Raw genomic sequence first — 115343 nt, forward strand, 5'->3', positions numbered from 1 at the left:
AGCTGTATCGAAAGCTTCAGCGAGCCGGGGAGGGTGGAAGCCTGGTGTGAGTCAGATATAGCAGAAGATCACTCCGGAGTTGCGTCCCTGAGGGTGTCTGGCAGCAGATACAGGTAGGGGATGACGGATTTCCCACGTTAACGGGAACGGGTATCGGGCATATGGCCCTGTACATTGTAACAGGTGGTATTACGAGAGCACTTCGCCTTCGTCCTTTTACGGACGGAGGCTTTTTAAGTTGTAATAAGAGGCTTTTTTGAAGTTCCCTGTTACACATTTCTCAAGGATGAGCAAAAGGAGGAAATGCGATGTATCAGAAAGTAGATACGAACCTGAACTTTGTAGACCGGGAAAAAAAGGTTGAAAAGTTTTGGAAAGACAATGACATTTTTGAAAAAAGCATGGAAAACCGTAAAGAGGGACCAACATATACTTTTTACGACGGACCGCCAACAGCCAACGGAAAGCCTCATATCGGACATGTACTTACCAGAGTTATCAAGGATATGATTCCAAGATATCGGGCAATGAAGGGCTACATGGTTCCAAGAAAGGCAGGCTGGGATACTCACGGACTTCCGGTAGAACTGGAAGTTGAGAAGAAGCTGGGGCTTGATGGAAAGGATCAGATCGAGGAATACGGAATTGAGCCTTTTATCAAACAGTGTAAAGAAAGTGTATGGAAATATAAGGGAATGTGGGAGGATTTTTCCTCTACTGTAGGATTCTGGGCTGATATGGAGCACCCTTATGTTACCTATGAAGATAATTATATTGAGTCTGAGTGGTGGGCATTAAAGCAGATCTGGGACAAAGGCCTGTTATACAAAGGATTTAAGATCGTGCCTTACTGTCCAAGATGTGGGACACCGCTTTCCGCTCAGGAGGTTTCCCAGGGCTATAAGCTGGTAAAAGAGCGTTCTGCTATTGCAAGGTTTAAGGTAAAAGGTGAGGATGCATACTTCCTGGCATGGACCACAACTCCGTGGACTCTGCCATCCAACGTGGCTCTTTGTACAAATCCTCAGGATACTTACTGCAAAGTAAAGGCAGCAGACGGTTATACTTATTATATGGCAGAAGCACTGCTGGATACTGTTCTTGGCAAGCTTGCCACAGAAGAAGCACCTGCTTATGAGATCCTTGAGAAATTTACAGGAAAAGATCTGGAATATAAAGAGTATGAGCCGCTGTTTGACTGCACCGGTGAATACGTGAAAAAACAGGGCAAAAAAGCTCATTACGTTGTATGTGATGATTATGTATCCATGAGTGATGGTACTGGTATCGTTCATATTGCGCCTGCTTTTGGTGAAGATGACAGCCGTATTGGACGGAACTACGGGCTTCCGTTTGTACAGTTTGTAGACGGTAAAGGCGATATGACTGCAGAAACTCCGTATGCAGGAGTATTTGTTAAAGATGCAGATCCTATGGTTCTGAAAGATCTGGATAAAGAGGGCAAGCTGTTTTCAGCACCTAAGTTTGAACATGATTATCCTCATTGTTGGCGTTGCGATACACCGCTGATCTATTACGCAAGAGAATCCTGGTTCATCAAGATGACTGCAGTAAAGGATGACCTGATCCGCAACAATAATACCATCAACTGGATCCCGGAAAGCATTGGAAAGGGACGCTTTGGTGACTGGCTGGAGAATGTACAGGATTGGGGCATCAGCCGTAACAGATACTGGGGAACACCTTTGAATATCTGGGAATGCCAGTGCGGACATATGGAGTCTATTGGCAGCCGTCAGGAGTTATTTGAAAAGACAGGGGATGAAAGAGCTAAGACCATCGAGCTCCATCGCCCATACCTGGATGATCTGACCATGAAATGTCCGAAATGTGGCGGTACCATGCATCGTGTACCGGAGGTAATTGATTGCTGGTTTGATTCCGGTGCAATGCCTTTTGCACAGCATCATTATCCATTTGAAAATAAAGAGCTTTTTGAACAGCAGTTCCCGGCAGACTTTATTTCCGAGGCTGTTGACCAGACAAGAGGATGGTTCTATTCCTTACTTGCAGAGTCTACCCTTCTGTTCAATAAAGCACCCTACAGGAATGTAATCGTTCTTGGCCATGTGCAGGATGAAAATGGACAGAAGATGAGTAAATCCAAAGGAAATGCAGTAGATCCTTTTGATGCACTGGAAACATACGGCGCAGATGCGATCCGCTGGTATTTCTATATCAACAGTGCACCATGGCTGCCAAACCGTTTCCACGGCAAAGCAGTGCAGGAAGGTCAGCGTAAGTTCATGAGCACTCTTTGGAATACCTACGCATTCTTCGTACTGTATGCCAATATTGACGAATTTGACGCAACGAAGTATACTTTGGACTATGATAAACTCTCTGTTATGGATAAATGGCTGCTGAGTAAGCTGAATACAGTTGTTAAGACTGTAGATCAGGATCTGGCAGACTATAAGATTCCGGAAAGTGCAAGAGCACTTCAGAACTTTGTAGATGAAATGAGTAACTGGTATGTAAGAAGAAGCCGTGAGCGTTTCTGGGCAAAAGGAATGGAGCAGGATAAGATCAATGCTTACATGACTTTATATACAGCTCTTGTGACCATTTCCAAGACAGCAGCTCCTCTGATCCCGTTTATGACAGAAGATATTTATCAGAATCTGGTAAGAAGTATTGATAAGACTGCACCTGAGAGTATCCATCTCTGCGACTTCCCTACAGTGAAGGAAGAGTGGATCAATAAGGAACTGGAAGATAATATGGAAGAAGTGCTGAAGGTGGTTGTTCTTGGCCGTGCCTGCAGAAATACTGCAAACATCAAGAACCGTCAGCCTATCGGTACCATGTATGTGAAGGCTCCAGAGAAGATGGATACATTCTTTACTGATATTATTGCAGATGAACTGAATGTAAAAGAAGTAAAATTCACAGATGATGTGGAATCCTTTATTTCCTACAGCTTTAAGCCACAGCTTCGTACGGTTGGACCGAAATACGGCAAGCTTCTGGGCGGTATCCGTAAGGCACTTGCTGAGATCAACGGAAGCAAGGCAATGAATGAACTGAAGACCAATGGTGTTCTTGTTCTGGACATCGACGGAAATAAGGTTGAACTGACAGAGGAAGATCTGCTGATCGAGACTGCCCAGACTGAGGGGTATATGACAGAAACAGACGGCGATACAGCAGTTGTACTGGATACCAATCTGACTCCGGAACTGCTGGAGGAAGGTTTTGTACGTGAGATCATCAGCAAGATCCAGACCATGCGTAAAGAAGCAGGATTTGAGGTTATGGATAAGATCCTGGTTTATGCAAAAGATAATGATAAGGTTATGGATGTGATGAAAGCGCATCAGGATGAAATCAAAGGCGAGGTTCTGGCAGATCAGATCATTCTGGGCGAAGTTCAGGGTTATACAAAAGAGTGGAATATCAATAAAGAGCAGGTAACACTGGCAGTAGTTAAAGTACAGGAGGATTAACATGATTAACAAGCAGTTTGAGAAAGAGGCCTTCAAGAAGAGTGTACGAGATAATGTAAAATTTCTCTATCGCAAAAGGCTGGAGGAAGCTACCCAGGAGCAGCTTTTCCAGGCTGTATGCTACACTGTGAAAGATGTTATCATTGATAATTGGCTGAAGTCACAGAACGCATTTGAGGAGCAGGATCCGAAGATCGTTTATTACATGTCCATGGAGTTTCTGATGGGCCGTGCCCTGGGCAACAACCTGATCAACCTTGGCGCTTACGGGGAAGTAAAGGAAGCACTGGAGGAGTTAGGACTTGATCTGAATGTTCTTGAGGACCAGGAGCCTGATCCGGCATTGGGCAATGGCGGTCTGGGAAGACTTGCAGCATGTTTCCTGGATTCTCTGGCAACTCTTGGTTATTGTGCTTATGGATGCGGTATCCGTTATCGTTATGGTATGTTCAAGCAGGAGATCAGGGACGGTTATCAGGTAGAGGTACCGGATAACTGGCTTGTAAATGGTTATCCATTCGAGCTTCGCCGTCCGGAGTATGCAAAGGAAGTGCATTTTGGCGGTTATGTACGTGTAGAATATGATCCTGCAACAGGACAGAATAAATTTATCCATGAAGGCTATCAGGCAGTCAAGGCGATTCCTTATGATATGCCTATCGTGGGATACAAGAACAATATGGTAAATACCCTTCGTATCTGGGATGCAGCTGCGATTGAGGAATTTGGTTTTGATTCTTTTGACAAGGGTGATTATAAGAAAGCAGTAGAGCAGGAAAACCTGGCAAAGGACATTGTAAATGTACTTTATCCTAATGATAACAAGATGTCAGGAAAAGAGCTTCGTCTGAAACAGCAGTACTTCTTTGTTTCTGCAAGTATCCAGGAAGCAATCGCAAAATATAAAAAGAAACATAATGACATTCGGAAGCTGCATGAAAAGGTTGTATTCCAAATGAATGATACACATCCTACCATGGCAGTTGCCGAGCTGATGCGTATCCTCATTGACCAGGAAGGCCTTGGCTGGGATGAGGCATGGGCAGTAACCACCAAATGTGTTGCTTATACTAACCACACCATTATGTCCGAGGCACTGGAGAAATGGCCCATCGAGCTGTTTTCAAGACTGCTTCCCCGTGTATATCAGATGATTGAAGAGATCAACCGTCGTTTCATCATTGAGATTCAGAACAGATATCCGGGCAACTATGAGAAGATCAAGAAAATGGCGATCATTTATGACGGCCAGGTGAAGATGGCACATCTTGCTATTGCAGCAGGATATTCTGTTAATGGTGTTGCAAAGCTTCATACTGAGATTCTTGAGAAACAGGAGCTGCGCGATTTCTATGAGATGATGCCTGAGAAATTCAATAATAAAACCAATGGTATTACACAGAGACGTTTCCTCCTTCATGGCAACCAGCTGCTTGCCAACTGGGTAACAGACCATATCGGACCAGACTGGATCACAGATCTGTCCCAGATGAAAAAACTGGCTGTTTATGCTGATGATGAGAAAGCACTTCAGGAGTTTATGAATATTAAATTCCAGAATAAGCAGCGTCTTGCAAAATACATCCTGGAGCATAATGGCATTGAGGTAGATCCTCATTCCATCTTTGATGTACAGGTTAAGAGACTTCATGAGTACAAGAGACAGCTTTTGAACATTCTGCATGTGATCTATCTGTACAATCAGATCAAGACACATCCGGAGATGGATATGTATCCGAGAACCTTTATCTTTGGCGCAAAAGCTTCTGCAGCTTATGCCCGTGCAAAGAAGATCATTAAGCTGATCAACTCTGTTGCTGATGTGGTCAATAATGATGCATCCATTAACGGCAAGATCAAGGTTGTATTCATTGAGAATTATCGTGTGTCTAATGCAGAGATGATCTTTGCCGCAGCAGATGTTTCCGAGCAGATTTCTACAGCCAGCAAGGAAGCTTCCGGTACAGGTAATATGAAATTCATGCTGAACGGTGCTCCTACACTGGGAACTATGGATGGTGCCAATGTGGAGATCGTAGCAGAGGTAGGCGCTGAGAATGCATTTATCTTTGGTATGAGTTCTGATCAGATCATCAATTATGAGAACAATGGAGGTTATGATCCGGATATGATCTATAATACAGATCCGGAGATCCGTCAGGTACTGATGCAGCTGATCAATGGTACTTTCTCCAGTGATACAGAGCTGTTCCGTGATATTTATGATTCTCTTCTGAGCACAAAGAACAGTTCCAGACCGGACCAGTATTTCATTCTTGGTGATTTCCGCTCCTATGCAGAGGCACAGAAGAAGGTGGAAGCGACTTATCGTGATGAGAAGAAGTGGGCGAAGATGGCACTTCTGAATACAGCTCACAGTGGTAAATTCTCTTCAGACAGAACCATCCAGGAGTATGTGGATGACATCTGGCATCTGGATAAAGTTACTGTAGGCACAAAATAATATTTTATCTCAGTCGAGAAGACTCCCACCTTTTTCAGGTGGTGAGTAACTGCAAGTTCGTCTCAGTGGGAGTCCAATCTCCGACTGAGATAAACGCTCCGCGAGGATGCGCAGTGATTCTGTAAAGAATATGTCAGCTTACGCTGACCAGAATCACGCGCCAAGTCTCGCAGCTGCTCGACTTGAAGTTCTATTTCTATCCGGGCAGTGCAGGACATGAACGGGATAGTTATAGAAGCTGAATAAGTATAAAAATTGAATTAGTATAAAAAGGGGATACGGTTATTACCAGTCAGTGAAAACCGTATCCCATTCTTTTTTGCTATTTTGGAAATAATTCTCCGGTTGCTGCATTTTTCCAGTATTCATAAGGGAACATATGATACATTTTACGGATGGTATTGCGCTGACTTTCGTAGATCATTGCCAGTTTCCGTTTGCGGATGTACAGTTCTTTGTCCATTTCCCGCAAGCTGTATGGAATCCGGTCATTTACGTAGTAGGTACCGAACCAGTATAATTCAGCCTTGCATCCGGTTTCTTTATATTCTTTTTCAATGATCTGATGTGTCATCTGATGATGCAGATGGCCATATTCGCCATTTTCATTGTGGGTGGCAACCAGCTGCCAGTCTTTGTAGTTAAGAATCGTTGCCACATCTTTTTCCATGGCTGCTCGCCAGTATTTCCAGGAACTGCGCTTATTGCCAAGCTTATCCGGGTAGGAAAGCATCAGATATTTGCCACCGGCTTCTGTAACCACAGATTGAAATTCTTTGCTGCGGACCGGGTTGTTGCCACCGGTCATACACACTACCAGATACTTATCATCCAGCAGGTGGCCGCCACCCCAGATCAGCTCATCATCCGGATGTGCAGAAAACAGGATCTTCGTATAACCGGACAGATCCAATGCATCCAGCTGATCATCTGTAACTGCAGGCAGGTGCATGTATGGGGAAAGAATATGCCACCAGTAAATAAGCAGGGATGCAGCTGCCACAATCAGCAGAGAAAGAAGGGGACGGCCCGCTTTTTTGCAGGCCCATTTCATTGTATACATAAAAACCTCCTAAGGGCGGAATGTTCAGGGCGGCTCAGATCCCTTTTTTGTAGAGTATAAAAGAATAAATACAGGGAATCACAAAAAGCACCATCAGTATGGAAAAAAGAAGCCAATAGGACTGGACAAAACCGTTAATGATCATAATGATACCGCCAAGGATAAAAATCCAGGAGGCCATGCGGTGGGTACGGTTCCAGTTCTCTTCACTTGTCAGAGTCCAGGGCAGCCGGATGCCGATCGTAAAATTCTGTTTCACCTTATGCAGATAATTACCTATGACAATAAAGAGAAAGCCAATCATAAGGCTGACCCAAAGTCCGATATCCAGGTCATATCCCAGATTATAAGAATAAAGGAAAATATTAACGCATATGGAAAGCACAGGGATGATCCAGAAGACCATTTTGCCAATGCGGGTATTGATATTTTTTCGTTTGGGATCTGCCAGGGTTGCCAGGGAAACAAAAAGCTGCAGGGCAAGCAGAATCAAAGGAAGCCCAAATACTCCAAAAAATTTGCTGCCCCATCCATCGGCTCCATTATTGTTTGAAAAGTGTATGGCGAATTTCTCAGGCAGCTGATTCCATAAAATCAGGCCTGCAAGTATAGGACTGATAGTAAGAAGGCTTGTAAGTAAAAGAGTTTTTCTGTTATTTCGGATCATTGTCAGATTCTCCTTTCAGATTCTTCAGCCATAGCAGGATTTCATCTACAACTGAAGTATTCAATTCATAATATACATAATTTTTTTCTTTGGCTTCCCATACCAGATCTGCTTTTTTCAAAATGTTCAGATGGTAGGAGATGGTTGCACCAGTCATGTCAAAATGACTTCCGATTTCTCCTGCTGACATCCGACCGCTTTTCAGAAGCTGTAGGATTTCCCGTCGGACAGGATCGGATAGTGCCTTGAAAGTGTTGGCAAAAGACAATTTTGTTCCTCCTTTTAAAAGCATTTAGAAATATTTCTAAATAGAATATATGATAACTTTATGGAAAAGTCAAGAACTATTTAGAAAAAAATCTAAATACAATGACACAGACAGAAAAAATGATTTTACTGCTTCAGTTCTGATACTATAATCATGTAAAGGAATGAGAATTGAAAGAATATACTATATGGAATATATTTACAAAAGGGATGGTATGTTTCATTAATTATTTATGGGGTGGAATGATTTCTAAAAATATATAAATAATATACAAATAATCTGTTAATTACCAAAAAAAACGTGTATAATATTACATAGTGATACCAGATAGGAAAGGTTCAAGTTGGTGTCAATATAAAATCAGGCAGGACATAAAGGGGGCTTGTATATGAAGATCACATTTATCGGTGCGACCCATGAGGTGACGGGCAGCTGTTATTATCTGGAGGCAGCCGGAAAACGGTTTCTGGTAGATTATGGGATGGAACAAGGACCAAATTACTATGAGAATCAGGAAATCCCGGTAGCCCCGGGAGAACTGGATTTTGTACTGCTGACACATGCACATATGGATCATGCAGGAATGTTGCCTGCATTATATGCAAAAGGCTTTCAGGGACCGATCTATGCAACAGAAGCCACCTGTCATTTGTGTGATATTATGCTTCGTGATAGTGCACATATCCAGATGTTTGAGGCAGAATGGCGAAATCGTAAGGGACGCCGCCAGGGAAAAGCAGATTTTGTGCCTGTATATACCATGGAAGATGCACTGACAGTGCTGAAGAATTTTGTGGGAAGACAATATGGAGAAATTTTCCAGCCGGCTTCCGGGATACAGGTTCGTTTTACAGATGCAGGACATCTGCTTGGTTCTTCCAGTATTGAGATCTGGATGGAAGAAGATGGAAAAGAAGAAAAAATAGTATTTTCCGGAGATATTGGCAATAAAAACCAACCACTGATCAAGGACCCAACATATCTTAAGGAAGCAGATTATGTGGTGATGGAATCCACATATGGAGACAGAAGTCATGGAGAACGTCCGGAATATGTAAAGCTTCTGGCAGAGGTGATCCAGGAAACCTTTGACAGAGGCGGTAATCTGGTGATTCCTTCTTTTGCAGTAGGCAGAACGCAGGAAATGCTGTATTTTATTCGGCAGATCAAGGAGGAAGGCCTTGTTACTGGACATGATAATTTTAAGGTCTATGTGGATAGTCCGCTGGCAAATGAAGCTACTACCATTTTCGGAAAACATTATCATGACTGCTTTGATGAGGAAGCTTTGAAATTGGTGCAAAAAGGGATCAATCCTTTAAGCTTCCCAGGTCTTAGGATTTCTGTAACAAGCGATGATTCCAGAGCTATCAATTTTGATGAAGACTGCAAGGTGATCATTTCTGCCAGCGGCATGTGTGATGCAGGGCGTATTAAGCACCATCTGAAACATAATCTGTGGCGTGAAGAGTGTACGATCCTGTTTGTTGGATATCAGGCTGTGGGGACAGCCGGAAGGGCACTGCTGGAAGGGGCGCAGGAGCTGAAGCTTTTCGGTGAGCCGGTTCATGTGGCTGCCCATATCTGCCAGATGCCGGGCATCAGCGGTCATGCAGATGTAAATGGACTGATTGACTGGGCGAAAGCTTTTAAACAGAAACCGAAACAAGTATTCATTACTCATGGAGAGGACAGCGTAACAGAGCTTTTCGCAGGAAGACTGAAGGAAGAACTGGGGTACGATACCATGGCGCCTTTCAGTGGAACCATATATGATCTGAAAGAAAATGCCCTTGTATATGAGGCAAAGGGCATCCGCATTGAGAAAGCATCCAAGTCTCCCAAGGCTTCTAAAGCTGCTCAAGCTTATGCGAAGCTGGTTTCTCTTGGACACAGATTGATGTCTGTGATCCGCAAAAATGAAGGAACTCCCAATAAGGATCTGGACAGATTTGCGAGAGATATCCAGTCATTATGTGATAAATGGGACAGACCGGATCAGTGAGATAAAAGAAAAACCGCCTGTGGTCTTAGTATTTCATCAGATCACAGACGGGTTTTAAGCTGCTTTCAGGCAAGTGCCTCTTTTAATGCGAAAGCAAGCTGCTGTGGACATGAAGTTGGTTTTGAACCGCACTTAATATTTTCAAGACGGCTGATCACTTCTTCAGCGTCCATGCCCTCCACCAATTTTGAAACACCCTGGGTATTTCCAGAGCATCCTCCGATAAAATTTACATTGTGAACCTTTTTATTGTCATCAATTTCAAATTCGATGGCCTGTGCACAGACACCTTTTGCTTTATACATCATGGCTTTATCCTCCTTTTTGCAGTTCAAAAGCATTATGAACTTTTCGTTTTGGTATTATGTATTATGATTTTGGTGTGAAAACACCAAAATCATGATTACACGGATTGTTCCGTGCTTTTGACACTGTAATCCTATTATAGCAGAATCGCTGTAAAAATCTATAGGGGATTTGGGAAGAATAAGTAAATAGATTGGGATATGGTAAAATTACAAGGGTATCAATTTGATAATTCGGTCTTAATATGATATTAAAAATTGCCAGTTTCAGAAAAAAAGACTAATATAAGGAACAGCAAAGGTGCAGTCGTGGTGAAAACCACAGGCTGCGCCTTTTTCGCATTACAAGATTATCGATAAGATTACCAATTACACGATTATCAAAATGAAAGAGTGATCCACAATGGTATTTCATTCCGTAACAAAAAGCAAGCAAAGAGTAGAAGCATACAAAAAAGTAAATGGTGAAACCATTTTTGCAAATGACCTGGAGATGAAAGACATGCAGTACGCATACGGTGTAAGTTCCAAATATGCATTTGCATGGGTTAAAAATATTGACACTTCTCAGGCGGAACAGGCACCAGGCGTATCCTGTGTTGTTACATACCAGGACATACCAGGAGACATTCTTATGGGTGAAGACAAGCAGGATCAGTATGTACTGGCTGTAGACCGGGTGATCACGGTAGGAGATATTCTGGCCGTCGTGGTGGCTGATACCATGGAACATGCAAAACAGGCAGGACAACTGGTAAAAATAGAATATGAAAAGCTTCATGAACTGACGGACCTGGAAGAGGCCTATCGTTCGGATATGGTGGTAAATCCATATAGAAATGATAACCTGTGTTCCCAGTGTTTTATCAAAAAAGGAAACATTGATAATGCCTTTGGACCGGAAAATGTATCTGTGCAGACTCATTATGAGACAACCTGGCAGGAACATGCATATATAGAACCGGAATGCGTAGTGGCATATCCGGGAAGAATCTATGCAGCAGAGCCATAAACGCCATCCCTTTAAATTCGATGTTCATGTATCTGCAGATCAGGAAGGAAAGCTGCAAGGGTTTGAAGCACTTGCAATGACCGATTCCGGAGCCTATGCAAACATGTCTCCGGGAGTGGCTTTTAAAGCTGTATCCTTAGGGGCAGGTCCTTATGTAGTTCCCAATGTTTATTGTGGGGCAAAGGCAATTTATACAAATAATATCCCATCAGGCTCTATGCGCGGCTTTGGAAATCCCCAGGGGATTTTTGCAAGGGAATGTGCTTTAGATGAACTGGCAGAAAAGCTGGGAATGTCCCCTTATTTGCTGAGAAAAAGAAATGTAATGCATAGAGGAGATGCCACTGGGTCCGGACAGATCATTGATTTTGAGGATATCGGTGCAGAAGAAGTGCTGGATCAGGTAGCACAGAAGCTGGATTACGAGAAAAAATACTGGCAGTATAAAAAGGAAAATCCGGGAAAAACAAAAAGAAGGGGAGTAGGACTTTCCCTTTCCTACCGTGGAAACAGTTACGGAACTGGTGTCCCTGATGTTGGACGGTGTTATCTGGAAGTGCAGATGGACGGAAGTGTAAGACTGAATATCGGTTTAACGGAAATCGGCCAGGGGCTTCATACAGTGATGGGGCAGATTGCAGCAGAAGCACTGATGGTCAGTGATGACCAGGTAACGGTAAGCGAAAGCACCACAGATGCTCCGGCTACCGGAATCTGTAATGCTTCCAGAGGAACCTTTGTTGGCGGTAATGCCATTTTGGATGCAGCGAAAAAGATACATGAATGTATGAGGGACGCATTATCAGAAACCTTTCAGTGTGACCGTAGGAAAATCCGTTTCCTGTTGGACATGGTGGATGTGGATGGAAAGAAATTATCTTTTAAAGAGGCTGCCGGGATCACTTTTTCAACAGGCCGGACACCTGCCTTTACAGGAAATTATAAAACCCCGGATCCTGTGTTCGATGAAAAGACAGGATTTGGTGACACCTTTTATGAATATACTTATTCCTGCATCGGAGCAGAAGTGGAGATTGATACCTGTACAGGAGAAACAACAGTGCTGAATGTGGTGTCTGCCCATGATGCTGGCCGGATCATGAATCCTAAACTGGCAGCAGGACAGATCGTAGGCGGTGCAGTCATGGCTCAGGGTTATGCGTTGATGGAAGATATCAATTCAGTAAAAGGATATGCAAAGAATGAGAATTTTGACCAGTATATGATACCCGGAATCAAAGATGTGGGTAGGGTTTTGCCGGTAACAGTAGAAAATCCCAATGACCGCGGACCTTTTGGAGCCAGATCCCTGGGAGAGCCGACTCTGGATCCAGGGCTTGGAGCTTTTACAAATGCAGTAAACCATGCACTGGGAGAACTGGGGAAAGTAAAAAGCTCCCCTGCCAGCCTGGAAAAGGTTTTGTTCTCATGTGGAGGAGCAAAGGGGGATGGAAGATGAAGTATCAGGATTACATTACCGTTTCTTCTTTGAAAGAAGCATTGGAGCAGCTGGAGAAATATGGGAAAGATGCTGTGATCGTTGCCGGGGCAACTGACCTGGCAGTAAAAGCAAGGTCAAAGGACTGGTATGAAAGCAAATATTTGGTGGACATCAGCCGCATCCAGGAATTACAGGGAATCCGAAAAGAACAAGGAAAAATTATGGTGGGAGCAATGACTACCATCTATGAATTGCTTCATTCTGAACTGATCCGAAAAGAAGCAGGGCTCCTGTATCAGGCCTGTGGAAATATTGCGGGACCGCAGATACGGAATCAGGCTACCATAGGAGGCAATCTGGCGAATAGCTGTCTGGCTGCAGACACGATTCCTGCGCTTTGTGTGCTGGAAGCAACGATCTGCATCGTGGGACCGTCAGGCACCAGAGAAATTCCGGTAGAGGAATTGCTGAAATTCTGCCCTCCATGTGTGAGACATGAGGAAATGAGTGTAGGCGGATGTTTTTATGGGATACCTGCAGGGAAAAAGAATACGCTGGAGCCGGATGAAATCATCACCCAGGTAGTAATTCCTGTTATGTCAAAAGATTACCGGTATTCATTTCAGAAGGTAGGCCGAAAGAAAAGCGGATGCATGTCCAGATTCACTTTGGCAGTGGCGATGAAGCTTTCAAAGGATCAAAAGATTGAAGATGTTCGGCTTTCCATAGGGGCTGCGCTGGCTGATATCAGACTGCAGAAGGAAGTGACAGAATCTCTCAAGGGCCATAAACCGGACAGTGAATTATTCCATGCTTGTATGGCACAGCTTGGGGAGAAAATCCGCAGTCAGGTGCGGAAAGTGGATGACAATATAGAATACAAAGCAGCTGTCTGTGAACGGCTGGGGACAAGAACTTTAAGTGAACTTGCTTTTGGAACAGCTTTTGTGGAATAAAATGGGATAAGGACTGATGCAGAATGAAAAAAGTGATACAATTTATATTGAATGAGCAGGCAGTGTGTATAGAAACTGATCCTGCAGGAAGACTTCTGGATACCATTCGCCACATTCTTGGATACAAGGGAACCAAAGAAGGCTGTGGGATCGGGGAATGTGGAGCCTGTACAGTGATCATGGATGGCAGGACAGTGAACAGCTGTGTGACTCTGAATGCACAGGCAGAAGGAAGGAAGGTGACTACTATAGAAGGCCTGACAGGAGACAGGATGGCAGATGTGATCAAAAAGGCCTATGTGGAAGAAGGAGCTGTACAGTGTGGATTCTGTACACCTGGCATGGTTTTAAGTACATATGTTTTGCTAAAAGAAAATCCGGAGCCCACCCAGGATGAAGTGCGGGACGGCCTGTCAGGCAATCTTTGCAGGTGTACCGGATATACGGCTATCATCCGGGCGGTATTACGGGCAGCAAAAGAGCTTTCAGGTAAAGAACCTGAAAAAGAAGGGAGCGATTAAATGATGATAGCAGATGGATGGAAAGAGGAAGTTGTAGAGCTTTGTAAGAAAATTGTTTCCAGGAGGAGCTATTCCGGAGAAGAAAATGGTGTGGCAGAGGAATTAAAAGCTTACATGGAAGCAAATGGATTTGATCAGGTTTATATTGATAAATACGGAAATATCATTGGAAAGATAAAAGGAAAACGTCCTGGAAAGAAGCTGTTATTTGACGGACATATTGATACGGTTCCGGTAGGAAATGAAAGTGAATGGACCCATGCCCCTTTTGCTCCCGAGACATGTGATGGAAAGCTGTACGGACGGGGAACCACAGATATGAAAGGGGCTGTGGCAGCTTATACAGTGGCTGCCTGTCATTTTGCAAAGGATTTTGACAGAGATTTTGCAGGAGAGATTTATGTGGATGGAGTTGTCCACGAGGAATGTTTTGAAGGGGTAGCTGCCAGAAGCATCAGCGAATATGTGAAACCGGATTATGTGGTGATCGGGGAAGCTTCAGACCTGAATCTGAAAATCGGCCAGAGAGGACGTGCAGAGATTGTACTGGAAACCTTTGGAAAACCTGCACACAGTGCAAATCCTGAAAAAGGGATCAATGCAGTATATAAGATGGCAGAACTGATCGGGGAAATCAGAAAGCTTACGCCTACAGAGCATCCGGTTCTGGGAAAAGGAATCCTGGAGCTTACAGATGTGAAGTCCAGCCCATATCCTGGAGCATCAGTTGTACCTGAATACTGTAGGGCCACCTATGACAGAAGACTTCTGGTAGGAGAAACCAAGGAATCTGTGCTGGAGCCTATTCAGAAGCTGCTGGATGAAAAAATGAAAGAAGATCCGGAACTGAAAGCAAAGGTTTCCTATGCCTACGGTAAGGAAAAATGTTATACAGGCGAGACGATCCAGGGGGAAAGATTTTTCCCGGGATGGCTGTTTGAGGAAGACGCTGATTATGTACAGGCAGTGAAAAAAGAATTGGAATCCATGGGCTTTACCCCCAAGATCACAAAATATAACTTCTGCACAAATGGCAGTCACTACGCAGGGGAAGCCAACATTAAAACAATTGGTATGGGACCATCTGTGGAGAGCCTGGCTCATACAGTGGATGAATACTGTACGTTAGAGGCACTGGAAAAGGTGGCCGGATGTTATTACGGTATTATGAAAGCTTTGCTGAAATAAAGGATCCGGTATTGCCGCTTACCGGATCAAAGGAAATATCCAGGCAACAGGAAGCGAGGGAGAGACATGAAGATATACAAAAATCTTAGAATTTTTACCATGGACAAAGAGGGAAAAGCATATGATAATGGGTACATTAAGGTTTCAAAGGGAAAGATCTTGGCAATTGGGAATTGCGATGATCTGACCTGTCAGGAGCTTGAGGCAGGAGAATGCGTGGACTGCAAAAATAAGATCGCAGTGCCAGGCATGATCACTACCCATGCACATTTTTATGGGACTTTTGCCAGAGGGATGCAGTTATCCCAGCCGATATGCAACTGGCAGCAGATGCTGACCCATATGTGGTGGAAGTTCGATAAGAAGCTTACCTTCGACCAGTGCTATTACAGTGCTATGCTTGGACTGATAGATGGCCTGAAAAGCGGCACTACCACATTTTTTGATCATCAGGCAAGTCCGAATGCCACAGATGGGGTTCTGGATATCCTGGAAAAAGCGGTAAGGCAGGCAGGTGCAAGAGCATGCCTTTCCTATGAGGTTTCGGATCGGGACGGAACAGTGGGAGCTTCTGCAAAAAACAGGCACAACCGCTGCTTATAATGTACAGTCCAATACCAATAATGCAGTAGGGATCTGCCCGGCAGTATCCATGTTGGATCATGGGGTTAATGTGGCGCTTGGCGGAGATGGTTATACATACGATCTTTATCAGGAACTTGGATTTGGAGTGATCATGCAGCGGATCAGGGAAAAGGATCCTCGTGTTTTTTCAGGGGAACAGATCCGCAGGTTTGCCTTTGAAAACCCTGGAAACCTTGGGAAAAGGCTGTTTGGTGTACAGCTTGGCATGCTGGAGCCTGGTGCGGCAGCAGATATTGTTCTGGTGGATTATCAGGAACCAACACCCATAACAGGCAGTAATTTCCTGTCGCATATGACCTCTGCATTCAGCGGAAAAGTGACAGATGTGATCGTAAATGGAAAAACGGTTGTGAGAGACAGGCACTGTACCCAGGTTGATGAAGAAAAGATTTTGGCAGAATGCAAGGTACAGGCAGACCAGCTCTGGAAAAGTCTTGACTGAACATAACAAATGTGTCCCGCGAAAATGAAGGGGCATTCCTGAAAGGTGATCAATGAAAAAAAGTAAATTATATGAGATACAGGATGTGGCGATCCAGATTGCCAATACATTGGCAACAATGCTGCAGGTAGATGTGGAGATCATTGATTCTGCACATATGAGGGTGGCGGCAACCGGGCATTTTGCCTGCCGTGTGAATCAATCCAATGTGGGAGATGGCCATGCTTACCGGGACACACTTGAGACAGGAAAGAAAATGTTTATTGATAATCCGGGACAGAATCCTTACTGCGTGGGCTGTAAGGAAATAGATACCTGTGATGCGCTTCTTGAAGTGTCTGCACCGATTATTGTGGATGACCGGATCGAAGGAGCCATCGGAATGACCTGCTACAAAGAAGACAGGGAACAGTTTATGGCGGAGCATTTGCAGGAATCTATGTTTTTTCTGGAACAAATGTGCATGCTGGTGGCAGGAAAGATCAAGGAACGTACCAATCTGCAGAAGCACCTTTCTGCAAGCAGGATGCTGCATGCCATGATGGGTATGGTAGACAAGGGCGTGCTGATCCTGGATCAGGAGGGCAAGCTGCTGGAATACAACGGGATTGCTGCAAAAGAACTGAAACTGGATCCTGGAATCGTCGGTCAGCCTGTGAATATCATCCTGACTGGGGATGTGATGATGGAAAAAAGGGAATATACAGTCCGTATCAAAAAAGAGATCAATCAGGCGGCAGCCCATAATGAACCTGTGCTGATCGAAGGTGAAGAAGGTACAGGGAAAAAGACCATAGGAACGGCTATCTGGAAGGCCAGCCAAAGAGCGGAAAAGCCTTTTGTATATTTTAACTGTGCAAGCGTAGAGGAAGGTCTTTTGGAAGAACGGTTATTTGGTGCCACCGGACAGGATAAGGCCGGTATGGGATCCGAACAGGAGAGCACGGAAGTGATGCTTTGTAAATCAGTTGCGGAACAATAGATAGTAATTACAAATTCTTTAAATTTGGTCTGGCGTACAGGCTGATGAATTGATACAATAGAAGGGTCAGTGTGCAAAAAAGGGAAGATTTTCCCGGCACTGGCGCTTCTATTTTTATGAAAAGAGGTTCAGAAGATGAATTGTATTGGAATTATCGGAGCTATGGAAACTGAGGTAGCCAGACTTAAAGAGATGATGGAAGATGTGACAGTGGTCACAAAAGCTTCCATGGAATTTTATCAGGGAACTTTAAAAGGAAAAAAGGCAGTGGTAGTCCGTTCCGGGATTGGCAAGGTGAATGCAGGAATCTGTGCGCAGATCCTGGCAGATGTTTTTCAGGTAGATGCCCTGATCAATACCGGTATTGCAGGAAGCTTGAATAATGATATCAATATTGGCGATATTGTACTTTCTACAGATGTAGTGCAGCATGATGTGGATGCAGGAGCGTTCGGATATAAGAAAGGAGAGATTCCCCAGATGGGACAGCTTTCTTTCCCGGCAGACGCAAAGCTCCGTCAGCTGGCAGCAGATGCCTGCAGGGAGGTGAATCCGGAGATCCAGGTTTTCCAGGGCAGGATTGCTTCCGGAGATCAGTTTATTTGTGATCGGGCAGTAAAAAATGATATCCGTGATACTTTTGGCGCTTATGCAGTGGAGATGGAAGGTGCAGCGATCGGACAGGCGGCATGGCTGAATCAGGTACCTTTTCTGATCATTCGTGCCATTTCAGATAATGCAGATGACAGCACTGGTATGGAGTATAATACCTTTGAAAGGCTAGCAGCTGAGCACAGTGTGCGTCTTACTGAGAAGATCATGGAAACTCTGTAAGAACAAAAAGGGCAAAACAGGTGTGCAGTTCTTTAGGAGGCTATAACCTATTTTGCCCTGTCTGCATATACTGGAACAGACAGGAAAATAAGGGGAAAACCATATGTATCATAAAGAGTTTTATCCTTTTTATACAGCATATGCAGAAGCTGGGCTTTTCGATGGACAAAAGGTACAGGATCAGGAGTTTGAACTGATGAAATCCTATTACCCTTCTGCTGCCAGAAGGGTGCAGGCTCAGGTGGAACAGGAATGTGATCTGATGGATTACGAAGGCAGCAGGATTTATGATCAGTACCCGGATAAACTAATGCTTTACCATATGTGCCGGAAGATCCGTGAAAAGGTATCTGGGATGAGGGAAATGGAGCCGTTGTCCGGAGATTTTCTGGATGATCTGATCCAGGTTTTGCTTTTTCAGGAGATTTCCAGGAGGCGCTGCAGGCGTAACCGGTGCCGGGGAAGAAACACAGCAGTTAATTTTTTTGTAGATGAATCCAAAAAACACAATATATACAATATCAGGGAAAAAAGATATAATAAAAATGATGACATTAGAAGAATATTTAGAGAAACAGATCAATGAATATTTGAAACAGGCGGTGCTCAGTGGAAATCGTAAAGAAGGTGTGGGCACAGTAAAGATCCGTCCGGTAAAGATACGGGAGCAGATCTTTTATCAGGCTTCTGCCATGGAGGGTACAAAGGTGCTCCATAAAAACTATGACAGGGAGCAGGTGATCGCCTATATTAAAGAGGCTCTTGGCAGCGGCTTCGGACAGCTGCAGGCGCAGGGACAGGAATTGGATGGTACAGTTCTTGTAAGTAAAAAAGGAAAGATCACGGTAAAGGCAAAAAGGCATTCTGGTGCAGAAAAGATCCAGATCCAGGCACATAACCGTGTTAAGAAATATATACTTGAGGAAGGAACGCCAGTTCCGTTTCTGGTGGATCTGGGAGTGATGCATCCGTCAGGCAGCATTGTTTTCTCCAGATATGACAAATTCCGTCAGATCAACCGTTTCCTGGAATTTATTGAAGACATTCTGCCTAGGCTTCCAAAGGACAGGGAGATCACGATTCTGGATTTTGGATGTGGGAAATCTTACCTTACTTTTGCTATGTATTATTATCTTCGGGAATTAAAAGGCTATGATGTTCAGATCATTGGCCTTGACCTGAAGGAAGATGTGATCCGGCATTGCAGCCTGCTGGCAGAAGAGTATGGATATGAGAAGCTGCATTTTTATAAAGGGAATATCGCAGATTATGAAGGAGTAACATCTGTAGATATGGTAGTGACCCTCCATGCTTGTGATACAGCCACGGATTATGCACTGGCAAAAGCCGTTGAGTGGGGGGCGCAGGTGATCCTGTCTGTGCCCTGTTGCCAGCATGAGCTGAACCGGCAGATAGAAAATCAGCTGCTGCAGCCTGTACTGAAGTACGGGATCTTAAGAGAGCGGATAAGTGCCCTTCTTACAGATGGGATTAGAGCAAATCTGCTGGAAGAGGCTGGCTATGATACACAGATCCTGGAGTTTATTGATATGGAGCATACCCCCAAGAATTTGCTGATCCGTGCAGTGCACACGGGGAAAAAGCGTGACGGGGAAGCGTTAAAACATATGATGAAGGCTTTGCATGTGCAGCCTTCACTGGAAAAACTGCTTTAATCGGTTTGGTAGGAGAAAAACATGAAGAAATTTTTATGCAGGCTATTGCTTTTACTGCTGGTGTTTGCAGCGGGAGTGGCAGGAACCGCCTTTCTTCTGAATAGTGAGACAACTGATGACCGGTCGGATATGAATAATCCGGTGCTGCCTGAGGTGATGATCGATGTAGGCGGCATATATGCTAACCGGATGTACGGATATGCACAGGAAATGCAGGCCGATTTTACGCGTGACAGTGTGACGCCTTTAGACACATCCAAGGAATTAAAATTTGTGATCAACGGATATGATACAAAGGTATCCAGTCTGGCTTATGAGATCCGTACTTCAGATGGTATGAAGGTGTTGGAGAACCGGAAGATCAAGAATCTGGGAGAAGAGGACGGGTATCTTACTGCGTCTATGACGGTGAACAGCAGTCTTAGGGTGAATCAGGAATATTCTATGCAGATCACATTGGAAACATCCAAAGGGACTGCCTATTATTATACACGTGTAGTATCCAGGTCAGGACTGAATGTGGATCAGTATGTGAAATTTGTTAAAAGCTTTTATGAAAAGTCCATGGACAAGGCTTATGCCGAGGATTTGACCAGTTATCTGGAGCCTGTGGATACTGGCGCTTCTGCTAATTATAATGATGTGAATATTAATTCCACCTTCAATCAGATCAGCTGGGGGTCTTTAAGTCCGCAGATCTACAAAAAAGGAATTCCAGTGATCAAGGATATTAATGAGACAACAGCAAGTATTTCCCTGGAATATCAGATCATGGCAAGGGATGGGGACAGCGCTCCGGAGATTTATGATGTAACAGAGTTTTACAGGATGAGGTACACTTCTTCCAGGATCATGCTTCTGGATTTTGAACGTTCTGCCAGCCAGGTGTTTGATGAAAACAATATAAAGATTTCCCAGGATGGACTTCTTCTTGGTGTCCGCAGCAGGGACGTGGAATATATGACTAATGAAACAGCAGGTGTGGCTGCTTTTGTACAAGAGGGAGACCTGTGGTCTTTTGGCCCTGAAGATGGGAAGACTATCCGTATTTTCAGCTTCCGCAGGGATGAAGGCGATTTCCGTGATGCAAGGAATCAGCACAACATTAAGATCATTCGTGTGGAAGATAACGGTGATGTGGATTTTGTATTGTATGGATATATGAATCGGGGATTGAGAGAAGGCTATAGCGGTCTTTGTGTATATCACTATAGCAGTGATCAGAATGTGGTAGAGGAAAAAGTATTTATCCCCACTACAGAGTCTTATGAGTTTTTAAAGGAAGACCTTGGTACACTGTCTTATGTAAGTAAGAATAATCAACTCTTTTTGCTGTTTTCCGGAAAGCTGTATCGTGTAGATATCGATAAAGGCGACTTTCAGGTTATGGAAGAGCAGATCAATCCTTCACAGTTTGTTGTTTCAGACACAAATGCACATGCTGCCTGGACTATACAGGAAGGGGAAAATGCAGGATGTATCAAAGAAATACAGTTTGACACCCTGGATACCAGGATCCTTACAGGAGCAGCTGGACAGAGCGTAAAGCCGGTAGGCTTTATGAATGAAGATCTGGTATATGGTGTGGTTATGGACGGGGATGCTCTGACGGATGATGACGGCCATGTGACAGAAGGGATCCATACCCTTCGGATTGAAGGCTTTGATGGTGAGATCAAAAAGGAATATCACCAGGAAGGCCTGTACATAACCAATGTGACGATCGGAAGTACACTGATGGAGTTTGAACTTTCTGCCAAACAGGGGAATACCTATGTTGTTCAGAAGAATGATAATATTATGAACAACAAAAAGGCGGGGGAAACTCAGGCTGAGGTTGAACTGGTGTCCAATTCCAGAACAGGCACCCAGGTCAGATTGTCCTTTAGCAGTGCACCTGAGGTTGAGGAGGCACTGGTGGTCTATGCCAAAATGAAGAGCGGGGATGAAAATAAGATCGTTCTGGATACTCAGGTGCCGCAGGATGAGATTTACTATGTTTATGCAAAAGGCGGTCTGGACAGTACATTTACAGATCCGGGTCAAGCCGTGAAGCATGCAGATGACCTGGCAGGCGTGGTATTGAACCGTGCACAGCAGTATGTCTGGGAACGAGGCAATAAAAAGACAAAGATCACGTTGAATATTGAAGATGTGCCGGAAGTGATGCGTACTGGATCCATGGATCTGGCGGCACTGCAGCAAGGCATGGGAGATCAGGGCACAGTGATCGATCTGTCCGGATGTACTTTGGACAGTGTACTGTATGAGGTAAGTGCTCAGAGGCCTGTGATCGCCAAGACGGGAAATAATACCAGCGTGGTGATCATTGGATATGATGAGTATAATACCTGGCTATATGATCCGGCGACCGGTGAGACACAACCTTATGGTATGAATGACAGTACAGCACTGTTTGAAAAGGCTGGTAATATTTTTGTCAGCTATATTGAAAACATAAAAGATCCAACATAATAACATAAAGTTGTTGGAATAAAAAGTAAGCAAAAATAGCAGGAGGGATTTTATTATGCAGAAACAATTAATGGAACTGTTTACACAGATGTATGGAGAAGGTGGAGACATTCGTGGATATTTTGCACCTGGTCGTGTAAATCTGATCGGAGAACATACAGACTATAATGGCGGTCATGTTTTTCCGTGCGCTCTTACGCTTGGTACCTATGGTCTTGCAAGAAAACGTAAGGATAATATACTTCGTTTTTATTCTGCTAATTTTCCAAAGGCCGGCATGATCCAGTCTTCTCTGGAGGAGCTTGTTCCATCTGAAGAGGCTGGCTGGACCAATTATCCAAAGGGAGTTATGTGGACCTTTGAAAAGAGAGGCTATAAGCTGACTTGTGGACTGGATTTTATGATCTTTGGTAATATTCCTAACGGTTCCGGACTTTCATCCTCCGCTTCCCTGGAAGTGCTTACAGGAACTATGTTAAAAGATCTGTTTGGATTTGATGAGATATCCATGCAGGATATTGCTATTATGGGACAGTATTCTGAGAATAATTTCAATGGGATGAATTGTGGGATCATGGATCAGTTTGCAAGTGCAATGGGTAAAAAAGGCTGTGCTATTTTCCTGGATACGAATACCCTGCAGTATGAGTATGCACCGGTAAAACTTCCAGATGCAAAGATCGTGATCACAAACAGCAAAGTGAAACACAGTCTTGTAAGTTCCGCCTATAATGACAGGAGAAATGAATGTGAGACAGCATTAGAAGATCTGCAGAAAGTGATGGATATTAAGACACTGGGAGATTTAACAGAGGCTGAGTTTGAAGCACATAAGGATGCAATCCAGGATCCGGTATGCGTAAAGAGGGCAAAGCATGCAGTTTATGAGAACCAGCGTACCATCAAGGCTGTACAGGCACTGAAGGAAAATAACATCAAAGAATTCGGAAAGCTGATGAACGCATCTCATGTATCCTTAAGAGATGATTTTGAAGTGTCCTGTGAAGAGATCGATATTCTGGTAGATCTTGCGTGGAAAACACCGGGAGTGATTGGATCACGTATCACAGGAGGCGGATTTGGCGGTTGTACTGTAAGCATTGTGGAAAATGACCAGGTACAGGCTTTTACAGAGAACATCGGAAAGGCATACGCAGAAAAGGTAGGCCATGAGGCAGAATTTTATGTAGTGGACATGGGCGATGGTGCCGGAAAGATGGATATAAAAGATATGAATGTACAGGTTGAATGCTAAGGGGTGACGGGAAATGTTAAGTGAGAATATTAAGAAACTGGTACAGTATGGGATTGAAACAGGTTTGACACCGGAATGTGAGCGGATCTATACTACCAATCTTCTGCTGGATGTATTTAAGGAAGACGAGTATACAGAGCCGGAAGAAGAATATAGTAATATTGATCTTGAGCAGGTTTTAAAAGAGTTACTGGATGAGGCAGTTGCACGAGGACTGATCCAGGACAGTGTGGTATACAGGGATTTGTTTGATACCAGGCTTATGAATTGTCTGATGCCCAGACCGGCCCAGGTAAGAAATACTTTCTGGGAAAAATATAAAGAGGATCCGGAGAAAGCGACCGATTACTTTTATAAGCTGAGCCAGGACAGCGATTATATCCGCCGCTACCGTGTAAAGAAGGACCAGAAATGGACAGTGGACAGCCCATATGGACAGATTGATATTACCATTAACCTGTCAAAGCCGGAGAAGGATCCAAAGGCTATTGCAGCGGCCAAGCTGATCAAGTCCAGCAGTTATCCAAAGTGTCTGCTTTGCCCGGAAAATGAAGGATATGCAGGCAGAGCCAACCATCCGGCAAGGGAGAACCACAGGATCATTCCTGTTACCATTAATGATACTCCCTGGGGCTTTCAGTATTCTCCTTATGTATATTACAATGAGCATTGTATTGTATTCAATTTCAGCCATACACCTATGAAGATCGAGAGGAATACCTTTATTAAGCTGTTTGACTTTGTTAAGCTGTTCCCTCATTATTTCCTTGGCTCCAATGCAGATCTGCCTATCGTAGGCGGTTCTATTTTAAGCCATGATCATTTCCAGGGCGGACATTATACCTTTGCAATGGCGAAGGCAGAGATTGAGAAGACAGTGACGATCCCAGGTTATGAGGATGTGGAAGCCGGGATTCTGAAGTGGCCGCTTTCTGTACTGAGGATCCGTCATAAGGATTCTGACAGGCTGGTGGATCTGGCTACTCATATTCTGGATAAGTGGAGAGGCTATACAGATGAAGAGGCTTTTGTTTTTGCACAGACAGATGGCGAGTCGCATAATACCATTACTCCTATTGCAAGAAAGAAGGGTGATCTGTTTGAGCTTGATCTGACTCTTCGGAATAACATTACCACAGAGGAGAATCCGCTGGGCGTGTATCATCCTCATGCACAGTACCATCATATCAAGAAAGAGAATATCGGCCTGATCGAGGTGATGGGTCTGGCAGTGCTTCCGGCAAGACTGAAAGAGGAACTGGAGCTTCTTGAAGAATATATTCTGGAAGGCAAGGATATTGCTTCCAATGAGAAGATAGAGAAACATGCACAGTGGGTAGCTGAGTTCCTTCCTAAATATCCTCATTTGGATAAAGAGAACATCCAGCAAGTTCTGCGTGGGGAAGTAGGACAGGTATTTGTGCATGTTCTGGAGGATGCCGGTGTTTACAAATGTACTCCAAAGGGCAGGGATGCATTCATGCGTTTTGTTCATACACTGTAAGATTTGATGGAAATACTTATGTAATACAAATGTAAAATTTGTTAAACTTTTTTCTGACCTGTGGTTGAAAGTTAAAAATGTTTCAGTTATACTGATACAGAAGCAAGGAATTGTGATGTTGCCGACAGGCGGCATGAGGGTTTATGAACAGAGGAGAGTATATGAAGAATAATAAGCAAAAAAGCAAAGGCCGTTTCCTATGTCTGCTGCTTGCTCTTTTGATGGTATTTATTGATATACCATTTACCGGGAGTGCAGGCAACCTTGGAGCAGCAGAAGTAAAGGCAGATACTTTGCAGGACGGAGATGCTGTTACGATTCGGTTTAAGGATCCTACAGGCAGGAAATATTATGAGGATCTTCAAATTGATACTAGCATAGGCGAGACGGTTACACTTCCGGCAAGAAAGGGGTATCGGTGGAAGCTGTCCGGGAAGTTTCGGTTTAATGGTGCCTCCAAGCTTATTCTTTCCGCTGATGCAGCATGGAGCCGTTATATCAAAGATGGTGTGCTGACTCTTCGGGCAGATAAGTTCTATTATGTGCAGTTTTATAATACCAATGGGACAAGCACCAGGAAGATGAAGGCTTTGAAGAAGATCGTGGTAGCTGGCAGGAAGATCAAGCTTCCCCAGGTGCCGGGAGCGTATGGCTATAACAATCTTGGATGGTCTGTGAAGAAGAATGCAGATACTGCAAAATTTCAGGGTGGACAGGTGATCACTGTAAAGAGGAACCTTAAATTCTATGCAGTCCGTAAAAGGATCGCTACCTCCGCAGTTCTGTTTTATAACAGTAATGGCAAGACAAATGCAGCTTATAAGAAGCTGAACAAGCGTGTGGCTAAGGGCAGTACATTTACCCTGCCGGAGATTCCGAAAGTGACCGGCTATCAGGGAGTTGGATGGACGACGACCCGGGGGGCAGCTGCTCCATTATACAAAGTGGGTGATACAGTAACCATTACCGCCAATACTAAATTCTATGCAGTGAGAGAGAAAGTAGATACTTATACAGTTTCTTTCTACATGTACAATGGCAGAAGCAATGCAGATTACAGGGAACTCCAGGTGGAGGCTGAGAGCGGATCTTATATTACACTTCCGGCAGTTCCTTCAAGAACCGGATATGTAGGTTTGGGCTGGTCTACGGTAAAGAACAGCAGCACATCTGTACTGAAAACTGGCAGCAAATACAAAGTGACGAAAGATGTTAAGCTGTATGCTGTTCAGGAAGCCGGAGTGACAGTGACTCTGTGCAAGAATGATGGATCAGTTTACCGTAAGGTTTCTGTTGGAAAGGGCAATTATCTTACTCTCCCGGCAGTGGCAAATGGCTCTGGTTACACATTCCTTGGATGGTCAAGGACGCAGAGAAAGAGTACAGATCCGGAATTTGAGGCTGCAGGGCGTATCCGTGTAAATGGAGATGTGACTTTATATGCAGTGGTCTTTAACAGAAGTACAGAACCGGATCTTACAGCTGCAGACATGGCGCAGGTGGATTTATGGAAACGTAAATATAAGCAGGTGATCTTTGTAGGTGATTCCAGGACAGTCCGTATGCAGGCAACTCTGAATAGAGAGTTTGGTGCAAGCAGTACGGTAGTATGGAATTCTGAGTTTGTAGCACAATCCGGAATGGGACTTGACTGGCTGAAAGGTGACGGCTATAACCAGATCATGAATATTGTAAATAAGAATAACAACACCCAGAATCCTACAGCAGTGATCTTTAATCTGGGAGTGAATGATCTGTCTAATCTGCCTTCTTATGTGACTTACATGAAGAGCCTGGCCTCTACATTGAAAAAGAAGAACTGCAAGCTTTTCTATATGTCTGTTAATCCAGGCAACAGTAAGATGATGGAGAACACCGGACATGTGGTAAGAAGTGAGGCAGCGGTACGCCAGTTTAATAGCACGATCCGCAGTCAGCTGGCGTCGGATTATACATTTATTGATACCTATTCCTGGCTGTTAAAGAACGGCTATGGCACAAATGCCAGTGGAAGCGGTGTAGATAACAGCGTGGATGATGGACTTCATTATACAACAAAAACCTATAAGAGAATTTATTATCATTGCCTGGAATTTTTGCTTCTGCAAGATGTTCCTAAGTAATGAGAGCTGATGAAAAATGCCCCAAAGCAACGGATGCTTTGAGGCATTTTTTTACTCAAATTAAGTTATGAACTTCTCCAGGATTCTTAAATCCTGGTTTGCATTACCACAGATTCATAACATGCTGCATAAGGAGACTGACCAGTGTAATGCCGCACCAACAGCATGCACCCAGAAAAATCGGTTTGCCTCCCTTTTTGATCAGTTTTACAATGTTGCTTCCAAGACCTATGGCGGCCATTGCCATGATGATAAAGAATTTGCTCAGTTCCTTTAATGGCGCAAAAAAGGATGCAGGAGCACCTAAGCGAAGAGCTATGGTAGTGATCACTGAGGCAAGGATGAACCATAATATGAACATTGGAAAAGACTTTTTCAGGCTGAAACCATTGGAACTGTTACCGGCGGATTTACTGCTTCTGGCACGGATAAGGGCAAGCACCAAAGTGATAGGAATGATGGCAAGAGTCCGGGTCAGCTTTACGGTTATTGCTTTATCCAGCGTCTGAGAACCAAGATTCCACATACTGTCCCAGGTAGAAGCTGCTGCTGTGACCGAAGAGGTATCATTAATAGCAGTACCTGCAAAAATTCCAAAGCATTCACCGGAGGCAGTGTTGAAGCCAATGGCATGGCCAAGTATTGGGAAAAACAGAGCTGCTAGTACATTGAAAAAGAAGATTACAGAAATTGCCTGCGCCACTTCTTCATCATCTGCATCAATAACAGGCGCTGTGGCTGCAATGGCAGATCCACCGCAGATAGAAGACCCTACTCCGATCAGGGTACTGATGTTGGAATCAATATGCATGGCTTTATGTAAAAGAAAAGCAATCAGCAGGGAAGTAGAAATGGTGCAGATGATAATAGGCAGGGACTGGCTTCCGGTGCGAAGTACCACATTCAGGTCAAGGCCAAAGCCCAGAAGGATTACTGCCAGCTGCAACACTTTTTTGGAAGTAAAGGTAATGCCGGTTTTTAGATTCCCGGAAGGTGTCCATACCAGTGCCAGAAGCATTCCAATGATAATGGCGATCACCGGACCGCCTATTACCGGGAATTTTTTGCCGATTAGCCAGGAAGGAACAGCAATCAGCAGGCAGATCAATATGCCGGGAAGGTTTTGCTTTATAGTTTTCATGGTGATTTTGTCTCCTTTGATAAGTTTGATGTGAACCCACGTATGAGCCAGATTCGATTATAAAGGAAAAACAGAAAAATATAAAGAAGAATGTGTGAGAAACTATATACGGAGAATGAATATATCCTGGCAGTTAGAGGGATGCAGACATAGGTTTAAAATCCTACGCATACATTGTAAAAATGATGTACGCGGGGGATTTTTGTGAAAGATTATATTGAAGAGCGTGCAGTGGAACTGGGAAATTACATTGTAGAAAAGAAGGCAACTGTAAGACAGACCGCGAAAAAGTTTGGAATCAGTAAAAGCACAGTACATATGGAAGTAACAATATAGAACGGTTCGTTTGGGTAATAGAATAAGAAAAACCGAGGAGGAACGAACCATGAAGGATTTGAAAACAAGAATTACGGAGAATGGCATTGATTATGTACTTGTCGGGGATTATTATATCCCAGACTTGAAGCTGCCGGAGGAAAAGTGATCTATCGGTAAGTGGGGACGAATGCACAGGGAGTATCTGAAAAAGCAGTGCTACGGTAGATATTCCAGTTTACTGCTGACCGGAAAACTTTGGAGCTATCTGGAGGATTTGGACGAACAAGCGGAGGAACGGTTTACGTGTATTGTTGATCAGATGAAAGCGGCTGAGGGAGTGACGGAGGAATTGAAGCGGAAAGATGCTATGCTTTGGGTACAACGGTGTAATAATATTAGAAACAGAGCAGAAGAAATTGTACTGAACGAAATGGTTTATATTTAGTATGGAGCAGTCAGCCGAAAGGCTGGCTGTTTTTCTTTTCCTAGCGACAGAAAATGATTGACAATGCTATAAGACTGTGGTAGTCTGAAAACAAGAACAGACTACTGTAGTCTTATAGGAGGCGAAACAAGTGACAGAGGAAAATATCAAACTTTTTGATTCGGAATTAAAGGTAATGGATGTTCTGTGGAAGGATGGTGACGTGCCAGCGAAATATGTTGCAGATACTTTAAACAGAGAAGTCGGCTGGAATAAAAACACAACGTATACATTGATTAAGCGGTGTATCAATAAAGGCGCGATTGAACGAACGGAACCGGGATTTATGTGCCATGCGCTTATAGCAAAAGAACAGGTACAGGATCTGGAAACAGATGAACTTATTGATAAGATATATGATGGATCTGTTGACAAGTTGTTTGCGGCACTTCTTGGCAGAAAAAAACTTTCTATGGAGCAGATTAAGAACCTGAAGCAGATCGTCAGTGAATTGGAATGAGGTGATGTATATGAGCCTGCTGCAAATGAGTTTTCTGGGAACGGTTATTATTTTACTTATTGTGGTATTAAGGGCTGTGCTTATCAACAGATTACCGAAGAAAACATTTTTGATTTTATGGTGGATTGCATTAATACGGTTATTAGTTCCATTTTCCATAAAATCAGTCACAAGTATTTATTCTCTGTTGCAGAGTATTTATTCTGATATAAACCCAGTGAGAACGGCGCAAACGACAACATTTTTACCCATTCATGGTAATATGCCTGAGATAGCAAATGGATTATCAGAGGCTATGGTGCAGAGAACAGAATCCATTTCGATTTTGAGTGTAATATGGCTGGCAGGTCTGTTACTTTGTTTTGGATTTTTTGCGGTTTCCTATATAAAATGTTATCGGGAATTTCGATTTTCGCTGCCTGTTGAAAATGATATTTTGGAAGCATGGAAGGAAAAACATCCACTAAAAAGGAGTCTATCCATCCGGCAGACAGAAACCATAGCTGCACCACTTTCTTATGGTGTGATTCGCCCAGTTATTTTAATGCCGAAAAATACAGAATGGAAAAATATTTATCAGCTTCGTTATGTGTTGGAACATGAATATGTGCATATCAGACGGCTTGATATGCTTACAAAGCTGATAATGATTGCTGCAGTATGCATTCATTGGTTTAATCCTCTTGTGTGGGTAATGTATATTCTTTTTAACAGAGATTTGGAATTATCCTGTGACGAAACCGTAGTCCGTAGATTTGGAATGGATATAAAGTCGGTATATGCAACTGCTTTAATATCTATGGAAGAAAAAAAGAGCGGACTGACACCATTATGTAACAGTTTCAGTAAAAATGCGATTGAAGAGAGGATAAGAGCAATTATGAAGATAAAGAAGACATCTAAGTTTGCAGTAATTATAAGTGCAGTATTGGTAATTTGCGTGACAGGTGGATTTGCAACTTCCGCATCATCCTTGGAGAAAAAGACAGAGACAGCGCAAGAAAACGGTGAAACAACAGTTGCTTTAAACGAAGTGAATATCCGGGAAGATGAATCACTTTCAAGTTCGGATGTGGAATGGTGGACAGCAGAAGAGTATGCGAAATGGCTGGACGAGGAAAAAGAAGTTCTGCAGTCTATGATTGGTGAAAAAGCTTATACAGGCGGCGACGGATGGTTTGTATGGACACAGGAAAAGGTAGATGAGACGATTGCACTTTATGAGGATAATCTTCAAAAAATAAAAGATGGGATGAAGTTGTCGAAATCATCTGATGATGCAGTGGGAATTACAATGGCATATTCTCCGGAAAATATAGAATATGCGAAGCAGGAAGCAGAAACGGTCACCGAAAATAAAGACAGTAATGAAAATGTATTCAGCGAAGAACAGCTTTCTGAATATGCAAAAGCGGGAATAACTTACCAGAAAGAAACAGGATTTCTGATGTATGATGGAAAGACCATTGGATATTTCCGGGATGAGTTTAAGCCGGGTACTTATACAATAAGTTCCAAACGTGGAGGTACGCTTCGAGTTGAAGTGCAAAGGGAAAACTATGGCACCATCACAGACGTAAAGGCAGAACCGTTATCAGATGATTTTTGGTCAGAACCGGCGGCATTGGTTGAAAGTTCCGGCGGAGAAGCTGTAACTGCAGATGAAATGAAAGGATCTGTTTTTGAAGAAGGAGGAAGTGAGAACATAGCGGCTGATGACATGGGCGAATATAGCAGTGAAGAGGGAAAAGGTCTTAATATTGCTGTTCCACAGGAGTATGCTGATTATGGAGTATCCTGTGATGCTCAAGGAAACTGGGTTTATAATGGTAAGATTATAGCAGATTTATATGATGAGGGAAGGGGAATCTTTTCTAACAGCAACGGCACTATGTACATTGAAGTAACGAGAGACAAAAGTGGAAAGATTAGCAGCTTTCAAAAAGTAAGCAAAAATAGAATGCAGGAATTATTTACTGAATTTAATCCGGAAACGGAAACATTTGCGGAATATAATTCAGAGGCGAAGCATTAAGTTAGTGCTAAATGAAACGAGGATGATTAAGTGGGAAAAATATTGCTGGTATCATTCGAGGGAGATGAGGAAGAGTTGGTAAATTCTGTTATTTCCGTGTTAGATTCCGGCAGAGAAAAATTCCTTTTTCAGGAAATACAACTTCAATCGAAAATAAGGCATAAGGGTATAGCGATTGATTTGAAACGGAGGGAAGTTGTTCGTGATAATAGAAAAATAGAATTAACTTACACCGAGTTTGAAATCCTGCAGTTATTAGCACAAAATCCAGGAAGAGTATTTAGTAAAGAACAGATTTATGATATAGTCTGGAAAGAATCCTATTTTGGCGATTACAATATAGTAATGAGCCATATCAGTCATATTCGTGAGAAGATAGAAGATGATCCGGGTAACCCGGTATATATTCAAACCGTCTGGGGTGTAGGATACAAGTTCAATGAGAAGGCAGGCAGCGAGTAAATTCGCTGCCTTTCCTTTACAGGGATGGATTCAGATTTTGCTGAGTTTTAAGATAATATTGCTCTGCTGATACAACCAGTCTGTGAATTCTGTCGGACTGGTTGCTCCTGCCTTTACAGCTTTCTTACGCTGCAGAGCTTCTTTCTTAAAAAGGTCAAACGCATTTTTCATTTCTTCCAGGCGTTCAATCGGAAAATTAGCAGTTTTTTTGGATTTATTGATTTTATTACGCCAATTCTGGCATTCATTTTTATAAAGCAGATCATAGTTGTTTTCTCTGGCTCGTTCATCAAACTCCCTTTTGTTTTGAAGTGCCTGTGCTTTACGGCACTTATCACTGCACAGTTCATAACGCTGGCTTTTTGCCAGAAAATATTTTCCACAGACTTTGCACTGACGGAAACAAAGGCCCCAGTCATTCAGCCGATTCAAGTAATAAGTGATAAGCGGATAAAAAGAGCTGTAGGCAGCTACACATTCTGTTCTGCGCCTATTATCCGGAAACCAAAGCTCAAGTCGGGTAATTTCAGCAGGAGTGTTGCGGAAATAAAGACTGCCAGTATGAAAACGTTCTGGTTTTCCGGTATCAGAATTAAAATTCATGACATTTTCTGTTTGGAATGCCTGAGTCAAAATTTGCATTTTTTCTATAAAACGATCACAGGCAGTATTACGGTCACGATATTCCCTTGTAACAAGATATTCATTCCAAATACGGAATGCAGCATATATTCTCACCGGATCGTCGGTGAGATATTTTTTTGCCAGAAAATCAGCAGAGGTCTGTTCCAGTGCAGGCTGTTTCCAACGGTTAGTGTGCAATGCATCACGTAGAGGAGCGAGTCCATATATATTCCAGTTCTTCTCTTTATCATATTCAAAATCTATCAGAAAACGTCCGAGAGGGCGCGTTATATCATGCATGACATCGTTATCTTTATTTCCGTCCAGTCGAAAACGGATTTGCTGTTCTGTTCCGATTAAAATTCGCTCCTTCATTTTGTCTCTATCTAATGCCAGAACGAAGAGGATGTGGTCGTAGCAAGGTTCTTGCCTTATAAATTGATAAGCCATTTCTATTTGCTCCTGTTTTGTATGGTAATTTTAAAAAATATAATATTAGTTACATTTATGGTATCGCTAAAGTATTGAAAAGTCAAGATGAGATTGATAAGATACGATTGCATGGTAATTTCGTACTATGCAGTGTATTTTGACAACTTTATGACCGTCTAACCTGAGATAAACCGCCATGACCTTCGATAAAAGAAGTGAGCGCATCCGAATGGATGACGTGTTGTATGCCTTGACAGCAGTATGACTCAGGAAACAGGAAAGATAAAACGGCAATGAGAAGCTAAAAAAATGAGATCAAAAATGGAGGAACAACATGAGTGAAAATAAGAGATTAAACAATTATGATGAACTGCCTCTTGTACTGGATGTGGCTGATATTCAGCGGATTATGGGGATTTCCAGAGTAACGGCTTATGAACTGGTTCATACACCCGGTTTTCCGGCATTTCGAAGCGGCAGATTAATTAAGGTTAGTAAAATTGCTTTTTTCGAATGGATGGCAAAGGGGAATGGAAGGGTGCCGGAGAATAGTAACTAAATCTGGAGCAGAGCGGAGAGCGAAGTCTTTTGTGCAGGTTAAGGGCGGCAGCCATTGCCCAGTGAGTTGATGCGTGCGTCTACTCGTACTGGGTATTACCTGACGCAAATTCACGCAGGTTTGCAGCTTCGCTGCCTTATTTAATTTGGAAAAACGTGAAAAAGGAGGGCAAGAAAATTATTGAAAGCAACAAGACACAATGGACGCTCCGGGAAAAATGGCACTTATAATCCCAGGCATAATGATCGCCGTTTCGACTTGGAAAACAGTGAACATATTGATGCTGGAAGAGTCAGAGAAAATATTTACTGGGACTGTTACCGTGGCTATACCACAATGCAGAACAGGGAAGAAGATTCTCAGGATATCAGTTTTGAGAAAATTGAATGTACTTTTTATCAGGAACATTATGGAAAATATATAGAAGCGCAGAATGAAAGAAATGCAAGAACCCGTCATACAGAGCGTAACCGATCTGTGGAAGATTTACTAAAGAACAATAAAACCTGTCCAGAGGAAACTATTTTTCAAATAGGAACAGTAGAAGAATCTGTTTCCTATGAAATATTACTTGCGGTCATACAGGACTTTACAAAGCAGTTCACAAATCGGTTCGGTTCTCATGTCCATATTCTGGACTGGGCACTGCATTTGGACGAAGGAACGCCGCACATTCATGAACGTCATGTTTTTGATTGTGAGAATAAGTACGGGGAAATCTGTCCCCAGCAGGAAAAAGCACTGGAAGAATTAGGGATTGCACTTCCAAAACCGGATAAACCTAAAGGCCGCAATAATAATCGAAAGCAGACTTTTGATGCTATTTGCCGGACAATGCTTTTTGATATAACTCGAAAATACGGGTTGCATCTGGAAGAAGAACCGTCTTATGGAGGGCGAGATTATCTTGAAAAGCAGGATTATATCCTGTTTAAGCAAAAGGAACAGATGAAAAACCAGACAGAAATACTGGATACACTTACTTTGAAAATTGAAGAAGTAGAAGCTTTGATCGATGAAGTTTCAGATATTGCTTACGACAAAGCTGTGGAGGTTGTGACGGATGAGGTTAGAGTGGAAACCCATAAAGAAGACATTCGTCTGGTAGAACAGTCAAAGGCGTGGGTGCTTTCCCCTGAGCGCAAGGCTTCCCAAAAAGAAAGAACTTATGCTGTAAGTCGATTGGACGGAGTAATTACCAAAATTACAAAAGCTATGCAGACAGCAGTTAAAACAATCCAGACCACGCTGATAAAACCGGAAGTCAAAAAGGTGAATACCGAACAGATTAAGAAAAAAGCCAGAAGTTCCATTCTGGATAGGCTGGCAAAAGCAAAAATTACTGCGGAACAGGAGAACCGAGAGCGATGGGAACACGAAGGAAGAACTAAATTGGGAAGGAACGATATGGAGTTGTGATGTAAAGAAAAGAGGAAAAGGATGAATATATTTGAAGCAGTTAAACAGTCTGTGACTACCCGGCAGGCTGCAGAAAGCTATGGAATACGGGTAAACAAGAATGGAATGGCGGTCTGTCCATTTCACCGTGACAAGAATCCAAGCATGAAAGTGGACAGGCGTTTTCATTGTTTCGGATGTCAGGCAGATGGGGATGTGATTGATTTTACGGCACACTTGTACAATTTAAAACCAAAAGAGGCGGCAGAGAAATTGGCAAGAGATTTTTCTATACATTATGAGAACATGGGGCACAGCCCGCCACAGAGAAAACAAATCAAACGACAGCTAACACAGGAACAGAGGTATCTGCAGGCAGAAAATAGATATTTCCGTGCACTGGCAGATTACCTGCATTTGTTGAAACAGTGGAAAGAAGAGTGTGCTCCGAAACAGGTGGAAGATGTCTGGCATCCGCTGTTTATGGAGGCATTGGAAAAAATATCAGAAACAGAGTACCTGTTGGATACATTATTATCAGGCACATTAGAAGAACGAGTTGCCGTAGTGGTGGCTCATGGGAAGGAGGTGACAGCAATTGAACAGAGAATTTCAGACTTTATCACCACAGACACGACAGGAATTGTGCGAAGTGATGGATATAATGGAAGCGGAGTTGACAGTAGAGGAAATCAGAGAACAACTGGAAATGACACAGAAGGGTGCTGTGAAAAACAATCGGCATAACTGTAAACTAATTTTAGAACATGATCCTCTGTTAAAAGGTGTATTCCGGTATAATATTTTGACTGAGCAGACAGACCTTGTAAAACCTGTGTGGTGGGAACGGATAAGCCCGGCATTCACAGATATGGATTTGAACTATATTATGCTTTATCTGGAAGAAACGTATGGTTTGACGATGGATAAGGTTGTGCAGAAAAGTATTGTCCATCAGGCGGATCGGAACAAATATCATCCTGTCCGGAATTATCTGAATAGTCTGCAATGGGATGGACAGGAGCGTATCCGCTATGTGCTGCATCATTTCTTGGGCGCACCTGTGGATGAGTTGACCTATGAAAGTATGAAAATATTTTTGCTGGGAGCTATTGCCCGTGCGTTCCGCCCTGGAATTAAGTTTGAATATATGCTCTGTCTGGTCGGTGGTCAGGGCGTAGGAAAATCTACATTTTTTCGATTCATGGCAGTAAAGGATGACTGGTTCACCGATGACATCGGCAAACTGGATTCGGAAAAAGTTTATTGTCAGCTTCGTGGTCATTGGATGATTGAAATGTCTGAAATGGTCGCAACGGCACGCTCTAAGAGTATTGAGGAAACAAAGAGCTTTCTGAGCAGGCAGAAAGAGACTTATCGGGATTCTTATGCAGTATATGCTCTTGATCGTCCGAGGCAATGTGTATTTGGAGGAACATCCAATATAAAGCGATTCCTGCCTTTTGACCGTACCGGAAATCGAAGATTCGTTCCGGTTCAGACGAACCGGGCAGAGATGGAGGTTCATATCCTCGAAAATGAGAAGGAATCCAGACAGTATATTGATCAGGTGTGGGCGGAAGCAATGATGTTGTACCGTAATGGGAATTTTAAATTGGCGTTTTCAAAGGAAACAGAAGCACAGCTTGATAAATTGCGGCAGGAGTTCATGGCGGATGATACGGAAGCCGGAATGATACAGGCATGGCTGGATGAACATGAGGATAGGAAAGTCTGTTCATTGATGCTGTTTAAGGAGGCACTGGACAATCCTTATATAAAGCCGAAGAAGGCGGAGACAGACCGCATCTGTGAAATCATGAATACAAGCATTGTGGGTTGGAAACAGGGTACGATGACAAGGTTCAAGGATTACGGTACACAGCGTTCGTGGGTATGTGTAAACGAAAACTGTAAACGAGACACAAAAGACTTAAAAAATGAAAATGACTGGTACCCGGTTACTGAGGAGGAAGCCCGGCAGATGGAGTTACCCTTCCGGTAAAACGCCAGTCAGGTTTACGGTAGTTGGCGTGTTGTTTACGCTTTTATCTATGGTTATTGCTTTGACTTGTAGAATTTGTAAACAATAAACAGATATATAAGAGTAATTTGGTATTGAGGAAAGAAAACTGAAAAAACAAAAAGAATTAGATTTTTTGGAGTTTGTTTACAGCGGTGGTTTACAACAGGGATGCCCCTTTGACCGGCATCTATTTAAGTTGAACAGGAATAGCATTTGGCAGGACTATTTCAAAAAACATTTTCATAGTTATGGACAAAGACATACGGGAGGAGGTGGAAATTCCGCTATGAAAAAGAGAAAACTTAATTATCGATTCCATAATCCAAACACAGCGGAAGTAACCGCCGACTATCTGTTAAAGATATTGATTGAAGCAAATGCAAGTAAGGTGGAACAGGCAATACAAGAAGCAGCGGATGAGCTTCCCAATGAACCAAAACATGATGGAGGGTGTCCTGCGTAGCGCGTGGGATGCCTTTTATTTTTTTGCTATTGCTTGTGTTCTGTCTGAAAATCAGTTAAAATTAGTTCTAGAAAGTCATAGATTAGTCATAGAATTTAGTCATAGAAAATTTTGAAAGGCGGAAGAATATGATATATACGGATAGCCAATTAAAAGAAAAGATTGTTCGCATGATAGAATCTTTTGAAAATGAAGTTGTAGAATTTAAAGAAGCACGCACAAATTATTCGTTTAATGACATTGGTAAATATTTTTCTGCACTTAGCAATGAAGCAAATCTTCGGGGATTACAGGAGGCGTGGCTGATTTTCGGAATTTCGGATGATAAACGATATGTAGGAACGGAATTTCGGAAACAGGGAAGTCTGCAAAGTTTGAAAAAGGAAATCGTAAATGGAACCAATGAACGATTGACATTTCTGGAGATATACGAACTGACAATGGAAAAATGTCGAGTGATAGCATTTCAAATTCCTCCAGCTATTAGGGGGATTCCGACAACATGGCAAGGGGCAGCGTATGCCAGAGAGCATGAATCTATATCACCGCTTCCGATGAATAAAGTAGATCTACTTAGAAGTCAAATAGGAATGGATTGGTCAAAAGAAATTGTAGAAGATGCAACGATAGAAGACTTGGATGAAGAAGCGATTAAAAGAGCAAGAGAACTTTTCTCAAAACGTCAGAGTGATCGAAAAAAAGCACAGGAAGTTTTAAAGAAACTGTCTGATATTGAGGTTTTAAATAAAGCTGGTATTACAATAAAAGGAAAAATCACCAGAACGGCATTATTGTTATTAGGAAAAAGTGAGGCTAAATATTTCTTTGATGGCTTTATTCCTAGAATTACCTGGACACTTTATAATGCAGATAATTCGGTAAAAGCTTATGAACATTTTGATATACCGATGTTAATGGCAGTGGATAAGGTATATTCCAGGATCAGAAATGTAAAGTATCGTTATATTGCCGGACAGCAGACTTTGTTTCCGGATGAAGTAGATCAATATGAACCAGAGCTGATCAAAGAGATTATTAATAACTGTATTGCTCATCAGGACTATCGCTTGCGTGGAAAAATCAACGTAGAGGAATTTGAGGACAGACTGGTATTTATCAATGAGGGGGCTTTTATACCAGAAACTATTGAACAAGCACTGGAACCGGGATATAAACCACCGTATTATCGAAATGTGTTTTTGTGTAACGCAATGGTAAATCTGTATATGATTGATACAAATTCAATGGGAATACCAATGATGTATCAGATACAGCGTGATAAATGCTTCCCATTGCCGACATATGATTTGAACACAATTAATAGAGTTACAGTGACTGTGTACGGAAAGATATTGGATAAGAATTATACTCAGCTTTTATATTCCAATGAAGATTTAGATATGAGAACTGTATTTTTGTTGGATAAAGTTCAGAAACAGGAAGTAGTTTCTAAAGAAAGCTTTAAGGATTTGAAGAAAAAAGGTCTTGTGGAAGGACGTTATCCTAATGTTTTTGTATCTTTCAAGGTGGCAGATATTGTCGGACAGAAAGCTGCTTATGTTCGAAATAAAGGGTTAGATGATGATATTTGCAAGCAGTTAATTATAAAAGCACTTCAGTCAATGGGAGAAGCCAGCAAAAGAGATTTAATGGAAGTACTGGAAAAAGCATTGCCAGAAGTACTTAGCGATGAACAGAAATCGAAGAAGGTTTCTAATTTGTTACAGGCAATGAAAAAGGATGGAATTGTTGTTACAACAGGAACTAATAGGTATGCAAAGTGGTACTTGATAAAAAATGATTGATTTACAAAAATGCGAGGGGGATGAAAAATGAAATATATTACACAAGATTGGACATCTACTAAGGATGGATATTTATTTTTTGTTCAAAGACTACAAGAAATGTTGTTTCATTATTCAGATGATATTGTTAAAGCGCCTGTTCATAATACACAAACATTATTAGAAGAATATGTTGATACTGAAAAAGATGTGGTGAAAGGGAGTATTAAGCAATATCAATTAGATATAATTGCAAAAGAGATTAAGTCGAGTTTAATGACAGACGTTATTGTTCGAGAGTTGTATAAATATGAAGTTATTGAAGAGATGGCAAAATTTTTAGATAAAGATCAAAGAACAGCGGTACATTATATATTCAATAAGATACCAAAGAAAAAGTACTATGAAATATGTTGTAAATACTTGAAAGAAAATTTGTCGGAATCAAACCGTAAAACAGAAATTGAAAAAGGACTTCGTGCTTGGCTTGCTTTTTTGCTATGGCATGGATATTCATCGGAATATATATATAGATTCCTGAGAAATATATTTGAGGAAAGTATAAATGATCCAGAAAAAAAGCACAGATTTTTTTGAATAGGTTTGATTTTGAAATTGGTAAATACAAAGTGTACTTTGTTTTTTATGAAAAATTAAAGCCATATCAAAAGTTGTTAAATGAAAGATTGCATATTTCGTTTGAAGATGATGGTTGCTTTAAACAGATTAAAAGAAAGCAAAAGTCCTTTATAGGGGTTATGGAAACAAAGGCATATGATAATTATTCAGCAATGAAACGAGCGTATTCTGCATTAGAAATTTTTTTGAGATATTTAGAAGTTTTTTTGAATGATAATATCAGTGTAATAGGTAAAAACGGATTGGTAATTCGACAAGATACCCAAGAGGGAATAATTCTTCCCGTAAAAGCGTTTGGGTATAAAAGTATCAAGCCTGAGCCACGAGAAAATTTTAAAACTGAAATAGATACAATTGTTTTGGGATGCCAAGAAAAAGGAAAGGAAACTTATTCTCAGCTTAATAAGATTGTTGATTTGCATAATGCGGCATTAAATCAACAAGACTTAAATGATGCATTTCTTAATTTGTGGTCAGCGTTGGAGGTTGCAAGTGTTACAGATAGTTCAAAATCCAAAATTGAAAGCGTTACTGATAATATAGTTTCCATTCTACAAAATGACTATTTCGAATGCATATTTTCTAATATACTTGACGATTTGAAAAATAATTTAGGTAATCGAAAAGTAAGTTTGTTGCTTAAAGATATAACAGAATTCGATAAAGAGATTTGTAAAATCGCAGGCTTTATATTTCTTGAAAAATATGAGAAATATCGAGAAGATTATTTTGCGAATGAGCTTAAGTATTATCCCAATATACGTTATAAAATATATAACTTATATGAGCAAAGAGAAAATCGCGAAAAATTATGGCATCTTTCCGAAAAGTATTGTCAAAGAATTGAATGGCATCTTTATCGCTTATATAGGCTTAGAAATGCTATTGTTCATGCAGGGGAAAGCCATAAACGAATACAAATGTTAGGAGAACATTTGCATATCTATGTGGATCGTGTAATTCTTGAGTTGATGGTTAAATTAGCAAAAGATAAATGCCTTGGGACGATACAAGATGTTTTTACAGATACATATTTGTTATTGAATAAAAAGAAAAAAAATTTAAAAGAACCAGGTAATGTTGATGAACAATCCATTATGCTATTGTTAGAAAATTTTTTTATCGAAGAGTAATGCATATAAGGAATATTCTGAAGAAAGGGTATTCCTTATTTTGCTATTTACAATTATATTTTAGATGGTACAATAAAGTTGTAACAGAACGACTTAAATATAACAGAAAGGTATTAGATATGAATATAGCTGCTTATTGTCGTGTCTCCACTGATAAAGCTGATCAGCTCAACAGTCTGGAAGCTCAAAAGCAATTTTTCTCTGAGTACACCCAGCGTACTGGTGACAACTTAGTTAGATTATATGCAGATGAGGGTATTTCAGGCACGAAAATAAAAAATCGAAAAGAATTTTTACGCATGATGGCTGATGCTGAACATGGACTATTTGATATGGTAGTAGTAAAGGACATCTCTCGCTTTGCCAGAAATACTGTAGACCTTCTGCAGAATGTCCGCAAACTGAAAGCATTAGGAATCGAGACACAGTTTTTGACGGCCAACATGACCAGCATGGGAAACAGTGAATTTGTTCTGACAATCTTCGGTGCATTGGCGCAGGAAGAAAGTGCCAATACTTCAAAGCGTGTGAAATTCGGCAAGAAAATGAATGCTGAAAAAGGACGAGTTCCGAATATTGTGTACGGATATGATAAAACCATTGGAGATTACTTTAATTTGGCAATCAACGAGGAAGAAGCAGCTGTTATCAGGCAGATTTATAAATGGTATATCGAAGAAGGATATGGTGCCGCCAAGATTGCAAACATGCTGAATGCGAAAGGCATCCGAACAAAGCGTAATTGTCAGTGGAGCCAGAATGCGACGTGCCGGATTTTAACGAATGAACTTTATACCGGAAAAATTATCAATGGAAAGCAGGAAGTAACTGACTTCCTGACCGGACAGAGAACGGAAAAAGATGAAACGGAGTGGATGGTAACAGAACGTCCGGAACTGCGGATTATTGAGCCGGAAATGTATGAAAAGGCACAGGAGATTTTGGAGTGCAGAAGCAAGACTTTTAAATTAACAAAGGAACGGCAGAGCAATAAGTATTTGTTTTCTACTCTGATTAAATGTAAGGAATGTGGCTGGTCATTTCGACGAACTGTTCGTACTTATAAGAATACTTATATTCGCTGGGTATGTTCCGGTCATAATGGACGTGGGGCGGATAGCTGCCCGAATGCTCAGACAGTGGACGAGGAAGAGTTGATTGAAGTTCTGTCCGAATACTTTTCCGAGCTGCTGAAAGCAAAGAAAAATGTAATTCGTCACGTAACAGGCGAATTCCAGAGGGTTTACAAAGCCAAGGATGAGAACCTGAATTACGAAAAGGAATTGAACGCACAGCTTCACAAGCTTCAAAAAATGCGTCAGAAATACATGGATATGTACACCGATGACCTCATTACACGTGAGGAACTGAATGAAAAAATCGGCGGCACAAAACAGGAAATCGAGCGTCTGGAGAATGAGTTGAAAATGGTTGCTTATCACCTGACAAAAGGTGAACAACTGGAAACAATCTTGAATCGCACGTTTAAAGAGATTGAAGATATTTCCGATGTTCACCAGATGACCAATGCACAGCTTAAACGGATTATCCAGAAAATTGAAGTAGACAAGGATGGTAACGTAGATATTTACTTACGAATCTTCGGTGATTTAGGCTTAGATGAAACCGTTCTAATTAGTGACAACCAAACATAAAGATGTGACAGAGCGTCTGGCGTCTATTCGTCCGTCTTTGGCAGAACGGACACGGGAGGTATTGGAGGTGAACAAGCAGGAACGACATATCCGGGGCGGACTGGCTACAAGGGAGAAGTACCTGCATCTTCATGAAAAATATCCAGAGCAGGATGGTGGTTAAATATGCAGCAGCCCCGATTCCGGGGCTGTAGTATCGTGCTGAGATATAGGGCAAGGGTTGAATCTGCTGGGAAGCTATTGTATAATTTGGGTAATTATTTGGTGAGTAAGAAGGAGAAAACAGAGATAAATCGGAGGTGCAGCATATGCGGCTGACAAAGGTACAGGATGCATTACAGAAAAAGAAAATTAAATATGAATATACAGAAGTAGATAATTGCGGAAGCCTGGATTTTTTATTCCGAGGCCTGAAATTTCATGTGTGGGAATATGAAGATAAGGTCTGGGGAGCAGAAACCAATGTTTTTGAAGCTGGCAGAAGTCAGGATATAGAAGGGGATTATGAAGAAGTGATTTTAAAAGAGATCCTCAGCTGGCCGGACATGCTGCCTGGAACATGATGTATGTGATGTGACATGCCAGGAAAAACGGCAGAGTCAATGCCGTATTTCTCCTTAACATGTGCGGTTTTTTCAAGGAAGTGTATAATTTGAAAATAATTAGAAAACAGAAAAAAGGAATCCGACGATTTGGATTGATTTTAATCTGCATGATAATGATAGGGTGTACAGGCTGTGGTAGCAGTGGAAAAAAAGAAGGACAGGCAGAAACAGCAGGGCCGTCAAAGCCTTCCGGTGTGCCAGAGACTGTACAGGAAATGACGGAAGAAGTCACTGTGGTAAGACCAAGTATAACTCCATCTTTAAGTCCTGAGCCAACAGCTGCCCCTGCATCTGTCACTGCGGTCAGTGCCACTCCAGAGATAAGCAGTATGACAGAAATCAGTACTACTCCTGTTGTAAGTATCACGCCTCCGCCGGAAATGAGTCCAGTGCCCACCATAACCCAGGCACCTACCATAACTCCGGCGAAGCGAAAGTCTGAGCAGTCTTCGGAAGAAGGCACTTTAAGCAGACCTGACCATCCGGATACGGTGACGAATGATAAGCTGATCTTTGTGGGAGATTCCAGGACAGAAGGGATCCGGGATGCAGTAGGGGATGACAGTGTCTGGTCCTGCCTTTCAGGAAAAGGATATGATTGGATGGTGCAGACTGGAGTACCGCAGATCGAAGATGAGATCGAGAAAAACACGGCCATTATTTTTTTGATGGGAGTAAATGACCCTTTCAATGTAAATAATTATATCAATTACATTAATGAAAAGGCCTACGAATGGGCGGCAATAGGAGCCCAGACATATTTTGTGTCTGTAGGACCGGTTGAGAAGGATCCCTATATAACCAATGCGCAGATTGAAAGCTTTAACACATCTATGGAGAATAATCTTTCCGGAGTGAAATACATTGATGTTTATACCCATCTTGTGGAAAATGGGTATGCTACTGTGGATGGTCTGCATTATCCGGCAAATGTATCCATAGAAATATACAATTACATTTTGGAAAATCTGGAGGAAGTAAGAAGCGGTATCTGGGGATAGAACAGGCAGGAAAATCAGTTTTTTGTGTCTGTAACAGGGATTTCTTTTTGGAAGCCTTTGGTATAATGCATTTCATAATCGTCTGTGATAAACACTGCCTGAACATTGTCCAGGGATTCTGCATAGGTAAGCCCATCTTCTAATCCAAGGGCAAAACAACTGGTACTTAAAGCATCGCCCATCACGGACTGATCACAGACAATAGTAACGGAAATCAAGCCGTTCTGGTATGGATAGCCTGTTTTAGGATTCAGGATATGATGGTAAGATTTGCCATTGTATTGGAAACAGCGTTCATAAATACCGGAAGATACTACAGACTTATTCGTGATATCCATAATGGCTTCTGTTTCATTGCGATCTGCAAAAGGCTTTTGGATGCCTATTTTGAAAGGAGTTCTGTCAGGCTTTTTTCCTATGCAAAGTACATTTCCGCCCAGGTTAATGATCCCGCTTTCTACACCTTGGGATACAAGATACTCTTTAATACGGTCAGCAATGTATCCCTTTGCTACAGCACCCAGATCAATCTGGATATCAGGAGAATCAAAGGTAATGATCCGATCCTGCAGATTTACATGCTGATAGCCACAGGAAGAAAGGGCAGTGTGAATGGCACTGTATTCAGGTGGAATCGGATTTTCAGCTGTAAAATTCCAAAGAGATGTAAGAGGTGCAATGGCAATGTCAAAGGCACCTTGGGTAGCTTCTGAATAGGAAAGGCCGATGGCAATCAGATCGGCAAGGGGCTGGGATATCTGGTAGGAATTTTCCATGCCATCCACATGTGAAAGCTTACGGTGATTCAATTGATAAAGCTCACTTGTTTCAAGTGTACGGCTGAATATTTTTTCGTATTTGTCACAAAGTGCCATGGAATGATCCAGAAGGGTCTGATCCTGTGAATCATAAATTGTAATGGTAACAACCGTGTTCAGCTTCAGGGAGGTTTCCTGAAGGGGCTGGGAGGTATCTTGGGAATTTTGCAGGGAACTGTCTGTATTTTTACATCCGGATAAAAAGACAGTGCACAACAGCAAAAGAATAATATAAGAAAAATGTCTGTTCATATAAAATCGTTTCTTTCCTGCAGGATATTTTGGTGTACCTTCCTGCATAAGGAAAGTATACCAGAAAAAGAAGGCCAGGCACAGCAGGAAATAAAATAAGTTTTAAGGGGAGATTACGATGGAAAAAGGAACTAATTGTGAGTATTGTGTAAACTATTCTTATGATGAGGATTATGAGTGCTATACATGTGAAGTGAATCTGGATGAAGATGAGATGGCACATTTTATTACAGGAAATTTCAGACAATGTCCTTATTTTAAAATGGGGGACGAATACCGGGTAGTGCGAAAACAGATGTAAAAGTATCCGGATAAGGTACAGAAGTAACGGGAGATGCAAAAAATTTTAATTAAGGTATTGACATATCTGGAAAAAGATGATATTGTTCTTTAGAACGCTGCCGAAGACAGTAGGTGCCGTATGGCATAAGGTTTAAAACGCCTACCGAGGAATAAGTATTCTTATAAGAGATTACTGGAACCTTACTGTCATGCAGTAAGGTTTTTATATTGCAGGAAAGCATGTGCTTTCTGGTAATAAAAACCCTCCGGGTAGAGTCTCATTGTGACGGCGGTATATCAAAATCTATAAGGAGGTGTACCATTTCATGGCAAAAGTAGAACTGAAACAACCAATCGTAAATGAAATTTCTGACAGCATTAAAGACGCACAGGCAGTAGTTCTGGTTAACTACAGTGGTCTTACTGTTGAGCAGGATACAGTTTTACGTAAAGAGTTAAGAGAGTCTGGTGTACAGTACAAGGTTTACAAGAACACTATGATGCATCGTGCATTTGAAGGTACTGCATGCGAGGATCTGATTCAGCATTTACATGGAACAAATGCTCTGGCTATCTCTGATACAGATGCAACTGCTCCTGCAAGAATTCTTGCAAAATATGCAAAACAGTATCCGGCTCTTGAGTTAGTAGCTGGTATTGTTGAAGGCAACTACAATGATCAGGCAGGAATTCAGGCACTGTCCCAGGTTCCTTCCAGAGACGAACTTCTTGGAAAACTTCTTGGAAGCATCCAGTCTCCGATCACAAACTTCGCTCGTGTGCTTAAGCAGATTGCAGAAGCAGGCGGAGAGAGCGCAGCACCTGCTGCAGAAGAAGCAGCTGAGGCTGAGGCACCGGCAGCAGAATAACCTGGCCGGTTATATCATGATCCCCTATAGAGGGAAAATTCATTATTAATAAAATTATAAAATGGAGGTAATTGAAATGGCAAAGTTAACAACTGAAGAATTTATTGCGGCAATCAAAGAATTATCCGTATTAGAGTTAAATGATTTAGTAAAAGCTTGTGAAGAAGAGTTCGGCGTATCCGCAGCAGCAGGTGTTGTTGTTGCAGCAGCAGGACAGGCAGAGGCAGCTGAGGAGAAAGATGAGTTTGACGTAGAGCTGACAGAAGTTGGCCCGAACAAAGTTAAAGTTATCAAAGTTGTTCGTGAAGTAACAGGTTTAGGCCTGAAAGAGGCTAAGGCTGTTGTTGATGGCGCTCCGAAAGCAGTTAAAGAGGGTGCTTCCAAAGCAGAGGCTGAGGATATCAAGGCTAAACTTGAGGCAGAAGGCGCTAAAGTTACTCTTAAATAATTTTTGCCTTTTATGCCCCCCGCAAATGCTTGCTTCGCAGGTGTTTGCGGGGGTTCTTTTTTTGCCTGCAAACAGGGAATAGACTGGGTAAAGCTGGAAATAATATAAAAAACGAAAAAAATGAGAAAATTGGTTGACAGCCTTTTTTCGTTGTGATATAGTGAAGAATGCTATATTATGGCATGATATGCCTACTCTGCCCTCGAAATCTGGTCAGAAACTCATATACAGATTTCTGATAGGAGGATAGGCAAAGAAGGCTTAGATTGTAATAAAAAATAAAAACAGGGGTGAAACGTCAATGGAAAAAAACAGAATTCGTTCTGTAAAAACTGGAAAAAGCATGCGAATGAGCTACCAGAGACAAAAAGAAGTCCTGGAAATGCCAAACCTGATTGAAGTCCAGAAAGATTCTTACCAGTGGTTTCTCGACGAAGGATTGAAGGAAGTCTTTGATGACATTTCTCCGATCGCAGATTACGGCGGAAAGCTCAGCCTTGAGTTCATCGATTTTACATTTGATGAGAAGGATGCGAAATATTCCATCGAACAGTGTAAAGAACGTGATGTGACTTATGCCGCACCTTTGAAGGTTCGAGTGAGACTGATTAACAAAGAAACAGAAGAAATCAACGAACACGAGATTTTCATGGGAGATTTACCGTTGATGACAGCTACAGGCACCTTTGTAATCAACGGAGCCGAGCGAGTTATCGTAAGCCAGTTAGTACGTTCCCCTGGAATCTATTATGCAATTGCTCACGATAAAGTTGGTAAAAGGCTGTTTTCATCAACCGTTATTCCTAACCGAGGCGCATGGCTGGAATATGAGACTGATTCCAACGATGTGTTCTATGTTCGTGTTGACAGGACCAGAAAGGTACCGATCACAGTCCTGATCCGTGCATTAGGTGTTGGTACAAATGCAGAGATTGTAGAACTGTTTGGTGAGGAGCCTAAGATCCTGGCCAGCTTTACAAAAGATACTTCCACCAATTACCAGGAAGGTCTGCTTGAATTATATAAGAAGATCCGTCCAGGTGAGCCTCTGGCAGTAGAGAGTGCAGAGAGCCTGATCGGGGCAATGTTCTTTGACCCGAGAAGATATGATCTGGCAAAGGTTGGACGTTATAAATTCAACAAAAAGCTTCATTTCAATAAGAGAATTGTAGGACATAAGCTGGCAGATGATGTGGTAGAAGAGTCTACCGGAGAGATCATTGCAGAAGCCGGTACTGTTGTTACAAGAGAACTGGCAGATGAGATCCAGAACGCAGCAGTTCCTTATGTGTGGATCCTTGGGGAAGAAGACCGCAGGATCAAAGTCCTTTCCAGCTTGATGGTGGATATCCGCCATTATCTGCCTGAGATTCAGGATCCAAAGGAAGAACTGGGTGTTACAGAGTTAGTATATTACCCTGTGCTTCAGAAAATCCTGGAAGAAAATGACACTCTTGAGGAAATAAAGGCAGCGATCCACAGGGATATCCATGATCTGATTCCAAAACATATCACAAGAGAAGATATTTTTGCTTCTATTAACTATAACATGCATCTTGAGTACGGTCTGGGTAATGATGATGATATCGATCATCTGGGCAACCGCCGTATCCGTGCAGTAGGCGAACTTCTTCAGAATCAGTACCGTATCGGTCTTTCCAGACTGGAGAGAGTGGTTCGTGAGAGAATGACCACGCAGGATACAGAGAGTATTTCTCCCCAGTCTCTGATCAACATCAAGCCTGTAACTGCAGCTGTTAAAGAATTCTTTGGATCTTCCCAGTTGTCCCAGTTTATGGATCAGAATAACCCTCTTGGTGAGTTGACTCATAAGAGACGTCTTTCTGCGTTGGGACCAGGCGGTCTGTCACGAGACAGAGCCGGATTTGAGGTGCGAGATGTACATTATTCCCATTACGGAAGAATGTGCCCTATCGAGACTCCAGAGGGTCCGAACATTGGTCTGATCAACTCCCTTGCATCTTATGCAAGGATCAATCAGTACGGCTTTGTTGAAGCTCCGTACCGTAAGATTGATAAGACAGATCCTAAGAATCCGCGGGTTACAGATGAAGTTGTTTATATGACCGCAGATGAAGAAGATAATTATCATGTGGCACAGGCGAATGAGGCTTTGGATGCGGATGGACATTTTGTTCGTAAGAATGTTTCAGGTCGTTTCCGTGAAGAAACTCAGGAGTATGAGCGCCAGATGTTTGACTATATGGATGTATCCCCGAAGATGGTATTTTCTGTGGCTACAGCCCTGATTCCGTTCCTTCAGAATGATGATGCCAACCGTGCGCTGATGGGATCCAACATGCAGCGTCAGGCCGTACCGCTTCTTACTACAGAAGCACCGGTTGTTGGTACTGGTATGGAGACCAAGACAGCTGTAGACTCCGGTGTATGTATTCTTGCTAAGAAAGCAGGTACTGTTCTTCGCTCTACATCTACAGATATTACAATTAAGAATGATGATGGAACAAAAGATGATTATCATCTTACAAAATTCCAGAGAAGTAACCAGAGCAACTGCTACAATCAGCGCCCAATCGTAAATCAGGGCGAGCACGTGGAGGCAGGTGATGTGATCGCTGATGGTCCATCCACATCCAATGGTGAGCTTGCTCTTGGTAAGAACCCGCTGATCGGATTTATGACCTGGGAAGGTTATAACTATGAGGATGCTGTTCTTTTAAGCGAAAAGCTTGTACAGAATGATGTTTATACATCTGTTCATATTGAGGAATACGAAGCAGAAGCACGTGATACCAAGTTAGGACCGGAAGAGATCACAAGAGATGTCCCTGGTGTTGGTGATGATGCTCTTAAAGATCTGGATGAGCGTGGTATCATCCGTATCGGAGCAGAAGTACGTGCTGGTGATATTCTGGTAGGTAAGGTAACTCCTAAGGGAGAAACTGAACTTACAGCAGAAGAGAGACTTCTCCGCGCCATCTTTGGTGAGAAGGCAAGAGAGGTTCGTGATACATCCCTTAAGGTGCCGCACGGTGAGTATGGTATCGTAGTGGATGCAAAGGTATTTACAAGAGAGAATGGCGATGAGCTGTCTCCAGGTGTTAATGAAGCTGTCCGTATTTATATTGCCCAGAAGAGAAAGATCTCTGTTGGTGATAAGATGGCCGGACGTCATGGTAACAAGGGTGTTGTTTCCAGGGTTCTTCCAGTGGAGGACATGCCATTCCTTCCTAACGGACGTCCTCTGGACATCGTGTTAAATCCTCTGGGTGTGCCTTCCCGTATGAATATCGGACAGGTCCTTGAGATTCACCTTAGCCTTGCTGCAAAGGCTCTTGGATTTAATATTGCAACACCGGTATTTGATGGCGCAAACGAGAATGATATCCAGGATACACTGGAACTTGCAAATGACTATGTAAATACAGAGGATTTTGAGGAGTTCCGTGAGAAATACAAAGATATACTTGCTCCGGATGTTATGCAGTATCTGGATGAGAATAAAGAGCACAGAGCTCTTTGGAAGGGTGTTCCTATTTCCAGAGATGGTAAGGTACAGCTTCGTGACGGACGTACAGGAGAACCGTTTGACGGTCCGACTACCATTGGCCACATGCATTATCTGAAGCTGCATCATCTGGTTGATGATAAGATCCATGCACGTTCTACTGGTCCATACTCCTTAGTTACACAGCAGCCGTTGGGTGGTAAAGCTCAGTTCGGTGGACAGCGTTTCGGAGAGATGGAGGTATGGGCACTGGAGGCATACGGCGCATCTTACACACTGCAGGAGATCCTTACAGTGAAGTCTGATGATGTTGTAGGCCGTGTGAAGACCTATGAAGCTATTATTAAGGGGGATAATATCCCTGAGCCGGGTATTCCGGAATCCTTCAAGGTACTTCTTAAAGAGCTTCAGTCCCTGGCACTGGATGTGCGGGTTCTTCGTGATGACCAAACTGAAGTGGAGATCATGGAGAGTGTAGATTACGGAGAAACAGATCTTCGTGCTGTTATTGAAGGAGATTCCCGGGGACATCGGGATCATGAATCATTTGCAAAACATGGCTACACCAAACAGGAATTCGACGGTGATGAGCTTGTTGATGTAGATGAGGACGAGGAAGAAGATTACGAAGAGTTAGAAGAAACCTTCGATAATGACGAAGAATAGAAAGGGGAAAGAATACATGGCAGAAGCAACTAATACCAATGAAACATATCAGCCAATGACTTTCGATGCCATTAAGATAGGACTGGCGTCCCCTGAGAAAATCAGAGAGTGGTCAAGAGGCGAGGTTTTAAAACCTGAGACCATCAACTATAGAACACTGAAGCCTGAAAAAGACGGACTTTTCTGCGAAAGGATTTTCGGACCCAGCAAAGACTGGGAGTGCCATTGCGGAAAATACAAGAAAATCCGTTATAAAGGTGTTGTGTGCGACCGTTGTGGTGTAGAAGTAACAAAAGCCTCTGTCCGCAGGGAGCGTATGGGACACATTGAACTGGCAGCGCCGGTTTCCCATATCTGGTATTTTAAAGGGATTCCGTCCCGCATGGGACTGATCCTGGATCTTTCACCAAGAACATTGGAGAAAGTTCTTTACTTTGCAAACTATATTGTACTGGATCCGGCTGAGTCCGGACTTCAGTACAAGCAAATCCTTACAGAGAGAGAGTATCAGGAAGCAAGGGAAAGCTATGGAAGTGGCTTCCGTGTAGGTATGGGTGCCGAGTCCATCAAAGAACTTCTTGAAGCTATTGATCTTGAGAAGGATTCTGCAGAATTAAAGGCTGAACTGGTGGATGCGACTGGTCAGAAGAGAGCACGTATCATCAAACGTCTGGAGGTTGTTGAGTCCTTCAGAGAGTCCGGCAACCGTCCGGAGTGGATGATCCTGACCGTGGTCCCGGTTATTCCGCCGGATCTTCGTCCTATGGTACAGCTGGACGGAGGACGATTTGCTACTTCCGACCTGAATGATCTGTACAGACGTATTATTAACCGTAACAACCGTCTGAAAAGACTGCTGGAGCTTGGCGCTCCGGATATTATCGTCCGCAATGAGAAGCGTATGCTCCAGGAAGCTGTAGATGCGCTGATCGATAACGGACGTAGAGGCCGTCCGGTAACAGGACCTGGCAACAGAGCCCTGAAATCTCTTTCCGATATGCTGAAAGGTAAATCCGGACGTTTCCGTCAGAACCTTCTTGGTAAACGTGTTGACTATTCCGGACGTTCCGTTATCGTTGTAGGACCGGAACTGAAGATTTATCAGTGTGGTCTGCCTAAGGAGATGGCAATCGAGTTGTTCAAGCCATTCGTAATGAAAGAACTTGTTGCCAACGGAACCTCCCATAACATTAAAAATGCTAAGAAGATGGTAGAGAAGCTTGAGCCGGCTGTTTGGGATGTGCTTGAGGACGTTATCAAAGAACATCCGGTTATGCTGAACCGCGCACCTACACTGCATCGTCTGGGTATCCAGGCGTTTGAGCCGATCCTTGTTGAAGGTAAGGCAATCAAGCTTCATCCGCTGGTTTGTACTGCATTTAATGCGGACTTCGATGGTGACCAGATGGCTGTCCATCTTCCGCTTTCCCAGGAAGCTCAGGCTGAGTGCCGTTTCCTGCTGCTTTCACCAAACAACCTTCTGAAACCGTCTGATGGAGGCCCTGTAGCAGTACCTTCTCAGGATATGGTTCTTGGTATTTACTATCTGACACAGGAAAGACCGGGAAGTATTGGTGAAGGTAAATTCTTCAAGAGCGTTAACGAAGCAATCCTTGCTTATGAGAATAAAGCAATCAAGCTGCAGACCAAGATCAGTGTACGCTGCAGCAAAGAAATGCCGGATGGTACAGTGATCAGCAGTAATGTAGAATCCACGTTAGGACGTTTCCTCTTTAATGAGATCCTTCCACAGGATCTGGGATTTGTTGATCGAAGCATTCCTGGCAATGAGCTTGTTCTTGAGGTAGACTTCCTTGTTGGTAAAAAGCAGCTGAAGCAGATTCTTGAAAAAGTTATCAATACACATGGAGCAACAAAAACAGCAGAGGTACTTGATTCCATTAAGGCTATGGGTTACAAGTTCTCTACACGAGCAGCCATGACAGTATCTATTTCAGATATGACTGTGCCGCCTCAGAAACCTGAGATGATCAAACAGGCTCAGGATACCGTGGATCTGATCACAAAGAACTATAAGCGTGGTTTGATCACAGAAGAAGAGCGTTACAAAGAAGTTGTAGACACCTGGAAGAAGACAGATGATGAGCTGACTCATGCACTGCTGACAGGACTTGATAAATACAACAATATCTTCATGATGGCTGACTCCGGAGCCCGTGGTTCCGATAAACAGATCAAACAGCTTGCCGGCATGCGAGGCCTGATGGCAGATACAACCGGTCATACTATCGAGCTTCCTATCAAGTCCAACTTCCGTGAAGGTCTTGACGTACTGGAGTACTTCATGTCTGCACATGGAGCACGTAAAGGTCTGTCTGATACAGCCCTCCGTACCGCCGATTCCGGATACCTGACCAGACGTCTGGTAGATGTTTCACAGGATCTGATCGTTCGTGAGATGGACTGCTGCGAGAATCGATCAGAGATTTCCGGTATGTATGTGAAAGGCTTTATGGATGGCAAAGAAGAGATCGAAAGCCTTCAGGATCGTATCACAGGACGTTTTTCCTGCGAGACGATTAAGAATAAAGACGGTGAGGTTCTGGTTAAAGCGAACCATATGATCACACCGAGACGTGCGGCACGTATCATGAAGGAAGGCGTGGATAATATTACCGGCGGAGCTGTTGAGCAGGTTAAGATCCGTACTATCCTTACATGTAAATGTAAAGTTGGTGTATGTGCCAAGTGTTATGGTGCCAACATGGCTACAGGCGAGCCTGTACAGGTTGGTGAGTCTATTGGTATTATTGCTGCTCAGTCCATTGGTGAGCCTGGTACACAGCTTACCATGCGTACATTCCATACCGGTGGTGTTGCCGGTGGTGATATCACACAGGGTCTTCCTCGTGTGGAGGAGCTTTTTGAGGCGAGAAAGCCAAAGGGTCTTGCTGTTATCACTGAGATCAAGGGTATTGCCACTATTAATGATACCAAGAAGAAACGAGAGATTATCGTAACAGATCCGGAGAACGGTGATTCCAAAACTTATCTGATTCCATATGGATCACGCATCAAGATCGTGGACGGACAGGTTATGGAGGCCGGTGATGAACTTACAGAAGGTAGCGTGAATCCACATGATATCCTTCGTATCAAGGGTGTTCGTGCTGTTCAGGATTATATGCTTCGTGAGGTTCAGCGTGTATATCGTCTCCAGGGTGTTGAGATCAACGATAAGCATATTGAGGTTATTGTTCATCAGATGCTGAAGAAAATCCGTATCGAAGATAATGGTGACAGTGAATTCCTGCCAGGTACATTGGTTGACTATTTGGAATACGAAGAAGTCAATGAGAAGCTGGAGGCAGAAGGACTTCGTCCGGCTACCGGAAAGCAGGGCATGCTTGGTATTACCAAGGCTTCTCTTGCTACAGATTCCTTCCTGTCAGCTGCATCCTTCCAGGAGACCACCAAAGTTCTTACTGAGGCTGCCATCAAAGGTAAGGTTGACCATTTGATCGGTCTTAAAGAGAACGTAATCATCGGTAAGCTGATTCCTGCCGGAACCGGTATGAAGTGCTATAGTGATGTAGAACTTGATACAGGCATGCCAGAGGAAACAGAAGAGGATTTTGCCATTGATGAGGATGAGGATGATCTTCCGATTCTAGATGACATGGAAGAAGTTGAGATCGACGACGAGCCGGAGGATGCTTCTGAGGATCTGGGGGAAGATGAAATTCCTGAAGAGGATACAGAAGAATAAATTTCAGCAAAGAGTGAAATCCATAAGATAACTAAAGGCTGCGGTTCGGAGCAAATCCGGACTGTGGCCTTTTCGTATCTGTACGCTGACTGCAGCTTTTAATAGGAAAATACAGGGAATGCTATCTTTTGTGATGTAATTCTAGTATAATACTGTAAAGAAAAAGATTCGGAAAGGAGGAAATCCATGGATAAGGAATTGCCAGCTTCTGTATGGCCAGAATGGAAGATTATCGAAAAAATCGGGGAAGGATCCTTCGGCAGAGTTTACAAAGCAGAAAGAACAGAACAGGGAAGGCCTTTTTATTCTGCAATCAAGATCATTACTATACCTGGAAGCCCAGATGAACTGAACAGTATCCGGGAAGAAATATCCGGCGATGATTCAGTACGGGAATACTTTCAGAATCTTGTGGATGAATGTATTCAAGAAGTAAGCACCATGGAATGTTTCAGGGGGAATTCCCATATTGTTTCCGTTGAAGATTATAAAGTTGTGGAATATCTTGATGAGATCGGCTGGGATATTTATATTAGAATGGAATATCTGATCAGCTTCACTGAGTATTGTGCAGGTAAGGCTCTTACCCAGAATGAAGTATTGAAGCTGGGGTGCGATCTGGCAAAGGCTTTACATTACTGCAGGCAGTTGAATATTATACATCGGGATATTAAGCCAGAGAATATATTTGTATCGTATTTTGGCGATTTTAAGCTGGGTGATTTTGGTATTGCCAGGGAGCTGGAGCGTTCTATGAGCAACATGTCCAAGAAGGGTACCTATTCCTACATGGCTCCTGAGATGTACAGAGGCGAGCCGTATGACCGGCGAGTAGATATTTATTCTTTGGGAATTGTACTGTATAAGCTGATGAATGATGGCAGACTGCCATTTCTAAGCAGGGAGAAGCAGCTGATCACGTACAGGGACAAAGAAAATGCCCTGGCGAAGCGGATGTCAGGAGAAGAATTGATTCCGCCAGTTCATGCTGACCAGGCTTTTTCCGCTATTATTCTGAAGGCCTGTGCATATCGCCCGGAAGAACGGTATCAGACACCTGAGGAGTTTTATCATGCAATGGATGATCTGCTGCATGGACGTATGGAGACAGATTTGGAAAAGAAACCAAAAGAAAAGCCGGCAGTGGAAAGCGAACGGTCCAAGCCTGTGAAAAAGCATTCTAAACTATTTGATAAGATCAAATCAGGGCCAGACGAAGTGAAACGAAGACCCGCTTTGTGGAGTGTACTGGCTACCGGGATTGCACTGGCAGCTTGTATAATAACGATTTTATATGTAAGAAGCATGCTTGAAGAGAATCTTCCTTTACGCAAATCCAACCAGGTAGTAAGCATCCTGGAGGAAAACGATACACATACAGCGCAGGTTGATGATTTTTCCACTGCTATTGAGACTATAAAACAGCAGGCTTCCGAAATCGTCAATGAGCTTCCGGACTGCCAGGAAGTAGGGAAAAAAGGTGAAAGATTAAGATATTATGATCAGAATAACAAGCTGGTAAAGACTTTGATCTATCCAGAGATGTCTGATGATGGTGTTTATGAAGAATATTATTACTGGGATGAACGTCTGTTTTTTGCATATATTTGGACAGATAGCAAGCAGGAATTATACTATTATGACAGAAGAGGCAAGCTGATTCGCTGGATTGATGCTGATGGGATCGTTCATGACAAAGAAACCGACAGTACAGAGTACAATAAGCGGGGAGAAAAATACTGGAAAAATTCTCTGGAGCAGTTTGACGAATAGAATAAAAGAAGGATTGTAACTGTTCAGTACCCTTACAGTTACGAAGGACTATAGAATGAATTACGATATTGAGTATGCTTATGCTTGTCACAGGGGAAAGGTACGCAGCAATAATGAGGACAATTTCTGGTGCTGTGGGCACATGCTTCCTGAAATAAATGATGGATCCGGAGAAATATCCGAAGAAAGGTGTTCCAGCCGGACATTTCCTGTACTGGCTCTTTTTGATGGCATGGGTGGTGAAAGCTGCGGAGAAGTAGCAGCAAAGCTGGCAGCAGAAAGGCTGGGCAGTTACTATCAAAGGAACAGAGCAAAGCTGAAACATCGGGCAGAAGAGTTTGTACAGGAAGCATGCAGGGAAATGAACCGGGCTGTGTGCAGTTATGCTGCAAAGAACCGTATCAGTACGATGGGAACAACTTTGGCAATGGCTGTTTTTGCCGGACAGAAGCTGTATATGTGTAATGTAGGTGACAGCCGGATCTATCAGGAAAGAAATGGAGCCTTTTTCAGGATGTCTACCGACCATGTTCAGGGGAACGGGCTTTTCGGAAAAGCTCCTCTTACTCAGTATCTTGGGATTCCTGAGGACCATATGGTGATCCAGCCTTCTGTGGCAGAGATTGATTGTCAGCCGGATACCAGGATCATGCTGTGCTCGGACGGAATCTCGGATATGCTTACAGAAGTGGAGATCCAGGCAATCCTGAACAGGAAAAAGAATGCATCAGATACAGTCCATGATCTGATGAAGCTTGCACTTGAAAAGGGCGGCAGAGATAATGCAACTGTGATTCTCTGTCAGGTTCATGAAAGAAAGGCAAAAGAACCCATAAGGGAAAGATTAAAGAAAGTATTGCGGCTGTAGGGAAATGTCAGGGAGCATTTAAATAAAGAAGGTGTTTGATCATGAATAATCGGATGAAGGATTTGGATTTTGAACAGACCGTTGTATTTGATACAGTTAAGGATTTTGAATTTACAAGGAAGGCAGCCCAGAGGTTTCGTCAGGTGGTTGAATTGGATAGTTTTGAAGAAAAGGATACGGAGGTAATCTTTCATTATCTTTATAAAGAGATGGAATTGGTATCCTTTGGAGATCATCTGAAAAGATATATTTATGAGCGGGCAGGGCTGGAAGAGCCTTTTGCACAGGTTCCACAGGAGGTTTACAGGGAGATTGCATTAGAATCATTTAAAGAAACCTGTACACCTAAGTCAATGAACCCCACATCAACAAAGCTGCCGGCTCTTATAAATAACTGGCTGACACAGGCATCTGTGAAACGTGATACTGTATTCCTTTTAGGATTCGGCCTGCGGATGAGTGCAGGAGATGTGTCGGATTTCCTTACCCGTGTGCTGCGGGAGCAGGATTTTGATTTTTCAAATCCGGAAGAGGTGATCTACTGGTATTGCTATACTCATCATTACCTGTATGCAAAGGCACAGGAATATAAAGAAAAATACAAAGAACTGGTGCCGGCTGCAATACAAAATGATACAGCTGCTTGTGGGGGCGGCCTGATGATCGATACAGAGGAAAAACTGATGGAATATCTGGCAGGACTGAAAGCTGGCTGGGTAGACCCCAGATCTGAGAAGAGTCAGGCATTTCAGGAATTTATGAGACTCCTGGAACAGGCAAAGCAGGTCATTGCTGATCTGTATCAGAAGGATGAAGATGAAAAAGGCAGGCACAGAAGATGGACAGCAGAGAATATTACACCTTCAGATCTGGAAAAGGTGATCTGTAATGGGATTCCTATCAACAAAATGGGGAATCTGAAAAAAATGTCTGCTTCCATTTTGGCAAAGCATTTCAGCCAAAAGCGTTTCAGCAGGCAGAGGATCACAAACATCCTGAATCACAAATTTCCGGTAGAAAGATTTGATCTTCTAACTTTGGAGTTTTTCATAATTTCTCAGAAAATGCAAGATGAAGATCCTTATAAGCGCTATCATCATTTTATTGAAGAAGGTCAGAAGCTTCTGGAAAAATGCGGTATGAGTGATATATACATAGTCAATCCTTATGAATGTTTTCTTTTGATGTGTATGCTGACAGACTGTCCTCTGGCAGTGTTCTCTGAGATATGGGAGAAATCCTACGAGGGGACAGAGGAGAATAGTATGGGGGCATTATCGTGAAAATAAAAAGGTTGAAAATAAAAACAAGAAAACATGTGAGGTGCCTGTAAAAAACAAGAAAAAACATGTAAAATGCCTTGACAGTCTAATCTTTACAGGATATAATCAAAAAGCGTGCGAAATAAAGCATATTTTTTTTGCATGTCAAAAGATAATAGCAACCGCAAGGCCCCATGTTAAGCATGGAGAAATAAATCGGGAGGTGAAATGGAATGCCAACATTCAACCAGTTAGTAAGAAAAGGTCGTCAGACCACTGTAAAGAAATCTACAGCACCGGCTCTGCAGAAGACATTCAACTCTTTAAGAAAGAAAGCAGTTGAGCAGTCTGCACCGCAGAAACGTGGCGTTTGTACAGCTGTTAAGACAGCTACTCCTAAGAAGCCTAACTCAGCTCTTAGAAAGATCGCCAGAGTTCGTCTTTCCAACGGTATCGAAGTAACAAGCTATATTCCAGGAGAGGGACATAACCTTCAGGAGCATAGTGTTGTACTGATCCGTGGTGGAAGGGTTAAGGACTTACCTGGTACCAGATACCATATCATCAGAGGTACACTGGATACAGCAGGTGTCGCTAACAGAAAACAGGCTCGTTCCAAATACGGAGCTAAGAGACCTAAGGTTAAAAAATAATTCATCCGTATAATTGCGGAAACTATAGATATTTGTACGGTATTCCATATACCCTGTCGGTTGCGGGTTAAATATAGGACCATTACCAGTGCGAACATGCAATAGTTTACTGCGTGAGTACCGATGAGATAATCTATTGATTAAGGAGGGAAGTAACGTGCCACGTAAAGGACATACTCAGAAAAGAGACGTTCTGGCTGATCCGGTATACAATAACAAAGTGGTAACAAAGCTTATCAATAACATTATGTTAGATGGTAAGAAAGGTGTTGCTCAGAAGATCGTATACGGTGCATTCACCAGAATCGAAGAAAAAGCTGGCAAACCAGCAATTGAAGTATTTGAGGAGGCTATGAACAATATCATGCCCCTTCTGGAAGTAAAAGCAAGACGTATCGGTGGTGCTACTTATCAGGTGCCGATCGAGGTAAGAGCTGACAGACGTCAGGCTCTGGCTCTTCGCTGGCTGACCACATATTCCCGCAAGAGAGGCGAGAAGACAATGGAGGAAAGACTGGCTAACGAGCTTTTAGATGCAATGAACAACACAGGCGCATCTGTTAAGAAGAAAGAAGACATGCACAAGATGGCTGAGGCAAATAAAGCATTTGCTCACTATCGCTTCTAATCGAGGAGGAAAATCCATTGGCTGGAAAAGAAGGTAGAGAATATCCGCTTGAGAGAACCAGAAACATTGGTATCATGGCTCATATCGATGCGGGTAAAACAACCCTGACTGAACGTATTCTTTATTATACAGGTGTCAACTACAAGATCGGTGATACTCATGAAGGTACTGCTACCATGGACTGGATGGAGCAGGAACAGGAAAGAGGTATCACGATCACATCAGCTGCAACAACATGTCACTGGACACTTGAGGAGAACTGCAAGCCGAAGCCAGGAGCACTTGAGCATCGTATCAACATCATTGATACACCTGGTCACGTAGACTTCACAGTAGAGGTTGAGCGTTCCCTGCGTGTACTTGATGGTGCCGTTGGTGTATTCTGTGCGAAGGGCGGTGTTGAGCCACAGTCCGAGAACGTATGGCGTCAGGCTGACACTTATAATGTACCGCGTATGGCATTCATCAATAAGATGGATATCCTGGGTGCAAATTTCTATGGCGCAGTAGAGCAGATCAAGACCCGTCTTGGTAAAAACGCTATCTGCCTGCAGCTGCCAATCGGAAAAGAAGATGATTTCAAGGGAATCATTGACTTATTCGAGATGAAAGCTTACATCTACAATGATGAGAAGGGTGATGATATTTCTATCATTGATATCCCGGACGACATGAAAGAAGATGCAGAGCTTTATCATACAGAACTGATCGAGAAGATCTGTGAGCTGGATGACGAATTAATGATGGAATATCTGGAAGGTGAGGAGCCGACTGTTGATAGACTGAAAGCTGTTCTGAGAAAAGCTACCTGTGAATGTACAGCTGTTCCGGTATGCTGTGGTTCCGCTTACAGAAACAAAGGTGTTCAGAAGCTTCTGGACGCTATCCTGGAGTATATGCCTGCTCCAACAGATATCCCGCCAATCGATGGTGTTGATATGGATGGAAACCCGACAGTAAGACATTCTTCTGATGAAGAGCCTTTCTCTGCTCTGGCTTTCAAGATCATGACAGACCCATTCGTTGGAAAACTTGCATACTTCCGTGTATATTCAGGAACAATGAATTCCGGATCTTATGTATACAACTCAACAAAAGGCAAAAAAGAGCGTGTTGGACGTATCCTTCAGATGCATGCCAACAAGCGTATGGAGCTGGACAAGGTTTACTCCGGTGATATCGCTGCAGCGATCGGATTCAAATTCACCACAACCGGTGACACGATCTGTGACGAGCAGCATCCTGTAATCCTTGAATCCATGGAATTCCCGGAGCCGGTTATCGAGCTGGCTATCGAGCCTAAGACAAAAGCTGGCCAGGGTAAACTTGGTGAGGCTCTTGCAAAGCTTGCTGAAGAGGATCCTACATTCCGTGCTCATACAAACCAGGAAACTGGACAGACAATCATTGCTGGTATGGGTGAGCTTCATCTGGAGATCATCGTTGACCGTCTGCTTCGTGAGTTCCACGTAGAAGCAAACGTAGGTGCTCCGCAGGTTGCTTACAAAGAGACAATCACCAAGGCAGTTGATGTAGACAGCAAGTATGCAAAGCAGTCTGGTGGTCGTGGACAGTATGGTCACTGTAAAGTTAAATTCGAGCCTATGGATGCCAACGGAGAAGAACTGTACAAGTTCGAGTCCACAGTTGTTGGTGGTGCTATTCCGAAGGAATACATTCCTGCAGTTGGCGAAGGTATCGAAGATGCTATGAAGGCTGGTATCCTTGGTGGATATCCGGTAGTCGGCGTTCATGCAAACGTATATGACGGTTCTTACCATGAAGTCGATTCTTCTGAGATGGCATTCCACATTGCCGGATCTCTTGCATTCAAAGATGCAATGCATAAGGCTGCACCGATCCTTCTTGAGCCTATCATGAAGGTAGAGGTAACAACACCTGAGGATTACATGGGTGATGTTATCGGTGATATCAACTCCCGTCGTGGACGTATCGAGGGTATGGAAGATATCGGCGGTGGCAAGATGATCCGTGGATATGTTCCGCTGTCTGAGATGTTCGGATATGCAACAGACCTGCGTTCAAGAACTCAGGGACGTGGTAACTACTCCATGTTCTTTGAGAAATACGAGCCGGTTCCAAAGAGCGTACAGGAAAAGATCCTTGCTCAGAAAGACTGACTCAGGACTGGTTACTGTAAACAGTAACTTGTATTTGATAAAATAAATAATGCTTGCAAATATCCTTGATTTGCAATATAATCAAGGATAGCAAGTTTAAAATCGAAATTGGAGCTCTGTATAGAAAGAGCCAATATTCAAGGAGGACGTTTTAAAATGGCAAAAGCTAAGTTTGAGAGAACAAAACCGCATTGTAACATTGGTACTATTGGACACGTTGACCATGGTAAAACAACTTTAACAGCAGCTATCACAAAAGTTCTTGCTGAAAGAGTTCCAGGAAACGTAGTAGAGAACTTCGAAGATATCGATAAAGCTCCAGAGGAAAGAGAGCGTGGTATCACAATTTCTACAGCACACGTTGAGTATCAGACAGAGAAGAGACATTATGCACACGTTGACTGCCCAGGACATGCTGACTACGTTAAGAACATGATCACTGGTGCAGCTCAGATGGATGGTGCTATCCTTGTTGTAGCAGCTACCGATGGTGTTATGGCTCAGACTAAAGAGCACGTTCTTCTTGCTCGTCAGGTTGGTGTTCCTTACATCGTTGTATTCATGAACAAATGTGATATGGTTGACGATGAAGAGCTTCTTGAGCTGGTTGAGATGGAGATTCGTGAGCTTCTTTCCGAGTATGACTTCCCAGGAGATGACATCCCGGTTATCAGAGGATCTGCTCTTAAAGCACTTGAGGATCCGAGCAGCGAGTGGGGCGATAAGATCATGGAGCTTATGGATGCTGTTGACAGCTACATTCCAGATCCACAGCGTGACACAGATAAGCCATTCGTTATGCCTGTAGAGGACGTATTCTCTATCACAGGACGTGGTACAGTTGCTACTGGTAGAGTAGAGGCTGGTGTTCTTCACGTATCTGAGGAAGTTGAGATCGTTGGTATTAAAGAAGAGACACGTAAAGTTGTTGTAACTGGTATCGAGATGTTCCGTAAATTACTGGATGAGGCTCAGGCTGGTGATAACATCGGTGCACTTCTTCGTGGTGTTCAGAGAAATGAGATCGAGCGTGGACAGGTTCTTGCTAAACCAGGAACAATTACATGCCATACAAAATTCACAGCTCAGGTTTACGTTCTGACAAAAGACGAGGGTGGCCGTCATACACCATTCTTCAACAACTATCGTCCACAGTTCTACTTCAGAACAACAGACGTTACAGGTGTTATCAACCTTCCAGAAGGAACAGAGATGTGCATGCCTGGAGATAACATCGAGATGACTATCGAGCTGATCCACCCAATCGCTATGAGCCAGGGTCTTACTTTCGCTATCCGTGAAGGTGGACGTACTGTTGGATCAGGACGTGTTGCTACAGTTATCGAATAATTTTAGCATAACATCTTAATATAAATATAGAGTACCGCAAGGTACATTGTGTCCAAACGTAAGATACCCCGGAACCGTAAGGTTTCCGGGGTTTTTCTGTTACATGAAAGATTTGAATACAGCTATAAAGAATAGCGAATAAATTAAGACAGGCAGGTATGGGAAGACTTTTATTTTCTTCGCATATCTGCCTGTGATACTGTTATGATACTATTTTTATTCGTTATTGGAAAAATTTTTTGCTAAAAGTTCATCTCGTTTACGAATTCGTGTTTCAAAATCCAGTTCTTCAATTTCTTTATACAGAGTTGAATCAGTGGATCAACCATGAAAAAAAGTGCTTGCAGAGCTTGTACGACAGCATGGAATTGAATGGGAGCAGAAAGCATTGGAAGAAAAACGACAAATGGAGCAAATGCCAAAAGAATGTATTCACGAAAGACTTGCCTGGGGAGCTAGAAAGAGCGAGATGGAGAATCAGCAGCGTAAGAAAAATAAAACAAAAAACAGAGGAATGGAACTTTAAGACTAAATAAAGAGGAGCGGGAGATTTCCTCCTGTTTTTATACATCATCGTCTTCATCTTCAATGGAATAGTCATTGAGTTCCGGGAAATCGAGAAATTCACTCAAGGTCATTCCAAATACATTGGCAATTTTATGAAGTGTCCTTACTTTGGGATTTTTGCTTTTGCCACGCAAGATATTGTCTATTGTAGATTGTTTCAATCCGGCTAACGTTGCCAGCTTGTTTATTGTAATTTTACGCTTTTTGCACAGTTGGCGGATTCGTAATGCATAAAGTTCAGAATAAGTCATGAGTTCACCTCTACATAATAAATAGTTACCTTTGCAAAGTTGAAAGTTGAAGTAATCATAGCAGAGAAAAAGGAAAAACTTACCTTTGCATAGTTGACTTAAAAAAGATAAAGTAATAAAATTACAATATTACCTATACAAAGGTAGCTACGATGTACAAATGCCTACTGTATTATAAAAATGATGCAGGAGGACAGGAAATGAAACAATATGCATATATCAGGGTATCTACAAAAGAGCAAAATATAGACAGGCAGATACTGGCATTAAAGCCATATCAGATTTCAAAGAAAAACATATATTGTGACTATCAGTCGGGTAAAGATTTTGAACGACCGGCTTATCAGAAATTGATGAAAAAATTAAAGAAGGGGGATTTGTTAATTATAAAAAGTATTGATCGGTTGGGGCGTAATTATAATGATATTCTGGTTCAGTGGCAGTACATAACCAAAGAGTTAAAAGCAGACATATTAGTACTGGATATGGAACTGCTGGATACCAGAAAAAAGACAGGAAATCTTACAGGAACATTAATAGCTGATCTGGTATTGCAGATCTTTGCTTATGTAGCACAGACAGAACGAGAATTTATCTGTCAGCGGCAGTCAGAAGGAATTGCAGCTGCAAAACAAAATGGTAAGAAATTTGGCCGACCTGAGAAAGAAATGCCAGATCAGTTTAAAGAGGTCTGCCGGAGATGTGAGTTAGGTGAACTATCAACGCGGCAGGCTGCAGAATTATTAGGGGTTAGTCATACAACTTTTTACCGAAGATACAGGAAAATAATTGGAGAAACTGTGTCGAATAGTAGACATTTTGGTACATCTGAGTAGAAGCATGAAAATGCGGTAAATACACCGTTTTTCATGCTTTTCTTGTGTTTTTGCCTTCTGCTTCGAGTATAGCATAGGCGTTTCTTAATGTCTGAGATTTGAAACGGGAGGGAAAGCGTATGAAAAAGAAAAAAATGGTAAGTATATTAATTTTGGTGTTGATATTAATATTTCCGTTAAATGTTTCAGCTACACAATCACGTACTGGAAATTTTAATAAATCATTTACTTTATCAGGGAATCAGGCCAATGATATATGTTCTGTTGCATTGGCACAATATCAAAGAACTGGTGCAATGTTTGGGTACACAGAAGGATGGTGCGCTGATTTCGTAAGTGACTGTGCAATATTAGCTGGAGCAAGTTCAGCAATTCCAGCATCTGGAGGTGTGTCGTATCTTAAACAAAATATTTTAAATGCAGGTGGACATGTAGTTTCTACACCGCAAGTTGGAGATATTGCTTTCATGGACTGGGGTGGTGGAGGAAATTATTATCATGTTGAGATTGTGTATGCAGTATCTGGTTCAACAGTATCAACAATAGGTGGTAATTCAGGAAGAAATACTTCAAGCAATTCAACATCTGAGGTTTGGAAACATGGACCATATGCTGTGAACCATAAATATTTTACATGCTTTGTAAGACCTAATTATGCATCCGAACCTAATAGCAAAGATCCTTTATCTATAAGCAATGTTCGGGTTTCAGATGTTAATTCAAATTCTTATAAGGTTTCTTGCAACATAGCAGGAAATGTCACAAAAGTTTTATTTCCAACCTGGCCATCGGCAGATGATAGTGGAAATCCTATATGGCATGAAGGAACAATAAGTGGTAATACAGCAAGCTGTGTTATAAGAAGAAGTGATCATGGAAATAAAAATGGAGATTATATATCTCACATATATATTTATGACTCAGCGGGAAATTCAACTTCAGCAGCAGCTCCTCTAGTTGTAATGGGAGATACTCAAGCACCAGTAATTAGCGATATAAGAGTATCAGAGATAAAAATGGATTCATTTACTGTTACTTGTAAAGTATATGATAATGGAGGGGTGACTTCAGTTAAATTTCCAACATGGCCATCAGCAGATGATAGTGGAAATCCTATATGGCATGATGGCACGATTAATGGAGATACGGCAAGTTGTGTAATTAAGAAAAGTGATCATGGAAATAAAACTGGATTGTATCTTACGCACATATATGCATATGATATGAATGGAAATATGACAGCAGGGCGGGCTCCTGGAGTTATTATAGGAGATACAGAACCACCCGTAATAGAAAATATTAAAATTATTGATGTTACAGAAGAAAGCTATACTATTACATGTACTGTAAAAGATAATAATAGTAGCGGTACAATATCCGTACGATTTCCAACCTGGCCATCGGCAGATGACAGCGGAAATCCTATATGGCATGAAGGTAGAGTAAATGGGGACACAGCAAGTTGTGTAATTAAAAAGAGTGACCATGGAAACAAAACAGGAACTTATATTTCTCATATATATGCATATGATGTGGTAGGAAATAGTTCATCTGCTGCAGCACCTGCAGTAGAATTAGGAAAAAAACATCAACATGAATACACCTTCACCATCAAGAAACCAGCCACCTGTACTGAACCTGGTATCCGGCTTTATACCTGCAAAGACAATGATGACAGTTACGAGGAAGAAATCCCAGCAACAGGACACCAGCATACCGAGTTGCGAAATGTAAAAGCAGCAACCTGTACTCAAGAAGGTTACACAGGAGACACTTACTGCAAGGATTGTAACACAAAACTTGGAGCCGGAAAATCAATAGCAAAGAAAGAACATACCTGGGACTCAGGAAAGATTACAACAGCAGCAACCTGTAACGGAAAAGGAATCAAGACATATACCTGTACAGGATGTAATGCAACAAGGACAGAAGAAATTCCATCAACAGGTCATCAGCATACTGAGTTACGAAATGTCAAAGCAGCAACTTGCGCTCAAGAAGGATACACAGGTGACGCTTACTGCAAGGATTGTAATACAAAACTTACTGCGGGAAAAGTCCTTCCGAAAACGGATCATACCTGGGACTCAGGAAAGATTACAACAGTAGCAACCTGTAGTGGAAAAGGAATCAAGACATACACCTGTACAGGATGTAACGCAACAAGGACAGAGGAAATCATGTCAACAGGTCATCAGCATACCGAGTTACGAAATGCAACAGTAGCAACCTGTGCTCAAGAAGGTTATACAGGTGATACCTACTGTAAGGACTGCAATACAAAACTGACATCCGGTAATGTAATTCCAAAAACGGATCATATCTGGGATTCTGGAAAAGTAACACAGAATGCAACATGTACCGCTAAAGGAATCAAAACATTCACATGCACAGTATGTAAATCCACAAGAATTGAAGAAATTCCTGCAACCGGACATGTAAATAAGATTACAAAATTTGCAAAAGAAGCTTCCTGTAAGTCAGAAGGATATACAGGTGATATTTACTGTCAGGATTGTGGTAAACTTTTAGAAGAAGGTCAGGTAATTCCAAAAGCAGATCATGTATGGAATAAGGGTGAAATTACAACACCAGCCACCTGTACTACCAAAGGTATCAAGACATATAGCTGTGCTTCTTGCGGAACAACTAAAACAGAAGCTATTGCAGCAACTGGTCATGGAGCAACAGAGATCAGAAATAAAAAAGATGCAACTACGACATCCGAAGGTTATACAGGAGATATTTACTGTACAATCTGTAATCAGAAGATAAGTTCAGGTAAGAAGATAGCAAAAATCACACCACAAACAGCAACTCCTGGAAAGACGATAAAGGACAAATCAACAAATGGGTTTTATAAAGTCCTTCAGGATGGAGTGAGTGTTGAGTTCACGAAACCTGTTTATAAGAAAGCATCTGTAAGAATTCCAGATACGATTAAAGTAAATGGAATCACTTGCAAAGTAACTGGTATATCAGCAAATGCATTTAAGAATAATAAATCACTTAAGTCTGTTACAATAGGAAGAAATGTTACTGTGATCGGAACAAACGCATTTTATGGATGTAAGAAGTTGAGCAAGGTAAGTGGCGGAAATAGAATCGTAAAGATTGGACACAGAGCATTTGCAAATTGCAACAGCCTGAGTAAAATAACAATTCCTGGATCTGTCAGAAGTATTGGAAAACAGGCATTCTGTAATTGTAAGAAACTCAGGAGCATTATAATTAATACAAGCACTCTGTCAGGTAAAACAGTAGGTTCAAAAGCTTTTGCAGGAACCTATAAAAAGCCAACTGTCAAAGTTCCGGCAAAACAGATGAAAACATATAAGAAGCTTTTAAAAGCGCGAGGTATGAGTTCAAAGGCAGTTTATAGAAAGTAAAGAAAATGCAGGCAGCTGGTTGAACAGTTGCCTGCAAAATAAAAAGCTTTTGACATATTTTATTTGTCGTGGTACTATGATTATAGAAAAAGAGTGCTACCGATAGACGGTTAGTCCGATATATGATGTGACAAAAATTGCCGCTTCAGTTTACCAGGCTTGGGCGGTTATTTTTGTGGTTTATGATTATCTTTGCCTAATGTATATCCGATACTAAAGCAGGTTAAGCCGAAGCTCACTACTGCTATGAAGTCAACAATACTCATTGGCTTAGCCCTCCTTTCCACTGGATTCCTTTACAGGTTTCTATGTAATCAGAGGGTCACAGTCCCTCTGGAGAAGGACTAACCGCCTACCGTTATGGTAGCACCCATGTTTCGATTATAACAGTTAAAAATTACCGGTGCAATATAAAGTTGGTAGAGTAGCATCTGTTAGCCGTGGAAGAGAATCTTTTCGACCAGGGCTTCCGGTGCCAAAACGGTGCCAAGAAATCAGGCAAATAAAAATACATGGTGCAAATCAGCCGTTTTTCACTATGTTTTGGAGAGAAAACCATAAAAAATAAGAAGTAAAATGGGATTAAAGTATCGTGAAGGTGGACGTACTGTAGGATCAGGACGTGTTGCTACAGTTATCGAGTAAGAATAACTAATTATATATAGAGTACCGAAAGGTACGTTGTGTCCAAGCGTAAGATACCCCAGAAACCTTGTGTTTCTGGGGTTTTTCTGTTACTTTCATTTCTATTTTACATTTCGGTTCAGTTATAAAAACAGATGGTAAACGGATGGTATTTCCTATAAAAAATTTCCAGAAAGATTCCCGTGACCCTATTTTGACCTTGTTTTTTTTCGGTTTTGAGAATATATGAGAATAGAACAGTTGAAAAAAAGTTCAATAATCAGAGCTTGCTTTGCTCACAGATATATTGAATGACAGTCTGTTTCGGTATTTTCCAATCCTTCCCTGATTTAAAAGCTTTTATTTTTCCGGTTCTTACAAGTCTGTAAGCCTGTGTGTTTCCAATCTTTAAAATTTCTGCCAATTCAAAAATGGTAAGAATGTCTTCGTATTGATTAAGCATTTTTGTGTATCTCCTTTAAATCAATATTGTTACCCCATGCAAACTGGATTATATTATCAATGCATGTTCGCCACTGTGAATTTATGAGAAAAGGAATAGTAGAAAAATAACTGATTGTGGATACAATAAAGTGTGCATGAAGGTAAGATTGATCTTCATGTATCGCATAGCAGACGGGATAATAGAAACCGATGCTTGTTGCAAGATGATCTAAAAATTCTGAAACAGATTCTGAACATTTTTTATCTTCAAAAGTAATCCAGAAGTGCTGAAGCTGTTGTGAGCAAGGCTCTTTTGGAATGATATTGCGAAGTTTGGTAAATTTCTTAACAGCTCCTTCAGCAGTAGGTGGCCAAATGCCATAACAAAACAGGGAACATGTATTATTGTGAGTGATGTAGTGGATAGCATTGGAAATGGCATCAGTATTGTTATATAGACTATCTTTTATAAACAAATTAGCTCTGCGCAAGGTAGTCCAACTCCTTTCTGATTTTTTCTTTTGAGTGTAGAGGAATGTTGGTATCCAGACATATTTTATTATAAATTGGAATAGAAACTGTAGATGCGGCAGTACAGCAGGATATTTAAAACGAGAAAGCTCTGGAAGAAAAGACAGATGGAACAAATGCCAAAGGGAAGTATTCACGAAAGATTGGCATGGGGAATAAAAAAGAGTGAGATGGAGAATCAGCAACGTAAGAAAAGTAAATCAAAAAACAGAGAAATGGAGAGATAAAATCATGGAAAAACACATTTATGATGAAAAGAACGGATTAAACTATACTTTGCATGGAGATTATTATTTGCCGGATTTGGCACTGAATGAAGAAGAACCGATATATGGTAAATATGAAATGCTGCGGAAACAGTTCCTGAAAGAGCATAGACCGGCACAATACCAGTATTTATTGATGACTGGGGAGCTGACGGCACATCTGAACCGAGCCGATCAGGAGGCCAGAGAGCAGGTAGAAACCTTGGTAAAGCAGATGGTGGAAAAACAGGGTGTGACGGAACAACTGAAAATGCAGGATCTGATGAAATGGGTTGGATTGATGAATAATATAAAGGCATGTGCGGAAGAAATTGCATTGAAAAATACGATATATATGTAGGTGGAAAAAGGCAGTCGAAAAGATCGCTTTTTCTGTTTTGTGTATATTGGAATAGTATTTTAAAATGAACTATGGTAGAATAAAGTAAAGACAAATCGAGAGCTTTTGGATAAAATTTTGAAAATTATCGAGGAAGTTACTATGAAAAAATGTAGATATTGTGGCAAAGAATTAGATAGTAATTTGGAATTTTGTAGCAGTGAGTGCGAAAACAGCTATAGAAAGATAATTGAAAAAGATAGACATAAAATTAAGTATTTCATTTCGGGCATTATTTTAGGGTTTTTAGCTATGTTTTATGGTGTTGTGTCAAGCTGCAATTGCATGATTGGAAGTGGAATTATAGTAATGGGGGTCACGGTTGTTTTGCTTCCATTTACTACTCCAGAAACAATTGCTTTATTTGGAAATAAAAAGGCGAGATTTATCGGAAGAATATTAGGTATGCTACTTATAGCGGTTGGGATATGGGTAGGGTTTATTTGATGACAACTTCAGTCTTTACAGCAAATTAATCAGAAGTTGAGAGGAGATCTCTGTAATGTTTATATTTTTATCTGTGTGTTCACTTTTAGTACCGTTATCTATGATTATATTGGGATATACGTGGAAAGATAAGCCTCCTAAAGATCGGCAGGGGAGTTCGGGATATCGAACTACTATGTCAAGGATGAATGATGAAACATGGAGATATGCACACAGGTGTTGGGGCTGGATAAACTTTGTTTTAGGAATCATCCTGGTGATACTATCAATTTTTATTTTGATTTTAACGAAAGATGATACAAACTTTGAAATGATTTCTGTTTATTTGGTGTTTTTATAATTAGGAATTATGGTGCTTACAATTATTCCGACAGAATTTTTGTTGCATAAGCATTTTACAAAGCAAGGAATGAAAAAATAGCTAACTTCCAATTGGCGGAAATGAAAATCGAAATTTAATGAACTCAACACAGTGAAGATACAGGAGGTTTTTATGAACTACGAATGAAAAATAACCGTATTGGAGACAAAGGTATTTCCGGAATTGCAGGAAAAGTATTGGGCTGATCCGAAATCAGGTCCGTGTCCTTGCTTCAAGGCGGGAGATACATTCTTTCTGAAAAGAACGCCTGAGCAGGATGACTTTTACCATCTAATGAACGGCAAATTCTGCGGCGAGGCATGGGATGCCATCAGCCGATATGTCTATGCGGCACTACAGGGTGGTTCCATTATGCGTAAGTGGACAAATGACGACAGAATGATGATTGCCTGCTGCAATGACGGCACACGCCCTGTTATCTTCAAAATAGAGCGGATTGATATTCCGGAAAACAAAGAAGAAAAGCAATGGTTGGAAAAGCAGAATTTTAAGAACACGGCAGATGATGCTTATACATGCTAACAACTTCAAGTTTTTGGAATCGACTGAAAGGAAGCATTATATGTTCTATATTGTTTTTGACTTTGCAATGGCAGTGATTATGTTTTTATTTGGAATATGGTTTTATAGGTCAAAGGGACAAGCATCTAAATTCTTGTCTGGTTATAATATGAAATCAGCAGAAGAACGAAAGAAATATGATGAAAATGCTATGTGTAAGGTGTATGGGAAAAGAATGATATTTATGTCAATTCCTTTTATTGCAGGAATGATTATAGGCATTTGGTATCCGGAAATCGGTTGTTTAATTGCATGGGCGATATGGTTTGTTATGTTTATTCAGTTGCTTATAGACAGACATAAAAGAGAAAGTTAATTTATAGAGGAATAGAATGTTTTCGAGGTGAAAATACCGTTAATTTGTTTTAGACATACGATGTCTGGTTGAAAATTAGCGAATTCTCGTTTTATGTCGTGGTAATTTTGGTGAATATTGGTAAGCTGTAAGTGGAAGAGAGGTAGAGACATGGATACAAAAAAGATTGGAACTTTTTTAAAGCAATGTCGTAAAGAAAAGAATCTTACACAAGAGCAGCTTGCTGAGAAGTTTGAGGTATCTGCAAGAACAGTTTCCAGATGGGAAACAGGAACAAATATGCCAGATCTTGCTATACTTGTTCAACTTGCTGAGTATTACGATGTTGAGATGAGAGAGCTCCTGGATGGAGAAAGGAGCCAGACTATGAATAAAGAGATGAAAGAAACACTGGACAAAGTTGCGGTGTATGAAGAATGGGTGAAACAAAAAGCATTAAAGACTGGAAATCTTGCATTTGCATCAATGTTTGTGATTAGTGTGTTAGCGATTATTATTCAGATGTTATTAACGGTGGATATTCGCTTGGTTTTAGGAGAGACTGCAACTGCCTTAGCAGGAGGAATCTTGTATGCATCTATTATGGTGTATAATGGAATATGGGATAAATGTTTGCTCCAAAGTGCTACTATATGGCGAGATTTTCTCACCAGTGTGATATGTGCAGGGATTTTTACAGTCATCTATGGTATATGTTTATTTAGAATGGGAGCTACAGAAACACAGATAACACGATTAGCATTGGGATTCTTGATTGGTATTACTATTGTGGCATTTATTATTCTTAGGCTCTTAGCATTTATTAATCGAAAAAGAAACCAGAACTCATCAAATGCCCAGGAGAGAAAAGAAACTTCCCCATCTAAGACAGAATGGACAAAAATTTATAATGCACAGAATACAGTAGAGACAGAACAACTTGTAGAAATGTTAAAGCAAAATGGAATAGCAGCTTTTTCTCAGGAAGCAGGTGCGAATGTTGCAATGCATGGGGCACCAGGATTTGGAATATATGGTGTGGATATATTTGTGAAAACCGATGATGCAGAGAAGGCAGTACAGTTGATCAAGGAGATTAATAACCAAGAATGAAGAAAATTTTTGACATTTTCACACATGCGTGCTAATATGATTATAGAAAAAGAGTGCTACCGATAGACGGTTAGTCCACATACTTAATTGATTAAAAATAACCGTTCAGTTTGCGAGGCTGGGGCGGTTATTTTTGTGTCTTGTTATTATCTTTGCCGAATGTGTATCCGGCACAAAAGCAGGTGATGCCGAAGCTCACGACTGCAATAAAGTCCACAATACTCATTGGCTTAGCCCTCCTTTCCAGTGGATTCTCTTTCGAGTTTCTATGTAATCAGAGGGTCACAGTCCCTCTGCTGAAGGACTAACCGCCTACCGTTATGGTAGCACCCATATTTCTGGTTTTTTTCTGTGTGCTTTCATTTCTATTTTACATTTCGGTTCAGTTATAAAAACAGCTGGTAAATGGATGGTACTTCATATAATAAATTTCCAGAAAGATTCCCGTGACTCTATTTTGACCTTGTTTTTTCGATTATGAGAATATATGAGAATAGAACAGTTGAAAAAGAATTCAATAACAGAGCTTGCTTTGCTAACAAATATATTGAATGACGGCCTGTTTCGGTATTTTAATATGGCATATTTCAAAAAGCCTGCTTGCAGTATTGCCATAGGACTTCAAGATACATGGGGTACTCCCGCTTTAAAAGCAGAAAGAAAGAAATATGTGCAACGCATTAGAAGAATTGGTAAATGAAGGCGTGGAAAGGGGCAGGCAAGAAGGAATCTCCGTCAATATTAAGGTATGCAAAAGATTTAATATGAGTAAGATAGATGTGATTCAGGGTATAATGAAAGACTTCTCAGTATCCGAAAAAGAAGCAAGAGAGTATGTGGAAATGTACTGGTAGAATAAATTTACACAAATAAGAGAAAAAGTAACTATATCTTTACATCATACAAAATTTGTGCAGGGGGCTGTCGGTAAATAAATAGACAGCCTCCATTTTTGTGCGCTGTATTACATATTCCCCAGAAGCATGCTGTTTAGCAGGTGAAGACCTGTGGCAGTACGAAAAATTTTCTGGAAAGCGTTTTCAATCATTTTTTTGCAGCTGATATAGCCTCCGGCAGGATTGCAGAGGTGCGCAGGAGAAGTATGTCATGCAATTGCATGACGCGCACCTCGCAGCAAGAATGCCGAGGCATTCTTGAATATCATAAAATCACTTGAAGTAGAAGAGAGATACACTATAAGACAAATATAAGACGAGTGAGAACAGGGATCCTGCGGATGGCGCAGGATTTTTAGGAAATTTGCTATGAAGAAAAGATTAAGCAATATAGATTTATAATTCGCAAAAAATACAAGGCCTTTTATGTAACCAAAGTGTACATGTTCCGAAAAAATGTATTGCTGTCACGTTAACGTGGTAGGGTATGTTTTTGATGCGGAGAAAGGAAAGGCCGTAATGAAAAAAGTAAATGAAGTAAGCAGACTAGCTGGTGTAAGCAGGAGAACACTTCAGTATTATGACGATGAGGGGGTGATTAAAGTGAAAAGAACGAAAAATAATTATCGTATGTATGATCAGATGGCATTAAGGAAATTATGGGAACTTATGATATATAAAGAAATGGGATGGGATTTAAAGTGTATCAAACAGATTTTACGAATGACCGAAGATAAGCGAGATAAGTGGATGTACTTAAAAATTCGGAAAAATAGAAATGAGATTTTAAAATTACAGCAACAAAACGAATTTATTATGTGGATAGCTGAAAATGGCATGCCGCCAATACCAGAGGAAAACAACGATAAAACTTATTTGGAGCAGATTAGTTTATTGAAAAATCGTGTTAGCTCAAGAAGGAATGAAAATTATATAAGCGATATAAATCAATTGAGAAAAAGACTTGATGAAGCATATCAGCAGCTTCAGTTAGGACAACTTCGATATGCAATATATGATACGGAACAGGTAATGAAGAAAGCCATGAAAATGCTAATTGAATGGGGCAATGGTGAGGAATGGGATGAAGACAATTTGATGACAAATATTAAAATATGCGAAAGGAGGAAGGAATTTGGAATGGAGTCTGGAATGATTCAAAAACTTAACAAGGTAAGATGTATATGTGAATATGCCAAAGAAATTTTTGAGGCAGATAAGTTGTTGGATTATGATAAGGTACGGTTTGCAATTATGCAGACAAAAGATCTACTGAATTATATTGAAAAGAAAATAACAGTATAAAAATATCGGAGCGTGCAGATAAGATAATAAAGAAAAAACACAGTTAAGCAGATTCGACAGGCTGCTTAACTGTGTACATGATGATAAAAAATTATTAAATAATAGGATGGAAATCAAATAATGTATTTACATCGCAATTCAGTATCTGACAGCAGGCCAACAGAAAAGATACGGTAGGATTTTGGGTACCTTTCTCAATACGGTTATAAGAATAGATGGAGATATCTAAGCCATATATTTGAAGTCTGGCAACCATGTCAGTCTGCTTGATTTTCATTGCCTTGCGCAGTACAGATATATTTTTTCCAATGTTAATATCTTTTACTTGAATAATTCGATCAATACTTTCTGCATTTTTCATAATTGCACCTCTTTGAAATATTGTAGACAGGATTGATGAAAAATAATTGCACGAGAATGCAATGAGTGATATTATAAAATAAACTACGCAAAGTATCTTTTATTAACAAATGTGCGTATGGTTTAACGGGATTTTAATTGGAAAGAAGGAATTGACATGGAGAAAAAATGCCCGGTATGTGGCGCTGCTATGGAGGAAGACATGTGCAGCTATTGTGGATACACGGAGAAGGAGAACATACAGGAATCTGTTTACTCGGAAAAACTACCAGAAAATGAAATAACATATGGAATCAGCCAGAAAAATAAAACGACAGCATTGCTGCTATGCATATTCCTGGGAGGGCTTGGAGTACATAGGTTTTATGTTGGAAAAGCAGGAACTGGAGTTCTTTATTTATGTACTGGAGGGGTACTGGGTATAGGGTGGATTATAGATATTGTACGCATAGCGACAGGATCTTTCAGAGACGAATTTGATTTGCTTTTACAATAATAGGGGGAAACTATGGGATTTTGGGATACTATAAAAGATCAGTTTCTGGATGTGATCGAATATGAGGATGAAAGCAATAAGCTTTTGGTCATGAAATTCAATCGGGAAAGTGGAAATAATGAATTAAAGCAAGGATCGAAGGTGATTGTAAGGGAAAGTCAGTGCGCTGTATTCCTAAAAGGTGGTAAGCTGGCAGATATTCTTACACCAGGGACATATTCATTAAATACAGAGAATTTTCCGGTATTAACAAAATTGAAAGCCTTTCCTTATTTATTTGTGTCACCAGTGATCGCAGATGTGTATTTTGTTAGTACACGTCAGTTTATTGATAATAAATGGATCACAAAAACACCAATTTTGAAAAGAGATAAGGATTTTCAGGTTGCTCGAATTAGAGCCACTGGAAAGTTTGCATTCAAGATCAAAGATGTATCACTTTTTATGAAAGAAATATTTGGAACAAGAGGAATTGTGATGACCTTTGATATTATTGAATATTTGTCCTCAATGGTAACAGAAATATTTGCAGATACAATTGGCAAGGCTGAGGTATCTGTTTTAGAATTAGCGGCAGACTATCGGAAATTAGCGTCTGATATGCAGGACAAGCTAAACGAGCAGATGAAAGAAACCGGAATTCTATTTAATAACGTAATTATTGAAAGCATTTCTCTTCCAGAAACGGTTGAAAAATTGATAGATGAACAATCTGGAATTGGGATTACAAAAAATGATATGGACTCTTTTATGCAATATCAAACCGCCAGGGCTATGAGAGATGCAGTGAAACAGGAAGGAGGTCTGGCTGGATTGGGGGCAGGAGTTGCATTTGGCAATACGATAGTAAAAAATGTTCAAGATATGACAGGTCGAAACAGTGAGACAAAAAGCAGGGTAGATTTATTGCGAGAACTAAAAAGTCTGCTGGACGACAACATTCTGACCCAGGAAGAATTTGAAATAGAAAAAAAACGTATTTTGAACGCAGATCGCGAAGCGACTGCGTTCATGAGCAAGTAGCGAAGCGGATTGCGAATGCCCGCTTTACTAATGAAAAGTAATAATTTTAAGTAATCAAAGGGAGGAACGGAATATGTCTAAGAAACAAAAAATGGTATTATGTAGGAATTGTAATACACCAATTCCCAAAAAGGCAAAGATTTGCCCATCATGCGGGGCACGGAATAAGAAACCCTTTTATAAGCATTTTTGGTTTTTTGTATTAATTCTTGTGGTTGCAATCGGGGGATATACAAAATTAAATAACTTAAAAGAAGAGAAATTTGATTGGGAGGAAATACAGTTATGTGATCAATTACCTAAACCAAAATCAAAAACAGGAGAGATCATCAGTAACAGTAGTGATGGCTTCAAACTGGAAGTGAATAAGGTTAAGGGAAGTGATTATAAAAAATATATTGAACAATGTCAGGATATGGGCTATACCATAGACATTAATACATCAGGAAATGATTTTACTGCATTTGATGAAAATGGATATGAGGTGGAGTTACATCTTTATGATGATACAATGCGAATAGAATTATCTGCACCGATCGAAATGGGAAATCTGAATTGGCCTAAGAGTGAAATTGCAAATTTACTTCCAATGCCCGCATCTACTATTGGTAAGGTGACCAGAGATGATACAACAGGCTGCTATATTTATGTTGGCGAAACTTCCATTGATGATTTTGGTACTTATGAGGACCAATGCGCAGAAAAAGGATTTTCTGTTGATTATGAGAAGGGGGATAGATATTATACAGCAGATGATGCAGCTGGAAATAGTTTATCTCTGACTTATGTGGGAAATAATGTAATGACCATTGAACTTAATAAAGCCAGCGAAACACATGCTACTGATACAACAGATCAGGTAACTTCAGCACCTGAGCAAGCATCAGATGTTACGATTGAAACTGAGCAAGAAACAGAAGCAGATAATTCGAATTCTCAGGATAGTGCAGAGCTGGTGGATGGAATGCATTCTGATTTTAAGCAGGCAATGGACAGCTATGAAGAATTTATGAACCAATATTGTGACTTTATGGATAAGTATGAAAAGTCCAATGGAGCAGATCCAACATTGGTAATTGAATATGCAGATTATGTAGCAAAGTATGCACAGGCAATGAAAGATTTTGAGGCATGGGAGAGTAAGAACTTAAATGCAACAGAAGCAGCATATTATCTGGATGTACAAACACGCATTAATCAAAAACTGGCAAAATTTATTCAGTAAAAATAGTATAGGTTTTATAAATTTCCTCCATATCAGCTTGGAAAATATGTTATACTCTATCATAAGAAAGAGGAATGACTGTCCTAATATCATGGACAGCCATTTTCTGTGACAGAATAAAGAAAGATGAGGATGAGGAGATATGAACCGATATACAGATTACATCATGGAGACAGCGAAGAGACTGCTGGCGATACCAAGCCCAAGTGGATTTACCCACATGGCAGCAGACTTTGTGAAGCAAGAGCTGGAAGAAATGGGATATTCCCCGGAGCTTACCAATAAAGGCGCTGTCAGGGTGAATCTTGGAGGAAAAACAAAGGATAACAGCATTATGCTGGCAGCTCATATGGACACATTGGGAGCTATGGTTACAGAGATCAAAAGTAATGGAAGGCTGAAGCTGACTAATGTGGGAGGAATGAATGCGAATAATGCAGAAGCAGAGAACTGCAGAGTTTTTACAAGGAACGGAAGTCAATATGACGCAACATTTCAGCTGACGGACGCTTCTATCCATGTAAATGGTGAATACAGCGATACAAAGCGTACTTATGACACAATGGAGGCCATTTTGGATGAACTGGTACATTCCAAAGAGGATGTGGAAAAGCTGGGTGTAATGCCAGGGGATTTTGTATGTTTTGATCCTAGAACCAAAGTGACAGACAGTGGATTTATCAAGAGTCGCTTCCTAGATGATAAATTCAGTACAGCTATCCTTTTGGGGTTCGCAAAATATTTGAAGGAAGAGAATGTATTGCCGGAAAGAACGGTATATCTGCTGATTACGTCTTATGAAGAAGTAGGACATGGCGGATGCGCTTCCATTCCAGAGGATGTTACAGAGATGATTTCTGTAGATATGGGCTGCGTGGGAGAAGGGCTTGGCTGTGATGAGACTATGGTTTCCATCTGCGCTAAGGATAGTGTAGGACCTTATGATTATCAGGTGGTTACTGGCCTTGTTAATGCCGCAAAAGCCCATCAGATCAATTTTGCTGTTGATGTGTACCCACATTATGGGTCTGATGTAGATGCGGCTTTAAAGGCCGGCTACGATCTGAAACATGGCCTGATCGGACCGGGAGTATATGCGTCCCATGGATATGAGCGTTCCCACAGAAAAGGGGCTGAGAATACATTAAAGCTTCTTACCGCGTATTTATTGTAAAAGGCTATAAACCAATATAAAGATGCTGGATCCCTGGCATCATATCAATAAAAAAGTCCCCGGAGTAGTTTTCTGGTCTGATATATCGCTGACCAGAAAGTTGCTTCCAGGGATTTTTATAATATAATATTTATTTTATAATCTGATTCAGGATCAGTCGTCTTCCATTACTTCTTTTTTAGAAGATTCAAACTGATAATCATTGCCAGGAAGGATGGCGTTTAATGCAATACCAGCGATTGCTGCGAGAGCAAGTCCTGTCAGGGTGATGTGTGCACCTGCAACAGTAAAGGCAAGACCATTAGAGAAGCCAAGGCCGCAGACAAGGATCACTGCTGTGATCACCAGGTTACGTGATTTGGTCAGGTCCACCTTATTCTCTACCACATTACGAATACCCACTGCTGAGATCATTCCGTAAAGGATGAAGCTGATGCCACCGATGATAGCAGACGGAAGGGAGCCAATGAGCTCTGAAACCTTTGGAATAAAACTGAGGATCACTGCGTATATGGCTGCCAGACGGATGACCTTTGGATCATACACACGGCTGAGCGCAAGAACACTGGTATTCTCTCCGTAAGTAGTATTAGCAGGACCGCCTACAAAGCCTGCCAGGGCAGTTGCAAGACCGTCTCCAAGGAGTGTACGGTGAAGTCCTGGATCCTCGATGTAGTTGCGGTTTACAGTAGCAGAAATAGCTGAAATATCACCTACGTGTTCCATCATGGAAGCAATGGCAATCGGTGCCATAGCAAGGATTGAGGTCAGGTTAAATTTGCAAAGAAAGAATTTTGGTACACCTACAATAGGAGCAGATGCAACACCTGCAAAGCTGAGAATAGCACTTCCGTCTGCATTGGTCATTCCGCATGCATTCATGATCAGGGCAGCGATGTAAGAAACAATGATACCCATCAGAATAGGGATAATACGGAACATTCCAACACCCCAGATATTAAAGAAGATAATGGTGGCAAGTGCGATTAATGCAAGGATCCAGTTCTGGGATGCGTTGTTGATAGCAGAAGGAGTGAGGCTAAGTCCGATACAGATGATGATTGGTCCTGTAACAACCGGTGGAAGGTAACGCATAACACGTTTAACGCCGATCAGCTTGATGATCAGTGCAAGCACAAGGTAAAGAAGACCTGCAACAACTACGCCGCCACATGCATAAGGAAGCTTTTCACCATAGCTCATATTTTTGAAAATACCGGTATCAAGCTCTGCAACTGTGGAAAAGCCTCCAAGAAATGCGAAAGATGAGCCAAGAAAAGCGGGAACCTTCATCTTTGTAAGAACGTGGAATAAAAGAGTACCGAAACCTGCACAGAAAAGAGTAACCTGAACAGTAAGTCCTTCTCCGTGGAAGTAGTTATTCACCAGGATGGGTACCACAATGGTGGCGCCAAACATAGCGAACATGTGCTGAAGTCCCAGGATAAGCATCTGGGGGATACCAAGCTTTCTGGCATCGTAGATTCCTTCGATTCTGAATTTCATAAATCCTCCTATCTGCCCTGTATATGGGCATAAAGGTACAGAGAAAAGCCATAATATATGTATGGCAATCTGTCCTTCCTTATAAAGTATGATGCGTCTGCCGCCGGACAGGCCTACGGCAACTGTGTGTATTATAAAGGATACGGCAATATTTTACAATGATTGACTTTATATGAAAAGTGAGGTAAGATTTTATCAGTATTCCCAAGACAATGTACAGCTGCAAGAGGAGCTGTACCGGATAAAACCATGGAGGTAAAACAGAGAAAATGGAGAACGTATTTATTATGGATCACCCGCTGATCCAACACAAGATTTCGATTATCCGCAATAAAAATACAGGAACAAATGAGTTCCGTAAGCTGATCGAAGAGATTGCTATCCTGATGGGATATGAAGCACTTCGTGATCTTCCTCTGGAGGACGTTACGGTTGAAACCCCTATTGAGACATGTCAGTCTCCGATGATCTCCGGCAAGAAGCTGGCAGTTGTACCTGTACTTCGTGCAGGCCTTGGGATGGTAAATGGCATCACAACGCTTGTCCCATCTGCAAAGATCGGTCATATTGGACTTTATCGTGATCCTGTGACTCATGAGCCTCACGAATATTACTGCAAGCTTCCGGATCCTATTGAGCAGAGACAGATCGTTCTGGTAGATCCTATGCTTGCCACAGGCGGTTCTGCAGTGGCAGCCGTTGACTTTATCAAACAGCATGGTGGAAAGAATATTAAATGCATGTTTATTATCGCAGCTCCGGAGGGAATGGAAAGGCTTCACAAAGCACATCCGGATGTGCAGATATATATTGGGCATCTTGATCGTGAACTTAATGAGAATGCTTATATCTGCCCGGGACTGGGAGATGCGGGAGATCGTATTTTCGGAACTAAATAAGAGTGCTTATAACTGTTCAGTATTTTTACAGTTGCGAGCAATTAATAAAAAAGGACTGGAGCACATCCAGGATCTCAGGTCATATACGAACCTGAGATCCACAGTGCATCCAGTCCTTTATGTATTATCGAAAAAACTAGAGCATATTATAAGGTGTCTCTGCGCTTGATGTATCCAGGGTTACCAACTGGTGCAATGATCTCCTTTTCACGGATCAGTCTGGCATGCTTGTCAACTACAAAATTCTCAAGATGAACATCCTGACCGATCAGTGTGTCTGCAAGGATAATACTGTTTTTGATAACAGCTCCTTTTTTGATCACGCAGCCACGTCCAATAATGGAATTCTCTACAGTACCCTCAATCAGACAGCCGTTGGATACTATGGAATTGCGAATGTCTGCACCATCCATATAGTGGGTAGGGCAGGAGTTATTGGTACGGGTATAAATTGGCCATCCTTCACCGAAAAGGTTCTGGGCCTCTTTAATGTTGATCAGAGCCATATTAGCATCATAATAGCTGCGGAAATCTGTGATAGGTGCAAAGAAGCCTTTGTGAGGGATACCACGTACATCCAGATCCATGCCTTCGATCTGACCTGTGCATGCTGCATTTACAATGTCCAACAAAGAGAACATGGAAGAGTAGGCAGCCGCCTTTTTGACCAGGCTGACGAAAAGGTCTTTTTTCATAATATAGGTATCCATGAAAATATTACGGTTCTTTGCTGTTCCAGGATTAGGCTCAATGGAAAGCACACCCTTCTGACGGTTCAGATTCACGATGTTGCAGTGAAGACAGGATTCCTTGGCATTGTCAATGGTATGATACAGCAGGGTAATATCTGCTCCTGAAGAAATATGACTGCCGATCAGAGTGTCAAAATCCTGTGAATAAACCATGTAATTGGGAAGGATCACTACGTAAGGGTGATGCATCTTCTCAATGCTCTCCATATTCTCAATATAAGCTGCAATATCTGTATTATATACATCTCTCCAGGATCTGGCACCTGAAAAAAGAAGCTGCAGATGACCGCTTTTGGAGTTGATGTTGTAGTGACGACCAGTGCCAACATGTTCGATCAGGGAACGGGGCTTATTATTATCCATGTATACCTGGATCCGGTCGATATCACTGTTGCTAAGATTGGAGATCGGAAAGTCGATCACACGGTATCTTCCAAGGAAAGAGAAGGCACCGATCGGACGAAAATCCTGAAGTCCTTCTACAAGGATGTTGCGAGGTGATGAGTTTACAATGCCAAATGCGCTATACATATTATTCAGCCCCCTTTACACGTTGTGCAACAAGCTCGATGTGCTCGCTGTCTGCACTGCCTGCCACAGCATTCTTACCAATGTGGATATTGTCGGCAACAAGGGCACGCTGCACCACTGCGCCTTCTTCTACAACAACGCCTGGCATAAGTACGCTGTCGATCACCTTTGCTCCGGGACGTACTTTGGAGCCTGTGAATAGAACAGAATTTTTAACTTCCCCTTCTACAATACAACCCTGAGTGATGTATGCATTGGTTACACTGGCCTCCGGACCGATATACTGAGGCAGGGTGGTTACATCTTCGGTATAGATCTTCCAGGTAGGGTCATTAAGATCCAGCTCATTGTTCGGGCTGAGAAGATCCATGTTTGCTTCCCAAAGGGAATCGATGGTACCAACATCCTTCCAGTAGCCTTTGAAGCGATAAGCAAACAGGCGCTTTCCGTCGTTTAACATGGTGGGGATGATATCTTTACCGAAGTCGTGGCTGGAATCCGGATTCTTCATATCTGCAAGCAGCATTTTGCGGAGCAGCTTCCAGTTAAAAATATAAATACCCATGGAAGCAAGATTGCTCTTCGGCTCTGCCGGCTTTTCTTCAAATTCTACGATCTGGTCAGTTTCGCCATCTGTATTCATAATACCGAAGCGACTTGCTTCTTTAATAGGAACTTCAATCACTGCGATAGTGGCATCAGCCTTGCTTGCTTTGTGGAAGGCAAGCATCTGAGCATAATTCATTTTATAAATATGATCTCCGGACAGAATGAGAAGATATTCTGGAGATCTGGAATCAATAAAGTCAATATTCTGGGAAATGGCATCTGCGGTACCCCGGTAAACATCAAGTCCTACATCTGCTTTTTCACGAGGCGGCAGTACATAAACACCACTGTCTTTGGCATCAAGTCCCCAGCGTCCTCCTGCTGCTACATAACTGTTCAACAGAATGGATTCATACTGGGTCAGAACGCCTACAACATCAATACCACTGTTGGCACAATTACTGAGAGGAAAATCTACAATACGGTACTTTCCACCATAGGAAACTGCCGGCTTTGCCACTTTGTTGGTAAGCTCGTGGAGACGGCTTCCCCGCCCTCCGGCCAGGATCATCGCTAACATGCTGTTTTGCTTCATAGTGAGCCCTCACTTTCATTTCTTGGATGCTTTTATGAATATAAAAAACAATATTCTTAAGTATATTATACATATTATTGGTGCAGATTTCCATATTTTTGTGCAAAAAATATATAAAATTTGAGAAAAATTGATTACATATCCTGAAGACTGCGGAGGGCCTGGATGTCTTCTTCAGATACCTTAAGGTTAGTGGTAAAATTTTTGCCATCAGGAGTATTGATCTGAACCTCGATAATAGAACCTGCCTGGATCCCATGCTGCTGTACAGCAGCCATAAACTGCGGAAATTTGGGATGACGTTGGGTAAATCCATCCCAGGCGTTTTTGAATTGCATCATTTTTAGTGGATTAAATGCCATAATAAAAATCCTTTCTGAATGATTGTAAATAATTGTTTAAAGGGTAAGAATTACAGGTGCCATGTTTTTAGCTGTTTCCATGGAGTGGCGGATCAGCTTTTGAAAGGTATCGGCATCCTTCAGAACTGTGGGTTTAAGTTCCAGAAAATAAACATTCTCTTTGGGAATATCTCCGGAAGAAGGAAGAACCCCACAGAAGCGAGTGTCTTTGTCCATAAAAGACTGGTATACAGAAGTATCTGTGCCGGAAGGGGCAATACCATATACCCGGAATTTGGGCATGTCCTGAAGCAAGATGCTTTCCATACACTTGGTAAGCTGCTCAGCTGAACTGCTTAAATGGAGTGCAATAGTAAGAATATGATCCTGGGTCAGCAGCAGATAATCATAATACCATTTAAAAACAGGAGGATAGTCCTTCAGAGGCAGAATATCCAGGCTGCGGGCAAATTCTGTAGTGGAGGAGACAATGCTTTCCTGTACTTCCGGGACATTCCTGTATTTACGGTACCAGATAAAAAGGTCTGTCAGTTCCCGGTTCAGGATTTCTGCAAGAGCAGCACCGGTAATATTGTACTTTTGGCATTGTTTCCGGATCAAGGCAAAAGAGCGGAACTGGCACTGGAAATTACGTGCTCTGTTTCCTACCAGGGACTGGCTGTTGTTGATCCTGTATTTTACAAGCCGGTCTTTGGTAAATACCACCCTGTCTGCCGCAAGGGATACTTCGTTAAAGAAGGAACGGTCATTTACACAGATAAAGTCATTAAACCAGAGACGATGCTCCAGAAGGAACTGTCTTTTGTAAATTCCATTCCAGGGAACAACACTTACATGGCTGAAGGCACTGGGATTCTGTGAAAAACTGACTGCTTTGCCATAATAATTTTCCGGAAGGCCGGAAAAACGAAGGATGGCGGTAGAGGAAATCTGGCCGGTGGCGTTATCAAAACAGCGGCTTTTTCCTTTGACCATATCTGCATCCATTTCTTTGGCAAGCTGATAATAACGGCGATATGCACCTTTTTCCACAATGTCATCAGAATCCAGGAAATGCACATATTCACCGGTAGCAGCAACCAGACCCGTATTACGGCAGGAGCCTGCATACATGGTCATAGGGTGGCGGATCAGCATCACACGGGAATCCTTGTGTGTGTAATTAGTGATGATCTGGGCTGACTGGTCAGTGGAATCGTCATCCACACAGATCACCTGCAGATCTGTAAGATCCTGAGAAAGTACACTGTCCAGACATGCCGGCAAATAGGGTGCAGCGTTATGGACAGGGATGATTACACTTAATTTCATAATTGTCTATTATCTCCATACAGAAACAGTGATTGAAAAATATTGGCAAATGTGAGTATATCAGCTGGGAGTCAATCCCCCAGCTGATATAGCCTCCGGCAGGATTGCAGAGGTGCGCAGGAGAAGTATGTCATGCAATTGCATGACGCGCACCTCGCAGCAAGAATGCCGAGGCATTCTTGAATGAACAGTTACCAATATTGCATGTCAAAAACAGTCCTTTTTATTGTACTGTACGGCGCCCTACAGAATCGTAGATAATGCCGGTGTTTTTAAAGTTATGGGAAGGGTAGCAGTTACGTCCGTCCAGGATGATAGGGTGGGTCATAAGCTCTTTGTAGCGGAGGATATCAAAGTCCCGGATCTGAGCCCATTCAGTAAAAATAAAGCAGATATCCGCATCCTTTAAGGTCTCCTCAATGGAAGAACAGTAGGTGATCTCATCCGGATAGTATTTCTTAAAATTCGGAATACCGATGGGATCCCAGGCAAATATCCTGGCTCCGTCATCCAGCATGATGGGGATGTTGATCAGGGAAGGCGCTTCCCGCAGATCATCTGTGTCCGGTTTAAAAGTCAGCCCCAGAACGGCTACCTTCAGTCCTTCAAGGGAATCATAGTATTTGTGGCTCTTTTTAAGAAGCTTCATTTTCTGGATGTCATTTACTTCAATAGCGGCTTTAACCGTTTTCAGTTCTTTTTCATAATAATTGGAAACCCAGTGAAGAGCTTTGGTATCCTTTGGGAAACAAGAGCCGCCATAGCCGATCCCTGCCTTCAGGAATCTGTTGCCAATGCGTGGATCCAGGCCCATACCCTTTGCCACATCTTCAATATTGGCATCCAGAAGTTCGCAAAGGTTTGCAATTTCATTGATATATGAAATCTTTAGTGCAAGAAAATCGTTGGATGCGTATTTTACCATTTCTGCACTTCTGCGGTCTGTAAATACAAAAGGCTGATGAAATTCCTGATAAACTTCCTTCATGCGATCACGTGCCCAGTCAGATTCTACTCCGATGACAATGCGGGAAGCATGGAGAGTGTCTTTTACAGCAGTGCCCTGGGAAAGAAATTCCGGGTTTGAGGCGATTTCCACACGGATGGGAGACAGCCCCAGCTTGCTTCTTCTGGCAGTGATCTGCTGGGTCAGCCGCTTTTCGATTTTGTCGTTGGTACCGATAGGAACTGTGGATTTGATCACAACTACACAATCAGTATCCAGGGTCTGGGCAATCTGGTCGATCACTGTATATACATATTTCAGGTTCGCAGAGCCATCCTTTTTTTCTGGGGTTCCAACACCTACAAAAATGGCCTGGGCATCCTGATAGGCACTGGCATAATCCGTAGTATAGGAAAGCCGTTCTTTATTTTTCTGCATCAAAGGCTCCAGATCTGGTTCGTAGATAGGGGATATCCCCTGCTTCATCAGTTGGATTTTATGTTCGTCAACATCTACACAGGTTACATGATGGCCTGCGTTGGCCAGGGCAACTCCTGTCACAAGGCCTACATAGCCTGTACCTGCAACTGCTATTTTCATATTATTTGCCTGCCGCATTTTGCGGTCCTTTCGTGGATTTTTATATTAGCTGGGAGATGACTCCCACCTCTATAGGTGATGAGAAACAAGCTGGTATCAGTGGTGGGAGTCAATCCCCCAGCTGATATAGCCTCCGGCAGGATTGCAGAGGTGCGCAGGAGAAATATGTCATGCAATTGCATGACGCGCACCTCGCAGCAAGAATGCCGAGGCATTCTTGAATTAAAATGTCACCGCCAAAGGGAATGGAAGTACATCTTGACAAGTAACTGTAGGAATGTAGAACAGTTACGATCTAAAAAGGGTAGCACATTTAAGATGTGTTGTAAAGTTACCCTGTTCCCGGTTCTTTTCCTGCCAGTCGATGGGCAAAGACAGTCTGGCAGCGTTTGGCAAAGGAGACATCTGCCCCCAGCGTTTTTAAGTTACAGTTTACATTTGGGGCAGCAGCTGCACAAAATGCAATGGTCTGCAGATTGTCTGTGGCCTGGATAAATACCTGGTCAAAGGAAACAGGACCGAAATAACGGGTGTATGCCTGTTTTCCCAGGCGGAGCATCCTGCCGGTAGGGTAAATAGAGGCCAGCCCCAGCCGGGTAATAAAGAAGCTGGATATTTTCCAGAAAAGGCTTCTGGCTGGATTCATCCGAAGAGGAAGATACCAGATGTCCGGAAAATGGATATTCAGATATGCTTCTGCCTTAGGATCCTGAAGTACATTATAGGAAAGCCAAACCTGAGCATCCGGATGCTGGGATATAAAGCTGCTCAATTGATCCATTTGTTCAGAGGATATTTTGCGGCCGGTAAACCACAGGATATGCTCCTTTATGGATGGGACAGTCGTATCATTCTGTGATAAATCACCGGATCCGGGATGACTGGACAATTCCCGGGATTCAGGCATTTTTGCTGCCTGTAACATATCAGAAGCGAAAGCATCCGATACTGACAAAGTGGCCTGAAGCTGGCGGATCAGCGCAGGTGCATTGGTACAAGCCGGGACAAATTGCAAGGCTTTTTGCAGGGAAGACGACAATGGATATGGATCATCTTCAGGTAAAAAACGGAGAACGGATGTTGGCAAATTACAGTCTGCCATCAGAATGCTGCAGTAATCGGTGATCAATACATCACAGGACCGGATAAGATCTGTAATGGAATACTGGATCGGCAAAAGGCGTATATGTTTGAAACTGCTGCAATCCACCTGGTATCCGGGAGGAGGAGCCAGATACAGGATCTGCTTGTCCGTTAAGTCATTGTCCAGCTGATATAAAGCATCAGTGAAGCTTCTTACATAGTGAAAGGTCTGTTTTCGGTCTTTTCCTGCAAACAAAGGACAGCAGAACAGCAGTTTTGTATCTGCTGCCAGTCCTTCATTCTGACGAAAGATATCAGCCTCCGTAAATATGGGAAGAGAAGGATCCACTGGTGTCCACAGTTCTTTCAATAAATATGTGGAAAGAGCAGCATTATCTGTGGAAAAGTAAGTATCTGTGTGGCAGATCCCCGCTATCATGGTGTGCTCCATATAATTTTCCAGTATATCTTTGTTTGGGAAAACAATAAGATCACAGGTAAACATGGTATGCTGCCATTTGGCCAGATCATGTCTGGAAGTCAGGCAGTTGGCACTGGTAACAGGAATCAGGCTTTCCGTACAAAGAAGGATATGCCTCTGTTTTGTACCCTTATGGAAATACCAGGGAAGAGGTTGGTCTGTGATCAGCCTGCCGCATTGCGCAAGGGCAATCCCATAATCTTCAGAGTCAGGGGAAATCAAGGTAACACAGGAGGTATCCAGCTGATAGGACTGGCTCAGTCTCTGCCATACAGGACGTGCTTTGGCGGTAAGGGAAAGAAAGACCCGGGTTCCTTTCGCAAAGCTGCCGGAAAGCAGGGTAAGGAAAAGCGGATGGATATCCTGCCCATCCATGGATTCCAGGAAAATATAGCCAGGTTCAGGCAAAACCCTGGTATTGGAAGCCAGATAGGATTCTTTTGCAGGCTGTTCCTGATCAATCAGTCTATCTTCACTGAAAATATAAGCGTTATTATGACCTGCCTTGTAATCTTTCAGCCATGCCTTTTGCTGGTTCGGGGACATTCCGTCACAGGTGTTCACAAAATGAAGCATTTCCTTGCGGGAACCGTAAAGATAAAGCAACTGGAACAAGTGATCCGGAAGTGCGTATTTTACATAATGATTATTCTGCCAATCTGGCAGAAAGGCATCTATATAATCAAAAAGCTGGTTGATAAGATCAAGCTTCAGATCCTTTTTTTCGGTTTCATAGTTGGTGAGAAGCTTCCAGAAACGGAAAAAAAAGTGCCGGATGGTGATGAAATCAATCTCGGTTCTGTAGGTTTCAAGAAAGCCCAGGGAATTCATGCAGTCTTTCAGGTAAATAACTGCTTTTTTAATATCGGCAGTGGCGGGGGTCAGGCTGCCGAGAAAACCAACATTTTTCCTGTAATTGTAAAGGCATTCATCTATTATTCCCACATTACGTGCTTTGGCAGCCAGAAGGTATGCCACCGGAAGATCTTCAAAACGGATTCCTTCCGGAAATGCCAGGCCTTCAAAAAGCTCTCTCCGGATCAGTTTGATCCATGGGTAGGGAGAAAGAATGGACATTTCATATGGCTTTTCGGAAAATGAAAAATTCTGGTTGTGATGACGCATGGGAAATGGAGTCTTTTTACCGGAACTCATATCTATGTTATAGTATGAAAATAACACAAGGTCATTGTCATCCTGAACCGCCTTGGTGTACAGCTGTTCACATGCGGAAGGCTGGATGAAGTCATCACTGTCTACAAACCATACATATTCACCATGGGATTTGGAAAAACCGTAATTGCGGGCATGGCTTACCCCATGGTTTGTGGTTGTGTAAACAAAAAGTTTGGAAGGATATTTTTCCTGGTAGGCTTGCAGGATAGCTGCGCTTGTATCGGTGCTTCCATCATTGACCGCTACGATCTCTAACTGATCCAGAGTCTGGTCAAGCAGGCTGTCCAGACATGCAGGAAGAAACTCTGCTACATTATAAACCGGCAGAATAATACTGACTTTAGGTGTGTTCATAAATTGCCCCCTGTTCCGTTGCTTTTTTTCCCAACATCATATAGTTCCTATTATAACGGTTATCGGTTGTTATCACAAGACCGCAACGGCACAGGATACAGGAAAATAGACTGGACGAAAGGATATATATTCGCTATAATACAAAGAATAACAGATGTCAGGACAAAAGACATCAATGAAAGCAAAAGAAACAGAAGAGGGATATCGTGAGTAAAAGAGAAGATTATAAACGGTTTATCGTGTTCTGCCTTGCAAGTCTGATCATTCTGGCACAGGCAGCAGTGTTTGCATATGTGTGGTATGATTTTTATAGGATCCGGATCGACGAGCCATTCTGGCGAAGAGGTAACTGGGTACTGATCGCAATTTATGCACTGATCAATACCATGTTTTCACGACTGTACGGTGGCCTGAAGGTTGGCTATCTGAAGAGGATCGATGTATTTTATTCACTAACATTGGCAACCATATGTACGAATGTGGTAGTATATTTTCAGATCACACTGATCAACCGCTGGTTTTTGGAAGTTAAGCCAATGATCAGCATGACGGTGGTTCAGCTGCTTCTGATCATTATATGGATCTGGGGATCCAGATATATTTATTCCAGGCTGTATCGGGCTAGGAAGCTTCTGGTGATCTACGGTAACAGGGATCCAGGTGATGATCTGATCCATAAGATGAATTCCAGACGTGACAAATATGATATCAGCGGTAAAGTTCATATTCGTGAAGGAGAAGAACGGATCCATCAGATGATGAAAGAGTATGAAGGCGTGATCATCTGGGATCTGCCATCTGCAGTGCGCAACCGTTATCTGAAATATTGCTTTGCCCATTCTATCAGATGTTATATGAGCCCTAAGATTTCTGATATTATTCTGATCGGTACAGACAGGATCCATTTGTTTGATACACCGCTTCTTATGTCAAGGAATATGGGATTGTCCGTGGAGCAGAGAGCTGCCAAAAGAATGTTGGATATTCTGGTGTCTGGTCTTGGCTTGCTCATCCTTTCGCCGATTATGCTGATCATTGCACTGATAGTGAAATTGTATGATCACGGCCCGGTGTTTTATACACAAAGCAGGCTTACCTGCGATGGGAAAGAATTTATGATCTACAAATTCCGCAGCATGCGGGTGGACTCTGAGAAAAATGGTGCACGTCTTGCTTCTAAGCACGATTCCAGGATCACACCGGTTGGGCATGTACTGAGGAATCTCCATCTGGATGAACTTCCCCAGCTGTTTAATGTATTTAAAGGGGATATGTCTTTGGTGGGACCAAGGCCGGAGCGTACAGAGATCATGCAGGAATATGAAAAGGAGATACCGGAGTTTTATTACCGCTTGAAAGTTAAGGCAGGACTTACCGGTTATGCCCAGGTTTACGGGAAGTACAATACAACCCCCTACGATAAGCTGAAGCTGGATCTGTTTTATATTGAGAATTATTCTTTTGTACTGGATATTAAGCTTTTATTCATGACTGTGAAGATCTTTTTTCAGAAGGAAGTATCCGAAGGTGTGGATGACAAGCAGAAGAATGCCCTTAAGGATTCAACAGATGAGAGGGGAAAAGAATGAGAATGCCTGAAGTATCTGTGGTCATGCCTGTATACAATGGAGAGAAATACATCCGTCAGGCTATAGAGTCTGTCTTCATTCAGGATGTATCCCTGGAATTGTTGGTAATCGATGACGGATCATGGGACGGTACAGCCGGGATTCTGAAAGAGTATGAAGGCAGGGAGAATTTTCGGTATTTTCGTAATTCATCCAATTTAGGAGCGGCAGGTTCCAGAAATCGTGGTGTAAGAGAAGCCAGAGGCAGATACATCGCTTTTCTCGATGCAGATGACTGGTGGGAAGAAGGTAAGCTTTCGGCACAGCTAAAGCAGCTGAAGAGTACAGGCCGGGTGTTATGTTCTACCGGACGCACTTTGATGGACTCTTCCGGTGCAGATACCGGTCGATACATTCCGGTAAAAGAAACTGTCACTTATCGGGATTTGTTAAGTCATAACAGTATTAACTGTTCGTCTGTTGTGGTAAAGAAAGAGGCTGCTTTAGAATTTCCCATGGAGCATGATGACAGCCATGAGGACTATATTACCTGGCTGAAGATTCTGAAGAAATATGGACCTGCAGTAGGAATCGACAGGCCCTACCTGAAATATCGCCTCTCTGAAGGAGGAAAATCCAGAAATAAGCTGAAATCCGCCAGAATGACTTACCATGTGTACCGTTATGTTGGGTATGGACCTGTGAAAAGCACCTGCTTTTTTATTTCTTATGCTTTGCACGGTCTATGGAAATACAGAAAAAAATAAGGTAACTGCGGGTAAAAACAGTTACCAAATATGTATTGTTGACCGGACAGCAGTCATCACTACGGATGGCTCTGTCCGGTTATTTTGGTGTCTTTTTCTCTGTCAGGTCTTTTTTGATCTGAGTGGTGGAAATCTCAGGGGTGCGAGGCAGATAGATTACATCACAGTAATCTTTCAGAAAATCAAATTTTCCTTCCCAGTCATCCCCCATTACAAAAGTATCGATATGATATTCCTTAACATCAGATATCTTCTGCTCCCAGTTCTCTTCCGGGATCACAAGGTCTACATAACGGATAGCTTCCAGAAGCTGCTTTCTTTTTTCATATGAAAAATAGCATTTCTTTTGCTTTTCGTTCCAGTTGAACTCATCTGTGGAAAGTCCCACAATCAGGTAATCGCCGTATTGCTTGGCACGTCGCAGCAAATTGATGTGGCCGTAATGCAGCAGGTCGAAGGTCCCATATGTAATTACTCTTTTCATAATCTGTCCTCACTGAATCAATTTCATGATGTCATTATATCATATGCCGGTGAAACTGCAAAGCAAACCACTGGCAGAAAGAAAAATGTAAAATATTATTCTATAATTTGTAAAAGTATGTTATTATTTTAGAGACATTGCAACTGTTCATTGCTTTTACAGTTACGGGACTTTTACATAAGGGGAATGATAAAAATGACAGAGAAACAAGAGCATCTGTTAAAGCTTTTTCAGGAGCTGGATCACATATGTCAAGAGAATGAGCTTCGGTATGTACTGGCAGAAGAGTCAACACTTGCTGCAGTAGGAAGAGCCGGATTTGCCGGTGGAGAGACAGAAATAAAGGTTTACATGCCAAGGGCAGACTGGAACCGGCTTGGGGAGATAGCCGGGAAAGAATTGCCTAAGGACAGGATACTTTACCCTGAGCCCATGGCAGGATATGGTGAGGATTTTGGCTGTGCCCTGGAAAAACAGCAGATTCTGGGGTCAGGACCTGCAGGGGAGCGGATCCATATCAGGATACTGGATCCGGTGTCTGAGGAAGCCTTTGAGAAATACAGGAGGGATCTGGGGCTTTACCTGGATCTTACAGATTCACAGGAGGTACATGGACTGTCCTGGGGGATTTCACCATCCAGATATTACAGATATTATCTTTCTGGCAGACTTACAGGGAAAAGGCATGTCCTTGGAAAACTGGAAAAGCGTATGCAGGCCTTTCGAGAGGAAGACTGCAGCAAATTTGCAGTACATGTGGGAGAACGCTTTCTTTTTATGGAAAAAGAGATATTATTTCCTGGGAGAACCTGTGATTTCCAGGGAGTGCAGGCAATGATCCCAGGGAAGGCCAGTGAATATCTGACGCAGGTTTACGGGGATGAATGGACGGATTTTCAATTTCCGGCAGAAGAGGATGCGCAAAGATCTGCAACAGTTGAAGGAATCAGCTATCAGGAGTTAAGGGAAGACTATCTGCCGGGGATCCGAAAGGGCAGATTACAACGGGCGATTATGCATAGCAAGCTTCGCATTCTTTCCGGAACTAAGGACAGTGGGCAAGAAGAATCAGAGGGATTTTTCAGAAATGTGACAGGAATAGAGCAGGAAAAGGATCTGGAACGATTCAGGCATGCCATTGCAGACTATGCCGGCGGCAAGAAACCTTCTGCAAAAGAGACAGCTCTTTCCCTTCATGAGAAATATCCGAATCATCTTCAGATCACCAGATTTCTTGGCAGATTTTATATGGAAGAGGCCAGAGAAACTCAGGATGGCACAGAGGCAGAACGTTTTATCGAAGAGGCCTTGCGTAAATTTCCAGAGGATGGTTATTTCCTGAAATACAGAGGAGAGCTTCTGTGGATGCGGGGAAGATGTGCAGATGCTCTTGTTGTATTTGCACAGGCAAGGGAGAAAACTTCAAATATGATCGTGCATAAGGAACTGGATCTGTTTCTTGCACTATATGAACAACAGGCCGGGGATACCTGCCAGGCACTTCTTGCAAATAGGGAAAAAGAAGCAGCACGGAATCTGGCAGAGCTCTGGTTCCGGCTTCTGCCACGTTCGGAACGGATGAAAAGCCTGGTATATCTGACACGGGTCAGCACTGCCAGAACAGTAAAAGAAATGGAGCTTCTTACCGATGAGATGACTGCTTTTGTACAGGTGCGGGAGAATGGCAGAAGAAAAAAGAACAGGGAACTGTATGGCCCGGCACTGACAAAGGCATGGGAACGGCTTGGATATCCTGGGGAGCTGGCAAAGCTTCGCACAGAGATCCTGTACACGGAAGAGCCCGGGGAACTGGAATGGATCGCTGAAAAGGTTAAGGATTATCAGATCCACAAAGATAAGCTGGCTCAGGTGTATAAGCTTGCAGGCGATGCAAGAAAGAAGCAGGGTCAGACGGAACAGGCCTTTGAGAACTATCGGAAGGCTATGGAATATGCAGGGAAATCTTATGCAAGAAAGGAGCTTTCCTCCCTGATCCTGCAGGATCTATATATGGGAAGCCACAAGGCAGCAGAATATGCTGCATCCGGAAAGGGAGAAGAGTTTCTGGATGCCTGGTTATCCAGGTATGGTACTGTGGAAGACCTGAAAAAACTGGTGAGAAGCTGTGTGGCTGATGGAAGCATTTCACATATCGGTGACAGGATGCCCCTTACCGGTGAAAACTGGCAGACTATGGAAGATATGAAGAATCCTAAAACCGATTATGCCACCTGGTGCTGGGAGTATGTACAGTTCTGTGCAGAGAAGATCCGTCTGGAAAAATATTACACAACCCATAAGGATGTGATCGTAAATCTGTACAAGAATAAGGATTTCCCACGATTGGAAAGCTTTCTTGCCCCTTATCACCAGGCTACGCTGCGGAGTCTGAAGACTCAGGAAATCTTTGTGCCGGATGAAGAGATTTTTGAAATCTATCTGTATATTCTTGGATGTAAAGGCATGGAAACCCTGAAAAAAGAAATTGAGAATTACTGGAATTGATTCCGGAAAACATATTTTAAAGGGCAGTACAAATTTATAGAAAAGGATTTATAGAAAAAGACTATAGAAAAACTATAGAAAAGCTAATCTGAAATTACAGGAAAAGACTTGACGGACAGGTATGTTTTGTGGTACACTTGACAAGCGACATGGAAGTTAGGTCTTTTTTTTATGCCCGAAATTGGTGACGGATATGCTTTTTGAAGGCAAAAGAAGACCGTGCAAATGAAAACACTGGAGGTGGAAGTTGTGCGCGTTAGGATTACATTAGCATGTACGGAGTGCAAGCAGCGGAACTACAATATGACTAAGGAAAAGAAAAACCATCCTGAGAGAATGGAAACCAAGAAATATTGTAAATTCTGCCAGAGACACACAATGCACAAGGAAACAAAGTAGTCACGAGATTGTGAGGTTAGGCTATGCAAGGAAAAGAAAAATCTGCTGATAAAAGCCAGAAGAAGGGTTTCTTTCAGGGAGTTCAGGCCGAGTTCAAAAAGATCATTTGGACAGACCGTCCTACTCTTATCAAACAGACAATCGTCGTTCTGATCGTGACAATTCTGCTGGGCGTGATCATCAGCGTGATGGATGCAGGCATTCTGGAATGCATAAATCTTTTAATTAAATAAGGACAAAGGTGGATTGTATGTCAGAAGCAAAATGGTATGTGGTTCATACCTATTCAGGGTATGAGAACAAGGTAAAGGCCAACATTGAAAAAACAATTGAGAACAGACATCTGGAAGACCAGATCCTGGAGGTTCGTGTTCCGCTGCAGGATGTAGTGGAGATGAAGAATGGCGTTGCCAAATCTGTCCAGAAAAAAATGTTTCCGGGTTATGTGCTCCTCAACATGATCATGAATGATGATACCTGGTATGTTGTCCGCAACACCAGGGGAGTTACGGGATTTGTAGGGCCGGGATCCAAGCCGGTGCCTCTGACAGAAGCAGAAATGCAGCCCCTTGGCATCCATGAGGAGAGCGTTCAGGTGGATTTTGAAGAAGGAGACATGGTTGTGGTAACAGGCGGAGCCTGGAAAGATACCACAGGTGTTGTATCAGCTATTAATCTGCCAAAACAGGTTGTGACTATCAATGTTGAACTGTTCGGTCGCGAAACACCGGTAGAGATCAGTTTCGCAGAGATCAAGAAAATGTAAATTATTAATCAGGTAACACGATATCGTGGGAGGGATATACCCCCGCCAATACCACATAGGAGGTGCCGAAAATGGCAAAAAAAGTAACAGGCTATATAAAATTACAGATTCCCGCTGGTAAAGCAACTCCAGCACCACCTGTAGGTCCAGCTCTTGGACAGCACGGTGTAAATATCGTTCAGTTTACAAAAGAGTTTAACGCAAGAACAGCTGATCAGGGTGATATGATCATTCCGGTTGTTATCACTGTTTACGCAGACAGAAGTTTCAGCTTCATAACCAAAACTCCGCCGGCTGCAGTTCTTCTTAAGAAAGCTGCAAACATCAAATCTGGTTCCGGCGTACCGAACAAAACAAAAGTTGCAAAGGTTACAAAGGCTCAGGTTCAGGAGATTGCAGAGCTGAAGATGAAAGACCTGAATGCAGCATCCATCGAAGCAGCTATGAGCATGATTGCTGGTACTGCAAGAAGTATGGGAATCGAAGTAGTTGATTGATTATAAGTAGATAGTGGGAGGGCTTTTCCCCGCAAATACCACAGGAGGTTATAGAAATGAAACGAGGAAAGAAATATGTGGAAGCTGCGAAAGCAGTTGACCGCTCAACATTATATGATACCGCAGAAGCAATCAGCTTAGTGAAAAAAGCTGCAGTTGCAAAGTTTGACGAGACCATCGAAGTTCATATCCGTACAGGCTGCGATGGACGTCATGCAGATCAGCAGATCCGTGGTGCAGTTGTTCTGCCACACGGAACAGGTAAAAAGGTTCGTGTTCTTGTATTCGCAAGAGACGCTAAAGCTGAGGAAGCAAAGGCAGCAGGCGCTGAGTTCGTAGGAGCTGAGGAGCTTATTCCGAAGATCCAGAACGAAGGATGGCTGGATTTCGACGTTGTTGTTGCAACACCTGACATGATGGGCGTTGTAGGACGTCTGGGTCGTGTACTTGGACCGAAAGGTTTAATGCCAAACCCGAAAGCTGGTACTGTAACCATGGATGTTACAAAAGCGGTTCATGATATCAAAGCCGGTAAGATCGAGTACCGTCTTGACAAAACAAATATCATCCATGTTCCGGTTGGTAAAGCTTCCTTTACCGAGGAGCAGTTAAGCGACAACTTCCAGACGCTGATTGGAGCTATTTTAAAGGCAAGACCAAGCACACTGAAAGGTCAGTATTTAAGAAGCGTTACAATCGCTCCTACAATGGGACCTGGTGTGAAGATCAACCCAATGAAATTAGCTTAATAGATTAAGACAGTAAGATAAAGCCTCCGCCGGAGCCAGTATGGGCACCGGGGAGGCTTTCCTGTATTAAGGAGGAGAAAGGATGGCAGCAGGGCGAAGGAAACGCAGACGGAGAAATTATAGAAAACGGCTGCTGATTTGTCTGTTGGTGCAGATTCTGGCATTGACAGCCTTTGGATGTGCCCTGGGATGGAATAGAGGTGTTAGTTCTTTTGCAGCAGACATAGCAGGGAAATTTTCTTCTCCTGTGATTGCTGACCTAGATTTGTCCGGGATCTGGAGTACCTGTGCAGTTCTTATGGATGAAAGAAGCGGTAAGGTGATCAGTCAGGTATCAGGAGAGGAACGGATGTACCCGGCCTCCATGACAAAGGTTATGACAGCGATTGTAGCTATAGAGGCACTACCAGGATTGCAGAAGCAGATAACCCTTTCAGGGGATGACATTGATCAGTTGTACAAGCATGATGCCACTCAGGCAGGCTTTCAGCTTGGTGAGAAGGTAACAGCTCTGGATCTGTTATATGGTGTTATGCTGCCATCCGGAGCAGAGTGCTGTCTGGCACTGGCACAGGATATTTCCGGTTCCGAAGCAAAATTTGTGGAAAAAATGAATGAGAAAGCAAAAAAGCTTGGGATGGATGGAACCCATTTTTGTGACTGTACAGGACTCCATGATCCTGAGCATTACAGTACAGCCCGGGACATTGCAGTTCTTATGCGTTATGCAGTGCATAATCCGGTATTTCGCAAGATTGCCCAGGCAGTCAGACATACTTCCCAGGGAACCAACCTTCACCCGGACGGGATCACCTATTACAGCAGTATGCTTAAGAATATGCCTGATCCGTCTGTAACCGGAGGAGAGATACTGGGCGGGAAGACTGGGTATACGGATGTGGCTGGCCACTGCCTTGCAAGCTTTGCCAGGATTAAAGACAGAGAGTACATTCTGGTGACAGCAGGAGCATATAGCGACAACGATCCTATTCCCCACATTGAAGATGCTTATACCATATACAACCGTCTGGGGAGAGTTGTGGACGGAAAGTGAAAGATGGTGTAAAATGAGCTGTGAAAGACTGAGCAGATGAAAGAAAGAGCGATAGGCTAATTAAAAGAAAGAGGTAGCCAAATGAGAAAATATAAACGTATTTTTCTGGTCGTAATTGATTCTCTTGGAATTGGAGCTATGAAGGATGCTGCAGAGTATGGAGATGCAGGTGCAGATACTCTTGGACACATTGACCAAACAGTAAAAGAACTGAAGCTTCCGGCTATGGAAAAGCTGGGGCTTGGGAATTTGTGCACACTTTCACATGTGGCACCTTCTGATCATCCTTTAGGATATTATGCCCGCTTAAATGAAGCTAGCCTGGGGAAGGATACCATGACCGGTCACTGGGAGATGATGGGGCTGCATATCACCACACCATTTAAAACATTTACAGAGCATGGTTTTCCACCGGAACTGATCCATGAATTAGAAGAAAGAACCGGTCATAAGATTGTAGGAAACCGTTCGGAGAGCGGCACTAAGATCCTGGATGACCTGGGAGAGCATCAGATCCGCACAGGAGATATGATCGTTTATACTTCTGCAGATTCCGTGCTGCAGATTGCAGGGCATGAAGAGACCTTTGGTCTGGATGAATTATACAGATGTTGTGAGATCGCCCGTGAGATCACCATGAAGGATGAATGGAAGGTAGGCCGTGTGATCGCAAGACCTTACGTGGGACGCAAAAAGGGAGAGTTTAAGCGGACACCGAACCGCCACGATTATGCAGTAAGTCCCTTTGGGAAGACTGCATTGGATATATTAAAGGATGCAGGATATGATGTGATCAGTGTAGGCAAGATCGCAGATATTTTCAACAATCAGGGCATTACTGAAAAATACCATTCTGACAGCAGTGTGCAGGGAATGGAACAGACCATAGAAATTGCAAAAAGGGATTTTCATGGTCTGACATTTGTAAATCTTGTGGATTTTGATGCTTTGTGGGGACACAGAAGGAACCCGGAAGGGTATGGCAGCGAACTGGAGAAGTTCGATGAAAAGCTGACACAGCTGCTGCCTTTGATCCGGAAAGACGACCTTCTGATGATCACTGCAGATCACGGAAATGATCCGACCTATACAGGCACAGACCATACCAGAGAGCAGACTCCGCTGCTGATTTATTCACCTGGCTTGAAAGGCGGGCAGCTGCCGGTTCAGGATACCTTTGCAGTGTCAGGCGCTACCATTCTGGATAATTTCGGCCTTTCTCCTGCAGAGGGAATGATCGGGCATACACTTGGAGGATTGCTGGCCTGAAGCTGATGTAAGGATGTTTCACTTTTTTGAAAAGAATAATTCCGGAAAGAACGGGGTTGAATTTAAGCATCCTTAATATTATAATGGCTTTGAATAAAGAGAAAATACAAGAACAGATTACGATTAAGGAGGAATCAATCATGATTACCTGGAAAAACCTGGATACACTTGATTCGTTTAAAGAGCTTTCACAGACTGCGAAGGTTGATGTTGCAGATGTGATGAAGGGTGAGGGCGGCGCAGAGCGTGTGAAGAAATACAGCGTTCCCATGGCTGCAGGACTGACTTATCATTACGCTGCAAAAGCAGTGGATGACCAGGTGCTGGAAGCATTGAAGAAGCTGGCAGAAGAAGCACAGCTTACAGAGAAGTTTCAGGCTCTTTACAATGGAGAGGTGATCAATACAGGAGAGAAACGTCTTGTTCTTCATCATATGACACGTGGCCAGCTTGGAGACAAGGTAGAGGCTGATGGTGTTGATAAACGTGCTTTCTATGTAGAGCAGCAGGAGAAGATCGCAGATTTTGCCAATAAAGTTCATGCAGGTGAGATCACAAACGCAGCAGGTGAGAAATTCACTACAGTTGTTCAGATCGGTATCGGCGGAAGTGACCTTGGACCGAGAGCCATGTATCTTGCTCTTGAGAACTGGGCAAAGAGAAATAATAAATTCAAGATGGAAGCGAAGTTCATCAGCAATGTAGATCCGGATGATGCAGCAGCAGTTCTGGCATCTATTGATGTTGCTCATTCTATCTTTATCCTGGTTTCCAAATCAGGAACAACCCTTGAGACACTTACCAATGAATCTTTTGTAAAAGATGCCCTGAAGAATGCAGGACTGGATGCTTCCAAGCATATGATCGCAGTTACAAGTGAGACTTCACCTCTTGCAAAGAGTGATGATTATCTGGCAGCATTCTTTATGGATGACTATATCGGTGGACGTTACTCTTCCACATCTGCAGTAGGCGGTGCAGTATTATCCCTGGCCTTTGGTCCGGATGTATTTGCGCAGTTCCTGAAAGGCGCAGGAGAAGAGGATGCCCTTGCAAAGAATGAGGATATTTTCCAGAACCCGGCAATGCTGGATGCACTGATCGGTGTATATGAGAGAAATGTACTTGGTTATCCAAGCACAGCTGTATTACCATATTCACAGGGATTGAGCCGTTTCCCGGCACACCTTCAGCAGCTGGATATGGAGTCAAATGGAAAGTCTGTCAACAGATTTGGCGAGCCTGTAGATTATGTGACAGGACCGGTTATTTTCGGTGAGCCTGGTACAAACGGCCAGCATTCCTTCTATCAGCTGCTTCATCAGGGAACTGACATTATCCCGCTGCAGTTCATTGGCTTTAAGAACAACCAGATGGGTACAGATGTTGTAATCCAGGGAAGCACCAGCCAGCAGAAGCTTTGTGCAAACGTTGCTGCACAGATCGTTGCTTTTGCCTGCGGCAAAGAAGATGAGAACCAGAATAAGAACTTCAAGGGCGGCCGTCCTTCCAGCATTATCATTGGAGAGCAGCTTACACCTGAGGCAATGGGGGCTCTTCTTGCTCACTTTGAGAACAAGGTTATGTTCCAGGGCTTTGTATGGAACTTAAACAGCTTTGACCAGGAAGGCGTACAGCTTGGAAAGGTTCTGGCTAAAAAGGTTCTTGCACATGAGACAGAGGGTGCACTGAAGGAATTAAGCGATCTTCTGAACATCTGATGTGCGATCAGGTATATGAATCAATATTAATAAGGTTTTGAGGGTGAAAGCCCTTAATTTAAAAAGCACAGAAGTTATTGTCCAAAAATATGGACTTTAACTACTGTGCTTTTTGTTGCAATAATTAATATGAATATGTTACAGGATCATGGCTGCCATCTGCAGCACCAGTAAGATCTCTGTACCAATAAGTACCATCCAGGTGCGGGATGCCTGCTTTACATTTACAGACACTATATTTGTGGTCAGCAATGGGAAAAATGCAGGTGCAAGTGGCAGGAAATACCGCCCCTGGAGCCCCTGGATATAATTCCATTTCATCTTTGTATATCCTACCAGCATGGAAAGCATGATCAGCAGTGTGGATAGCAGACAGCTTCCTGAAATCACAAGCTGTGCTTTACGGGAAAGCCTTTTGTTGTCATCGTTAACATTTATAAGCAGAAGCAGGCAGATCAGCAGGAGAATAATAAAGATCCAATTTATCTGGAAATCCAGCCAGGAAAGCATGCCTCCAAGAAGTCCACGAACAAGATCATCTCCGCATTTCATCAGTGTATTCCACAGCAGATAAACGGTGTGCAGCGGGTGCTGAAGTACGTAAGGAATAGTATATAATGAATTTTCCTGGTCAATAGCAGCTGCAGAAGTCAGAAAGTCATGAAATACAGGCATGAATTTTACAAGGGCAAGTGCTGATAGCAGGACAAAGGCAAGAACTGATCCAAGAAGCAGCTTACGTTTCCGGGCAGGATACATTCCTGATGACCTGTGATGAAAACACAGAATCAAAAGAAACAGCAACGGCAGATATACGCCGCCTTTGATCACAGCCACGAAAACAGCAAGTATCCCTGTTGGAATCAATTGCTTCTTATGGAGGACCTGAGTGTTTTGGCAATGGAAACACAAGGCAATGAACAGGAAGACCAGTCCATTGATAATAGCGTCATAAGAGGCAGAGGCAGCCTGCTGCAAGGTGATAGGAAGCAATCCAAGGGCACCGAAAAGGTTTTTCCAGTATGGTGTTACACCGATAGCCAGCCGGATCAGCAGGATAAACACCAGCAGGTTAAAGATACGGCCAAGCTGGAAAGTAAGCATTGCTGAAAGCCCAAGAATCCGTCCCACACTGATGCCAAGAGCTGCAGGCAGGTATACGATCCCGGGAACCAGATTGGTGCCATCGATATAGGAAACCTGTACCAGCTGTGTATCAGAAGGCCGTTCTAAGGTATGAAAAAGCAGCTGATAATAGGAGTTGCTTTCCAGACCATTTGCCAGCATTTCACTTAATCTTGCATCGCATTCCCTTTTGTAAATGGTGCCAGGTGTATCAGTGGATTGTACAAAAAGGATCTGGTTGGAATACTTATATGCAGTGTCAAGGTGCGTGGACTCGTCCGGCACGCCGTGGACAGTAACAAGGCATTGAAAAATAAGACCAAGCATAAGTGCAAGCGGTACAAAAAACTGCTGGATCTTCTGGCAGCGAATCATAATCAGATAATAAGCCAGTGCAGCAAAAAGCAGCAGGGCAGCACATAAAACAGCATAAAACAGAGACATAAAGCTGTTGTCACTGTAGCTGAGGGAATAAATCACATTGCTGTGGTCTGCAGGGTTGTCATTAAAAGAAGATACAAGGATCTGTCTCTGATTTGCTGTAAAGTGCAAAGTTGTATCCTGTGCATGTTCCAGGGTAAGCTCCAGCCGGAGAAGCCTGGATTCAGAGTCTGTAAATTCCTCATCTAAGGAGCATTTCAGGTATCTGGAATTGGAAGTCTTGATTAATCCGGTGATTTTCTGGCTGTCCCTGTAAAGGATCTGGCCGCTTTCAGTATCAGATAAGGTAATGGAAATCCTGGCATCTGAACTGGCACGATAGGCAGTGCACTCCATTGAAAATGCTCTCAGTTCAGGTACCGAACAGGAAAATTCTTCTGTAAGAGAAGGCGAATCTTTGGTAAGGATGACTTCGCCGTTGGTCTTGTGGGTTGTCATCATGATATATTGAACCGGTTTGTGCAGATCATACCGGAACTGGGCTTTGTAAACAATGACACATACGCCGCTTATAAAAAGAAGAAAAACCAGGAAAGGAAGAATGCGTCTTAAGTTTTTGGGGAGTGTTTTTTGCTTGTCCATGAAATAGATTCTCCGTGTTCTCAATAGTTTTGGATGAAATAATTATAACCAATGTGGAAGGATTACGCAATACAGCATGTGCTGCCAGATTAACGTATGGTATCGAAAAACAACTGGAAAGGAAAGCCATGCAATGGTATACTTGCAGTAGCAAACGGAGATCGTATTAGCAGAAAAATGGAGAGATGTATATGAAAAAACGAAATCAGATTCTGGCTGGAGTATTGGCTGTGCTTCTTGGAGTATCACCTTCTGGAGTGTATGGGGAAGCGTTTTATGATGTGGAAGATGTTGCCGACACAGATGCTGTAGCCCAAGAGATAACAGATGTTCAGGATGAAGAATCGGAACAGCCAGAAGAAGTGACTGCAGGGGAAGAAGGACAGGAAACAGAATTTACCGCTGGTATTAATCCTGAGGCAGAAGAAAATCTGTTTACAGACCATGCAGATACAAATGTACAGGATCCTCAGGAAGGAACTATTCTGGAGTATGTGGAAGAGGAACTGGATTCTCCGCTGATCGTGAACGGAGAACCAGGAGACACAGACGGGATTCATGTATTTTCACTGAAAGAATATGATGGCTCTTATGGCAATCAGTTAGATGGGATGGCGTTGGAAGTTTATAACACATATGTTTCCAACTTATTTGTGAATTACAGCACATTTAACGGAGTTTCTTATGAGTATCAGGCAAGTAAACCAGTTACCTTTGAGGCGAATGTCCAAGATAACCAGCTGGTTCAGGATGAGGCATATGACGAAGCCATACTTCAGGTGCGTGTCAATATGCAGGCAGCACTGGATGCGTTCACCTATGATTATCCAGAAGTATTCTGGATGCGTGGAAGTGGATATTCTTATAGTATCAGTTCTAAAAAACAGAATGGAAAGTATACTGGCGTTATTTCAAAGTTTACTATGAAGCCTTCTCTTGTGGATGGGTATAACACCAACATTACAGATAATATGAATAATTTTCTGAAAAATGCAGATGCTGCAGCTACCCAGATCGCGGCAGACACTAACGGTAAAAGCCTATACGAGAAGGTAAAGGCGATTCATGATTATGTGTGTGAAAAGGCAGTGTATGATGCACAGAACAACTTGAGAGTACATTCTGCAGGACCAATGTTTATCGGGGATGGACATGTAGTATGTGAAGGCTATGCAAAAGCAATGCTGATTCTTTGCAGAAAACTGGGTATTGACTGTGCATGTATTGGCGGTTTTGCAAGGAATAGTTCTGCAAGTTCCGGGGAAGCACATATGTGGAACTATGTAAAGATGGATAATGATACCTGGTATCTGGTAGATGCTACCTGGGATGACCAGTTAAGCGGCATTCGTACGACCTATCTTCTGGCAGGATGGAACAGTAAAGGATTCAATCATAATACACTTCGGGAAGAACGAACTGAAAAGGATACATTTTCATCTCCCACTAAATATACACCCCAGGCGTTTATTTATCCACTGATTTCGGATAACAGTTATCTGACAGATATAATAGGTAAAATATTCCTTTCACAGGCAGCGGCCTCAATGGAATCAGATGCATATGCATATACAGGAAATGCTATCCGGCCAGAGGTGCAAGTTGTTTGTAATGGTAAAGTTTTGGCTAAGGATACTGATTATAGAGTGATTTATAAAGATAATCAGGATATTGGTACAGCAGAAGTGACAATCCATGGAATCGGAGAATATATAGGAAACATAACTATTCGGTTTCAGATATACTGTGGGCATAACAATATGCTGCATACAGAAGGAAAGAAAGCCACCTGTACAGAAGCAGGAAAAGCGGAATACTGGTATTGTAGTGTTTGTGAAAAATATTTCAGTGATGAAGCAGGCACAAAGGAAACAACGCTTGCAGACACAGTGCTTCCTGCCACAGGGCATCAGTTGAATAAGACAGACAGCAAAGCAGCCACCTGTACAGAAGCAGGAAATACTGAGTATTGGACTTGCAATATTTGTGGGAAATATTTCAGTGATGAAGCAGGTACAAATGAGATAAGGTTAGCTGACACTGTGATTCCAGCAACAGGACATCATTATGGAGGATATCAGCTGACTAAGGAAGCAACTGCGCTGGAAGAAGGCATCCGCACAGCATACTGCAGCTGCGGTGCATATGTGACTGTTGCAGTGCCGGCTCTGACACCATCCATAAAGCTGAATGTTTCCAGCCTGCGTCTGCGTGTGAAACAGAAATATACAGTGAAAGTGACAGGTCTTGCTAAGGGAGATTCTGTGGTATCCTGGTCAACCGGAAATAAAAAGATTGCCCGTGTATCACAAAAGGGAGTTGTAACTGGAAAAGCAAGAGGAAATACGATTATTACCATCAGGCTTGCCAGCGGGTATACCAAAAAGATACGGGTATACGTACAAAAGGGAATCGTAAAAACAACGGCTTTAAAGATCAGCAATACACGGCTGATGCTGAAAAAAGGAAGAAGCTATACTCTTCGTACAACGGTAGCTCCGGTAACTTCTCAGGAAAAAGTAACCTTTAAAAGTTCCAATAGTAAAATTGTATCTGTAAATGCAAAAGGCAAAATATATGCAAAGAAGAAAGGCAAGGCAAGGATCACGGTTCGTTCCGGGAAGAAGAGGCGTGTATGTGTGGTGACTGTGAAGTAGAACAGTTTAGAATGCATTGGAAAATGTAAGCAGAAGTCACTGAAAAAGAGAAATTTTTGGCTATATAGTTTGAAATAATGCGCTGGGAGCAAATGCCTTTCAGCGCATTATCTCAGTCGAGAAGACTCCCAACTCTTTCAGGTGGTGAGTAACAGTAAGTTCGTCTCAGTGGGAGTCCAATCTTCGACTGAGATAAACGCTCCGCGAGGATGCACAGTGATTCTGTAAAGAATATGTCAGCTTACGCTGACCAGAATCACGCGCCAAGTCTCGCAGCTGCTCGACTTGAATACTATTATGAATTGCAATATTTTTCATAATCCCATGGCAGCGAAAAACAACTGGAAAGGAAAGCTATGTAATGGTATACTTATAGTAGCACACAGAGACCGTATTAGCAGAAAAATGGAGAGATGTATATGAAAAAACGAAATCAGATTCTGGCTGGAGTATTGGCTGTGCTTCTTGGAGTATCACCTTCTGGAGTGTATGGGGAAGTGTTTTATGATGTGGAAGATGTTGCCGCCACAGATGCTGTAGCCCAAGAGATAACAGATGTTCAGGATGAAGAATCGGAACAGCCGGAAGAAGTGACTGCAGGGGAAGAAAGTCAGGAGGCGAAATTTACTTCAGGTGTTGATTCGGAGACAGAAGACCACCTGTTTACAGACGGTGCAGATACAAATGCACAGGATCTCCAGGAAGGAACTATTCTGGAGTATGTGGAAGAGGAACTGGCTTCTCCATTGATCGTGAACGGAGAACCAGGAGATATAGATGGGATTCATGTATTTTCACTGGAAGAATATGATGGATCTTATGGCCATCAGTTAGATGGGATGGCGTTGGAAGTCTATAACACATATGTTTCCAATTTGTTTGTGAATTACAGCACATTTAATGGAGTTTCTTATGAGTATCAGGCCAGCAAACCAGTTACTTTTGAGGCGAAGGTCCAAGATAACCAGCTGGTTCAGGATGAGGCATATGACGAAGCCATACTTCAGGTGCGTGTCAATATGCAGGCAGCACTGGATGCGTTCACCTATGATTATCCGGAAGTATTTTGGATGCGTGGAAGTGGCTATTCTTATAGTATCAGTGCTACAGAGCAGAATGGAAAGTATACTGGCATTATTTCAGAGTTTACTATGATGCCTTCTCTGGTGGAGGGTTATAATACTAACATTACAGATAATATGAATAATTTTCTGGAAAATGCAGATGCTGCAGCCGCCCAGATCGCGGCAGACACTAACGGTAAAAGCCTATACGAGAAGGTAAAGGCGATTCATGATTATGTGTGTAAAAAGGCAGTGTATGATGCACAGAACAACTTGAGAGTACATTCTGCAGGACCAATGTTTATCGGGGATGGACATGTAGTATGTGAAGGCTATGCAAAAGCAATGCTGATTCTTTGCAGAAAACTGGGTATTGAATGTGCATGTATTGGCGGTTTTGCAAGGAACAGTTCTGCAAGTTCCGGGGAAGCACATATGTGGAACTATGTAAAGATGGATAATGATACCTGGTATCTGGTAGATGCTACCTGGGATGACCAGTTAAGCGGCATTCGTACGACCTATCTTCTGGCAGGATGGAACAGTAAAGGATTCAATCATAATACACTTCGGGAAGAACGAACTGAAAAGGATACATTTTCATCTCCCACTGAATTTACATCCCAGGCGTTTATTTATCCACTGATTTCGTATAACAGTTATCTGACAGATACAGAAACTTCGCCAGGTCATCAGTTGAGTAAGACAGACAGCAAAGCAGCTACCTGTACAGAAGCAGGAAATACAGCATATTGGTACTGCAGTGTTTGCAAAAAATATTTTAGTGATGAAGATGAAAAAAAGGAAATATCTCTTGCAGACACAGTGATTCCTGCGACAGGTCATCAGTTGAGTAAGACAGAAGGAAAGAAAGCCACCTGTACAGAAGCAGGAAATACAGAATACTGGTACTGCAGTGCTTGTAAAAAATATTTCAGTGATGAAGCAGGTACAAAGGAAACGACGCTTGCAGCCACAGTGGTTCCTGCGACAGGTCATCAGTTAAGCAAGAGGGATAGCAAAGCAGCTACCTGTACAGAAGCAGGAAATACGGAATACTGGTATTGCAGTGTTTGCAAAAAATATTTCAGTGATGAAGCAGGTACAAAGGAAACGACGCTTGCAGCCACAGTGGTTCCTGCGCCAGGTCATCAGTTAAGCAAGAGGGATAGCAAAGCAGCTACCTGTACAGAAGCGGGAAACATAGAGTACTGGAATTGTTCTGTTTGCGGAAAGTATTTTCGTGATAGCGAAGGAAGACAGGAAATATTGCTTGCTGATACAGCAATTCCAGCAGGACATCAGTTGAATAAGAGGGATAGCAAAGCAGCTACTTGTACAGAAGCAGGAAATACAGAATACTGGTACTGCAGTGCTTGCAAAAAATATTTCAGTGATGAAGCAGGCACAAAGGAAACAACGCTTGCAGACACAGTGCTTCCTGCCATCGGGCATCAGTTGAATAAGACAGACAGCAAAGCAGCTACCTGCACAGAAGCAGGAAATACTGAGTATTGGACTTGCAATGCTTGTGGGAAATATTTCAGTGATGAAGCAGGTACAAATGAGACAAGGTTAGCTGACACAGTGATTCCAGCGACAGGACATCATTATGGAGAATATCAGCTGACTAAGGAAGCAACTGCGCTGGAAGAAGGTGTTCGTACAGCTTACTGCAGCTGCGGTGCATATGTGACTGTTACAGTGCCAGCTCTGACTCCATCCATAAAGCTGAATGTTTCCAGCCTGCGTCTGCGTGTGAAACAGAAATATACAGTGAAAGTGACAGGTCTTGCCAAAGGAGACTCTGTGATATCCTGGTCAACCGGAAATAAAAAGATTGCCCGTGTATCACAAAAGGGAGTTGTAACTGGAAAAGCAAGAGGAAATACGATTATTACCATCAGGCTTGCCAGCGGGTATACCAAAAAGATACGAGTATATGTACAAAAAGGAATTGTAAAAACAACGGCTTTAAAGATCAGCAATACACGGCTGACGCTGAAAAAAGGAAGAAGCTATACTCTTCGTACAACGGTAGCTCCGGTAACTTCTCAGGAAAAAGTAACATTTAAAAGTTCCAATAGTAAAGTTGTATCTGTAAATGCAAAAGGCAAAATATATGCAAAGAAGAAAGGCAGGGCAAGGATCACGGTCCGTTCCGGGAAGAAGAGGCGTGTATGTGTGGTGACTGTGGAGTAGAACAGCTTAGATGGCGAAGGCTATGCTACATTCAAAACAGAAGAATTGTAGAGATGTAGCAGATAGTAACGGATTACTAACTCCCAGGCTGATCATCGCATCTTGAACACTTATGCAATGAATTTGTAAATTGCGATTTACTCAATATCATCAATTTCACTGGCAAAATCATATAAATAACGGCTTACACTATGGCGCTCTTTCCAATCTGATGGAATGAGCGCCATTCCACGTTCAATATGACTGGAAATAGCACCTACAATACTTGGCTCGTCACTGAGACGGAAGCCTTCAGTATCCATCTGGAAAATCCAGGAATTCTGCTTGCACCAGCAGTTGACCCTGGGGATCTGGATCTTATCGGAATTTGTAACAAGCACCACATTCAAACTGTCATTTTCTAACAGTGCATCCCCGATATTTCGGAGAGCCTGAGCATAATATCTGTGGTCAACATGAATCGACTGATCGCATAGAAGGCTTAAGCTGGTAGAAATAAAAGGCATCATTGTGCGTCTGATCATGGATTCCAGTCGGAAGATATAGAAAAGGGAGTTTCGGTGGCTGCTGTCCGTGTGATTTGTTTTTTCCCTGAATTTGGAATTAATGTCAAGGCACAGAGCAATCTTGTCTTTGCTCACATGGTTGGCCTTTAGAACCTTCTGCATAAGATCCGGTTCTGCAGCAATAAAAGCAGGAGCGGACAAAATGGCATAAACAGCCCCTCTTTTTCGGAACTGATAAATGTCATTAACAACATTCACAAACTTCAGAAGCTTATAGTTGCGGAATAAATGATGACAATTATCAAGCAGTTTTCTGACCAGATCCTGATGTTTCAGAATTACAGATGAATTTAAGTATACACAGGACTGAGAAATCATCCGCTGGCAAAATTCACTGGCATATGCTTCATCATGGATCATCCAGATGAAAGAGTCAGCTTCTGCAAAGGTAAGCTCTCCGGGAATATTCATGGCTTCAGCCATGTCTAACAGGCTGGAAATAGCTGCACGCTGACCTTCATCATCATCGTAGATCCAGGTAGTGGTTTCTGTTCCTTTGTCGGAACAGATTGGGGTGTCTGCATTTGGATGATTCAGGTTTTTGTGCGTAAGTATTTTGACCAGTGTTGCACGCAGAGAGGTTTCACTTGATAAATCTTCCAGAGGATAAAAAGAAAGAAGTGCATCTTTCAAAGCATAGTTTTCATCTTATGTGTTTAAAGAAATAAAAAAATCAACAACATCTGCAAAATAGATGGATTTTGCAGACAGATTTCTGGAACTGGTTTTCCACTTGCTTACAAGACTGGCATCAATATGAAGTGCCTGTGCCATCTGGACAGTAGGGGTATTTGTGTAATTCATAATATAACCAAAAGCAGACTGATTCCTGGCTCCCATACAACTACCGGTTTTACAGGAAAGACACAGTGGGATCTGCCAAGATGGGATGAAAAGATTCCGCTGACTACGCTGGATATTAACAGTGAATGGATGGAAATTGATCCTAAGATCAAACCAAGACCAGACGAGCCGGTGATTCATAAAAAATTTGTTTCTAACTTCTTTGGTACACATCTTGGAGCAACATTAAATTACCTTGGAGTTGACACAGTGATCGTTATGGGCGCTACTGCAGGTGGCTGCGTAAGACACTCCGTTATGGATTCTACAGGACTTGGATTTAAAACGATTGTTCCGGAAGGATGTGTTGGTGACAGAACACCAGGTGTTATCGAATGGAATATGTTCGATATGGAAGCTAAATTCTGTGATGTTAAAACTGTAGATGAGGTTGTAGAATATCTGCTTGGAATTGATCCATCAGTATATACAAAACATGCCAGAGCTTTAGATCAGAAATAATGGATCTATAACATTGGATAGTTCATAATTGTTGAATAACTGCGCGTCGCATTCTCGTTACTTCAGTGATGAGTTAGACGCGCAATTTTTATAAAAAATATACAGAACAAATGTTTACTTAAAGAAATACATATGGTATAATACAGACATGGAAAAAGATATATTTAATATAAATAAAAATCAACTTTCATATGGTCGAGGATACGTATATTCTCTGCAGTATCATCTGGTTTGGTGTACGAAATACAGGAAGAAAGTATTAAAAGACGGGATCGACCTGGAATGCAAAAAGATGCTGCAGGATCTGGCAGAAGAGTACCGGTTTCAGATCCTGGCAATGGAAGTCATGCCGGATCATATCCACATGCTTGTGGATTGTCGGCCGCAGTTTTATATTTCAGATATGATCAAGATCATGAAAGGGAATCTTGCGCGTCAGATGTTCCTTTTACATCCGGAACTGAAAAAAGAACTGTGGGGAGGACGTTTGTGGAATCCGTCTTATTGTGCCGTCACAGTCAGTGACCGGAGCCGTGAGCAGGTATCTGCCTATATCGAAGGCCAGAAGGAAAAAGAAAAGAGAAAGCTCTGAGTACGGGGGTCATTCCAGAATTGTTTGTTTTTACGGGAAAGGTGGAAGAAGATGCGGACAGTATCCAGCTATGGTGTGGAGATACGAAAACAGAATATCCCGGTCCGTCAAACAATGGAGGTCTATCGTCAGGCAGTTGGTTACCTGACAGAGATCTACGCACAGGTCTGGGAAGAACTGAGGAAGATCCCGGAGACAAAAAAGCGTTTTAATACCGCAGAGCATATGGTACACATGACGAAGAAAAACACAGCCCGGTTTGATTTTGATCTTCGTTTTCCGAAGATGCCGTCTTACCTCCGCAGATCTGCGATCCAGCATGCACTTGGAAGTGTGTCTTCGTATGAAACCCGGCTGGGGCAGTGGAAAGAACAAGAGCCCGGAGTGCTGTCTGGAAGGCCGAAACTTACCTGCAAGAATCATGCCATGCCGGTCTTTTACCGGGATGTGATGTACCGTGAAGGAGCAGAAGGAAAAGATGAAGCATATCTGAAACTGTACGACGGGCATGACTGGAAATGGTTCCGTGTATATTTAAAACGTACCGATATGGCATACCTTCGCAGGAACTGGAAAGGAAAGAAGGCATCGGCCCCTACGTTGGAAAAGAGACACCGCCGGTATTTCCTGCGTTTTTCCTATACAGAAGAAGTAACACTGACGAAAACACCGGTAAAAGAACAGATCATCTGCAGTGTGGATCTGGGGATCAATACCGATGCGGTCTGTATTATCATGCGCTCAGACGGAACTGTCCTGGGTAGGAAGTTTATCGACTTTCCCAGTGAAAAAGACCGGATATACCGCATACTGGGACGGATCCGGAGATCCCAGAGGGAACATGGCTCAGCGCAGGCATGTGGAAGATGGGCGTATGCCAGACGTCTGAACACAGAACTTGCCAGGAAGATCGCCGGGGCAGTTACCGCTTATGCAGAAGAGAACCATGCGGATGTAATCGTATTTGAGTATCTGGAGATGAAAGGAAAGATATCAGGGAATAAGAAACAGAAGCTGCATCTGTGGAGAAAACGGGATATCCAGAAGCGCTGTGAGCATCAGGCGCACAGGAAAGGGGTGCATGTATCCAGGACCTGTGCGTGGAATACCAGCCGTCTGGCATATGATGGGTCTGGGATAGTCCTGCGAGATGGAAAGAACCATAGTCTGTGTACCTTTTCAACAGGAAAAAGATATAACTGTGACCTGTCGGCTTCTTATAATATCGGGGCGAGATATTTTATCCGAGAACTTTTAAAACCCCTTCCGGCAACGGAAAGGTCTTTACTGGAGGCAAAAGTCCCTTCTGTAAAGCGTAGGACCTTATGTGTTTATGCTGACTTAAGAGAACTTCATCTGCAAATGGAGATCTTAAAAACAGCATAAACACAGGCAGATATACAGCGGATTACCTGTAATGTGGGAACCTGCCGTATCCGGCATGGAAAAAGCACATAACTGTGCAGACCTAAGTTACAGGCGTATCCGCCGATATTCAGTCTGACGCCTAAAGCGTCTGGAAGCACGTGACTTTAGCCATGTGAGGTTCACAGATTTTGACAATGTGATCAGCATT

The 115343-nt window shown here is 42.4% G+C and carries 98 protein-coding genes, 3 pseudogenes and 1 other annotated feature (1 of these 102 only partly in view); of the genes and pseudogenes, 80 read left to right on the forward strand and 21 right to left on the reverse strand.

Features of this window, described 5'->3' with window-relative positions; genetic code table 11:
* The first annotated feature begins 308 nt into the window (after nucleotides 1-308).
* Nucleotides 309-3470, forward strand: a complete 3162-nt coding sequence (ileS, locus tag AB5916_RS04520) for an isoleucine--tRNA ligase (protein ID WP_158421643.1) — start codon at nucleotides 309-311, stop codon at nucleotides 3468-3470.
* Between the two features lies 1 nt (nucleotide 3471).
* The gene (locus AB5916_RS04525) at nucleotides 3472-5934 is read left to right on the forward strand and encodes a glycogen/starch/alpha-glucan phosphorylase (protein ID WP_368189445.1); all 2463 of its coding nucleotides are present in this window, start codon (nucleotides 3472-3474) and stop codon (nucleotides 5932-5934) included.
* Nucleotides 5935-6256: 322 nt separating this feature from the next.
* Here AB5916_RS04525 and AB5916_RS04530 read toward each other — a convergent pair whose 3' ends face one another.
* From AB5916_RS04530 to AB5916_RS04540, 3 genes are read right to left on the reverse strand one after another with little or no spacing between them, the layout of a single operon-like run.
* Nucleotides 6257-6997 carry a PIG-L family deacetylase gene (locus AB5916_RS04530; protein ID WP_368189447.1) on the reverse strand — a complete coding sequence of 247 codons (741 nt, stop codon included), beginning with the start codon at nucleotides 6995-6997 and terminating at the stop codon, nucleotides 6257-6259.
* Between the two features lie 34 nt (nucleotides 6998-7031).
* Nucleotides 7032-7664, reverse strand: a complete 633-nt coding sequence (locus AB5916_RS04535; RefSeq protein ID WP_158421646.1) for an SdpI family protein — start codon at nucleotides 7662-7664, stop codon at nucleotides 7032-7034.
* Complete coding sequence (locus AB5916_RS04540) at nucleotides 7651-7932, reverse strand: autorepressor SdpR family transcription factor (RefSeq protein WP_158421647.1); 282 nt, start codon at nucleotides 7930-7932, stop codon at nucleotides 7651-7653. Before AB5916_RS04540 ends, AB5916_RS04535 begins: the two co-directional genes overlap by 14 nt.
* A 388-nt stretch (nucleotides 7933-8320) precedes the next feature.
* Here AB5916_RS04540 and AB5916_RS04545 point away from each other — a divergent pair, with 388 nt between their 5' ends.
* The gene (locus tag AB5916_RS04545) at nucleotides 8321-9937 is read left to right on the forward strand and encodes an MBL fold metallo-hydrolase RNA specificity domain-containing protein (protein WP_368189448.1); all 1617 of its coding nucleotides are present in this window, start codon (nucleotides 8321-8323) and stop codon (nucleotides 9935-9937) included.
* A gap of 65 nt (nucleotides 9938-10002) precedes the next feature.
* Here AB5916_RS04545 and AB5916_RS04550 read toward each other — a convergent pair whose 3' ends face one another.
* A complete protein-coding gene (locus tag AB5916_RS04550; protein WP_158421649.1) occupies nucleotides 10003-10245 on the reverse strand; it encodes a TIGR03905 family TSCPD domain-containing protein in 243 nt (80 codons plus the stop codon).
* A gap of 400 nt (nucleotides 10246-10645) precedes the next feature.
* On the opposite strand from AB5916_RS04550, the gene AB5916_RS04555 reads away from it, so the two are divergent.
* The 15 genes from AB5916_RS04555 (at nucleotide 10646) to AB5916_RS04625 (ending at nucleotide 27296) form a co-directional block, all read left to right on the forward strand.
* Complete coding sequence (locus AB5916_RS04555) at nucleotides 10646-11254, forward strand: molybdopterin-dependent oxidoreductase (protein WP_173727442.1); 609 nt, start codon at nucleotides 10646-10648, stop codon at nucleotides 11252-11254.
* Nucleotides 11238-12713, forward strand: a complete 1476-nt coding sequence (locus AB5916_RS04560) for a xanthine dehydrogenase family protein molybdopterin-binding subunit (RefSeq protein WP_368189450.1) — start codon at nucleotides 11238-11240, stop codon at nucleotides 12711-12713. Before AB5916_RS04555 ends, AB5916_RS04560 begins: the two co-directional genes overlap by 17 nt.
* Nucleotides 12710-13651: a xanthine dehydrogenase family protein subunit M gene (locus AB5916_RS04565; RefSeq protein ID WP_368189452.1), complete on the forward strand. Its 942-nt coding sequence runs from the start codon at nucleotides 12710-12712 to the stop codon at nucleotides 13649-13651. The genes AB5916_RS04560 and AB5916_RS04565 overlap by 4 nt, the downstream gene beginning before the upstream one ends.
* A gap of 23 nt (nucleotides 13652-13674) precedes the next feature.
* Nucleotides 13675-14172, forward strand: a complete 498-nt coding sequence (locus AB5916_RS04570) for a (2Fe-2S)-binding protein (protein WP_368189453.1) — start codon at nucleotides 13675-13677, stop codon at nucleotides 14170-14172.
* A gap of 3 nt (nucleotides 14173-14175) precedes the next feature.
* Nucleotides 14176-15360 (forward strand): YgeY family selenium metabolism-linked hydrolase, encoded by a 1185-nt coding sequence (locus AB5916_RS04575; RefSeq protein ID WP_158421685.1) that lies wholly within the window; start codon nucleotides 14176-14178, stop codon nucleotides 15358-15360.
* Between the two features lie 66 nt (nucleotides 15361-15426).
* A complete protein-coding gene (locus tag AB5916_RS04580; RefSeq protein WP_173727464.1) occupies nucleotides 15427-15963 on the forward strand; it encodes an amidohydrolase family protein in 537 nt (178 codons plus the stop codon).
* On the forward strand, nucleotides 15896-16447 hold the full coding sequence (locus AB5916_RS04585) for an amidohydrolase family protein (protein WP_368189455.1): 552 nt from the start codon (nucleotides 15896-15898) through the stop codon (nucleotides 16445-16447). Before AB5916_RS04580 ends, AB5916_RS04585 begins: the two co-directional genes overlap by 68 nt.
* Nucleotides 16448-16499: 52 nt before the next feature.
* Nucleotides 16500-17429 carry a sigma 54-interacting transcriptional regulator gene (locus tag AB5916_RS04590; RefSeq protein WP_368189457.1) on the forward strand — a complete coding sequence of 310 codons (930 nt, stop codon included), beginning with the start codon at nucleotides 16500-16502 and terminating at the stop codon, nucleotides 17427-17429.
* A 135-nt stretch (nucleotides 17430-17564) separates the two neighbouring features.
* On the forward strand, nucleotides 17565-18263 hold the full coding sequence (locus AB5916_RS04595; protein WP_368189459.1) for a 5'-methylthioadenosine/adenosylhomocysteine nucleosidase: 699 nt from the start codon (nucleotides 17565-17567) through the stop codon (nucleotides 18261-18263).
* A gap of 103 nt (nucleotides 18264-18366) precedes the next feature.
* Nucleotides 18367-18849 carry a hypothetical protein gene (locus AB5916_RS04600; RefSeq protein ID WP_244092944.1) on the forward strand — a complete coding sequence of 161 codons (483 nt, stop codon included), beginning with the start codon at nucleotides 18367-18369 and terminating at the stop codon, nucleotides 18847-18849.
* Nucleotides 18809-19939 (forward strand): SAM-dependent methyltransferase, encoded by a 1131-nt coding sequence (locus AB5916_RS04605; RefSeq protein ID WP_368189461.1) that lies wholly within the window; start codon nucleotides 18809-18811, stop codon nucleotides 19937-19939. The genes AB5916_RS04600 and AB5916_RS04605 overlap by 41 nt, the downstream gene beginning before the upstream one ends.
* A 21-nt stretch (nucleotides 19940-19960) precedes the next feature.
* Nucleotides 19961-22414, forward strand: a complete 2454-nt coding sequence (locus AB5916_RS04610) for a hypothetical protein (RefSeq protein WP_368189463.1) — start codon at nucleotides 19961-19963, stop codon at nucleotides 22412-22414.
* A gap of 55 nt (nucleotides 22415-22469) precedes the next feature.
* Nucleotides 22470-23669, forward strand: a complete 1200-nt coding sequence (locus AB5916_RS04615) for a galactokinase (protein ID WP_368189465.1) — start codon at nucleotides 22470-22472, stop codon at nucleotides 23667-23669.
* A gap of 13 nt (nucleotides 23670-23682) precedes the next feature.
* Nucleotides 23683-25173 carry a UDP-glucose--hexose-1-phosphate uridylyltransferase gene (gene galT, locus AB5916_RS04620; RefSeq protein ID WP_368189466.1) on the forward strand — a complete coding sequence of 497 codons (1491 nt, stop codon included), beginning with the start codon at nucleotides 23683-23685 and terminating at the stop codon, nucleotides 25171-25173.
* A 161-nt stretch (nucleotides 25174-25334) separates the two neighbouring features.
* Nucleotides 25335-27296, forward strand: a complete 1962-nt coding sequence (locus AB5916_RS04625) for an InlB B-repeat-containing protein (RefSeq protein WP_368189468.1) — start codon at nucleotides 25335-25337, stop codon at nucleotides 27294-27296.
* 103 nt (nucleotides 27297-27399) lie between these two features.
* Here AB5916_RS04625 and AB5916_RS04630 read toward each other — a convergent pair whose 3' ends face one another.
* Nucleotides 27400-28437 (reverse strand): YeiH family protein, encoded by a 1038-nt coding sequence (locus AB5916_RS04630; RefSeq protein WP_368189470.1) that lies wholly within the window; start codon nucleotides 28435-28437, stop codon nucleotides 27400-27402.
* Between the two features lie 204 nt (nucleotides 28438-28641).
* Between AB5916_RS04630 and AB5916_RS04635 the strand changes: the two are divergent.
* The 5 genes and pseudogenes from AB5916_RS04635 to AB5916_RS04655 all read left to right on the forward strand — a co-directional run.
* A pseudogene (locus AB5916_RS04635) lies at nucleotides 28642-28767 on the forward strand (sporulation transcriptional regulator SpoIIID); the annotation flags it as partial.
* Between the two features lie 55 nt (nucleotides 28768-28822).
* Nucleotides 28823-29200, forward strand: a pseudogene (locus AB5916_RS04640) (TnpV protein).
* Between the two features lie 130 nt (nucleotides 29201-29330).
* A complete protein-coding gene (locus tag AB5916_RS04645) occupies nucleotides 29331-29699 on the forward strand; it encodes a BlaI/MecI/CopY family transcriptional regulator (RefSeq protein ID WP_008707144.1) in 369 nt (122 codons plus the stop codon).
* Between the two features lie 25 nt (nucleotides 29700-29724).
* Nucleotides 29725-31734 carry a M56 family metallopeptidase gene (locus AB5916_RS04650; RefSeq protein ID WP_118045006.1) on the forward strand — a complete coding sequence of 670 codons (2010 nt, stop codon included), beginning with the start codon at nucleotides 29725-29727 and terminating at the stop codon, nucleotides 31732-31734.
* Nucleotides 31735-31773: 39 nt separating this feature from the next.
* Nucleotides 31774-32196 (forward strand): winged helix-turn-helix domain-containing protein, encoded by a 423-nt coding sequence (locus tag AB5916_RS04655; RefSeq protein ID WP_368189607.1) that lies wholly within the window; start codon nucleotides 31774-31776, stop codon nucleotides 32194-32196.
* 30 nt (nucleotides 32197-32226) lie between these two features.
* Here the strand turns inward: AB5916_RS04655 and AB5916_RS04660 are convergent, their stop codons facing one another.
* Nucleotides 32227-33270 carry a DUF6076 domain-containing protein gene (locus AB5916_RS04660; RefSeq protein WP_368189472.1) on the reverse strand — a complete coding sequence of 348 codons (1044 nt, stop codon included), beginning with the start codon at nucleotides 33268-33270 and terminating at the stop codon, nucleotides 32227-32229.
* A 316-nt stretch (nucleotides 33271-33586) separates the two neighbouring features.
* Here AB5916_RS04660 and AB5916_RS04665 point away from each other — a divergent pair, with 316 nt between their 5' ends.
* From AB5916_RS04665 to AB5916_RS04720, 12 genes and pseudogenes are all read left to right on the forward strand, one after another.
* Nucleotides 33587-33811, forward strand: a complete 225-nt coding sequence (locus AB5916_RS04665) for a helix-turn-helix domain-containing protein (RefSeq protein ID WP_008707138.1) — start codon at nucleotides 33587-33589, stop codon at nucleotides 33809-33811.
* A 180-nt stretch (nucleotides 33812-33991) separates the two neighbouring features.
* Nucleotides 33992-35230, forward strand: coding sequence for a hypothetical protein (locus AB5916_RS04670; protein ID WP_022388633.1), 1239 nt, complete (start codon nucleotides 33992-33994; stop codon nucleotides 35228-35230).
* A gap of 21 nt (nucleotides 35231-35251) precedes the next feature.
* Nucleotides 35252-35956 carry a CHC2 zinc finger domain-containing protein gene (locus AB5916_RS04675; protein WP_022388632.1) on the forward strand — a complete coding sequence of 235 codons (705 nt, stop codon included), beginning with the start codon at nucleotides 35252-35254 and terminating at the stop codon, nucleotides 35954-35956.
* Complete coding sequence (locus AB5916_RS04680; protein ID WP_227226691.1) at nucleotides 35865-37214, forward strand: virulence-associated E family protein; 1350 nt, start codon at nucleotides 35865-35867, stop codon at nucleotides 37212-37214. Before AB5916_RS04675 ends, AB5916_RS04680 begins: the two co-directional genes overlap by 92 nt.
* A 307-nt stretch (nucleotides 37215-37521) precedes the next feature.
* Nucleotides 37522-37698 carry a hypothetical protein gene (locus AB5916_RS04685; RefSeq protein ID WP_171030313.1) on the forward strand — a complete coding sequence of 59 codons (177 nt, stop codon included), beginning with the start codon at nucleotides 37522-37524 and terminating at the stop codon, nucleotides 37696-37698.
* A gap of 128 nt (nucleotides 37699-37826) precedes the next feature.
* Nucleotides 37827-39503: an RNA-binding domain-containing protein gene (locus AB5916_RS04690; protein ID WP_117593511.1), complete on the forward strand. Its 1677-nt coding sequence runs from the start codon at nucleotides 37827-37829 to the stop codon at nucleotides 39501-39503.
* 27 nt (nucleotides 39504-39530) lie between these two features.
* Nucleotides 39531-40079 carry a hypothetical protein gene (locus AB5916_RS04695; protein WP_117943763.1) on the forward strand — a complete coding sequence of 183 codons (549 nt, stop codon included), beginning with the start codon at nucleotides 39531-39533 and terminating at the stop codon, nucleotides 40077-40079.
* The gene (locus AB5916_RS04700) at nucleotides 40076-41254 is read left to right on the forward strand and encodes a hypothetical protein (protein ID WP_117943764.1); all 1179 of its coding nucleotides are present in this window, start codon (nucleotides 40076-40078) and stop codon (nucleotides 41252-41254) included. The genes AB5916_RS04695 and AB5916_RS04700 overlap by 4 nt, the downstream gene beginning before the upstream one ends.
* A gap of 119 nt (nucleotides 41255-41373) precedes the next feature.
* Nucleotides 41374-42909: a recombinase family protein gene (locus AB5916_RS04705; RefSeq protein ID WP_117593509.1), complete on the forward strand. Its 1536-nt coding sequence runs from the start codon at nucleotides 41374-41376 to the stop codon at nucleotides 42907-42909.
* Nucleotides 42896-43072 (forward strand): annotated as a pseudogene (locus tag AB5916_RS04710) (sporulation transcriptional regulator SpoIIID); the annotation flags it as partial. The gene AB5916_RS04705 and the pseudogene AB5916_RS04710, both read left to right, overlap by 14 nt.
* 145 nt (nucleotides 43073-43217) lie before the next feature.
* Nucleotides 43218-43472 carry a kinase gene (locus tag AB5916_RS04715; RefSeq protein ID WP_368189480.1) on the forward strand — a complete coding sequence of 85 codons (255 nt, stop codon included), beginning with the start codon at nucleotides 43218-43220 and terminating at the stop codon, nucleotides 43470-43472.
* Between the two features lie 149 nt (nucleotides 43473-43621).
* Entirely contained in the window at nucleotides 43622-44515 is an 894-nt protein-coding gene (locus AB5916_RS04720) for a hypothetical protein (protein ID WP_368189483.1), read from the forward strand.
* Between the two features lie 14 nt (nucleotides 44516-44529).
* Here AB5916_RS04720 and AB5916_RS04725 read toward each other — a convergent pair whose 3' ends face one another.
* On the reverse strand, nucleotides 44530-45585 hold the full coding sequence (locus AB5916_RS04725) for an FAD:protein FMN transferase (protein WP_368189485.1): 1056 nt from the start codon (nucleotides 45583-45585) through the stop codon (nucleotides 44530-44532).
* 118 nt (nucleotides 45586-45703) lie between these two features.
* Between AB5916_RS04725 and AB5916_RS04730 the strand changes: the two genes are divergently transcribed.
* The 13 genes from AB5916_RS04730 (at nucleotide 45704) to AB5916_RS04790 (ending at nucleotide 64271) form a co-directional block, all read left to right on the forward strand.
* Nucleotides 45704-45886: a DUF6472 family protein gene (locus tag AB5916_RS04730; RefSeq protein ID WP_158421680.1), complete on the forward strand. Its 183-nt coding sequence runs from the start codon at nucleotides 45704-45706 to the stop codon at nucleotides 45884-45886.
* An 82-nt stretch (nucleotides 45887-45968) separates the two neighbouring features.
* Nucleotides 45969-46103 (forward strand) — a sequence feature (ribosomal protein L10 leader region).
* 90 nt (nucleotides 46104-46193) lie between these two features.
* Nucleotides 46194-46736, forward strand: coding sequence for a 50S ribosomal protein L10 (gene rplJ / locus AB5916_RS04735; protein ID WP_294529641.1), 543 nt, complete (start codon nucleotides 46194-46196; stop codon nucleotides 46734-46736).
* A 76-nt stretch (nucleotides 46737-46812) separates the two neighbouring features.
* Nucleotides 46813-47184: a 50S ribosomal protein L7/L12 gene (gene rplL, locus AB5916_RS04740; protein ID WP_158421682.1), complete on the forward strand. Its 372-nt coding sequence runs from the start codon at nucleotides 46813-46815 to the stop codon at nucleotides 47182-47184.
* Between the two features lie 301 nt (nucleotides 47185-47485).
* Complete coding sequence (locus AB5916_RS04745; protein ID WP_173727495.1) at nucleotides 47486-51340, forward strand: DNA-directed RNA polymerase subunit beta; 3855 nt, start codon at nucleotides 47486-47488, stop codon at nucleotides 51338-51340.
* Nucleotides 51341-51356: 16 nt separating this feature from the next.
* Entirely contained in the window at nucleotides 51357-55070 is a 3714-nt protein-coding gene (gene rpoC / locus AB5916_RS04750) for a DNA-directed RNA polymerase subunit beta' (RefSeq protein WP_158421484.1), read from the forward strand.
* Between the two features lie 186 nt (nucleotides 55071-55256).
* Nucleotides 55257-56843: a serine/threonine protein kinase gene (locus AB5916_RS04755; RefSeq protein ID WP_368189487.1), complete on the forward strand. Its 1587-nt coding sequence runs from the start codon at nucleotides 55257-55259 to the stop codon at nucleotides 56841-56843.
* Between the two features lie 55 nt (nucleotides 56844-56898).
* Nucleotides 56899-57711, forward strand: a complete 813-nt coding sequence (locus AB5916_RS04760; RefSeq protein WP_368189490.1) for a PP2C family serine/threonine-protein phosphatase — start codon at nucleotides 56899-56901, stop codon at nucleotides 57709-57711.
* 41 nt (nucleotides 57712-57752) lie between these two features.
* Entirely contained in the window at nucleotides 57753-58994 is a 1242-nt protein-coding gene (locus AB5916_RS04765; RefSeq protein ID WP_368189491.1) for a hypothetical protein, read from the forward strand.
* Between the two features lie 212 nt (nucleotides 58995-59206).
* A complete protein-coding gene (rpsL, locus tag AB5916_RS04770; protein ID WP_158421488.1) occupies nucleotides 59207-59626 on the forward strand; it encodes a 30S ribosomal protein S12 in 420 nt (139 codons plus the stop codon).
* 157 nt (nucleotides 59627-59783) lie between these two features.
* Nucleotides 59784-60254, forward strand: a complete 471-nt coding sequence (rpsG, locus tag AB5916_RS04775) for a 30S ribosomal protein S7 (protein ID WP_173727505.1) — start codon at nucleotides 59784-59786, stop codon at nucleotides 60252-60254.
* 17 nt (nucleotides 60255-60271) lie between these two features.
* Nucleotides 60272-62395: an elongation factor G gene (gene fusA, locus AB5916_RS04780; protein WP_368189495.1), complete on the forward strand. Its 2124-nt coding sequence runs from the start codon at nucleotides 60272-60274 to the stop codon at nucleotides 62393-62395.
* A gap of 156 nt (nucleotides 62396-62551) precedes the next feature.
* Nucleotides 62552-63745: an elongation factor Tu gene (gene tuf / locus AB5916_RS04785; protein WP_158421490.1), complete on the forward strand. Its 1194-nt coding sequence runs from the start codon at nucleotides 62552-62554 to the stop codon at nucleotides 63743-63745.
* 388 nt (nucleotides 63746-64133) lie between these two features.
* A complete protein-coding gene (locus AB5916_RS04790; protein ID WP_368189498.1) occupies nucleotides 64134-64271 on the forward strand; it encodes a hypothetical protein in 138 nt (45 codons plus the stop codon).
* A gap of 37 nt (nucleotides 64272-64308) precedes the next feature.
* On the opposite strand, the gene AB5916_RS04795 is transcribed toward AB5916_RS04790, so the two are convergent.
* Nucleotides 64309-64563 (reverse strand): helix-turn-helix domain-containing protein, encoded by a 255-nt coding sequence (locus AB5916_RS04795; protein WP_368189500.1) that lies wholly within the window; start codon nucleotides 64561-64563, stop codon nucleotides 64309-64311.
* 200 nt (nucleotides 64564-64763) lie between these two features.
* Here AB5916_RS04795 and AB5916_RS04800 point away from each other — a divergent pair, with 200 nt between their 5' ends.
* Together AB5916_RS04800 and AB5916_RS04805 are read left to right on the forward strand one after the other, a co-directional pair.
* Nucleotides 64764-65399 carry a recombinase family protein gene (locus AB5916_RS04800; RefSeq protein ID WP_368189502.1) on the forward strand — a complete coding sequence of 212 codons (636 nt, stop codon included), beginning with the start codon at nucleotides 64764-64766 and terminating at the stop codon, nucleotides 65397-65399.
* A gap of 119 nt (nucleotides 65400-65518) precedes the next feature.
* Nucleotides 65519-68788, forward strand: coding sequence for a GBS Bsp-like repeat-containing protein (locus AB5916_RS04805; RefSeq protein ID WP_368189504.1), 3270 nt, complete (start codon nucleotides 65519-65521; stop codon nucleotides 68786-68788).
* Between the two features lie 904 nt (nucleotides 68789-69692).
* Here AB5916_RS04805 and AB5916_RS04810 read toward each other — a convergent pair.
* Together AB5916_RS04810 and AB5916_RS04815 are read right to left on the reverse strand one after the other, a co-directional pair.
* A complete protein-coding gene (locus AB5916_RS04810; protein ID WP_368189506.1) occupies nucleotides 69693-69875 on the reverse strand; it encodes a helix-turn-helix domain-containing protein in 183 nt (60 codons plus the stop codon).
* The gene (locus AB5916_RS04815) at nucleotides 69868-70347 is read right to left on the reverse strand and encodes a hypothetical protein (protein WP_368189507.1); all 480 of its coding nucleotides are present in this window, start codon (nucleotides 70345-70347) and stop codon (nucleotides 69868-69870) included. Before AB5916_RS04815 ends, AB5916_RS04810 begins: the two co-directional genes overlap by 8 nt.
* Nucleotides 70348-70618: 271 nt before the next feature.
* On the opposite strand from AB5916_RS04815, the gene AB5916_RS04820 reads away from it, so the two are divergent.
* The 8 genes from AB5916_RS04820 (at nucleotide 70619) to AB5916_RS04855 (ending at nucleotide 76031) form a co-directional block, all read left to right on the forward strand.
* Nucleotides 70619-70993, forward strand: coding sequence for a TnpV protein (locus tag AB5916_RS04820; protein WP_368189510.1), 375 nt, complete (start codon nucleotides 70619-70621; stop codon nucleotides 70991-70993).
* A 105-nt stretch (nucleotides 70994-71098) separates the two neighbouring features.
* Nucleotides 71099-71479 carry a DUF2116 family Zn-ribbon domain-containing protein gene (locus AB5916_RS04825; RefSeq protein WP_368189512.1) on the forward strand — a complete coding sequence of 127 codons (381 nt, stop codon included), beginning with the start codon at nucleotides 71099-71101 and terminating at the stop codon, nucleotides 71477-71479.
* Between the two features lie 100 nt (nucleotides 71480-71579).
* The gene (locus AB5916_RS04830) at nucleotides 71580-71819 is read left to right on the forward strand and encodes an SdpI family protein (protein ID WP_368189609.1); all 240 of its coding nucleotides are present in this window, start codon (nucleotides 71580-71582) and stop codon (nucleotides 71817-71819) included.
* Nucleotides 71820-71999: 180 nt separating this feature from the next.
* Entirely contained in the window at nucleotides 72000-72383 is a 384-nt protein-coding gene (locus AB5916_RS04835) for a TIGR04076 family protein (RefSeq protein WP_368189514.1), read from the forward strand.
* Between the two features lie 40 nt (nucleotides 72384-72423).
* A complete protein-coding gene (locus tag AB5916_RS04840) occupies nucleotides 72424-72738 on the forward strand; it encodes a DUF3784 domain-containing protein (protein WP_368189515.1) in 315 nt (104 codons plus the stop codon).
* A gap of 150 nt (nucleotides 72739-72888) precedes the next feature.
* Nucleotides 72889-73830 carry a helix-turn-helix domain-containing protein gene (locus tag AB5916_RS04845; protein WP_368189517.1) on the forward strand — a complete coding sequence of 314 codons (942 nt, stop codon included), beginning with the start codon at nucleotides 72889-72891 and terminating at the stop codon, nucleotides 73828-73830.
* 668 nt (nucleotides 73831-74498) lie between these two features.
* The gene (locus AB5916_RS04850; RefSeq protein WP_368189518.1) at nucleotides 74499-74684 is read left to right on the forward strand and encodes a hypothetical protein; all 186 of its coding nucleotides are present in this window, start codon (nucleotides 74499-74501) and stop codon (nucleotides 74682-74684) included.
* Nucleotides 74685-75245: 561 nt separating this feature from the next.
* Nucleotides 75246-76031 carry a MerR family transcriptional regulator gene (locus AB5916_RS04855; protein WP_368189520.1) on the forward strand — a complete coding sequence of 262 codons (786 nt, stop codon included), beginning with the start codon at nucleotides 75246-75248 and terminating at the stop codon, nucleotides 76029-76031.
* A 94-nt stretch (nucleotides 76032-76125) separates the two neighbouring features.
* Here AB5916_RS04855 and AB5916_RS04860 read toward each other — a convergent pair whose 3' ends face one another.
* Complete coding sequence (locus AB5916_RS04860; protein ID WP_173728800.1) at nucleotides 76126-76392, reverse strand: helix-turn-helix domain-containing protein; 267 nt, start codon at nucleotides 76390-76392, stop codon at nucleotides 76126-76128.
* Nucleotides 76393-76548: 156 nt separating this feature from the next.
* On the opposite strand from AB5916_RS04860, the gene AB5916_RS04865 reads away from it, so the two are divergent.
* From AB5916_RS04865 to AB5916_RS04880, 4 genes are all read left to right on the forward strand, one after another.
* Nucleotides 76549-76887, forward strand: coding sequence for a TM2 domain-containing protein (locus AB5916_RS04865; RefSeq protein WP_368189522.1), 339 nt, complete (start codon nucleotides 76549-76551; stop codon nucleotides 76885-76887).
* Between the two features lie 12 nt (nucleotides 76888-76899).
* Nucleotides 76900-77910, forward strand: coding sequence for an SPFH domain-containing protein (locus AB5916_RS04870; RefSeq protein WP_368189524.1), 1011 nt, complete (start codon nucleotides 76900-76902; stop codon nucleotides 77908-77910).
* 73 nt (nucleotides 77911-77983) lie between these two features.
* On the forward strand, nucleotides 77984-79135 hold the full coding sequence (locus AB5916_RS04875; RefSeq protein ID WP_368189525.1) for a DUF6591 domain-containing protein: 1152 nt from the start codon (nucleotides 77984-77986) through the stop codon (nucleotides 79133-79135).
* Between the two features lie 142 nt (nucleotides 79136-79277).
* Nucleotides 79278-80309, forward strand: coding sequence for a M42 family metallopeptidase (locus AB5916_RS04880; RefSeq protein WP_368189526.1), 1032 nt, complete (start codon nucleotides 79278-79280; stop codon nucleotides 80307-80309).
* Between the two features lie 153 nt (nucleotides 80310-80462).
* Here AB5916_RS04880 and AB5916_RS04885 read toward each other — a convergent pair whose 3' ends face one another.
* Nucleotides 80463-81815: a uracil-xanthine permease family protein gene (locus AB5916_RS04885; RefSeq protein WP_368189528.1), complete on the reverse strand. Its 1353-nt coding sequence runs from the start codon at nucleotides 81813-81815 to the stop codon at nucleotides 80463-80465.
* 269 nt (nucleotides 81816-82084) lie between these two features.
* Between AB5916_RS04885 and upp the strand changes: the two genes are divergently transcribed.
* Complete coding sequence (upp, locus tag AB5916_RS04890) at nucleotides 82085-82714, forward strand: uracil phosphoribosyltransferase (protein ID WP_158421934.1); 630 nt, start codon at nucleotides 82085-82087, stop codon at nucleotides 82712-82714.
* A 146-nt stretch (nucleotides 82715-82860) separates the two neighbouring features.
* Here upp and glgD read toward each other — a convergent pair whose 3' ends face one another.
* The 6 genes from glgD to AB5916_RS04920 all read right to left on the reverse strand — a co-directional run bounded on the left by glgD (nucleotide 82861) and on the right by AB5916_RS04920 (nucleotide 91454).
* Nucleotides 82861-83997 (reverse strand): glucose-1-phosphate adenylyltransferase subunit GlgD, encoded by a 1137-nt coding sequence (gene glgD / locus AB5916_RS04895; RefSeq protein WP_173728810.1) that lies wholly within the window; start codon nucleotides 83995-83997, stop codon nucleotides 82861-82863.
* Between the two features lies 1 nt (nucleotide 83998).
* Nucleotides 83999-85141: a glucose-1-phosphate adenylyltransferase gene (locus AB5916_RS04900; protein WP_368189530.1), complete on the reverse strand. Its 1143-nt coding sequence runs from the start codon at nucleotides 85139-85141 to the stop codon at nucleotides 83999-84001.
* 134 nt (nucleotides 85142-85275) lie between these two features.
* Nucleotides 85276-85482, reverse strand: a complete 207-nt coding sequence (locus AB5916_RS04905) for a hypothetical protein (RefSeq protein WP_368189531.1) — start codon at nucleotides 85480-85482, stop codon at nucleotides 85276-85278.
* A 57-nt stretch (nucleotides 85483-85539) separates the two neighbouring features.
* Nucleotides 85540-86814: a glycosyltransferase gene (locus tag AB5916_RS04910; RefSeq protein ID WP_158422873.1), complete on the reverse strand. Its 1275-nt coding sequence runs from the start codon at nucleotides 86812-86814 to the stop codon at nucleotides 85540-85542.
* A gap of 223 nt (nucleotides 86815-87037) precedes the next feature.
* A complete protein-coding gene (locus AB5916_RS04915) occupies nucleotides 87038-88360 on the reverse strand; it encodes a UDP-glucose/GDP-mannose dehydrogenase family protein (RefSeq protein WP_158422872.1) in 1323 nt (440 codons plus the stop codon).
* Nucleotides 88361-88691: 331 nt separating this feature from the next.
* Nucleotides 88692-91454: a glycosyltransferase gene (locus AB5916_RS04920; protein ID WP_368189532.1), complete on the reverse strand. Its 2763-nt coding sequence runs from the start codon at nucleotides 91452-91454 to the stop codon at nucleotides 88692-88694.
* A 206-nt stretch (nucleotides 91455-91660) separates the two neighbouring features.
* On the opposite strand from AB5916_RS04920, the gene AB5916_RS04925 reads away from it, so the two are divergent.
* A complete protein-coding gene (locus tag AB5916_RS04925) occupies nucleotides 91661-93043 on the forward strand; it encodes a sugar transferase (protein WP_368189534.1) in 1383 nt (460 codons plus the stop codon).
* Between the two features lie 2 nt (nucleotides 93044-93045).
* Nucleotides 93046-93789, forward strand: coding sequence for a glycosyltransferase family 2 protein (locus AB5916_RS04930; RefSeq protein ID WP_368189535.1), 744 nt, complete (start codon nucleotides 93046-93048; stop codon nucleotides 93787-93789).
* 79 nt (nucleotides 93790-93868) lie between these two features.
* On the opposite strand, the gene tagD is transcribed toward AB5916_RS04930, so the two are convergent.
* Nucleotides 93869-94273: a glycerol-3-phosphate cytidylyltransferase gene (gene tagD, locus AB5916_RS04935; RefSeq protein WP_368189537.1), complete on the reverse strand. Its 405-nt coding sequence runs from the start codon at nucleotides 94271-94273 to the stop codon at nucleotides 93869-93871.
* Between the two features lie 195 nt (nucleotides 94274-94468).
* On the opposite strand from tagD, the gene AB5916_RS04940 reads away from it, so the two are divergent.
* The 9 genes from AB5916_RS04940 to AB5916_RS04980 all read left to right on the forward strand — a co-directional run bounded on the left by AB5916_RS04940 (nucleotide 94469) and on the right by AB5916_RS04980 (nucleotide 103233).
* Complete coding sequence (locus tag AB5916_RS04940; protein ID WP_368189538.1) at nucleotides 94469-96778, forward strand: LicD family protein; 2310 nt, start codon at nucleotides 94469-94471, stop codon at nucleotides 96776-96778.
* A 249-nt stretch (nucleotides 96779-97027) separates the two neighbouring features.
* Nucleotides 97028-97177 carry a 50S ribosomal protein L33 gene (rpmG, locus tag AB5916_RS04945; RefSeq protein WP_117853039.1) on the forward strand — a complete coding sequence of 50 codons (150 nt, stop codon included), beginning with the start codon at nucleotides 97028-97030 and terminating at the stop codon, nucleotides 97175-97177.
* 23 nt (nucleotides 97178-97200) lie between these two features.
* Nucleotides 97201-97410 (forward strand): preprotein translocase subunit SecE, encoded by a 210-nt coding sequence (gene secE, locus AB5916_RS04950; RefSeq protein WP_158421219.1) that lies wholly within the window; start codon nucleotides 97201-97203, stop codon nucleotides 97408-97410.
* A 17-nt stretch (nucleotides 97411-97427) separates the two neighbouring features.
* Nucleotides 97428-97943 carry a transcription termination/antitermination protein NusG gene (nusG, locus tag AB5916_RS04955; protein WP_158421218.1) on the forward strand — a complete coding sequence of 172 codons (516 nt, stop codon included), beginning with the start codon at nucleotides 97428-97430 and terminating at the stop codon, nucleotides 97941-97943.
* A gap of 71 nt (nucleotides 97944-98014) precedes the next feature.
* Nucleotides 98015-98440, forward strand: coding sequence for a 50S ribosomal protein L11 (gene rplK / locus AB5916_RS04960; RefSeq protein ID WP_158421217.1), 426 nt, complete (start codon nucleotides 98015-98017; stop codon nucleotides 98438-98440).
* A gap of 56 nt (nucleotides 98441-98496) precedes the next feature.
* Nucleotides 98497-99189, forward strand: coding sequence for a 50S ribosomal protein L1 (gene rplA / locus AB5916_RS04965; RefSeq protein ID WP_158421216.1), 693 nt, complete (start codon nucleotides 98497-98499; stop codon nucleotides 99187-99189).
* An 82-nt stretch (nucleotides 99190-99271) separates the two neighbouring features.
* Complete coding sequence (locus AB5916_RS04970) at nucleotides 99272-100243, forward strand: D-alanyl-D-alanine carboxypeptidase family protein (protein WP_158421215.1); 972 nt, start codon at nucleotides 99272-99274, stop codon at nucleotides 100241-100243.
* A gap of 81 nt (nucleotides 100244-100324) precedes the next feature.
* Complete coding sequence (locus AB5916_RS04975; RefSeq protein WP_368189542.1) at nucleotides 100325-101512, forward strand: phosphopentomutase; 1188 nt, start codon at nucleotides 100325-100327, stop codon at nucleotides 101510-101512.
* Between the two features lie 140 nt (nucleotides 101513-101652).
* Nucleotides 101653-103233: a glucose-6-phosphate isomerase gene (locus AB5916_RS04980; RefSeq protein ID WP_294530139.1), complete on the forward strand. Its 1581-nt coding sequence runs from the start codon at nucleotides 101653-101655 to the stop codon at nucleotides 103231-103233.
* A gap of 138 nt (nucleotides 103234-103371) precedes the next feature.
* Here AB5916_RS04980 and AB5916_RS04985 read toward each other — a convergent pair whose 3' ends face one another.
* Nucleotides 103372-105381 carry a DUF2142 domain-containing protein gene (locus AB5916_RS04985; RefSeq protein WP_368189544.1) on the reverse strand — a complete coding sequence of 670 codons (2010 nt, stop codon included), beginning with the start codon at nucleotides 105379-105381 and terminating at the stop codon, nucleotides 103372-103374.
* A gap of 191 nt (nucleotides 105382-105572) precedes the next feature.
* Here AB5916_RS04985 and AB5916_RS04990 point away from each other — a divergent pair, with 191 nt between their 5' ends.
* Together AB5916_RS04990 and AB5916_RS04995 are read left to right on the forward strand one after the other, a co-directional pair.
* Nucleotides 105573-108038: a transglutaminase domain-containing protein gene (locus AB5916_RS04990; protein ID WP_368189546.1), complete on the forward strand. Its 2466-nt coding sequence runs from the start codon at nucleotides 105573-105575 to the stop codon at nucleotides 108036-108038.
* 419 nt (nucleotides 108039-108457) lie between these two features.
* A complete protein-coding gene (locus AB5916_RS04995; RefSeq protein ID WP_368189548.1) occupies nucleotides 108458-111304 on the forward strand; it encodes a transglutaminase domain-containing protein in 2847 nt (948 codons plus the stop codon).
* Nucleotides 111305-111441: 137 nt separating this feature from the next.
* Here the strand turns inward: AB5916_RS04995 and AB5916_RS05000 are convergent, their stop codons facing one another.
* Nucleotides 111442-112503, reverse strand: a complete 1062-nt coding sequence (locus tag AB5916_RS05000) for a hypothetical protein (RefSeq protein ID WP_368189549.1) — start codon at nucleotides 112501-112503, stop codon at nucleotides 111442-111444.
* 123 nt (nucleotides 112504-112626) lie between these two features.
* On the opposite strand from AB5916_RS05000, the gene AB5916_RS05005 reads away from it, so the two are divergent.
* The 4 genes from AB5916_RS05005 to AB5916_RS05020 form a co-directional block, all read left to right on the forward strand.
* On the forward strand, nucleotides 112627-113175 hold the full coding sequence (locus AB5916_RS05005) for an isochorismatase family protein (RefSeq protein ID WP_368189551.1): 549 nt from the start codon (nucleotides 112627-112629) through the stop codon (nucleotides 113173-113175).
* A gap of 148 nt (nucleotides 113176-113323) precedes the next feature.
* Complete coding sequence (gene tnpA, locus AB5916_RS05010) at nucleotides 113324-113767, forward strand: IS200/IS605 family transposase (protein WP_158422937.1); 444 nt, start codon at nucleotides 113324-113326, stop codon at nucleotides 113765-113767.
* A 51-nt stretch (nucleotides 113768-113818) separates the two neighbouring features.
* The gene (locus AB5916_RS05015; protein ID WP_368189553.1) at nucleotides 113819-115153 is read left to right on the forward strand and encodes an IS200/IS605 family accessory protein TnpB-related protein; all 1335 of its coding nucleotides are present in this window, start codon (nucleotides 113819-113821) and stop codon (nucleotides 115151-115153) included.
* Between the two features lie 154 nt (nucleotides 115154-115307).
* A protein-coding gene (locus AB5916_RS05020; RefSeq protein ID WP_262583450.1) for an AAA family ATPase crosses the window boundary here: on the forward strand, nucleotides 115308-115343 show its 5' end (the start). 249 nt of this gene lie beyond the right edge of the window; the window shows 36 of its 285 coding nt (coding positions 1-36); the start codon lies at nucleotides 115308-115310; the stop codon falls past the right edge of the window.

It is taken from the genome of Blautia sp. 1033sp1_1033st1_G9_1033SCRN_220408, assembly GCF_040929965.1.
Taxonomy (GTDB): Bacteria; Bacillota; Clostridia; order Lachnospirales; family Lachnospiraceae; genus Blautia_A; species Blautia_A ammoniilytica.

Coding starts and splice junctions, on each gene's coding strand:
- ileS (WP_158421643.1), top strand. CDS start 309: ATGTATCAGAAAGTAGATACGAACCTGAACTTTGTAGACCGGGAAAAA.
- AB5916_RS04525 (WP_368189445.1), top strand. CDS start 3,472: ATGATTAACAAGCAGTTTGAGAAAGAGGCCTTCAAGAAGAGTGTACGA.
- AB5916_RS04530 (WP_368189447.1), bottom strand. CDS start 6,997: ATGTATACAATGAAATGGGCCTGCAAAAAAGCGGGCCGTCCCCTTCTT.
- AB5916_RS04535 (WP_158421646.1), bottom strand. CDS start 7,664: ATGATCCGAAATAACAGAAAAACTCTTTTACTTACAAGCCTTCTTACT.
- AB5916_RS04545 (WP_368189448.1), top strand. CDS start 8,321: ATGAAGATCACATTTATCGGTGCGACCCATGAGGTGACGGGCAGCTGT.
- AB5916_RS04550 (WP_158421649.1), bottom strand. CDS start 10,245: ATGATGTATAAAGCAAAAGGTGTCTGTGCACAGGCCATCGAATTTGAA.
- AB5916_RS04555 (WP_173727442.1), top strand. CDS start 10,646: ATGGTATTTCATTCCGTAACAAAAAGCAAGCAAAGAGTAGAAGCATAC.
- AB5916_RS04560 (WP_368189450.1), top strand. CDS start 11,238: ATGCAGCAGAGCCATAAACGCCATCCCTTTAAATTCGATGTTCATGTA.
- AB5916_RS04565 (WP_368189452.1), top strand. CDS start 12,710: ATGAAGTATCAGGATTACATTACCGTTTCTTCTTTGAAAGAAGCATTG.
- AB5916_RS04570 (WP_368189453.1), top strand. CDS start 13,675: ATGAAAAAAGTGATACAATTTATATTGAATGAGCAGGCAGTGTGTATA.
- AB5916_RS04575 (WP_158421685.1), top strand. CDS start 14,176: ATGATAGCAGATGGATGGAAAGAGGAAGTTGTAGAGCTTTGTAAGAAA.
- AB5916_RS04580 (WP_173727464.1), top strand. CDS start 15,427: ATGAAGATATACAAAAATCTTAGAATTTTTACCATGGACAAAGAGGGA.
- AB5916_RS04585 (WP_368189455.1), top strand. CDS start 15,896: ATGAGGTTTCGGATCGGGACGGAACAGTGGGAGCTTCTGCAAAAAACA.
- AB5916_RS04590 (WP_368189457.1), top strand. CDS start 16,500: ATGAAAAAAAGTAAATTATATGAGATACAGGATGTGGCGATCCAGATT.
- AB5916_RS04595 (WP_368189459.1), top strand. CDS start 17,565: ATGAATTGTATTGGAATTATCGGAGCTATGGAAACTGAGGTAGCCAGA.
- AB5916_RS04600 (WP_244092944.1), top strand. CDS start 18,367: ATGTATCATAAAGAGTTTTATCCTTTTTATACAGCATATGCAGAAGCT.
- AB5916_RS04605 (WP_368189461.1), top strand. CDS start 18,809: ATGATGACATTAGAAGAATATTTAGAGAAACAGATCAATGAATATTTG.
- AB5916_RS04610 (WP_368189463.1), top strand. CDS start 19,961: ATGAAGAAATTTTTATGCAGGCTATTGCTTTTACTGCTGGTGTTTGCA.
- AB5916_RS04615 (WP_368189465.1), top strand. CDS start 22,470: ATGCAGAAACAATTAATGGAACTGTTTACACAGATGTATGGAGAAGGT.
- galT (WP_368189466.1), top strand. CDS start 23,683: ATGTTAAGTGAGAATATTAAGAAACTGGTACAGTATGGGATTGAAACA.
- AB5916_RS04625 (WP_368189468.1), top strand. CDS start 25,335: ATGAAGAATAATAAGCAAAAAAGCAAAGGCCGTTTCCTATGTCTGCTG.
- AB5916_RS04630 (WP_368189470.1), bottom strand. CDS start 28,437: ATGAAAACTATAAAGCAAAACCTTCCCGGCATATTGATCTGCCTGCTG.
- AB5916_RS04650 (WP_118045006.1), top strand. CDS start 29,725: ATGAGTTTTCTGGGAACGGTTATTATTTTACTTATTGTGGTATTAAGG.
- AB5916_RS04660 (WP_368189472.1), bottom strand. CDS start 33,270: ATGGCTTATCAATTTATAAGGCAAGAACCTTGCTACGACCACATCCTC.
- AB5916_RS04665 (WP_008707138.1), top strand. CDS start 33,587: ATGAGTGAAAATAAGAGATTAAACAATTATGATGAACTGCCTCTTGTA.
- AB5916_RS04675 (WP_022388632.1), top strand. CDS start 35,252: ATGAATATATTTGAAGCAGTTAAACAGTCTGTGACTACCCGGCAGGCT.
- AB5916_RS04680 (WP_227226691.1), top strand. CDS start 35,865: ATGGATATAATGGAAGCGGAGTTGACAGTAGAGGAAATCAGAGAACAA.
- AB5916_RS04685 (WP_171030313.1), top strand. CDS start 37,522: ATGAAAAAGAGAAAACTTAATTATCGATTCCATAATCCAAACACAGCG.
- AB5916_RS04690 (WP_117593511.1), top strand. CDS start 37,827: ATGATATATACGGATAGCCAATTAAAAGAAAAGATTGTTCGCATGATA.
- AB5916_RS04695 (WP_117943763.1), top strand. CDS start 39,531: ATGAAATATATTACACAAGATTGGACATCTACTAAGGATGGATATTTA.
- AB5916_RS04705 (WP_117593509.1), top strand. CDS start 41,374: ATGAATATAGCTGCTTATTGTCGTGTCTCCACTGATAAAGCTGATCAG.
- AB5916_RS04715 (WP_368189480.1), top strand. CDS start 43,218: ATGCGGCTGACAAAGGTACAGGATGCATTACAGAAAAAGAAAATTAAA.
- AB5916_RS04720 (WP_368189483.1), top strand. CDS start 43,622: ATGATAATGATAGGGTGTACAGGCTGTGGTAGCAGTGGAAAAAAAGAA.
- AB5916_RS04725 (WP_368189485.1), bottom strand. CDS start 45,585: ATGAACAGACATTTTTCTTATATTATTCTTTTGCTGTTGTGCACTGTC.
- AB5916_RS04730 (WP_158421680.1), top strand. CDS start 45,704: ATGGAAAAAGGAACTAATTGTGAGTATTGTGTAAACTATTCTTATGAT.
- rplJ (WP_294529641.1), top strand. CDS start 46,194: ATGGCAAAAGTAGAACTGAAACAACCAATCGTAAATGAAATTTCTGAC.
- rplL (WP_158421682.1), top strand. CDS start 46,813: ATGGCAAAGTTAACAACTGAAGAATTTATTGCGGCAATCAAAGAATTA.
- AB5916_RS04745 (WP_173727495.1), top strand. CDS start 47,486: ATGGAAAAAAACAGAATTCGTTCTGTAAAAACTGGAAAAAGCATGCGA.
- rpoC (WP_158421484.1), top strand. CDS start 51,357: ATGGCAGAAGCAACTAATACCAATGAAACATATCAGCCAATGACTTTC.
- AB5916_RS04755 (WP_368189487.1), top strand. CDS start 55,257: ATGGATAAGGAATTGCCAGCTTCTGTATGGCCAGAATGGAAGATTATC.
- AB5916_RS04760 (WP_368189490.1), top strand. CDS start 56,899: ATGAATTACGATATTGAGTATGCTTATGCTTGTCACAGGGGAAAGGTA.
- AB5916_RS04765 (WP_368189491.1), top strand. CDS start 57,753: ATGAATAATCGGATGAAGGATTTGGATTTTGAACAGACCGTTGTATTT.
- rpsL (WP_158421488.1), top strand. CDS start 59,207: ATGCCAACATTCAACCAGTTAGTAAGAAAAGGTCGTCAGACCACTGTA.
- tuf (WP_158421490.1), top strand. CDS start 62,552: ATGGCAAAAGCTAAGTTTGAGAGAACAAAACCGCATTGTAACATTGGT.
- AB5916_RS04795 (WP_368189500.1), bottom strand. CDS start 64,563: ATGACTTATTCTGAACTTTATGCATTACGAATCCGCCAACTGTGCAAA.
- AB5916_RS04800 (WP_368189502.1), top strand. CDS start 64,764: ATGAAACAATATGCATATATCAGGGTATCTACAAAAGAGCAAAATATA.
- AB5916_RS04805 (WP_368189504.1), top strand. CDS start 65,519: ATGAAAAAGAAAAAAATGGTAAGTATATTAATTTTGGTGTTGATATTA.
- AB5916_RS04810 (WP_368189506.1), bottom strand. CDS start 69,875: ATGCTTAATCAATACGAAGACATTCTTACCATTTTTGAATTGGCAGAA.
- AB5916_RS04820 (WP_368189510.1), top strand. CDS start 70,619: ATGGAAAAACACATTTATGATGAAAAGAACGGATTAAACTATACTTTG.
- AB5916_RS04830 (WP_368189609.1), top strand. CDS start 71,580: ATGATTATATTGGGATATACGTGGAAAGATAAGCCTCCTAAAGATCGG.
- AB5916_RS04840 (WP_368189515.1), top strand. CDS start 72,424: ATGTTCTATATTGTTTTTGACTTTGCAATGGCAGTGATTATGTTTTTA.
- AB5916_RS04845 (WP_368189517.1), top strand. CDS start 72,889: ATGGATACAAAAAAGATTGGAACTTTTTTAAAGCAATGTCGTAAAGAA.
- AB5916_RS04850 (WP_368189518.1), top strand. CDS start 74,499: ATGTGCAACGCATTAGAAGAATTGGTAAATGAAGGCGTGGAAAGGGGC.
- AB5916_RS04855 (WP_368189520.1), top strand. CDS start 75,246: ATGAAAAAAGTAAATGAAGTAAGCAGACTAGCTGGTGTAAGCAGGAGA.
- AB5916_RS04860 (WP_173728800.1), bottom strand. CDS start 76,392: ATGAAAAATGCAGAAAGTATTGATCGAATTATTCAAGTAAAAGATATT.
- AB5916_RS04865 (WP_368189522.1), top strand. CDS start 76,549: ATGGAGAAAAAATGCCCGGTATGTGGCGCTGCTATGGAGGAAGACATG.
- AB5916_RS04870 (WP_368189524.1), top strand. CDS start 76,900: ATGGGATTTTGGGATACTATAAAAGATCAGTTTCTGGATGTGATCGAA.
- AB5916_RS04875 (WP_368189525.1), top strand. CDS start 77,984: ATGTCTAAGAAACAAAAAATGGTATTATGTAGGAATTGTAATACACCA.
- AB5916_RS04880 (WP_368189526.1), top strand. CDS start 79,278: ATGAACCGATATACAGATTACATCATGGAGACAGCGAAGAGACTGCTG.
- AB5916_RS04885 (WP_368189528.1), bottom strand. CDS start 81,815: ATGAAATTCAGAATCGAAGGAATCTACGATGCCAGAAAGCTTGGTATC.
- upp (WP_158421934.1), top strand. CDS start 82,085: ATGGAGAACGTATTTATTATGGATCACCCGCTGATCCAACACAAGATT.
- glgD (WP_173728810.1), bottom strand. CDS start 83,997: ATGTATAGCGCATTTGGCATTGTAAACTCATCACCTCGCAACATCCTT.
- AB5916_RS04900 (WP_368189530.1), bottom strand. CDS start 85,141: ATGAAGCAAAACAGCATGTTAGCGATGATCCTGGCCGGAGGGCGGGGA.
- AB5916_RS04905 (WP_368189531.1), bottom strand. CDS start 85,482: ATGATGCAATTCAAAAACGCCTGGGATGGATTTACCCAACGTCATCCC.
- AB5916_RS04910 (WP_158422873.1), bottom strand. CDS start 86,814: ATGAAATTAAGTGTAATCATCCCTGTCCATAACGCTGCACCCTATTTG.
- AB5916_RS04915 (WP_158422872.1), bottom strand. CDS start 88,360: ATGAAAATAGCAGTTGCAGGTACAGGCTATGTAGGCCTTGTGACAGGA.
- AB5916_RS04920 (WP_368189532.1), bottom strand. CDS start 91,454: ATGAACACACCTAAAGTCAGTATTATTCTGCCGGTTTATAATGTAGCA.
- AB5916_RS04930 (WP_368189535.1), top strand. CDS start 93,046: ATGCCTGAAGTATCTGTGGTCATGCCTGTATACAATGGAGAGAAATAC.
- tagD (WP_368189537.1), bottom strand. CDS start 94,273: ATGAAAAGAGTAATTACATATGGGACCTTCGACCTGCTGCATTACGGC.
- AB5916_RS04940 (WP_368189538.1), top strand. CDS start 94,469: ATGACAGAGAAACAAGAGCATCTGTTAAAGCTTTTTCAGGAGCTGGAT.
- secE (WP_158421219.1), top strand. CDS start 97,201: ATGCAAGGAAAAGAAAAATCTGCTGATAAAAGCCAGAAGAAGGGTTTC.
- nusG (WP_158421218.1), top strand. CDS start 97,428: ATGTCAGAAGCAAAATGGTATGTGGTTCATACCTATTCAGGGTATGAG.
- rplK (WP_158421217.1), top strand. CDS start 98,015: ATGGCAAAAAAAGTAACAGGCTATATAAAATTACAGATTCCCGCTGGT.
- rplA (WP_158421216.1), top strand. CDS start 98,497: ATGAAACGAGGAAAGAAATATGTGGAAGCTGCGAAAGCAGTTGACCGC.
- AB5916_RS04970 (WP_158421215.1), top strand. CDS start 99,272: ATGGCAGCAGGGCGAAGGAAACGCAGACGGAGAAATTATAGAAAACGG.
- AB5916_RS04975 (WP_368189542.1), top strand. CDS start 100,325: ATGAGAAAATATAAACGTATTTTTCTGGTCGTAATTGATTCTCTTGGA.
- AB5916_RS04980 (WP_294530139.1), top strand. CDS start 101,653: ATGATTACCTGGAAAAACCTGGATACACTTGATTCGTTTAAAGAGCTT.
- AB5916_RS04985 (WP_368189544.1), bottom strand. CDS start 105,381: ATGGACAAGCAAAAAACACTCCCCAAAAACTTAAGACGCATTCTTCCT.
- AB5916_RS04990 (WP_368189546.1), top strand. CDS start 105,573: ATGAAAAAACGAAATCAGATTCTGGCTGGAGTATTGGCTGTGCTTCTT.
- AB5916_RS04995 (WP_368189548.1), top strand. CDS start 108,458: ATGAAAAAACGAAATCAGATTCTGGCTGGAGTATTGGCTGTGCTTCTT.
- AB5916_RS05005 (WP_368189551.1), top strand. CDS start 112,627: ATGAAGTGCCTGTGCCATCTGGACAGTAGGGGTATTTGTGTAATTCAT.
- tnpA (WP_158422937.1), top strand. CDS start 113,324: ATGGAAAAAGATATATTTAATATAAATAAAAATCAACTTTCATATGGT.
- AB5916_RS05015 (WP_368189553.1), top strand. CDS start 113,819: ATGCGGACAGTATCCAGCTATGGTGTGGAGATACGAAAACAGAATATC.